107 protein-coding genes, 1 other RNA gene and 1 pseudogene (2 of these 109 running past the window's edge) are annotated in these 112,096 nt (G+C 66.4%); 44 read left to right on the forward strand and 65 right to left on the reverse strand.

Features of this window, described 5'->3' with window-relative positions:
* The 9 genes from alaS to aruC all read right to left on the reverse strand — a co-directional run.
* Positions 1–539: the beginning of an alanine--tRNA ligase gene (alaS, locus tag VQ067_RS21650; RefSeq protein ID WP_023112293.1), read on the reverse strand. It extends 2,086 nt beyond the left edge of the window; the window shows 539 of its 2,625 coding nt (coding positions 1–539); it begins with the start codon at positions 537–539; the stop codon falls past the left edge of the window.
* A gap of 121 nt (positions 540–660) precedes the next feature.
* Positions 661–1,665 carry a low-specificity L-threonine aldolase gene (ltaE, locus tag VQ067_RS21655; RefSeq protein ID WP_003111717.1) on the reverse strand — a complete coding sequence of 335 codons (1,005 nt, stop codon included), beginning with the start codon at positions 1,663–1,665 and terminating at the stop codon, positions 661–663.
* A gap of 144 nt (positions 1,666–1,809) precedes the next feature.
* On the reverse strand, positions 1,810–2,808 hold the full coding sequence (astE, locus tag VQ067_RS21660) for a succinylglutamate desuccinylase (protein ID WP_003085962.1): 999 nt from the start codon (positions 2,806–2,808) through the stop codon (positions 1,810–1,812).
* A 13-nt stretch (positions 2,809–2,821) separates the two neighbouring features.
* Positions 2,822–3,112, reverse strand: a complete 291-nt coding sequence (locus VQ067_RS21665) for a hypothetical protein (protein ID WP_003085959.1) — start codon at positions 3,110–3,112, stop codon at positions 2,822–2,824.
* A gap of 13 nt (positions 3,113–3,125) precedes the next feature.
* Positions 3,126–4,472: an N-succinylarginine dihydrolase gene (gene astB / locus VQ067_RS21670; RefSeq protein WP_003085956.1), complete on the reverse strand. Its 1,347-nt coding sequence runs from the start codon at positions 4,470–4,472 to the stop codon at positions 3,126–3,128.
* Complete coding sequence (gene astD / locus VQ067_RS21675; RefSeq protein ID WP_074241381.1) at positions 4,469–5,935, reverse strand: succinylglutamate-semialdehyde dehydrogenase; 1,467 nt, start codon at positions 5,933–5,935, stop codon at positions 4,469–4,471. Before astD ends, astB begins: the two co-directional genes overlap by 4 nt.
* 42 nt (positions 5,936–5,977) lie before the next feature.
* Positions 5,978–7,000 carry an arginine N-succinyltransferase gene (astA, locus tag VQ067_RS21680; protein WP_003110258.1) on the reverse strand — a complete coding sequence of 341 codons (1,023 nt, stop codon included), beginning with the start codon at positions 6,998–7,000 and terminating at the stop codon, positions 5,978–5,980.
* 11 nt (positions 7,001–7,011) lie between these two features.
* Positions 7,012–8,028, reverse strand: a complete 1,017-nt coding sequence (gene aruF / locus VQ067_RS21685) for an arginine/ornithine succinyltransferase subunit alpha (protein WP_003085950.1) — start codon at positions 8,026–8,028, stop codon at positions 7,012–7,014.
* A gap of 198 nt (positions 8,029–8,226) precedes the next feature.
* Positions 8,227–9,447 (reverse strand): bifunctional succinylornithine transaminase/acetylornithine aminotransferase, encoded by a 1,221-nt coding sequence (aruC, locus tag VQ067_RS21690; protein ID WP_003085948.1) that lies wholly within the window; start codon positions 9,445–9,447, stop codon positions 8,227–8,229.
* A 166-nt stretch (positions 9,448–9,613) separates the two neighbouring features.
* On the opposite strand from aruC, the gene VQ067_RS21695 reads away from it, so the two are divergent.
* The gene (locus VQ067_RS21695; RefSeq protein WP_022580718.1) at positions 9,614–9,937 is read left to right on the forward strand and encodes a hypothetical protein; all 324 of its coding nucleotides are present in this window, start codon (positions 9,614–9,616) and stop codon (positions 9,935–9,937) included.
* A 20-nt stretch (positions 9,938–9,957) separates the two neighbouring features.
* Here the strand turns inward: VQ067_RS21695 and argR are convergent, their stop codons facing one another.
* The 16 genes from argR to VQ067_RS21775 all read right to left on the reverse strand — a co-directional run bounded on the left by argR (position 9,958) and on the right by VQ067_RS21775 (position 26,860).
* Positions 9,958–10,947: a transcriptional regulator ArgR gene (gene argR, locus VQ067_RS21700; RefSeq protein ID WP_003085944.1), complete on the reverse strand. Its 990-nt coding sequence runs from the start codon at positions 10,945–10,947 to the stop codon at positions 9,958–9,960.
* Between the two features lie 32 nt (positions 10,948–10,979).
* Positions 10,980–11,744, reverse strand: coding sequence for an arginine/ornithine transport ATP-binding protein AotP (gene aotP / locus VQ067_RS21705; RefSeq protein WP_003085940.1), 765 nt, complete (start codon positions 11,742–11,744; stop codon positions 10,980–10,982).
* An 18-nt stretch (positions 11,745–11,762) separates the two neighbouring features.
* Positions 11,763–12,875: a M14 family metallopeptidase gene (locus tag VQ067_RS21710; protein WP_003085938.1), complete on the reverse strand. Its 1,113-nt coding sequence runs from the start codon at positions 12,873–12,875 to the stop codon at positions 11,763–11,765.
* A 13-nt stretch (positions 12,876–12,888) separates the two neighbouring features.
* A complete protein-coding gene (locus VQ067_RS21715; protein ID WP_003085936.1) occupies positions 12,889–13,587 on the reverse strand; it encodes an ABC transporter permease in 699 nt (232 codons plus the stop codon).
* A 16-nt stretch (positions 13,588–13,603) separates the two neighbouring features.
* The gene (locus VQ067_RS21720) at positions 13,604–14,293 is read right to left on the reverse strand and encodes an ABC transporter permease (protein ID WP_003085934.1); all 690 of its coding nucleotides are present in this window, start codon (positions 14,291–14,293) and stop codon (positions 13,604–13,606) included.
* Positions 14,294–14,411: 118 nt separating this feature from the next.
* Positions 14,412–15,191: an ABC transporter substrate-binding protein gene (locus VQ067_RS21725; RefSeq protein WP_033990160.1), complete on the reverse strand. Its 780-nt coding sequence runs from the start codon at positions 15,189–15,191 to the stop codon at positions 14,412–14,414.
* Between the two features lie 540 nt (positions 15,192–15,731).
* Positions 15,732–17,687 carry an acetate--CoA ligase gene (gene acs, locus VQ067_RS21730; RefSeq protein ID WP_015503416.1) on the reverse strand — a complete coding sequence of 652 codons (1,956 nt, stop codon included), beginning with the start codon at positions 17,685–17,687 and terminating at the stop codon, positions 15,732–15,734.
* 181 nt (positions 17,688–17,868) lie between these two features.
* Complete coding sequence (gene dctM, locus VQ067_RS21735) at positions 17,869–19,152, reverse strand: C4-dicarboxylate TRAP transporter large permease protein DctM (RefSeq protein ID WP_003085927.1); 1,284 nt, start codon at positions 19,150–19,152, stop codon at positions 17,869–17,871.
* On the reverse strand, positions 19,149–19,787 hold the full coding sequence (locus VQ067_RS21740; protein ID WP_003134273.1) for a TRAP transporter small permease: 639 nt from the start codon (positions 19,785–19,787) through the stop codon (positions 19,149–19,151). The genes dctM and VQ067_RS21740 overlap by 4 nt, the downstream gene beginning before the upstream one ends.
* Positions 19,788–19,835: 48 nt before the next feature.
* Positions 19,836–20,831: a TRAP transporter substrate-binding protein gene (locus VQ067_RS21745; protein WP_003110262.1), complete on the reverse strand. Its 996-nt coding sequence runs from the start codon at positions 20,829–20,831 to the stop codon at positions 19,836–19,838.
* 113 nt (positions 20,832–20,944) lie between these two features.
* Positions 20,945–21,772, reverse strand: a complete 828-nt coding sequence (locus tag VQ067_RS21750) for an HpcH/HpaI aldolase/citrate lyase family protein (protein ID WP_003134274.1) — start codon at positions 21,770–21,772, stop codon at positions 20,945–20,947.
* A 10-nt stretch (positions 21,773–21,782) separates the two neighbouring features.
* On the reverse strand, positions 21,783–22,985 hold the full coding sequence (locus VQ067_RS21755; protein WP_003110264.1) for a CaiB/BaiF CoA transferase family protein: 1,203 nt from the start codon (positions 22,983–22,985) through the stop codon (positions 21,783–21,785).
* Positions 22,986–23,040: 55 nt separating this feature from the next.
* A complete protein-coding gene (locus tag VQ067_RS21760) occupies positions 23,041–24,393 on the reverse strand; it encodes an MmgE/PrpD family protein (protein WP_340080900.1) in 1,353 nt (450 codons plus the stop codon).
* Between the two features lie 38 nt (positions 24,394–24,431).
* Positions 24,432–24,812 carry a VOC family protein gene (locus tag VQ067_RS21765; RefSeq protein WP_003085915.1) on the reverse strand — a complete coding sequence of 127 codons (381 nt, stop codon included), beginning with the start codon at positions 24,810–24,812 and terminating at the stop codon, positions 24,432–24,434.
* Between the two features lie 14 nt (positions 24,813–24,826).
* Complete coding sequence (locus tag VQ067_RS21770) at positions 24,827–25,987, reverse strand: acyl-CoA dehydrogenase family protein (RefSeq protein WP_015503417.1); 1,161 nt, start codon at positions 25,985–25,987, stop codon at positions 24,827–24,829.
* Between the two features lie 45 nt (positions 25,988–26,032).
* Positions 26,033–26,860, reverse strand: coding sequence for an FAS1-like dehydratase domain-containing protein (locus VQ067_RS21775; protein ID WP_015503418.1), 828 nt, complete (start codon positions 26,858–26,860; stop codon positions 26,033–26,035).
* 116 nt (positions 26,861–26,976) lie between these two features.
* Between VQ067_RS21775 and VQ067_RS21780 the strand changes: the two genes are divergently transcribed.
* Positions 26,977–27,873 carry a LysR family transcriptional regulator gene (locus tag VQ067_RS21780; RefSeq protein WP_003085908.1) on the forward strand — a complete coding sequence of 299 codons (897 nt, stop codon included), beginning with the start codon at positions 26,977–26,979 and terminating at the stop codon, positions 27,871–27,873.
* Between the two features lie 21 nt (positions 27,874–27,894).
* Here VQ067_RS21780 and VQ067_RS21785 read toward each other — a convergent pair whose 3' ends face one another.
* The gene (locus VQ067_RS21785) at positions 27,895–28,839 is read right to left on the reverse strand and encodes a LysR family transcriptional regulator (protein WP_003085907.1); all 945 of its coding nucleotides are present in this window, start codon (positions 28,837–28,839) and stop codon (positions 27,895–27,897) included.
* Between the two features lie 219 nt (positions 28,840–29,058).
* On the opposite strand from VQ067_RS21785, the gene VQ067_RS21790 reads away from it, so the two are divergent.
* Positions 29,059–31,254 carry an FUSC family protein gene (locus VQ067_RS21790; RefSeq protein ID WP_003140839.1) on the forward strand — a complete coding sequence of 732 codons (2,196 nt, stop codon included), beginning with the start codon at positions 29,059–29,061 and terminating at the stop codon, positions 31,252–31,254.
* Between the two features lie 268 nt (positions 31,255–31,522).
* Positions 31,523–31,789: a DUF2790 domain-containing protein gene (locus VQ067_RS21795; RefSeq protein WP_003085904.1), complete on the forward strand. Its 267-nt coding sequence runs from the start codon at positions 31,523–31,525 to the stop codon at positions 31,787–31,789.
* 217 nt (positions 31,790–32,006) lie between these two features.
* Here VQ067_RS21795 and VQ067_RS21800 read toward each other — a convergent pair whose 3' ends face one another.
* Positions 32,007–33,566: a sigma-54-dependent phenylalanine hydroxylase transcriptional regulator PhhR gene (locus tag VQ067_RS21800; protein WP_003105980.1), complete on the reverse strand. Its 1,560-nt coding sequence runs from the start codon at positions 33,564–33,566 to the stop codon at positions 32,007–32,009.
* 284 nt (positions 33,567–33,850) lie between these two features.
* Between VQ067_RS21800 and phhA the strand changes: the two genes are divergently transcribed.
* The 4 genes from phhA (at position 33,851) to pbpG (ending at position 37,542) form a co-directional block, all read left to right on the forward strand.
* On the forward strand, positions 33,851–34,639 hold the full coding sequence (gene phhA, locus VQ067_RS21805; RefSeq protein ID WP_003140840.1) for a phenylalanine 4-monooxygenase: 789 nt from the start codon (positions 33,851–33,853) through the stop codon (positions 34,637–34,639).
* A 104-nt stretch (positions 34,640–34,743) separates the two neighbouring features.
* Positions 34,744–35,100, forward strand: a complete 357-nt coding sequence (locus tag VQ067_RS21810) for a 4a-hydroxytetrahydrobiopterin dehydratase (protein ID WP_003085898.1) — start codon at positions 34,744–34,746, stop codon at positions 35,098–35,100.
* Entirely contained in the window at positions 35,097–36,296 is a 1,200-nt protein-coding gene (locus VQ067_RS21815) for an amino acid aminotransferase (RefSeq protein WP_003110269.1), read from the forward strand. Before VQ067_RS21810 ends, VQ067_RS21815 begins: the two co-directional genes overlap by 4 nt.
* Positions 36,297–36,609: 313 nt before the next feature.
* Positions 36,610–37,542: a D-alanyl-D-alanine endopeptidase gene (gene pbpG / locus VQ067_RS21820; RefSeq protein WP_003105974.1), complete on the forward strand. Its 933-nt coding sequence runs from the start codon at positions 36,610–36,612 to the stop codon at positions 37,540–37,542.
* 22 nt (positions 37,543–37,564) lie between these two features.
* Here the strand turns inward: pbpG and arfB are convergent, their stop codons facing one another.
* The 4 genes from arfB to hppD form a co-directional block, all read right to left on the reverse strand.
* On the reverse strand, positions 37,565–37,978 hold the full coding sequence (arfB, locus tag VQ067_RS21825; RefSeq protein ID WP_003105972.1) for an alternative ribosome rescue aminoacyl-tRNA hydrolase ArfB: 414 nt from the start codon (positions 37,976–37,978) through the stop codon (positions 37,565–37,567).
* A 120-nt stretch (positions 37,979–38,098) separates the two neighbouring features.
* Positions 38,099–38,482: a lysozyme inhibitor gene (locus VQ067_RS21830; RefSeq protein WP_003085889.1), complete on the reverse strand. Its 384-nt coding sequence runs from the start codon at positions 38,480–38,482 to the stop codon at positions 38,099–38,101.
* 152 nt (positions 38,483–38,634) lie between these two features.
* A complete protein-coding gene (locus VQ067_RS21835; RefSeq protein WP_003085884.1) occupies positions 38,635–40,053 on the reverse strand; it encodes an amino acid permease in 1,419 nt (472 codons plus the stop codon).
* A 297-nt stretch (positions 40,054–40,350) separates the two neighbouring features.
* Positions 40,351–41,424: a 4-hydroxyphenylpyruvate dioxygenase gene (gene hppD, locus VQ067_RS21840; protein ID WP_003134288.1), complete on the reverse strand. Its 1,074-nt coding sequence runs from the start codon at positions 41,422–41,424 to the stop codon at positions 40,351–40,353.
* Positions 41,425–41,745: 321 nt separating this feature from the next.
* Between hppD and VQ067_RS21845 the strand changes: the two genes are divergently transcribed.
* From VQ067_RS21845 to VQ067_RS21855, 3 genes are all read left to right on the forward strand, one after another.
* Positions 41,746–42,534 carry an AraC family transcriptional regulator gene (locus VQ067_RS21845; protein WP_003085876.1) on the forward strand — a complete coding sequence of 263 codons (789 nt, stop codon included), beginning with the start codon at positions 41,746–41,748 and terminating at the stop codon, positions 42,532–42,534.
* Positions 42,535–42,617: 83 nt separating this feature from the next.
* Positions 42,618–42,791, forward strand: a complete 174-nt coding sequence (locus VQ067_RS21850; protein ID WP_015503420.1) for a DUF1427 family protein — start codon at positions 42,618–42,620, stop codon at positions 42,789–42,791.
* A gap of 25 nt (positions 42,792–42,816) precedes the next feature.
* Positions 42,817–43,776, forward strand: coding sequence for a quinone oxidoreductase family protein (locus tag VQ067_RS21855; RefSeq protein WP_003140841.1), 960 nt, complete (start codon positions 42,817–42,819; stop codon positions 43,774–43,776).
* Between the two features lie 50 nt (positions 43,777–43,826).
* Here the strand turns inward: VQ067_RS21855 and VQ067_RS21860 are convergent, their stop codons facing one another.
* The 7 genes from VQ067_RS21860 to VQ067_RS21890 all read right to left on the reverse strand — a co-directional run bounded on the left by VQ067_RS21860 (position 43,827) and on the right by VQ067_RS21890 (position 51,830).
* Positions 43,827–44,609, reverse strand: a complete 783-nt coding sequence (locus VQ067_RS21860) for a TenA family transcriptional regulator (RefSeq protein ID WP_003085869.1) — start codon at positions 44,607–44,609, stop codon at positions 43,827–43,829.
* Positions 44,610–44,683: 74 nt separating this feature from the next.
* Complete coding sequence (locus VQ067_RS21865; RefSeq protein ID WP_003134291.1) at positions 44,684–47,140, reverse strand: EAL domain-containing protein; 2,457 nt, start codon at positions 47,138–47,140, stop codon at positions 44,684–44,686.
* A 294-nt stretch (positions 47,141–47,434) separates the two neighbouring features.
* Positions 47,435–49,225, reverse strand: coding sequence for an ABC transporter ATP-binding protein (locus VQ067_RS21870; protein ID WP_003106581.1), 1,791 nt, complete (start codon positions 49,223–49,225; stop codon positions 47,435–47,437).
* The gene (locus tag VQ067_RS21875; RefSeq protein ID WP_023980573.1) at positions 49,218–49,820 is read right to left on the reverse strand and encodes a DsbA family protein; all 603 of its coding nucleotides are present in this window, start codon (positions 49,818–49,820) and stop codon (positions 49,218–49,220) included. The genes VQ067_RS21870 and VQ067_RS21875 overlap by 8 nt, the downstream gene beginning before the upstream one ends.
* A gap of 39 nt (positions 49,821–49,859) precedes the next feature.
* Complete coding sequence (trhO, locus tag VQ067_RS21880; RefSeq protein ID WP_003109414.1) at positions 49,860–50,798, reverse strand: oxygen-dependent tRNA uridine(34) hydroxylase TrhO; 939 nt, start codon at positions 50,796–50,798, stop codon at positions 49,860–49,862.
* Positions 50,799–50,962: 164 nt separating this feature from the next.
* The gene (locus VQ067_RS21885) at positions 50,963–51,268 is read right to left on the reverse strand and encodes a BolA family protein (protein ID WP_003109415.1); all 306 of its coding nucleotides are present in this window, start codon (positions 51,266–51,268) and stop codon (positions 50,963–50,965) included.
* A gap of 13 nt (positions 51,269–51,281) precedes the next feature.
* Complete coding sequence (locus VQ067_RS21890; protein ID WP_003120754.1) at positions 51,282–51,830, reverse strand: DUF2059 domain-containing protein; 549 nt, start codon at positions 51,828–51,830, stop codon at positions 51,282–51,284.
* Positions 51,831–51,997: 167 nt separating this feature from the next.
* Here VQ067_RS21890 and VQ067_RS21895 point away from each other — a divergent pair, with 167 nt between their 5' ends.
* The 5 genes from VQ067_RS21895 to VQ067_RS21915 all read left to right on the forward strand — a co-directional run bounded on the left by VQ067_RS21895 (position 51,998) and on the right by VQ067_RS21915 (position 57,744).
* On the forward strand, positions 51,998–53,017 hold the full coding sequence (locus tag VQ067_RS21895) for a DUF2804 domain-containing protein (RefSeq protein ID WP_003109416.1): 1,020 nt from the start codon (positions 51,998–52,000) through the stop codon (positions 53,015–53,017).
* A gap of 128 nt (positions 53,018–53,145) precedes the next feature.
* Positions 53,146–54,540 (forward strand): class II fumarate hydratase, encoded by a 1,395-nt coding sequence (locus VQ067_RS21900; RefSeq protein ID WP_003085854.1) that lies wholly within the window; start codon positions 53,146–53,148, stop codon positions 54,538–54,540.
* On the forward strand, positions 54,533–55,156 hold the full coding sequence (locus tag VQ067_RS21905) for an NAD(P)H-dependent oxidoreductase (RefSeq protein ID WP_003085852.1): 624 nt from the start codon (positions 54,533–54,535) through the stop codon (positions 55,154–55,156). The genes VQ067_RS21900 and VQ067_RS21905 overlap by 8 nt, the downstream gene beginning before the upstream one ends.
* A gap of 279 nt (positions 55,157–55,435) precedes the next feature.
* On the forward strand, positions 55,436–56,605 hold the full coding sequence (gene cbpD / locus VQ067_RS21910; protein WP_003109418.1) for a chitin-binding protein CbpD: 1,170 nt from the start codon (positions 55,436–55,438) through the stop codon (positions 56,603–56,605).
* Positions 56,606–56,781: 176 nt separating this feature from the next.
* Positions 56,782–57,744: a threonine dehydratase gene (locus VQ067_RS21915; RefSeq protein ID WP_023126487.1), complete on the forward strand. Its 963-nt coding sequence runs from the start codon at positions 56,782–56,784 to the stop codon at positions 57,742–57,744.
* 10 nt (positions 57,745–57,754) lie between these two features.
* On the opposite strand, the gene VQ067_RS21920 is transcribed toward VQ067_RS21915, so the two are convergent.
* The 3 genes from VQ067_RS21920 to VQ067_RS21930 form a co-directional block, all read right to left on the reverse strand.
* Positions 57,755–58,174, reverse strand: a complete 420-nt coding sequence (locus VQ067_RS21920) for an MAPEG family protein (RefSeq protein ID WP_003085846.1) — start codon at positions 58,172–58,174, stop codon at positions 57,755–57,757.
* 253 nt (positions 58,175–58,427) lie between these two features.
* Positions 58,428–59,378: a thioredoxin-disulfide reductase gene (gene trxB, locus VQ067_RS21925; RefSeq protein WP_003109420.1), complete on the reverse strand. Its 951-nt coding sequence runs from the start codon at positions 59,376–59,378 to the stop codon at positions 58,428–58,430.
* Positions 59,379–59,511: 133 nt separating this feature from the next.
* Positions 59,512–60,111 (reverse strand): peroxiredoxin, encoded by a 600-nt coding sequence (locus VQ067_RS21930; RefSeq protein WP_003085842.1) that lies wholly within the window; start codon positions 60,109–60,111, stop codon positions 59,512–59,514.
* Between the two features lie 184 nt (positions 60,112–60,295).
* Here VQ067_RS21930 and VQ067_RS21935 point away from each other — a divergent pair, with 184 nt between their 5' ends.
* The 6 genes from VQ067_RS21935 (at position 60,296) to VQ067_RS21960 (ending at position 69,949) form a co-directional block, all read left to right on the forward strand.
* Positions 60,296–62,251, forward strand: a complete 1,956-nt coding sequence (locus VQ067_RS21935) for a sensor domain-containing diguanylate cyclase (protein WP_031628067.1) — start codon at positions 60,296–60,298, stop codon at positions 62,249–62,251.
* Positions 62,252–62,335: 84 nt separating this feature from the next.
* The gene (gene cysZ / locus VQ067_RS21940) at positions 62,336–63,076 is read left to right on the forward strand and encodes a sulfate transporter CysZ (RefSeq protein WP_003085838.1); all 741 of its coding nucleotides are present in this window, start codon (positions 62,336–62,338) and stop codon (positions 63,074–63,076) included.
* 377 nt (positions 63,077–63,453) lie between these two features.
* The gene (cerN, locus tag VQ067_RS21945; protein ID WP_033990164.1) at positions 63,454–65,466 is read left to right on the forward strand and encodes a ceramidase CerN; all 2,013 of its coding nucleotides are present in this window, start codon (positions 63,454–63,456) and stop codon (positions 65,464–65,466) included.
* 341 nt (positions 65,467–65,807) lie between these two features.
* Positions 65,808–68,000, forward strand: a complete 2,193-nt coding sequence (locus tag VQ067_RS21950; RefSeq protein WP_033990166.1) for a phosphocholine-specific phospholipase C — start codon at positions 65,808–65,810, stop codon at positions 67,998–68,000.
* A gap of 17 nt (positions 68,001–68,017) precedes the next feature.
* Positions 68,018–68,641: a phospholipase C accessory protein PlcR gene (plcR, locus tag VQ067_RS21955; RefSeq protein ID WP_003122996.1), complete on the forward strand. Its 624-nt coding sequence runs from the start codon at positions 68,018–68,020 to the stop codon at positions 68,639–68,641.
* Between the two features lie 87 nt (positions 68,642–68,728).
* Complete coding sequence (locus tag VQ067_RS21960; protein WP_003085828.1) at positions 68,729–69,949, forward strand: glycosyltransferase family 4 protein; 1,221 nt, start codon at positions 68,729–68,731, stop codon at positions 69,947–69,949.
* A 3-nt stretch (positions 69,950–69,952) separates the two neighbouring features.
* Here the strand turns inward: VQ067_RS21960 and VQ067_RS21965 are convergent, their stop codons facing one another.
* The 5 genes from VQ067_RS21965 to VQ067_RS21985 form a co-directional block, all read right to left on the reverse strand.
* Positions 69,953–70,912, reverse strand: coding sequence for a DegV family protein (locus tag VQ067_RS21965; protein ID WP_015503426.1), 960 nt, complete (start codon positions 70,910–70,912; stop codon positions 69,953–69,955).
* Positions 70,913–71,102: 190 nt separating this feature from the next.
* Positions 71,103–72,215 (reverse strand): NADH:flavin oxidoreductase, encoded by a 1,113-nt coding sequence (locus VQ067_RS21970; protein WP_003085824.1) that lies wholly within the window; start codon positions 72,213–72,215, stop codon positions 71,103–71,105.
* A 40-nt stretch (positions 72,216–72,255) separates the two neighbouring features.
* Positions 72,256–72,846, reverse strand: a complete 591-nt coding sequence (locus VQ067_RS21975) for a TetR/AcrR family transcriptional regulator (protein WP_003085819.1) — start codon at positions 72,844–72,846, stop codon at positions 72,256–72,258.
* 150 nt (positions 72,847–72,996) lie between these two features.
* Entirely contained in the window at positions 72,997–73,479 is a 483-nt protein-coding gene (locus VQ067_RS21980) for a glutathione peroxidase (protein ID WP_003109429.1), read from the reverse strand.
* 205 nt (positions 73,480–73,684) lie between these two features.
* Positions 73,685–74,170 (reverse strand): FKBP-type peptidyl-prolyl cis-trans isomerase, encoded by a 486-nt coding sequence (locus VQ067_RS21985; RefSeq protein WP_003085816.1) that lies wholly within the window; start codon positions 74,168–74,170, stop codon positions 73,685–73,687.
* On the opposite strand from VQ067_RS21985, the gene VQ067_RS21990 reads away from it, so the two are divergent.
* The 4 genes from VQ067_RS21990 (at position 74,139) to VQ067_RS22005 (ending at position 78,879) form a co-directional block, all read left to right on the forward strand.
* The gene (locus VQ067_RS21990; protein ID WP_003109430.1) at positions 74,139–74,477 is read left to right on the forward strand and encodes a DUF3565 domain-containing protein; all 339 of its coding nucleotides are present in this window, start codon (positions 74,139–74,141) and stop codon (positions 74,475–74,477) included. The two genes, VQ067_RS21985 and VQ067_RS21990, sit on opposite strands and share 32 nt — an antisense overlap.
* On the forward strand, positions 74,477–75,661 hold the full coding sequence (locus VQ067_RS21995) for an acetate kinase (protein WP_003085814.1): 1,185 nt from the start codon (positions 74,477–74,479) through the stop codon (positions 75,659–75,661). The genes VQ067_RS21990 and VQ067_RS21995 overlap by 1 nt, the downstream gene beginning before the upstream one ends.
* 62 nt (positions 75,662–75,723) lie before the next feature.
* A complete protein-coding gene (gene pta / locus VQ067_RS22000) occupies positions 75,724–77,838 on the forward strand; it encodes a phosphate acetyltransferase (RefSeq protein WP_003085813.1) in 2,115 nt (704 codons plus the stop codon).
* A gap of 126 nt (positions 77,839–77,964) precedes the next feature.
* Positions 77,965–78,879, forward strand: a complete 915-nt coding sequence (locus VQ067_RS22005; RefSeq protein WP_015503427.1) for an acyltransferase — start codon at positions 77,965–77,967, stop codon at positions 78,877–78,879.
* Between the two features lie 69 nt (positions 78,880–78,948).
* Here VQ067_RS22005 and VQ067_RS22010 read toward each other — a convergent pair whose 3' ends face one another.
* The 3 genes from VQ067_RS22010 to oruR form a co-directional block, all read right to left on the reverse strand.
* Positions 78,949–79,662 (reverse strand): OmpA family protein, encoded by a 714-nt coding sequence (locus VQ067_RS22010; protein ID WP_003085808.1) that lies wholly within the window; start codon positions 79,660–79,662, stop codon positions 78,949–78,951.
* A gap of 105 nt (positions 79,663–79,767) precedes the next feature.
* A complete protein-coding gene (locus tag VQ067_RS22015) occupies positions 79,768–80,409 on the reverse strand; it encodes an MBL fold metallo-hydrolase (RefSeq protein ID WP_003085806.1) in 642 nt (213 codons plus the stop codon).
* A gap of 101 nt (positions 80,410–80,510) precedes the next feature.
* Positions 80,511–81,530: an ornithine utilization transcriptional regulator OruR gene (gene oruR / locus VQ067_RS22020; RefSeq protein ID WP_003114220.1), complete on the reverse strand. Its 1,020-nt coding sequence runs from the start codon at positions 81,528–81,530 to the stop codon at positions 80,511–80,513.
* A 124-nt stretch (positions 81,531–81,654) separates the two neighbouring features.
* Between oruR and VQ067_RS22025 the strand changes: the two genes are divergently transcribed.
* A complete protein-coding gene (locus VQ067_RS22025) occupies positions 81,655–82,488 on the forward strand; it encodes a metal-dependent hydrolase (protein ID WP_003109433.1) in 834 nt (277 codons plus the stop codon).
* 87 nt (positions 82,489–82,575) lie between these two features.
* On the opposite strand, the gene VQ067_RS22030 is transcribed toward VQ067_RS22025, so the two are convergent.
* Positions 82,576–83,517 (reverse strand): alpha/beta fold hydrolase, encoded by a 942-nt coding sequence (locus VQ067_RS22030; RefSeq protein ID WP_003085798.1) that lies wholly within the window; start codon positions 83,515–83,517, stop codon positions 82,576–82,578.
* Between the two features lie 108 nt (positions 83,518–83,625).
* Positions 83,626–84,309 carry a TetR/AcrR family transcriptional regulator gene (locus tag VQ067_RS22035; protein ID WP_003085795.1) on the reverse strand — a complete coding sequence of 228 codons (684 nt, stop codon included), beginning with the start codon at positions 84,307–84,309 and terminating at the stop codon, positions 83,626–83,628.
* Positions 84,310–84,396: 87 nt separating this feature from the next.
* On the opposite strand from VQ067_RS22035, the gene VQ067_RS22040 reads away from it, so the two are divergent.
* The 7 genes from VQ067_RS22040 to VQ067_RS22070 all read left to right on the forward strand — a co-directional run bounded on the left by VQ067_RS22040 (position 84,397) and on the right by VQ067_RS22070 (position 89,873).
* Positions 84,397–85,275, forward strand: coding sequence for a hypothetical protein (locus tag VQ067_RS22040; RefSeq protein ID WP_003140868.1), 879 nt, complete (start codon positions 84,397–84,399; stop codon positions 85,273–85,275).
* A 61-nt stretch (positions 85,276–85,336) separates the two neighbouring features.
* Positions 85,337–85,689: a transfer-messenger RNA gene (gene ssrA / locus VQ067_RS22045) on the forward strand.
* A gap of 472 nt (positions 85,690–86,161) precedes the next feature.
* Entirely contained in the window at positions 86,162–86,800 is a 639-nt protein-coding gene (locus VQ067_RS22050) for a hypothetical protein (RefSeq protein ID WP_003109444.1), read from the forward strand.
* Between the two features lie 242 nt (positions 86,801–87,042).
* Entirely contained in the window at positions 87,043–87,378 is a 336-nt protein-coding gene (locus tag VQ067_RS22055) for a TM2 domain-containing protein (RefSeq protein WP_003140884.1), read from the forward strand.
* A gap of 173 nt (positions 87,379–87,551) precedes the next feature.
* Positions 87,552–88,070, forward strand: a complete 519-nt coding sequence (locus tag VQ067_RS22060) for a PAAR domain-containing protein (RefSeq protein WP_003140886.1) — start codon at positions 87,552–87,554, stop codon at positions 88,068–88,070.
* The gene (locus VQ067_RS22065; protein WP_003111822.1) at positions 88,067–88,768 is read left to right on the forward strand and encodes a VRR-NUC domain-containing protein; all 702 of its coding nucleotides are present in this window, start codon (positions 88,067–88,069) and stop codon (positions 88,766–88,768) included. Before VQ067_RS22060 ends, VQ067_RS22065 begins: the two co-directional genes overlap by 4 nt.
* A 16-nt stretch (positions 88,769–88,784) precedes the next feature.
* Complete coding sequence (locus tag VQ067_RS22070; RefSeq protein ID WP_003140888.1) at positions 88,785–89,873, forward strand: DUF3396 domain-containing protein; 1,089 nt, start codon at positions 88,785–88,787, stop codon at positions 89,871–89,873.
* A gap of 106 nt (positions 89,874–89,979) precedes the next feature.
* Here VQ067_RS22070 and VQ067_RS22075 read toward each other — a convergent pair whose 3' ends face one another.
* The 3 genes and pseudogenes from VQ067_RS22075 to VQ067_RS22085 form a co-directional block, all read right to left on the reverse strand.
* Positions 89,980–90,792: an HNH endonuclease gene (locus VQ067_RS22075; RefSeq protein ID WP_003114208.1), complete on the reverse strand. Its 813-nt coding sequence runs from the start codon at positions 90,790–90,792 to the stop codon at positions 89,980–89,982.
* Between the two features lie 136 nt (positions 90,793–90,928).
* Positions 90,929–92,091, reverse strand: a protein-coding gene (locus VQ067_RS22080) for an IS3 family transposase (RefSeq protein WP_126518922.1) whose coding sequence is annotated in 2 segments (ribosomal slippage) — positions 90,929–91,836 and positions 91,836–92,091 — 1,164 coding nt in all. Because the reading frame shifts where the segments join, the coding sequence is not laid out codon by codon here.
* A gap of 237 nt (positions 92,092–92,328) precedes the next feature.
* Positions 92,329–92,590, reverse strand: a pseudogene (locus tag VQ067_RS22085) (hypothetical protein).
* A 206-nt stretch (positions 92,591–92,796) separates the two neighbouring features.
* Here VQ067_RS22085 and VQ067_RS22090 point away from each other — a divergent pair.
* Entirely contained in the window at positions 92,797–93,069 is a 273-nt protein-coding gene (locus VQ067_RS22090) for a hypothetical protein (RefSeq protein WP_003085667.1), read from the forward strand.
* A gap of 30 nt (positions 93,070–93,099) precedes the next feature.
* Here the strand turns inward: VQ067_RS22090 and VQ067_RS22095 are convergent, their stop codons facing one another.
* A complete protein-coding gene (locus VQ067_RS22095) occupies positions 93,100–93,525 on the reverse strand; it encodes a VOC family protein (protein ID WP_033991429.1) in 426 nt (141 codons plus the stop codon).
* Positions 93,526–93,625: 100 nt separating this feature from the next.
* Between VQ067_RS22095 and VQ067_RS22100 the strand changes: the two genes are divergently transcribed.
* Positions 93,626–94,510, forward strand: a complete 885-nt coding sequence (locus VQ067_RS22100) for a LysR substrate-binding domain-containing protein (RefSeq protein ID WP_003140892.1) — start codon at positions 93,626–93,628, stop codon at positions 94,508–94,510.
* On the opposite strand, the gene VQ067_RS22105 is transcribed toward VQ067_RS22100, so the two are convergent.
* Positions 94,483–95,436, reverse strand: a complete 954-nt coding sequence (locus tag VQ067_RS22105) for a LysR family transcriptional regulator (protein WP_003085661.1) — start codon at positions 95,434–95,436, stop codon at positions 94,483–94,485. The two genes, VQ067_RS22100 and VQ067_RS22105, sit on opposite strands and share 28 nt — an antisense overlap.
* A 220-nt stretch (positions 95,437–95,656) precedes the next feature.
* Here VQ067_RS22105 and VQ067_RS22110 point away from each other — a divergent pair, with 220 nt between their 5' ends.
* From VQ067_RS22110 to VQ067_RS22135, 6 genes are all read left to right on the forward strand, one after another.
* Positions 95,657–96,091, forward strand: a complete 435-nt coding sequence (locus VQ067_RS22110; RefSeq protein ID WP_003158601.1) for a RidA family protein — start codon at positions 95,657–95,659, stop codon at positions 96,089–96,091.
* Positions 96,088–97,335: an aminotransferase class V-fold PLP-dependent enzyme gene (locus VQ067_RS22115; protein ID WP_033991431.1), complete on the forward strand. Its 1,248-nt coding sequence runs from the start codon at positions 96,088–96,090 to the stop codon at positions 97,333–97,335. The genes VQ067_RS22110 and VQ067_RS22115 overlap by 4 nt, the downstream gene beginning before the upstream one ends.
* A gap of 288 nt (positions 97,336–97,623) precedes the next feature.
* Complete coding sequence (locus tag VQ067_RS22120; protein ID WP_023097949.1) at positions 97,624–98,919, forward strand: 3-keto-5-aminohexanoate cleavage protein; 1,296 nt, start codon at positions 97,624–97,626, stop codon at positions 98,917–98,919.
* Positions 98,916–100,163, forward strand: coding sequence for an MFS transporter (locus VQ067_RS22125; RefSeq protein WP_033991433.1), 1,248 nt, complete (start codon positions 98,916–98,918; stop codon positions 100,161–100,163). Before VQ067_RS22120 ends, VQ067_RS22125 begins: the two co-directional genes overlap by 4 nt.
* A gap of 30 nt (positions 100,164–100,193) precedes the next feature.
* Positions 100,194–100,895, forward strand: coding sequence for a haloacid dehalogenase type II (locus VQ067_RS22130; RefSeq protein ID WP_033991436.1), 702 nt, complete (start codon positions 100,194–100,196; stop codon positions 100,893–100,895).
* A gap of 104 nt (positions 100,896–100,999) precedes the next feature.
* Positions 101,000–102,316, forward strand: coding sequence for an Nramp family divalent metal transporter (locus VQ067_RS22135; protein ID WP_033995176.1), 1,317 nt, complete (start codon positions 101,000–101,002; stop codon positions 102,314–102,316).
* Positions 102,317–102,367: 51 nt separating this feature from the next.
* Here VQ067_RS22135 and VQ067_RS22140 read toward each other — a convergent pair whose 3' ends face one another.
* From VQ067_RS22140 to VQ067_RS22150, 3 genes are all read right to left on the reverse strand, one after another.
* The gene (locus tag VQ067_RS22140; RefSeq protein ID WP_003085649.1) at positions 102,368–102,841 is read right to left on the reverse strand and encodes an SRPBCC family protein; all 474 of its coding nucleotides are present in this window, start codon (positions 102,839–102,841) and stop codon (positions 102,368–102,370) included.
* Between the two features lie 68 nt (positions 102,842–102,909).
* Positions 102,910–103,677 (reverse strand): N-acetylmuramoyl-L-alanine amidase AmpDh3, encoded by a 768-nt coding sequence (ampDh3, locus tag VQ067_RS22145; protein ID WP_340080915.1) that lies wholly within the window; start codon positions 103,675–103,677, stop codon positions 102,910–102,912.
* A 625-nt stretch (positions 103,678–104,302) separates the two neighbouring features.
* Complete coding sequence (locus tag VQ067_RS22150) at positions 104,303–104,698, reverse strand: DoxX family protein (protein WP_003114197.1); 396 nt, start codon at positions 104,696–104,698, stop codon at positions 104,303–104,305.
* Between the two features lie 560 nt (positions 104,699–105,258).
* Between VQ067_RS22150 and VQ067_RS22155 the strand changes: the two genes are divergently transcribed.
* The gene (locus VQ067_RS22155) at positions 105,259–105,486 is read left to right on the forward strand and encodes a hypothetical protein (RefSeq protein ID WP_003085644.1); all 228 of its coding nucleotides are present in this window, start codon (positions 105,259–105,261) and stop codon (positions 105,484–105,486) included.
* A 209-nt stretch (positions 105,487–105,695) separates the two neighbouring features.
* On the opposite strand, the gene VQ067_RS22160 is transcribed toward VQ067_RS22155, so the two are convergent.
* The 5 genes from VQ067_RS22160 to VQ067_RS22180 all read right to left on the reverse strand — a co-directional run bounded on the left by VQ067_RS22160 (position 105,696) and on the right by VQ067_RS22180 (position 109,211).
* On the reverse strand, positions 105,696–106,517 hold the full coding sequence (locus VQ067_RS22160; RefSeq protein WP_023092173.1) for an aldo/keto reductase: 822 nt from the start codon (positions 106,515–106,517) through the stop codon (positions 105,696–105,698).
* Between the two features lie 31 nt (positions 106,518–106,548).
* Complete coding sequence (locus tag VQ067_RS22165; RefSeq protein ID WP_003085641.1) at positions 106,549–106,989, reverse strand: VOC family protein; 441 nt, start codon at positions 106,987–106,989, stop codon at positions 106,549–106,551.
* Between the two features lie 85 nt (positions 106,990–107,074).
* Positions 107,075–107,398 carry a DUF3325 domain-containing protein gene (locus VQ067_RS22170; RefSeq protein ID WP_004364132.1) on the reverse strand — a complete coding sequence of 108 codons (324 nt, stop codon included), beginning with the start codon at positions 107,396–107,398 and terminating at the stop codon, positions 107,075–107,077.
* Positions 107,398–108,918, reverse strand: a complete 1,521-nt coding sequence (locus tag VQ067_RS22175) for a PepSY-associated TM helix domain-containing protein (RefSeq protein WP_023092174.1) — start codon at positions 108,916–108,918, stop codon at positions 107,398–107,400. Before VQ067_RS22175 ends, VQ067_RS22170 begins: the two co-directional genes overlap by 1 nt.
* Positions 108,915–109,211 carry a DUF3649 domain-containing protein gene (locus tag VQ067_RS22180; RefSeq protein WP_023092175.1) on the reverse strand — a complete coding sequence of 99 codons (297 nt, stop codon included), beginning with the start codon at positions 109,209–109,211 and terminating at the stop codon, positions 108,915–108,917. Before VQ067_RS22180 ends, VQ067_RS22175 begins: the two co-directional genes overlap by 4 nt.
* A 655-nt stretch (positions 109,212–109,866) precedes the next feature.
* On the opposite strand from VQ067_RS22180, the gene VQ067_RS22185 reads away from it, so the two are divergent.
* Complete coding sequence (locus tag VQ067_RS22185; RefSeq protein ID WP_003140910.1) at positions 109,867–111,858, forward strand: DEAD/DEAH box helicase; 1,992 nt, start codon at positions 109,867–109,869, stop codon at positions 111,856–111,858.
* Positions 111,859–111,871: 13 nt separating this feature from the next.
* Here the strand turns inward: VQ067_RS22185 and VQ067_RS22190 are convergent, their stop codons facing one another.
* Positions 111,872–112,096 carry the end of a class I SAM-dependent methyltransferase gene (locus VQ067_RS22190; protein WP_073656955.1) on the reverse strand. 426 nt of this gene lie beyond the right edge of the window, so 225 of the gene's 651 nt are visible here — the last part of the coding sequence; its start codon lies off the right edge, out of view; it ends in the stop codon at positions 111,872–111,874.

The following is a 112,096-nucleotide window of genomic DNA, read 5'->3' on the forward strand; positions in this document are numbered from 1 at the left end:
CAGGGACCGCAGGGTCCGGTATCGCCCATCGCCCAGAAGTTGTCGGACGCATAGGGCGCACCCTTGTTGTCGCCGATCCGCACCATACGCTCGGCGGGCACGCCGACTTCCTTGGTCCAGATGTCGTAGGCCTCGTCGTCGGTGGCGTAGACGGTGACCCAGAGCTTTTCCTTGGGCAGGTTCAGCCATTTCTCGCCGGTGAGGAACTCCCAAGCGTAATGGATGGCGTCGCGCTTGAAATAGTCGCCGAAGCTGAAGTTACCCAGCATTTCGAAGAAGGTGTGGTGCCGCGCGGTGTAGCCGACGTTTTCCAGGTCGTTGTGCTTGCCGCCGGCGCGCACGCATTTCTGGCTGGTGGTCGCACGGGTGTAGGCGCGCTTTTCCAGGCCGAGGAAGCAGTCCTTGAACTGGTTCATGCCCGCGTTGGTGAACAGCAGGGTCGGATCGTTCGCCGGGATCAGCGAACTGGAAGCGACACGGGTGTGTCCCTTCTCTTCGAAGAAGCGGAGGAAGGCTTCACGGATTTCAGCGCTTTTCATAGGTTCTTCCACGGAAAATTGGCGGCCACGAATCGCCGGCAAAGGGCCGCATTATATCGGCCCTTGGGCAAGGTTGTAGTGTATTTGCGCGATAGTTATTGCCTATTGCCGACCTTTTCGCTTATGAGCGACGAAAGGCCGCGAAGGCATCCAGTACTTGTCCTATGGACTCGGCGGAAACGTCCAGGTGGGTGACCAGGCGCAAACGCGCCGCCGCGCTGATCCGCACCTCGCGCTCGGCAAGGAAGTCACGCAGCGCGACCGCCCGCTCGCCGACATCGACGTAGACCATGTTGGTCTGCACCGGCTCCACCGCATAGCCCAGTTCGCGCAGCCCGTCGCCCAGGCGCGCGGCGTTGGCGTGGTCGTCGGCCAGGCGTGCCACCTGGTGATCGAGGGCGTACAGGCCGGCAGCCGCCAGCAGACCGGCCTGGCGCATCCCGCCGCCGACCATCTTGCGCCAGCGACGGGCCTTGCCGATCAGTTCGACGCTGCCGCAAAGCACCGAGCCCACCGGCGCACCGAGGCCCTTGGACAGGCACACCGACACCGAGTCGAAGTGCCGGGTGATCTCGCTGGCGTCTACGCCCAGCTTCACCGCCGCGTTGTACAGGCGCGCGCCATCCAGGTGCAGGGCCAGGCCACGCGCGCGAGTGAAGGCGCGCGCCGCGGCCAGGTAGTCGAGCGGCAGCACCTTGCCCTGCATGGTGTTTTCCAGGGCCAGCAGGCGGGTCCTGGCGAAATGGAAGTCGTCGGCCTTGATCGCCGCCGCGACCTTGTCCAGGTCGAGCGATCCGTCGGCCTCGCCGTCGATCGGCTGCGGCTGGATCGAGCCCAGCACCGCGGCACCGCCGCCCTCGTATTTGTAGGTATGCGCCTGCTGGCCGACGATGTATTCGTCGCCGCGCTCGCAGTGGGCCATCAATCCGAGCAGGTTGCTCATGGTCCCGGTCGGCACGAAGAGCGCCGCGGCGAAGCCCAGGCGCGCCGCCAGTTCGGCCTCCAGGCGGTTGACCGTGGGGTCCTCGCCATAGACGTCGTCGCCCAGTTCGGCCGCGGCCATGGCTTCGCGCATGCCGGCGGTGGGCTGGGTGACGGTGTCGCTGCGCAGGTCGATGACAGGCACGGAGGGCTCCTCGGTTCGGCGGAAAAGCCCGATCCTACGGCGCTCTACCGACAGCCACAAGGGAAGTCGGGAAATCTTCCCGGCCGCAACGGAAACGGAGCGCCGAAGCGCTCCGTCATGATCGAGAGGGAAGGCCGATACGTCTCAGAGCTTGGCCGGCACCACCAGGATTCCGGCGCGCAAGCCGTTCTTCACCCGCGGATTGGGGAAGATGATGCGCGCGCCGACCTCCTCCACCACCCAGCGCGTGCCGCCGATATCCTCGGCCAGCAGGTAGCCCGGCGAGAGTTCGGTGAAGTTGGCCACGTCGTCGTCGAGGTGCAGGCGGAAGTGGTCGCTGTGCTTGATCACCTCGCGCGACACGCTGAACAGCTTGAGGCCATCGAGTCGGGAGCCGTCCGGCTGTTCCTCGCTGCCGTCGATCAGCAGCTCCAGGCTCCGCTCCAGGCGCTCCAGGTTGACCTCCTGGTTCTCTCCGAACGGACGTGCCTTGCCCAGTTCCAGGGTAAAGGCCTCGGCGCCGAGCTGGCCGTAGGTGTAGGCGCTGAAGGTGATGCCCGGCTTGTTCTGCAACAGCACCGCCTCGATGCCGGCGTCGCGCAGGCGGGCCAGTTCGCTGCGGGAATGCTCGCGGCCCTCGGCCCAGGGGTAGAGGGCGAACTGCTCGATCTTCGAGCCGCGGATCGCGGTATGCAGGTCGTAGTGCAGGTGGACTCGCTCGGTCTTGCTGAAGAACACCTGGGCCAGGCGCTCCAGCTCGGCGGCACGGAAGGCCTCGTTGCCGCTGCCCTCCTCGTGGCGACCGTTGAACAGGCGGTTCATGTCCTGTTCGACGTAGCGCTCGCCGCGGCGGATGGCTTCGGGATTGCCGAACAGGAAGAGGACCCTGGCGGCAGGCTTGAGGGTGCCCGCGGCGACCTTGCGGATCAGCCGTTCGAGCAGTTCGATGGGCGCGGTCTCGTTGCCGTGGATACCGGCCGAGAGCAACAGGTCGACGCCGTTGTCGCGGGCGCCGATCGGCGTGACTTCCAGCGCGCCCTCGGCCAGCCAGTGCAGGCGGGTGCCGTCGGCGGTGAGCTGGATCTTCTCGGTCGGCTCGCGGCCGGCCAGGGTCAAGTCGAGCAGTTTGCCGAGGGCGAGCATGGGATGTCCTCAGTCAGTGGGTGTGGTCGCAGCCGCAGTCGGGGCCGTGCTCGTGGTCGTCGCCCTCTTCGATCGGCTCCATCTCCAGTTGCAGGCTGACCAGGTTGGTCGCCATCGGCCGCAGCAGCAGGTTGGTGTATTCGGTATCGCCGTCTTCGACGTCGACGCCGATCAGCAACTGGCCGTTGCCGGCTTGCTGGACCCACACTTCCTTGCCCTGCCAGACCACGGCGAAACGGGTGCAGGAAGTTTCCAGCTGGGTGCCGTCGGTATCTTCGAGGATCAGTTGCAGGCTATCGGACATGGTGGCGAGGCTCTCAATCGAGTTGGAAGGAATAAACCGAACCCAGTTTAAGGATCTGCGTCAGTTCATCCAATGCCGTCCGGCACTCCAGCAGCAGTTGCGGGTCGGCCAGGTCGGTTTCGCTCAGGCGGTCGCGGTAGTGCCGGTCGACCCAGGCTACCAGCGTGTCGTACAGGCCGGCGCTCATGATCACCCCCGGATTCACCGCCGCCAGCTCCCGCTCCTGCAGCGCCACGCGCAAGCGCAGGCAGGCCGGGCCGCCGCCGTTCTGCATGCTCTGCTTGAGATCGAAGACCTTCACTTCGCGGATCGGGCCGTCGTCGCCGGTGAGCTGGTCCAGGTAGTTCCAGACCCGCGGGTTGTTCCGGCACTCCTCCGGTACCACCAGCAGCATCGAACCGTCGGCCTTCGACAGCAGTTGGCTGTTGAACAGATAGGACTTCACCGCGTCCTCCACCGCGACCTGGTCGCGCGGCACGCAGATGGCGCGGAAGCGGCCGCCGCGGCGGCCAAGCTTATCGTGCAGTTCGGCAAGGACCTTCTCGGTATCGAGGAAGGCGTCCTCGTGATGGAACAGCACCTCGCCATTGCCCACCGAGATCACATCGTTGTGGAACACGCCCTGGTCGATCACCGCCGGGTTCTGTTGAGCGTAGACCACTCCGGCCTCGCTCAGCCCGTGCAGGCGCGCGACGGCCTGGCAGGCTTCCAGGGTCTGGCGCGCCGGATAGCGTTGCGGCGCCGGGAAGCGACTGTCGAAGGCGCTGCGGCCGAAAACGAAGAACTCCACGCCGGCATCGCCATAGTCCTTGCAGAAGCGAGTGTGGTTGGCCGCGCCTTCGTCGCCGAACTGGCTCACCGCCGGCAGCGCCGCGTGATGGGCGAAATGCCGCTCGTCGTTGAACATCGCCGCCAGCACGCGGCTGGTGGTGGGATGCTCGATGGATCGATGGAACTTGCAGTTCAGGTTGGCCGCGGTGAAATGCACGCGGCCGTCGGCGGTGTCGGCGCTCGGGCTGACCGTGGCGGCATTGGCGGTCCACATGCTCGACGCCGAACTGCAGGCGGCGAGGAGAGGCATCGCTTCCTTCGCCGCGCGGCGGATCACCTCCTCGTCGCTGCCGGAGAAGCCCAGGCTACGTAGCGCAGCGGTATCCGGGCGGGCTTGCGGGGCGAGCACCCCCTGCTTGAAACCCATCTCCATCAGCGCCTTCATCTTCGCCAGGCCCTGCTTCGCCGCTTCCTTCGGGTTGGACACCGCCTGGCTGTTGCTTTGCGAAGCGACATTGCCGTAGGACAGGCCGCCGTAGTTGTGGGTCGGGCCGACCAGGCCGTCGAAATTCACTTCATGGGCATTCATAGGCTGATCCCGGGAGTCAGGGTGGCAGGAAGGGACACGCTGGGGCTTTCCAGCGAGGCGACCGGATAGGCGCAGTAATCGGCGGCGTAGTAGGCGCTCGGCCGGTGGTTGCCGGACGCGCCGATACCGCCGAACGGCGCGCTGCTGGCGGCGCCGGTGAGCTGCTTGTTCCAGTTGACGATGCCGGCGCGGCTTTCCACGAGGAACTGCTCGAAACGCTCGCGGGAATCCGACAGCAGCCCGGCGGCCAGGCCGTACTGGGTGGCGTTGGCTTCACGGATCGCCGCAGCGAAATCGGAGTAGCGGATCACTTGCAACAACGGCCCGAAGAACTCTTCGTCCGGTCGCTCGGCCACCGCGCTGACGTCGAGGATGCCCGGGGTCAGCAGGGCGGCGCCGTCGATCGGCTGGGTCATCGCCAGAAGTGGCTGTGCGCCCTTGCCGATCAAATGCTCCTGGGCCTTGAGCAGGTGCTCGGCGGCGCTCAGCGAAATCACCGCGCCCATGAACGGCGCCGGCTGCTCGTCGAAACGGCCGACCCGCAGGGTAGCGCTGACCGCCACCAGGCGCGCCAGCAGTGCGTCGCCCCAGGCGCCCTGCGGCACCAGCAGGCGGCGGGCGCAGGTGCAGCGCTGGCCGGCGGAGATGAAGGCGGACTGGATGATGGTGTAGACGGCGGCGTCGAGGTCGGCGACCTCCTCCACTACCAACGGGTTGTTGCCGCCCATCTCCAGCGCCAGGATTTTCTGCGGCTGGCCGCCGAACTGGCTGTGCAGCAGGTTGCCGGTGCGACTGGACCCGGTGAAGAACAGACCGTCGAGCCCACGGTGGGCGGCCAGCGCGACGCCGGTTTCGCGACCGCCCTGGACCAGGTTGAGCACGCCGGCCGGCAGGCCGGCCTGGATCCAGGCCTTGAGCGTCAGCTCGGCGACCTTCGGGGTCAGCTCGCTGGGCTTGAACACCACGCAGTTACCGGCCAGCAGCGCCGGGACGATATGCCCGTTGGGCAGGTGGCCGGGGAAATTGTAGGGACCGAATACCGCCACCACGCCATGCGGCTTGTGCCGCAGCACGGCGGTGGCGTCGGCCAGCGGACCGGACTTCTCGCCGGTGCGCTCGCGGAACGCCTGCACCGAGATCGCCACCTTGTTGACCATGCTGGTCACTTCGGTGGCCGACTCCCACAGCGGCTTGCCGGTTTCCTCGCCGATCGCCCGGGCCAGCTCGTCGGCGCGGGACTTGAGGGTCGCAGCGAAGCGCTCGAGCAACTCGATGCGCTGCTCCAGCGGGCGCCGCGCCCAGGCCGGGAAGGCCTCGCGGGCGGCGCGCACGGCGGCATCGACCTGGGCGGCGTCAGCGCCGCGCCCGGACCAGACCACGCCCTGGCCAACCGGGTCGAGGGACTCCAGGGTCTCGCCCTGGCCCGCCAGCCACTGGCCGGCAATGTAATGGGTACTCATCATCGACTCCTCGGGCGCCCTCGCCGGGACGCCTCCATCAGGCTTTCAAGCGCGTTTCTGCGCCGACAGCGGCACCGCGCGTACCGAGGCGCCGGCCGACAGGCGCAGGCGCTTGGCGGTCAGCGGATCGACCACCAGGGTGCCGGCGGCGGCCCGCGCCGGCGCGGCGGTGATGCGACAGTCTTCGCGCTTGCGGTTGTGGATCAGGTAGGGCTCGGCGTCGTCGCCGGGAGTGCCCACCGCCAGCACCAGGTTCTGGCTCTCGGCGATGGCGCGGATCTTGTCGGTCTCGGCCTCGATCGCAGGGCCGGCGTCGAAGATGTCGACGTAGCCCTGGTAGCTGAAGCCCTCGGCCTTGAGCATGGCCAGCGCCGGCTCGGTGTTCGGATGGACGCGGCCGATCACCCCGCGCGCCTCCTCGGAGAGGAAGCAGGTGTAGAGCGGGAACTTCGGCATCAGCTCGGCGATGAAGGCCTTGTTGCCGACCCCGGTGAGGTAGTCGGCCTGGGAGAATTCCATCTTGAAGAAGTGCCGGCCGAGGCTTTCCCAGAATGGCGAACGCCCCTCCTCGTCGGACATGCCGCGCATCTCGGCGATCAGCTTGTCGCCGAACAGGTGGCGGAATTCGGCGATGAACAGGAAGCGCGCGCGCGACAGCAGCTTGCCGTTGAGGCCGCTGCGGTGGTCGGCGTGGAGGAACAGCGAGCACAGCTCGGAATTGCCGGTCAGGTCGTTGGCCAGGAACAGCGTGGGGATCTCGCGATGGATGTTGAGTTCCTGCGAGGCGCTCACGGTGAGGCCGACCCGGTAGTTGTACCAGGGTTCGCGAAGCCCTACCGCTCCGGCGATGGCGGAGATGCCGACGACCTTGCCGGCGTCGTCCTCGAGGACGAACAGGTAGTCGGCGTCGCCGCGTTCGGCCTCGCCACGGAAGGCCTTCTCGGCCCAACTGACGCGATGCTGCAGGCGCTGCTCGTTGGCCGGCAGGGTGGTCAGGCCGGTGCCGGTGCTGCGCGCCAGCTCGATCAGGGCCGGCAGGTCGGCGCTGGTAACAGGACGTACGATCATGACTGGCTCCTTCAGACCGCTACCAGGCGCACGCTGGCGCCTTCGCCGACGCCCAGGGCCTCGGCGGCTTCAACACTCAGGGCCACCGGCTTGCCGGGCGCCCAGTCCAGGTCCAGCACGACCGCGCGGAAGTCCTGCAACTGGCCGTTGGTGACCAGGTATGGACGCCCGCTCTTCGGCGCCTCGCCGATCTTCACCGGAACCACCCGGCTCTGGGCGATCGAGCGAATCCCCGAGGTACGCGCGTGCAGGGTCGGGCCGCCATCGAAGATGTCGATGTAGTTGTCGGTCTCGAAGCCTTCGCGCATCAGGATGTCGAAGGTGATCTGCGCTCGCGGGTGAACCTGGCCCATGGATTCCTGGGCGGCATCCGGCAACAGCGGCACGTAGATCGGATAGTGCGGCATCAGTTCGGCGAGGAAGGTGCGGCTCTTCAGCCCGGAGAGCTTTTCCGCCTCGATGTAGTTCAGGTCGAAGAAGTTGCGCCCGACCGCGTTCCAGAACGGCGATTCGCCCTGCTCGTCGCTGTAGCCGACGATCTCCACCACCACCGCGTCGGCGAAGCGCTCCGGATGGCTGGCCATGAACAGCAGGCGACCGCGCGAGTTGAGTTCGGCATAGACGCTCTGCACCAGGTCGCGCTGTACGTAGAAACTGGTCAGCAGGCTGTTGCCGGTAAGGTCGTGGCACAGCGAGAGAACATGGATCTTGTTGTGGATCGACAGCGAGCGCGAGGCGTGCACGAAGGTTTCGTTGCGGAAGCTGTAGAACGGTTCCGAGAACCCGGCCGAGGCGACGATCGCCGAGCAGCCGACCAGCTCGCCGCTGGCGCTGTCCTCGAGGACGAAGAAATAGCTTTCCTCGCCGTTGTAGCTCACCTCCGCGGCGAACGAGGCCTCGGAAGCGAGGATCTTGTCGCGCAGACGTTCGGCGTCATCCGGCAAGGACGTGACGCCTACCGGGCTGTCCGCCGCCAGACGCTGCACCTGTGGCAGGTCGGCCGCTTGGGCGGGGCGCATCACCAACATGGCGTCACTCCTTTCTCAGACAACGATGATTGCCGCATCCATGCGCGGGACCGCGGCACCTTCCTGTGCCACGGTTTCGAACGTCCAGCAGGGAAGATCCCGCGCCACGCACGGCGGCACGGTTCCCGGCTCCGGCGCGGGCCGCTCCGGGATGTCGCATCGGGTGCCCCGGCCTGCGCCGGGGCCCCGTGGGTTCGCTCAGCCGCGGACCAGCTTGGCCACGGCGCGCTCGAAGCGCTCCAGGCCTTCGTCGATCTCGGCGTCGTCGATCACCAGGCTCGGCGCGAAGCGCACCACGTCCGGGCTGGCCTGGAGCACCATGACCGCCTCTTTCTCGGCGGCGTTGAGCACATCCCTGGCCTTGCCCTTCCACTCGTCGGTCAGCGCCGCGCCGATCAGCAGGCCCATGCCGCGAATCTCGCCGAAGATGCCGTACTCCTGGCCGATCTTCTGCAGGCGGGACTTGAAGCGCTCATGCTTGGCCTTCACGCCATCCAGCACTTCCGGGGTATTGATCACGTCCAGCGCCGCCTCGGCCACCGCCGAGGCCAGCGGGTTGCCGCCGTAGGTGGTGCCGTGGGTGCCGACCGACAGGTGCTTGGCGATCTCGCCGGTGGTCAGCATCGCACCGATAGGGAAGCCGCCGCCCAGGCTCTTGGCGCTGGAGAGGATGTCCGGGACCACGCCGTAGTGCATGTAGGCGAACAGCTCGCCGACCCGGCCCATGCCGCTCTGGACCTCGTCGAAGACGAGCAGCGCGTTGTGCTCGTCGCACAGCTTGCGCGCCCCTTCCAGGTAGGCCTGCTGCGCCGGCAGCACGCCGCCCTCGCCCTGGATCGGTTCCAGCACCACGGCGCAGGTCTTGTCGGAGATCGCCGCCTTCAGCGCTTCCAGGTCGTTGTAGGGAACGTGGGTGATACCCTCGAACTTGGGCCCGAAGCCATCGGAATACTTCGGCTGGCCGCCGACGTTGACGGTGAACAGGGTGCGCCCGTGGAAGCTGTTGCTGGCGGCGATGATCTCGTACTTCTGCGGGCCGTAGACATCGTTGGCGTAGCGGCGAGCCAGCTTGAAGGCCGCCTCGTTGGCCTCGGCGCCGGAGTTGGCGAGGAACACCCGCTCGGCGAAGGTGGCGTCCACCAGCTTGCGCGCCAGGCGCAGGGCCGGCTCGTTGGTGAAGACGTTGGAAACGTGCCAGATGCGCTGGGCCTGCTCGGTGAGCGCCTTGACCAGCGCCGGATGCGCGTGGCCCAGGGAGGTCACGGCGATGCCGCCGGCGAAATCGATCAGTTCGCGGCCGCTCTGGTCCCAGACGCGCGATCCCTCGCCTCGCACCGGGATGAAGGCGGCGGGGGCGTAGTTGGGGACCATATACCGGTCGAAATCGGCACGTTCTACCTGCGCATGGGGAGCGGACATCGGTGTTTCTCCTGCCTGAAGGCGGCTATCGATGAAAGGATTGTAGGGATTGGGACCGGGCCGGCATTGCCGCCATGCGACAACTTGTTATAGCGCCAACCCGGGAATTTCCGCGGCTTTCGGAAATGCGACAGAAAGCATCGGGAAGGCGCAGTGTAAACGCGCGATGCACTCGGTTGCATACTTCTTCTACGCCGCCCCGCGGGCGGGAACAGCAGGGAAACAAGCCATGCCCATCGAGGGAATCGACTACCGTCTCGTCTTCGCCTCCGACGTCAATCCGCGCGACGGCCTCGGCCTGGAGTGCTGGCGCGGCGAACAGCCGCTGTTCGAGGTATTTCGCGACGACGCCGGCCGGCGTTTCGTGGTCAACCTGTTCGCCAGCGACGTTCCGCTGGAACTGCTGGAGGCGATCATTCCGACGGCCCGTCGCGAACTCGGCGACTTCCCGAGGCGATCCGCCTCCCGGGGCGTCGCAAAGCCCGGCTGAAACCGCCGCGCCGTTGGCGATCAGCCGCGTTCGACGGGAGTGAAGGTCGTCTCGAAGGCGCTGCCGCCGCGCCGCTGGTTGCGGTCCTCGCGCGGAGTGACGCCGAAGAAGTTGCGGTAGGCGCTGGAGAAATGCGGCCCGGAAGAGAAACCGCAGGACAGGCCGATCTGGATGATCGACTTGCTGGTCTGCATCAGCATCTGCCGCGCGCGGTTCAGGCGCAGCTCCAGGTAGTACTGGCTGGGTACGCGGTTCAGGTATTGCTTGAAGATCCGTTCCAACTGGCGCCGCGAAACGCACACATGCTGGGCGATCTCGTCGGTGGTCAGTGGCTCCTCGATATTGGCTTCCATCAGCAGTACCGCCTGGGTCAGCTTCGGATGGCTGGAGCCGAGGCGATTCTTCAGCGGGATGCGCTGGCGCTCGTTGCCTTCGCGGATGCGCTCCACCACCAACTCCTCCGAGACCGCGCCGGCCAGTTCAGCGCCATGGTCGCGGGACAGCAGCGCCAACAGCAGGTCGAGTACCGCCATGCCGCCGCAGGCGGTCATGCGGTCGCGATCCCACTCGAACAGGTGGTTGGTGGCGATGACCTTGGGGAAGCGCTCGGTGAAGTCATCGTGCCAACGCCAGTGCACCGCGGCGCGATAGCCGTCGAGCAGGCCGAGCTGGGCCAGCGGGTAGATGCCGGCGGACAGCGCGCCGATCGCCGCTCCCGAACGCGCCAGTTGCTTGAGCGCCAGGCCCAGCGCTGGCGACACCGCCGCCGGCGCCTCGTCGGCGACCAGGAACAGCCGCGAGCATTGCTCCAGCCTGCCGTTCCAGGCCGTTCCCGGCAGGCGCCAGCCCTCCTCTTCGGCCGGCGCTTCGGCGAGCAGGAACAGCGGCTCGTAGAGCGCCTCGGGGTGCAACCGCCGGGCCGCCCGCAGGGCTTCCTCGGCAAGCGATAGCGTCAGCGCGCGGGTGGCGGGCCAGAGGAGGAAACCGATGCGTTGGGGTTGGGCAGTCATGGGAGCAGCTTAGCCGGCCTCTGCGATGAATGTTACTTGAGGCTGCCGGAGAGGAACTGCTTGAGGCGGTCCGACTGCGGGTTGGCGAGGACTTCCTTCGGGCAGCCGTGTTCCTCGACCAGGCCCTTGTGCAGGAACACCAACTGGTTCGACACCTCGCGGGCGAAACCCATCTCGTGGGTCACCACCACCATGGTGCGGCCTTCCTGGGCCAGGTCCTGCATGACCTTCAGCACTTCGCCCACCAGTTCGGGGTCGAGCGCCGAGGTCGGCTCGTCGAACAGCATCACTTCCGGCTCCACCGCCAGCGCCCGGGCGATCGCCACGCGCTGCTGCTCGCCGCCGCTCATGTGCGCCGGGTAGGCGTCCTTGCGGTGCGCCACGCCGACCTTGGCCAGGTAGTGCTCGGCCTTCTCGATGGCTTCCTTCTTCGACACGCCGAGCACATGCACGGGCGCCTCGATGACGTTCTCCAAGGCGCTCATGTGCGACCACAGGTTGAAATGCTGGAACACCATCGACAGGCGCGAGCGCATGCGCTGCAACTGGCGGGAGTCGGCGGCCTTCAGCGCGCCGTCGCGGCCGGGCACCAGCTTCAGCTCCTCGCCGTTGAGCAGGATCTTGCCGGCGTGCGGCTGCTCCAGCAGGTTGATGCAGCGCAGGAAGGTGCTCTTGCCGGAACCGCTCGAGCCGATGATGCTGATCACGTCGCCCGCTTTCGCCGCCAGCGAGACGCCCTTGAGCACCTCGTGGCTACCGTAGCGCTTGTGCAGGTCTTGGACTTCCAGTTTGTACATGTGTGTGTTCTCGGCTAATCAGTCGCTGAGCAAGCGTCCCTGACGGATCGGTTGACGACCGGCCACCTTGGCCAGCCAGAGTCCCGGCTGCGCGTAGCGCATCCGTTCGATGGCGAAAAGCACGCCGGAAACCCCGGCGCACACGGTGCTGGCACGGTCGGCCAGGGGATCGATGACCTGGAACAGCGGTTCGCCCGCCTCCACCCATTCGCCCGGCCGGCGCAGGAAACTCACCACGCCGGTATGCGGGGCGTGGACGTATTCGGTGCCCTCGAAGGGCAAGCCTTCGCAGCAGGCTTCGGGCGCCGCCGGCCATTCGCCCTCGACGAAGCCCTGCTCGGCGAGGAAGGCCAGGATCGCCGCGGCGTTGGCCTCGGCCTGCTGCGCCGTGGTATCGGCCTGGCCGCCGAGTTCGACGGTGGTCGCCAGGCAGGCCAGCGGCAGCTCGGCGCGCGGATACAGGCGCGACAGGCGCAGCCACGGCACCGAGCAGGCCTCGTCGAAGGAACCGCCGCCGGACTCCTCGGCGAGCAGCCCGACGGCGGCGCCCAGGCGTGCGGCCAGGGAGGCGAAGGCGGGCCATTGCTGCGGCAGGGTATAGAGATGGATGGCGGCCTCGAAGTCGCAATGCAGGTCGAGCACCAGGTCGGCGTCGCAGGCGTGGCGATAGAGCAGGCGCTGCATGCCCTCCAGTTCCGAGGTCGCCGGCGGCAGGGCGTCCAGCGCCGCGCGCAGGGCCTGGCGGACCAGCGCGACATTGGCCGCCGGATCGCTGCCGAGACGCTCGCCGACGCTGTCGATCACCGCGTCCAGCAGGTCGGGGAAATCGCGATTGAAGTTGCGCCCGCTGCTCATTTCGAAGCGCCCCTGGTGCAGCGCCTGGATCATCTGCCCGAGACCGACCGGATTGGCCACCGGCACCAGCTCGACGGTGCCGCGCAGGCGGCCTTCCGCCTCCAGCAGGCGCAACCGCTGCTTCAGCTCCCAGGCGGTGCGCATGCCCGGCAGCTCGTCGGCGTGCAGGCTGGACTGGATGTAGACCTTGCGCGCGCCGCAGCCGAAGCGGAACACGCTCAGGCGCTTCTCGCTTCCCAGGGTGCTCCACGGCAGCAGGTGGTCGATACGCTCCATGCGGTCCTCCGGATCAGGATTTGCGCGGCGCCAGGTAGGCCAGCCAGCGGCGCTCGGCAAGCTTGAACAGGCGCACCAGGATGAAGGTCAGGCACAGGTAGAACAGGCCGGCGGTGATGAACGCCTCGAACGGCAGGTAGTACTGCGAGTAGACGGTCCGCGCGGCGCCGGTGATGTCCACCAGGGTGACGATGGACGCCAGGCTGGTGGTCTGCAGCATCATGATCACTTCGTTGCTGTACTGCGGCAGCGCACGCCGCAGTGCCGACGGCAGGAGGATGCGGCGGTACATCTTCAGGCGCGACATGCCCATCGCCTTGGCCGCCTCGATCTCGCCATGGGGCGTGGCCTTCAGGCTGCCGGCGAGGATCTCGGCGGTGTAGGCGCTGGTGTTGATGGCGAACGCCAGGCAGGCGCAGAAGGACGCGTTCGACAGCCAGGGCCACAGCGCGCTCTCGCGCACCGCGTCGAACTGCGCCAGGCCGTAGTAGATCAGGAACAGCTGGACCAGCATCGGCGTGCCGCGGATCACGTAGGTGTAGAGCCAGGCCGGGAAGTTCACCAGCGGCTGCTTGGAGACCCGCATCAGCGCCAGCGGCACCGCCAGCAGCAGGCCGATCAGCAGGGAGATCGAGAGCAGCTTGAGGGTGACCAGCAGGCCGTCGAAATAGAGCGGAAGGCTGTCCCAGATGACGGAGAAATCGAAGATCACGATAGGGCCCCTTGACTCACAGTTCCGCGGTTTTCACGCCGACCGAATAGCGGCGTTCGAGCAGGCGCAGCAACAGCAGCGACACGCTGGTCACCAGCAGGTACAGGCCAGCCACGGCGAGGTAGTAGGTGAACGGCTCGCGGGTCGCATCGGAGGCCTGCTTGGCCTTGAACATCATGTCCTGCAGGCCGACCACGGAAATCAGCGCGGTGGCCTTGACCAGCACCAGCCAGTTGTTGGTGAAGCCGGGGATCGCCAGGCGGATCATCTGCGGCACCTGGATGCGGAAGAACACCTGGCGGTGGCTCATGCCATAGGCGTAGCCGGCCTCGCCCTGGCCCTTGGGGATCGCCATGAAGGCGCCGCGGAAGGTCTCCGAGAGATAGGCGCCGAAGATGAAGCCGAGGGTGCCGACGCCGGACACGAAGGGATTCAGGTCGATGTAGTCGTCGTAGCCGAGTTGCGGGGCGACCCAGTTCAGCAGGCCCTGGCCGCCGTAGAAGATCAGCAGGATCAGCACCAGGTCGGGAATGCCGCGCACTACCGTGGCGTACAGGTCGCCGCACCAGGCCAGCCAGCGCACCGGCGACAGGCGGAAGGCCGCGCCCAGCAGGCCGAGGACGATGGCCAGGAGCATGGAAAGCAGGGCCAGCTGGAGAGTCAGCCAGGCGCCATCGACGATGGTCGCACCGTAGCCAGTGATCATCAAAACGGTACCTCTATGCAGCTAATGCAGCGCTAAAGCAGTGGCGTCCACTCAATAAAAAAGTGGCACAAACAGCGCGAGGCGTCGCGGACGTTTGTGCCACCTCTGACGGATAGCGTCAGTTCGAACCGTAGACGTCGAAGCTGAAGTACTTGTCCTGGATCTGCTTGTACTTGCCGTTGGCGCGCAGCGCGTCGATGGCCGCGTTGAACTTGCCGGCCAGCTCGCTATCGCCCTTGCGCACGGCGATGCCGACGCCTTCGCCGAAGTACTTGGCATCGGTCAGTCGCGGACCGACGAAGGCGTAGCCCTTGCCGGCATCGGTCTTGAGGAAGCCGTCCTCGAGGTTCACCGAGTCGGCGACCACCGCGTCGAGGCGACCGGCCACCAGGTCCATGTTGGCTTCCTGCTGGGAGTTGTAGCGCACCACTTCGACGCCGGCCGGGGTCAGTTCGGCGGAGGCGTAGCGGTCGGCGGTACTGCCACGCAGCACGCCGGCCTTCTTGCCCTTCAGGTCGGCCTTGGGATCGTTGAGGCTGGCGCCTTCCTTCATCACGAAGCGCGCCGGGGTGTTGTAGTACTTGTTGGTGAAGTCGACCGAACGCTTGCGCTCGTCGGTGATGGTCATCGACGAGAGGATCGCATCGATCTTGCGCACCTTGAGTGCCGGGATCAGGCCGTCGAACTCCTGCTCGACCCACTTGCACTGCACCTTCATCTCTTCGCAGAGGGCATTGCCGATATCCACGTCGAAGCCTGCCAGCTGGCCGTCCGGGGTCTTCAGCGAGAACGGCGGATAGGCCGCCTCGATGCCGATGCGCACCGGCTTGTCGGCGGCGAAAGTGGGCAGGGAGAGCACGGACAGCGCCAGGGCGCCGAGAAGTGCGAGCTTCTTCATCTGGAACTCCTTCGAAGGGGATGGCATCGATTGGCAGGAGAAATAGAACCTTGCCCAGGCTGCCGACGGATATGCGTGATCACCGGCTCTTGCGCATGGCGCCTTCTCGTGGACAGGGCGCCAGCTGGGGTGAGCGGCATTCTAGCGACAGGCCGAAAGTGGTTATTTCTTCAATGCGACAACTAATTATAAAAGCACCGAAGAGGGCATTCGGCGATATTGACAGGCAGCGACATTTGTGCCCGGAAAGCGCGAAGTGTAATCAATGAGTAAAGCAAATCTCAAGCCATAAATTGCCAGTTCCTTCTCCTTCAATGGCTTGGCCGCTACGACTCGCCTCGACTGCTACCCCGTGTCGCACCTTGGCTGTGCGTGGCGTTTCCTCTCGCCCCAATTATGCGCAGGCGCGCATCACCGAAGTGTTACCGCCGCCCCATTCCCGGCGCGAGCCCATTCGAAACGCCCTCCTCCTCGGCCCCCGCCAAATGAAAGACCCCGCGCGGCTCGCACCGCGCGGGGTCGTTTCGGATCAGGCGGAAGTCAGGCGGCCTGCATCGAGCGATGGGTCTCGATCAGGTGCTGGACCACGCCCGGGTCGGCAAGGGTGGAGATGTCGCCGAGGGTGTCGTACTCGGCCGCGGCGATCTTGCGCAGGATGCGCCGCATGATCTTGCCCGAACGGGTCTTCGGCAGTCCCGGCGCCCACTGGATCACATCCGGCGTGGCGATCGGACCGATCTCGCGGCGGACCCATTGCTTCAGCTCCTGGCGCAGCGCCTCGCTCGGCTCGACCCCGGAGTTGAGGGTGACGTAGACATAGATGCCCTGCCCCTTGATGTCGTGCTGCATGCCGACCACCGCCGCCTCGGCGACCTTCGGGTGGGCGACCATCGCGCTTTCCACCTCGGCGGTGCCCATGCGGTGGCCGGAGACGTTGAGCACGTCGTCGACCCGCCCGGTGATCCAGTAGTAGCCGTCCTCGTCGCGGCGCGCGCCGTCGCCGGTGAAGTACATGCCCTTGAAGGTCTTGAAGTAGGTGTCGACGAAGCGGTCATGGTCGCCGAACAGGGTCCGCGCCTGGCCCGGCCAGGAGTCGAGGATCACCAGGTTGCCCTCGGCGGCGCCTTCGATCAGGTTGCCGAGGTTGTCCACCAGCGCCGGGACCACGCCGAAGAACGGCTTGGCCGCGGAGCCCGGCTTCATCGCGTGGGCGCCCGGCAGCGGGGTCATCAGGCAGGCGCCGGTCTCGGTCTGCCACCAGGTGTCGACGATCGGGCAGCGCGACTGGCCGACGGTCTCGTAGTACCACTGCCAGGCTTCCGGGTTGATCGGCTCGCCCACCGAACCGAGCAGACGCAGGCTGGAACCGTCGGCACCGGCCACCGCCGCCTTGCCTTCGGCCATCATCGCGCGGATCGCGGTCGGCGCGGTGTAGAGGATGTTGACCTTGTGCTTGTCGATGATTTTCGCCACGCGGGTCACGTCGGGGTAGTTCGGCACGCCCTCGAACAGAATGGTGGTAGCGCCGTTGGCCAACGGGCCATAGACGATGTAGGTGTGGCCGGTGACCCAGCCGATGTCGGCGGTGCACCAGTAGACTTCGCCCGGACGGTAGTCGAAGACCCGCTCGTGGGTCAGCGAGGCGTACACCAGGTAGCCGCCGGTGGTATGCAGCACGCCCTTCGGCTTTCCGGTGGAGCCGGAGGTGTAGAGGATGAACAGCGGGTCCTCGGCGCCCATTTCCTTGGGTGCGCAAGTGCTGCCGGCAACCTTCATCAGGTCGTCGTACCAGACGTCGCGGTGCTGGTTCCACTTGATCTCCGCACCGGTACGCTTGCAGACGATGATCTTCTGCACGCTGGAGGTTTCCGGGTTGGTCAGGGCGTCGTCGACATTGGCCTTCAGCGGAGTGCGCTTGCCGCCGCGCACGCCTTCGTCGGCGGTGATCACCACCTTCGACTTGCAATCGATGATGCGTCCGGCCAGGGCCTCGGGGGAGAAGCCGCCGAAGACCACCGAGTGGATCGCGCCGATGCGGGTGCAGGCGAGCATGGCGACCACGGCCTCGGGGATCATCGGCATGTAGATGGTCACTACGTCGCCGCGGTGCACGTCCTGCCCGCGCAGGGCGTTGGCGAACTTGCAGACCTGCTCGTGGAGCTGGCGGTAGGTGATTTCCTGGTGGTAGGCGGGATCGTCGCCTTCCCAGATGATCGCCACCTGGTCGCCGCGTTCGGCGAGGTGACGGTCGAGGCAGTTGTGCGACACGTTGAGGGTGCCGTCGGCGAACCACTTGATGTCCACGTGATGGTCGTCGAAGGAGGTCTGCTTGACCTTCTCGAACGGCTTGATCCAGTCGATCCGCTGGGCCTGCTCGCGCCAGAAGCCGTCGGGGTTGACGACGGACTGCTGGTACATCGTCTTGTAGGTGGCTTCGTCGGTGAAGGTCCGTGCCACCGCTTCCGGGTGCACGGGGTACAGGGATGCCGCAGACATGGCTTTAACCTCGGTACGTGAGTGTTGTTTTTGTTGTGCCCAGTTGTAGCGAGCGCACACCCCACGAACCATACGACCATGGTCTTACCACTGCGCGACAGCGCCGATCGTAGCTATAAGCCGCGCCGATCGTAGCCTTGCGCCGGGCGGCGGAGCGCGTCCCGCGCCCCGCCGCCGCGACTCAACTCATGCCCAGCAGGCCCGGCAGCCACAGCGAGATCAACGGCACGTAGGTCACCAGGATCAGGAACAGCAGCAGGATCATCAGCCACGGCAGCGCCGCGCGGATGGTCGCCCCCAGCGGCATGCCGGTGACCGCCGAGGTGACGAACAGGTTGAGGCCCACTGGCGGGTGTACCAGGCCGATCTCCATGTTCACCACCATGACGATACCCAGGTGGATCGGATCGATGCCCAGCTTCATGGCGATGGGGAAGAAGATCGGCGCCAGGATCAGCACGATCGCCGAGGGCTCCATGAAGCTGCCGGCGACCAGCAGCACCACGTTGACCATCAGCAGGAAGCCGATCGGGGTCAGGCCTTCCTGCACCACCCATTCGGTGATCTGCTGGGGGATCTGCTCGGTGGTCAACACATGGGCGAAGAGCATGGCGTTGGCGATGATGAACATCAGCATGATGCTCAGCCGCCCCGACTCCAGCAGCACCTTGGGACAGTCGCGCAGGCGCATGTCCTTGTACACGAACAGCGCGACGAAGGCCGAGTACACCGCCGCCACCGCCGCCGCCTCGGTGGGGGTGAACAGCCCGGAATAGATGCCGCCGAGGATGATCACCAGCAACAACAGGCCCCAGCCTGCACGGCGTGCGGCGGCCAGCCACTCGCGAAAGCTGGCGCGCGGCTGCGCCGGCAGCTTCTTGACCCGCGCGACGATGTAGATCACCACCATCAGGATCACCCCGAGCAACAACCCCGGAACCACCCCGGCGACGAACAGCTTGCCCACCGAGGTCTCGGTGGCGGCGGCGTAGACCACCATCACGATCGATGGCGGGATGAGGATGCCCAGGGTCCCGGCATTGCAGATGATCCCCGCGCCGAAGGCGCGCGGATAGCCGGAGCGGACCATGCCGGCCACGGCGATCGAGCCGACCGCCGCCACTGTCGCCGGCGACGAACCGGACAGCGCGGCGAACAGCATGCAGGCGAGCACCGCAGCGATCGCCAGGCCGCCGCGGATATGCCCGACGCAGGCATTGGCGAAGTCGATCAGGCGCCGCGCCACGCCACCGGTGGTCATGAACGCGCCGGAGAGCAGGAAGAACGGGATCGCCAGCAGGGTGTAGGCCTCGGAGGTCTCGAACAGCTTGATCGCCAGCGAGCGCACCGAATCCGGGCTGAACAGCAGGATCGTCAGGGCGCCGGACAGCCCCAGGGAGATGGCGATGGGCACGCCGATGAACATGAACAGGAACAGCAGCAGGAACAGGATCAGCACGGTCATGGGCGGTTCTCCCCGGCCTCTTCGCCGGCCAGTTTGGAGGCCTCGGCGGCCTCGTCGGCGAGGCCCAGCCCGAGCTGGCGACCGCGCAACAGGTTGACGAGGATTTCCAGGTAGCGCAGCAGCACCAGGCCGAAGCCGACCGGCACCACCACCGCGATGTAGGCCTGGAGGATGCCGAAGTGGTCGAGGTCCTCGGCGCCGATGCCGGCGACCAACAGGGTCTTCACCCAGTCGTAGCTGGCGACCATGAACAGCCCGGCGTAGCCCAGGCAGCAGAGGCAGGCGAGTATCCCGATCAGGCGCTGCAAGGGACGCGGCGCCAGGCGCACCAGGGCATCCACCCCGAGGTGGCCGGCGGTGCGTACGCCGTAGGCGATGCCGAGGAAGATCAGCCAGCCGAACAGCGCCTTGGTCAGCGCGTTGCTCCAGGACATGTCCTGGGCTACCCCGAGGATCGCGTCGCCCACCGAGTACAGCGGAGCCCGCAGTGTCGGCAGGCGGTCGCCGAGGTCGTAGAACAGGGTGAAGACGTTGGTCATCACCACATAGAGGAAGGTCACCAGCGTCATCGCCGCCAGCAGGAAGGCGATAGCGCCCTCCTCGAAGCGGTTCCAGACGCGCACGAGTCGATTCATCGCAGCGTTCTCCACAATGCCCCGCCCGGCCGGGCGGTGCCGGACGGGTCAATCGGGACGGTTGGAGGCTTCGGCGGCCTGGAGCAGGTCAGCGCCGACATTGCCGCGGAATTTCTGCCATACCGGCTGCATCGCCTGGCGCCAGTCGGCGCGCTGCTGCGGGGTCAGGGTATGGATCTCGCTGACGCCACTGGCGAGGATGCGCTGGCGGGCGTCGCGGTTGAGGCGCTCGGCCTCGAGGTTCACCTGCACGGTGACCTCGTCCATGATCCGCTGCAGCGCTTCGCGGATGTCCGCCGGGAGGCCGTTCCAGAACTTCGCGTTGGTGATCACCATGTAGTCCACCAGGCCGTGGTTGGACTCGGTGAAATACTTCTGCACCTCGTTGACCTTCTGGCTCTCGTAGTTCGACCAGGTGTTCTCGGTGCCATTCACCACGCCGGTCTGCAAGCCCTGGTAGACCTCGGCGAAGGACATCTTCCGGGAGATCGCGCGGAGCTGGCGGAACTGCTCGTTGAGCACGTCGGACGCCTGCACGCGGAATTTCAGCCCGCGCGCGTCTTCCGGCTCCAGCAACGGGCGATTGGCGGAGAGCTGCTTCATCCCGTTGTGCCAATAGGCCAGGCCGAGGATGCCCTTGCCCTGCATGCTGGTCAGCAGGGCGCGCCCCTGCGGGCTGCGCTGGAAGCGGTCGACCGCCTGGATGTCGTCGAAGAGGAACGGCAGGTCGAAGATCTGCACCTTGCGCGTGTACTGCTCGAACTTGGCCAGGGACGGCGCCAGCATCTGCACGTCGCCCAGCAGCAGCGCCTCCATTTCCTTGCCATCGCCGAACAGCGACGAGTTGGGATAGACGTCCACCTCGACCCGGCCGCCCAGGCGCTGTTCGACGAGCTTCTTGAACAGCAGCGCGCCCTGGCCCTTGGGCGTGTTTTCCGCGACCACGTGGGAAAACTTGATGACGATCGGCTGCGCGGCATTCGCCAGGCAGGAGCCACCGATCGCCAGGGCGCACAACAGCGCCCGTACCATCGTCTTGAACATTTCGTGACCTCAGATTGTTGTTGTGCTTTCGAGGTATCGACGAGCCTGACGCAGCCGGCGCGTTCGGAGAATTCGCCATTGCTCAAGCCCGCGTTCGCGTCTGTCGAACGCGTTCAGCCACCCTCCCCGGCCCGCTCCAGCAGGCGTCGCGCGCGTCCCAGCACCGGCGCGTCGACCATCTCGCCGTCGACCACGAAGACGCCGGCACCGGAGGCGCCGGCCTCTGCCACCCGACGCGCCCACTCCAGTTCCGCGAGACTCGGCATCAATGTCTGGTGGATCGGCTCGACCTGGCTCGGATGGATGCACAGCAACCCGCCGAAGCCCATGTCGCGAGCGAAGCGCACTGCCTCGACCAGTCCGACACGGTTCTGGATCGCCGGGTAGACGCCGTCCAGCGGCGGCGCCAGGCCTGCCAGGCGCGATTGCAGGAGCAGCGCGTAACGGGCGTGACCGAGAATCTGTTCGGCTGCGTTGCTGCCGGTGTTGAGATCGAGATCCAGGGCCAGGTCGAGGCTGCCGAAGGACAGCCGCTCGACCCCCGCGGCGGCGGCGATCTCGCCCAGCGCGGCAAGGCCGCGGGCACTCTCGACGATGGGCCAGACCGGCTTGCCGCTGGCCACGGCGGCGTGGCGCACCTGGGCGGCGCTCTCCACTTTCGGCAGGAGCAGGCCGATCACTCCGGCGTGGTCGCGGCACAGCGCCAGGTCGTCGGCATGTCCGGGATGCTCCGCCGCGTTGATCCGCACCAGCACCCGGGCTTCCGGCGTATCGACGAGGAAACGCCGGAGATTGGCCCGCGCCTCGACCTTCAGCCCCTCCTCCACCGCATCCTCGAGGTCGACGATGACCCGGTCGGCGCCGCTGGCAAGGGCCTTGGGGATCCGCTCCGGGCGGGTCGCCGGGACGAACAGCGCGCTGCGCACGATCTGTCGGTTCATGTCCGTCTCCTCATACCGTTCCGGTCGCGCGCAGGCGCTGGATATCGGCCGCGGTACAGCCCAGTTCGGCAAGCAGCGCGTCGCTGTCGCCGCCCAGCGCCGGCACCGCATCCATGCGCGGAACGAAGGCGCTGCTGCTGGCCGGCGGCAACAACGCCGGCAGGCGCCCGGCCGGGCTGTCGATGGAGGTCCAGCGTTGCCGCGCCTGTAACTGCGGGTGCGCCCAGACCCCGGCCATGTCGTTGACGTGGGCGTTGGCGATCTGTGCCTGTTCCAGGCGCGCCACCACCTCGGCGGCCGGCAAGGCGGCGAAGGCTTCGACGATCAGCGCGCGCAGCTCCTCGCGGTTGGCCGAGCGCTTGAAGTTCGCCGAGAAGCGTTCGTCGTCGGCCAGCTCCGGGCGGCGCAGAACTTTGTCGCAGAAGGCCCGCCACTCGCGCTCGTTCTGCAGGCCGAGCATCACCGTGCCGCCGTCGCCGGCGGGGAATGGCCCATAGGGGTAGATGGTCGAGTGCGAAGCGCCGGCGCGCGGCGGTGGCGGCGCGTCCTGGTAGGCGTAGTACATCGGGTAGCCCATCCACTCCACCAGGCTCTCCAGCATCGACACGTCGATGCGGCTGCCCTCGCCAGTGCGCTCGCGCAGCAGCAGGGCCGAGAGGATGCTGCTGTAGGCGTACATGCCGGCGGCGATATCGGCGATCGAACAGCCGGCCTTGGCCATCTCGTTCGGCCCGGCGCCGCCGGTCACCGAAAGGAAGCCGCCCTCGCTCTGGATCAGCAGGTCGTAGGCCTTCTTCTTCTCGTAGGGACCGCCTTCGCCGTAGCCGGAGATATCGCAGACGATCAGTCGCGGGAAGCGCTCGCGCAACGCCTCGTAGGACAGGCCCAGGCGCGCGGCGGCGCCCGGCGCGAGGTTCTGCACCAGCACGTCGGCGCCGGCCAGCAGCTTCTCCAGCAACGGCAGCGCCTCGGCCTGCTTGAGATCGAGGCTGAGGCTCTGCTTGGAACGATTGGTCCAGACGAAGTGCGACGACAGGCCGTTGACCCGCTCGTCGTAACCGCGGGCGAAATCGCCGACGCCGGGGCGTTCGATCTTGATCACCCGCGCGCCGAGATCGGCCAGTTGGCGGGTGCAGAAGGGCGCGGCGATGGCGTGCTCCAGGCTGACCACGGTGATGCCGTCGAGCGGGCGCGGCTGGTGGGATTGCGTCATGGGTCGGACTCCCTGCCCTCGTCCGTCGAAGACGAGGTGCGGCTGGTTCGGTTGATCAGATCAGGGGCGTTACGGAAGGCGCCTGACGCAGGCCCCAGGCCCGCTGGATAAGGATCTCCGCCTCGGCGCCGGTGGCCGCGCCGGAAAACGCCAGCAGGCGGCGGAACTTGTCGGCCAGCTCGTCGCGGCTGAGGGTATTGCCGGGATCGCCCTTGGGTTCGTCGATGGCGGCGGTATGGCGCCGCCCTTCGCCATCCAGTACTTCGACCCGCCCGAGCCAGCGCTGCGGATAGGCGGCGTCGACCTCCGGGTCCAGGCGCATCTCGACCCGCTCGCGGAACGCAGCGACCCGTGGGTCGCTCAGCGCATGCCGATGGAACTCGCCGAGGCCGGCCTTGCCGTACACGGCGATCAGGCCCAGCACGGTGCCCATGGAGAACTTCGCCTGGTGCACGGTCTGCGGCTCGACCACCCGGCCGAGCACCTCGATGGCGCCCTGGTGGACCCGCGCGGTGACCGCGGCGATCTGCGAGTGATCGAGCCCTTCGCGCTGCATCAGCGCCAGCAGCGCGTCGGCCGCGGGATGGGTATGGCGGCACGAGGCGTGGAACTTGAACGAGGTTTCCAGCAACGCCCAGCGGCTGCCGAGGCGATCCACCAGGCGCTCGGGGTCGGCGTCGCTGGACATCCCGGCGGCCATCCCCTGCTCGCCTTCGAGGATGTGTCGCGCGCCGCTCAGGCCGTCGGCGGTGAGATAGGCGGCGAGCAGCCCGTCGGCGGCGGCCTTGGCGGTATGCAACTGCTTGGAATCGGCGGCGTCGCGGAGGAACTCCCAGAGCCCGGCGGCCTGGGTTCCGGCGCTGCCGAGCAGGTCGACGAAGCGCTCGCGGTCGAAGTCCATCAGCTTGCCCACCGCCACTGCCGCGGCGAGGGTGCCGACCGTGGCAGTGGTATGGAACACCCGGTAGTGGGAACGACCGAGGAATTCGCCGATGCGGATGCCGGCCTCGTAGCCGGCCACCGCCGCGAGGATCAGCTCGGCGCCACTGCGGCCGAGGTCCTGGGCCGCGGCCAGGGCGGCAGGGAAGACCACTGCCGCGGGGTGCAGCACCGAGCTGTTGTGCAGGTCGTCCTGCTCCACCACGTGGGAAGCCGCGCCGTTCACCAGGGCGGCGAAATACGGCGAGCTGCGCCGCCGGCTGGGCAGGATCTGCGCGCTACCATCGGCCGGGCCCATGCGTTCGGCGTAGCGCTCGAACAATGGGATCGGATGCTGGCCCTTGCCGGCCAGCGCCGAGCCGAGCCAGTCGAGGAACAATTCTTCCATCCGCGCCAGCACCGCCGGCGGCAGGTCCTGGTAGCGCAGGCCGGCGAGAAAGCCGGCGAGTTGCTGGGTGTAGTCGGTCATGACCAACGCTCTCTTGTAGTTGTCCCGAGGCACGCGGCCTACAGCGGGTTGCTCAGTTCGATCAGGTTCAGGTCGGGGTCGCGCAGGTACAGCGAGAGGATCGGCCCGCCGGCGCCGGTGCGCTGCACCGGGCCCTCGAGGATTTCCACGGCCTGCTGGCGCAGTTGCTCGGCCACCGCCTCGAGTGGCGTGGCGACGATGAAACAGAGGTCGGCGGACCCCGGCGTAGGTCGCTCGGCCTTGGGTTCGAATTCGCCCCCGGCCTGGTGCAGGTTGATCTTCTGCGCACCGAAGGCGAGGGCCTTGCGACCCGCGCCGAAGGTAACGGCGCGCATACCCAGTACGCGGGTGTAGAAATCGATGCTGGCGTCGATGTCGCGGACGGTGAGCACCAGGTGGTCGAGACGGTCGATCTGCATGGGCGGCTCCCGCTTCAGAACGAGCGCGGCAGTTCGAGCAGGTGCTCGGCCACGTAGGACAGGATCAGGTTGGTGGAGATCGGCGCCACCTGGTACAGGCGGGTCTCGCGGAACTTGCGCTCGACGTCGTACTCGCAGGCGAAGCCGAAGCCGCCGTGGGTCTGCAGGCAGGCGTTGGCCGCCTCCCAGGAAGCTTTCGCCGCCAGGTACTTGGCCATGTTCGCGCTGGCCCCGGCGTTGAGCCCGGCGTCGTACTCCTGGCAGGCGCGCCAGCGCATCAGGTCGGCGGCCTCCACTTCGATGTGCGCCTCGGCGATGGGGAACTGCACGCCCTGGTTCTGCCCTATCGGCCGGCCGAAGACCACGCGGTCGCGGGCATAGTGGCTGGCCTTGTCGATGAACCAGCGGCCGTCGCCGATGCATTCGGCGGCGATCAGGGTGCGCTCGGCATTGAGGCCGTCGAGGATGTAGCGGAAGCCCTTGCCTTCCTCGCCGATCAGGCTATCGACGGGGATCTCCAGGTTGTCGAAGAACAGCTCGTTGGTCTCGTGGTTGACCATGTTGGCGATCGGCTGCACGGTCAGGCCCTTGCCGATGGCCTCGCGCAGGTCGACGAGGAAGATCGACATGCCTTCGGACTTGCGCTTCACCTCGGCCAGCGGCGTGGTGCGCGCCAGCAGGATCATCAGGTCGGAGTGCTGGATCCGCGAGATCCACACCTTCTGCCCGTTGATCACATAGCGGTCGCCCTTGCGCACGGCGGTGGTCTTGATCTTGGTGGTATCGGTGCCGGTGGTCGGCTCGGTCACCCCCATCGACTGCAGGCGCAGCTCGCCGCTGGCCAGCTTCGGCAGGTAGAAGCGCTTCTGCGCCTCGCTGCCGTTACGCAGCAGCGTGAACATGTTGTACATCTGCCCGTGCACGGTGCCGGAGTTGCCGCCGCAGCGGTTGACTTCCTCCAGGATCACCGAGGCCTCGGCCAGGCCCAGACCGGAACCGCCGTACTCCTCCGGGATCATCGCCGAGAGCCAGCCGGCGTCGGTCAGGGCCTTGACGAAGGCCTCGGGAAAACCGCGCTGCTCATCGATGCGGCGCCAGTAGACGGCGTCGAATTCGGCGCAGAGGGCACGTACGCCCTCGCGGATCGCGTTCAGCTCTTCGCTGTTCGGATTCATCGGTGACTCCTCGATTCTTGTCGTTGGACGGGCGCTGGCGCCCTTTCAGTCGAATTCCACGTCGCCGCGCTGGGCCAGGCCGGCGCCATTGCCGACCCATACCTCGGCCTTGCCGGCAGCGAGCAGGCGGCCGCCGACCTCGAACGGCTCGGGACAGATCAGCGGGCGCAGGCCGCGATAGGCGAAGCGACGCAGGCGTGCCTGCGGATTGGCCCGGCAGAACGCGCGCAGGGCCAGGGTGGCGATCAGCGGACCGTGCACCACCAGGCCCGGATAGCCTTCGGCATCGGTGACATAGGGCCAGTCGTAGTGAATGCGGTGGCCGTTGAAAGTCACCGCCGAGTAGCGGAACAGCAACACCGGATCGGGCTCCAGCGCCTCGCGCCAGTCGCCCTCGGGCAAGGCCTCGGTACCGCCGAGCTTGGGCGGGGTCGGTTCGCGGTAGACGATGTCGTGCTCTTCGCTCAGCGCCAGCTGGCCGTCCTGGCGGTAGTCGTGGCGCAGGGTGACGAACAGCAGCGTGCCGCTGCGACCGTGCTTCTCCTCGACCCGGAGGATGGTCGAGGTGCGGCTGGCCTCGCCGCCGACCCGCAGCGGCTGGTGGAACTCCAGGCGCCCGCCGGCCCACATGCGGTTGCGATCGTCCGCCGGCGGCAGGAAACCGCCGCGCGCCGGGTGGCCGTCGACGCCGAGGCCGGCGGCCTCCACCGGGTCCTGGAAGAACGCCCAGTGCCAGAGCGGCGGCAGCGCTTCGCCGTGGGCCGGGGTCAGCTCGCCGAAGGTGGCGGCGATGCGCTTGACCAGGTTGCGGCTCAATTGATCGTGGGTTTCTTCCTGGCGACCGATCCAGGGGGCGAAAGCGGACTCACTCATGCGTGGCTTCCCATGACCTAGGGGGTGATGGGAGGAGAATGATAGGATGCTAGCGTTTTGAGAATTTGCAATTACGCAATGGCGCGTTCGGATTTGCCGAACGCCATGGAGTGCCCATGCATTTCGATCTCGCCGACCTGCGCCTGTTCATCCATATCGCCGAGTCGCCCAGCCTGACCCAGGGCGCGCGCCGCGCCTTCCTTTCCCCGGCCGCCGCCAGCGCACGGGTCAAGGCGCTCGAAGGCCAGCTCGGCAGCCGCCTGCTGTACCGCGACAGCCGCGGCGTCGAACTGACCCCGGCGGGCCAGCGCCTGCTACAGCACGCGCGGCTGATCATGCGCCAGGTGGAATACCTGAAGAGCGAGTTCACCGAGTACGGCAGCGACGCCGCCGGGCATATCCGCATCTTCGCCAATACCACCGCGGTCACCGAATTCCTCCCGGAAATCCTCGCCGGCTTCCTTGCCGCTCGTCCCGGGGTCACCGTCGACCTGCAGGAACGCCTCAGCCGCGACATTGTCCGCGGCGTGCTGGACGGCTCCACCGACCTCGGCATCATCGCCGGGCCGGTGGCGGCCAGTGGCCTGCAGGTCCTGCATTTCAGCACCGACCGCCTGGTGATGGCGGTGCCCCAGGGCCATCCGCTGGCCGGACAGGCCAGGGTACGCCTGCGCGACACCCTGCAGTTCCAGCATATCGGCCTGCCCGAGGGCACCACCCTGCACGCCTTCCTGTACGAACGGGTGGAGCAGATGGGCGAGCAGCTATCGCTGCGCATCCAGGTCTCCAGCTTCGAGGCGATCTGCCGGATGATCGAGGGCGGCGTCGGCATCGGCGTGATCCCGCAGTCCGCCGCGCGCCGCCACAGCCGGACGATGAAGCTGGCGACCATCGAACTCGACGAGCCCTGGGCGATCCGCGAGCGCAGCCTGCTGGTACGCGACCTGGAAGCACTGCCGAGTTGCCTGCGGGCGTTGATCGAGGAGTTGCAGAGGGTGGGAGACAGCCTGTAGGGGGCCGCCCACCACTCCCGCTCAGTTCGCCAACCCACCGCTCTCCGCCAGGCTGCGCTCGTCCGCGGCGAGCATCGCCGGCATGTGCTCGCGGAGGAACTCGACCCAGGTGCGGATCTTCGCATCCAGGTACTGCCGCGAGGGGTAGAGGGCGTAGACGTTGAGATGGAACAGGCTATAGCGCGGCAACACCCGCACCAGGCTGCCGTCCTTCAGGCCGTTGACCGCCGCGTACACCGGCAGCGCGCCGATACCCATGCCGGAGACCACCGCCTCGGTCATGGCGTCGGCGGTGTTGACCTGGAAATGCGTCTGGTTGATGCAGGCCAGTTCCTGGCCGTCGGGACCGTCGAACAGCCAGCGGTCCAGCGACATCACCGAGTTCACCAGGCGCAGGCAACGGTGCGCGGACAGCTCCGCCGGCAGCTTGGGGAAGCCATGCGCGGCAATGTAGCCCGGCGAGGCGCAGAGGATGCTGTAGGTCTGGCCGATGCACTTGGAGACGAAACCGGAGTCCGGCAGCTCGGGGGCGATCACCACGGAAATGTCGTAGCCCTCGTCGAGAATGTCGGTGATCCGGTTGGCCAGGGTCAGGTCGAAGCCAACCTCCGGGTAGGTCTCGCAATATTGCGAGATGGCCTTGATCAGGTAGTGCTGGCCGATGCCGGTCATCGCGTGGACCTTCAGCGTGCCCGACGGCCGCGCATGGGCGTCGCCCGCCTCGGCCTCGGCCTCCTCGATGTAGGCGAGTATCTGCTGGGCGCGCATCAGGTAGCGCTGCCCGGCTTCGGTCAGCGCGATGCGCCGGGTGGTGCGATGCAGCAGGCGGGTCTGCAGGTGGGCCTCCAGCTTGGCCACCGCACGGGAGACATAGGCGGTCGTCAGGTCCAGGCGCTGGGCGGCGGCAGTGAAACTGCCGGTCTCCGCGACGCTGACGAACGCGCGCATATTGAACAGGATATCCATCACGGCCCTCTAGGCTCTGACGCTTATGGCGCGTCTCTTTTCCACGCAACCCGGAGGACACCCCAAGGCGGCGCAGATTCTGTCATGAGTCAACCCACCTATTATTGCCTTTTGTGACAAAAATTTTTCACCTATCCGAGCTCTTATCCGCAAGCGCCGGCGCTCCTAGAATTCCCAGCCGTTTCGGCCTCCCCTCGCCGTCGTTCAGGATTCGCAGCAGTGCCCCGCGCCACCCGGAAAGGTCTCCCCCTGGTTCCACCGGCTCCCCTCGCGTTCTTTCCCAGCCCCGACGAATTGCGCCGCGCCCTGCTCGAATGGGCGCGTAGCGACGGCGTCGCCTGGGTCTTCGTATTCAAGGCCCTGCTCACCGCCAGCCTCGCCCTGTGGCTGGCCTATCGCCTGGAGCTGCCGCAGCCGAGCACGGTGCTGGTGACGGTCTTCATCGTCATGCAGACGCAGAGCGGGCAGGTCCTGGCCAAGAGCTTCTACCGCATCGTCGGAACCCTGATCGGCCTCAGCGTGATGGTCACCCTGATCGCCCTGTTCGCCCAGGAGCGCGTGCTGTTCCTCGCCTGCCTGGCGCTCTGGGTCGGCCTGTGCACCGCCGGCGCCGCGCGCTACCGCGATTTCCGCGGCTACGCCTGCGTACTCGCCGGCTACACCGCGACCATGATCGGGATTCCCGCCACCGCACACCCGGAAGGCGCCTTCATGGCGGCGCTGTGGCGGGTCCTGGAAATATCCCTGGGCATCCTCTGCACCGGTACCGTCAGCGCCATCTTCCTGCCGCAGACCAGCGGCGCCGCCCTGCGCAACACACTCTACGGGCGCTTCCGCGACTTCGCCGGGTTCGCCGCCGAAGGCCTGCAGGGCAGCCTCGACGGCGAGCGCTTCGGCGAGCTCAGCGCGCGCTTCGTCGCCCAGTCCGTGGGCCTGGAAAACCTGCGCAGCGCCACTACTTTCGAAGATCCGCACATGCGCCTGCGCAGCGGCCGGCTGATTCGCCTGAACAACGAATTCATGGTCATGACCAGTCGCTTCCACGGCCTCCACCGCCTGCTCGAACGCCTGCGCGGGCGCGGGGCGCAGAATGTCCTGGAGGTCCTGGCGCCCTGCCTGGCGGAGCTTGCCGGGCTGCTCGCGCCGATTCGCGAACGGACGCCCACCGACGCCGACGCCGCGCGCCTGGCCGAACGCATCGAGGCCTACAAGCCGGAACTGATGCAGAACATCCGCCAGGCCCGCCAGCGCCTGGTGGAGCAGCGCCCCGGCGAGAACGACCTGCTGGATTTCAACACCGCCGCCGAACTGGCCTTCCGTTTCACCGACGACCTGCACAACTACGCCCTGACCCACGCTTCCCTGGCCGAACACCACCATGCCCGCGAGCAATGGAAGGAAAGCTTCGTCGCCCGCGCCAACCCGGTCGCCGCGCTGGTCGCCGGAGCGCGCAGCGCGCTGATGATCGGCCTGCTCGGCACGTTCTGGATCCAGACCTCCTGGCCCCACGGCGGCACCTTCGCCCTCACCGCGGTACTGATCTCGGCGCTCTCCTCGACCTCGCCGAATCCCGGCCGGTTGTCGCTGCAACTCACCCTCGGGACCCTCGCCGGGGCCTGCACCGGGCTGTTCGTGCTGCTCTACCTGCTACCCCACGTGGACGGTTTCCCGATGCTGCTCTGCTGCCTGCTGCCGGTCTTCGCGGTCGGCGCCCTGCTGCTCTGGCGGCCGCAGTGGAACGGCTACGGCGTCGGCCTGCTGGTGTGGTTCTGCTTCGCCTCGCTGCCGGCCAACATGGCGCGCTACGACGCCCTGGCCTTCTTCAACGAATACCTGGCACTACTCTTGTCGATGGTCCTCGCCACGGTCGCCGCCAGGGTGATCCTGCCGCCGAACCGGCCGTGGATGTGGAAGCGCCTGGAGCACGACCTGCGCGAGCGGGTAGTGTTCGCCATCAGCGGCAAGAGCAAGGGCCTGGTCTCCGGTTTCGAAAGCGGCACCCGCGACCTGCTGAACCAGGCCTACACCTTCTCCGCCGGCCGCCCGGACGTGCAGCGCCGGTTGCTGGGCTGGATGTTCCTGGTGCTGGAGGTCGGCCAGGCGATCATCGAGCTGCGCCTCGAACAGCAACGCCTGCCCCAGGAGCCCTGCTACGCCGAACGCACCGCCTGGCGCCGGGCGATCCGCCTGATGGGCCGGGCGCTGATCCGGCTGTTCCTGCAACCCGGGCCGAGCAACCGTCAGCGCGCCCTGCACGCGGTGAACCAGGCGATCATGGCGGTACGGGCGGCGCCGGAGCCGCGCGCACCGCAGTTCGATACCTCGCCGCTGCGACGGGTGCTCAGCTACCTGCACTTCATTCGCAGCGCCCTGCTCGACCCGCAATCGCCCCTGGGCCAGGAAAGAAACCCGTGAGCCGGTCGAAAAGCCGCGGCGCAGAAGGCCACAGGGATATTGTTACCGATCCGTACAAGGTTCTTGTCTTGACTGAGTCTATATGTCGCAGCCTATCCCAACTTAAAATAAACCCAACAGCCGAAGTTAACTCCCGTTGAACTTCGACTCCGCAACTTGATTGCAGACTTACTTACCCAGCCTTGTTTATCGAGTTGCACCGGTGACCTGTCCGCCTGTCTTCCGACGGCAGATCGTACCCACTCAGAAACTACTCAGGTAAATAGTAATGAAGGCTTTCGCCCTGATGGCCCTGTTCGCCTGCTCGCCGCTGGTGATGGCGGCTGGCGCCCAGGATCAACCTGCCAGCCAGCAGGAAAACGCTGTTGAAGAATATGCCTATGGCATGCAACTGGATGTGGCTCGCGTTATATCTTCAACCGACACTTCCAATGCCTGCGGCATCGTTCCCGCACGCATGACCTACGAAGATTCGAACGGGCAGAAACATACCGTCGAATATCAGGTCTGGGGCAACGGCTGCACTGGCGGCTAAACTCTCCTCGACCTCCGGGTCGACCTCCGAAGGATCGCGCCACGAGGGGCAGCTCGCCCATCCGGCGCGATCATTGTGTACTCGGCGGCGAAAATCCCGCCCCTCGGCGAACATCCTGGCCGTCTTCCCCGCGCCTCACCGCGCTGCCGCCCTTCCACAGGGGCCGACGCCTCCGCCGTTTCTTTCCCAGCCTGCAACAAACCGGCAAGCATGCCGCTCAGCCCTCGCCTTGCCCCACGCCATGCTGGCGCAGCTTGTTCGCCGCCGTGGTATGCGAAACGCCGAGGCGCTTGCCCAACTGGCGGCTGCTCGGATGCTCGCGGAACAGGCGCTCCAGCACCGCCTTCTCGAAGCGCCCGACGATGGCGTCGAGGTCTCCTTCCAGGGAAAAATCCCCCAGCGGCTGCGGTGCGCCGTAGTCCGGCAGGCGGATGTGCTCGGCCTTGACCGTTCCCCCTTCGCACAGCGAAACCGCCTGGAACAGCACGTTTTCCAATTGCCGCACGTTGCCCGGCCAGTGGTAGCGTTCGAGACGTTCCAGCGCCTGCGCGGAAAGCTTCGGCAGGCCGCAGCCGATCTGCCGGCTGGCCTGGTCGAGGAAATGCTCGGCGAGCGGCGCCAGGCCATCCAGGCACTCGCGCAGCGGCGGGATGTGCAGCGAGAGCACATTGAGACGGTGATAGAGGTCCTGGCGGAATTCGCCCTTGGCGCAGAGTTCGGACAGGTCTACCTGGGTGGCGCAGATCACCCGCACGTCCAGGTACACCTCCTCGTCGCTGCCGACCCGGCGGAAACAGCCGTCCTGCAGGAAGCGCAACAGCTTGGCCTGCAGGCGCGGGCTCATCTCGCCGACGCCGTCGAGGAACAGCGTGCCGCCGGCGGTAAGCTCCAGCAGGCCGAGCTTGCCCTCCGGGCGGGCGCCCTCGAAGGCTCCCGGACCATAGCCGAACAGCTCGGTCTCGGCCATGGATTCCGGCAGGCCGGCGCAGTTCAACGCCATGAACGGCGACTGCCCGCGCGGGCTGGCCAGGTGGCAGGCGCGCGCCAGCAGCTCCTTGCCGGTGCCGGTCTCGCCCTCGATCAGCAGCGGCGCGTCCAGCGGCGCCATGCGCCGTGCCTCGCGGACCACCGCGGCCATTACCCGCGAACTCTGGAAGATACTGTCGAAGCCACGCAGCTCCTGCTTGCGCACATGGTAGATGCGCTCGCCGACGCGATCCGCGCGATGCAGGGTCAGCACCGCTCCAGCCAGCGCCTCGCTCTCGTCGTGCTCGGATTGCAGCGGCGCGATGTCGGCGAGGAACACGTCGCCCTTCACCTTGACCCGCAGCCCGTTGATCCGCGCCTTGTTGGCGCGCACCAGTTCGGGCAGGTCGAGGTCCTCGACATAGCGCGACAGCGGAATCCCCGGCACCTCGTCGACGCGCACGCCGAGCAACTGCGCGGCGGCACGGTTGGCGGCGACGATCTGCCCGCCCATGTCCACCGAGAGCACCGGGAAGTCCAGGGCGGCGAGCAGCGCGTTGAGTTCCAGGTGCCGGCGCTCGCTGGGCATCAGGCCGACGCGCTTGACCCCGAAGACCCCCGGCACCGCCTCCAGCTTGGGCCGCAGCGACTGCAACTGGAGGTTGATCATGTTCGGACAGAGCAGGTAGATGGCGTTGCCCTGGTCGCCGCCGACTTCGCCGCGATTGACGTTGATGCCGTAGTCGACCAGCAGGTTGAGGATGTCGCGGAGGATGCCTACACGGTTCTGGCAGTGCACTTTGATACGCATGGCGTGGCCCGGTGTTGTCGTTCTGATGGGCTCGCGGCCGGTTTTTTTAACTCCCGACCGGAAATTTCCGTCAAGAATATGTGACAGTTAGACTCACCAGCAACAATACCTGGCCCAATGAACAGGCGACCCAGGCCAATTCGTAAGGAAAACTTTACGAAAACGCCGATTCCTCCCCGTTGCCCGGTCCCTATCCGGGGCTGCACGGACCGTCCCGACGCGGTATCGATAAGGCAACGACAACAACAAAGACCCCGCGGCCACAAGCCGCTCATGGAGTCCGTATGAAAACGACGCAGTACGTGGCCCGCCAGCCCGACGACAACGGTTTCATCCACTATCCGGAAACCGAGCACCAGGTCTGGAATACCCTGATCACCCGGCAACTGAAGGTGATCGAAGGCCGCGCCTGTCAGGAATACCTCGACGGCATCGAACAGCTCGGCCTGCCCCACGAGCGGATCCCCCAGCTCGACGAGATCAACAGGGTCCTCCAGGCCACCACCGGCTGGCGCGTGGCGCGGGTTCCGGCACTGATTCCGTTCCAGACTTTCTTCGAACTGCTGGCCAGCCAGCAATTCCCCGTCGCCACCTTTATCCGCACCCCGGAAGAACTGGACTACCTGCAGGAGCCGGACATCTTCCACGAGATCTTCGGCCACTGCCCCCTGCTGACCAACCCCTGGTTCGCCGAGTTCACCCATACCTACGGCAAGCTCGGCCTCAAAGCGAGCAAGGAGGAACGCGTGTTCCTCGCCCGCCTGTACTGGATGACCATCGAGTTCGGCCTGGTCGAGACCGACCAGGGCAAGCGCATCTACGGCGGCGGCATCCTCTCCTCGCCGAAGGAGACCGTCTACTGCCTCTCCGACGAGCCGCTGCACCAGGCCTTCAATCCGCTGGAGGCGATGCGCACGCCCTACCGCATCGACATCCTGCAACCGCTCTATTTCGTCCTGCCCGACCTCAAGCGCCTGTTCCAACTGGCCCAGGAAGACATCATGGCACTGGTCCACGAGGCCATGCGCCTGGGCCTGCACGCGCCGCTGTTCCCGCCCAAGCAGGCGGCCTGACGAGAATCGCCGCCACCGCGGCTGACCCCGCGGCGGCCTTGTACTATGGTGGACGGGTCCGGCCCGTCCGCCCCTCCCACATGCGACAACCAAGGACTCCCACCATGACCGCACTCACCCAAGCCCATTGCGAAGCCTGCCGCGCCGACGCCCCGCACGTCAGCGACGAAGAACTGCCCGTGCTGCTGCGGCAGATTCCGGATTGGAACATCGAAGTCCGCGACGGCATCATGCAACTGGAGAAGGTCTACCTGTTCAAGAACTTCAAGCACGCCCTGGCCTTTACCAATGCCGTCGGCGAGATATCCGAGGCCGAAGGCCACCATCCGGGCCTGCTGACCGAGTGGGGCAAAGTCACCGTGACCTGGTGGAGCCACTCGATCAAGGGCCTGCACCGCAACGACTTCATCATGGCGGCGCGCACCGACGAGGTAGCGAAAACCGCCGAGGGGCGCAAATGAGTCATTTCGCCAAGGTCGCCCGCGTACCGGGCGACCCGATCCTGGGCCTGCTCGACGCCTACCGCAACGATCCGCGCGCGGACAAGCTGGACCTCGGCGTCGGTGTCTACAAGGATGCCCAGGGCCTGACCCCGATCCTGCGCTCGGTGAAACTCGCCGAGCAGCGCCTGGTCGAGCAGGAAACCACCAAGAGCTACGTCGGCGGCCACGGCGATGCGCTGTTCGCCGCGCGCCTGGCGGAACTGGCGCTCGGCGCCGCCTCGCCGCTGTTGCTGGAGCAACGCGCCGACGCCACCCAGACGCCCGGCGGCACCGGCGCCTTGCGCCTGGCCGGCGACTTCATCGCCCATTGCCTGCCCGGCCGCGGCATCTGGCTGAGCGACCCGACCTGGCCGATCCACGAGACGCTGTTCGCCGCCGCCGGCCTGAAGGTTTCCCACTACCCCTACGTCAGCGCCGACAACCGCCTGGATGTCGAGGCGATGCTTGCTGGCCTGGAGCGCATTCCCCAGGGAGACGTGGTGCTGCTGCATGCCTGCTGCCACAACCCGACCGGTTTCGACCTGAGCCACGACGACTGGCACAGGGTGCTCGACGTGGTACGTCGCCGCGAGCTGCTGCCGCTGATCGACTTCGCCTACCAGGGCTTCGGCGACGGTCTCGAGGAAGACGCCTGGGCGGTACGCCTGTTCGCCGGCGAACTGCCGGAGGTGCTGGTCACCAGTTCCTGCTCGAAGAACTTCGGCCTGTACCGCGACCGCGTCGGCGCGCTGATCGTCTGCGCGCAGAACGCCGAGAAGCTCACCGATGTGCGTAGCCAACTGGCCTTCCTCGCCCGCAACCTCTGGTCGACCCCGCCGGCGCATGGCGCCGAGGTGGTCGCGGCGATCCTCGGCGACAGCGAGTTGAAGGGACTCTGGCAGGAAGAGGTCGAAGGCATGCGCTCGCGCATCGCCAGCCTGCGCATCGGCCTGGTCGAAGCCCTGGCGCCGCACGGCCTGGCCGAGCGCTTCGCCCATGTCGGCGCGCAACGCGGGATGTTTTCCTATACCGGACTGAGCCCGCAGCAGGTCGCTCGGCTGCGCGACGAGCACGCCGTTTACCTGGTCTCCAGCGGCCGGGCCAACGTCGCCGGTCTCGACGCGCGCCGCCTCGACCGCCTGGCGCAAGCCATCGCCCAGGTCTGCGCGGACTGAACCCTCACGGTTACCCTGAGCCGGCTGTGATGGCCGGCTTTTTTTCGCCCCAGCGAATGCCGCGCACTCCCGCCGAGGCGGCGGATAACCACGTTGCGGTTATTCGCCCTACCGCACCACGACCTTGTGGGCGTAGGGCGAATACCGCCACAGGCGTTATCCGCCGAACCTCTCCGAACCGGGCCAACCATAAGTCAGCACTTTCAAAGCCCTACGTGCTTTTCCTACAAAAGAGCATAAAATGCTCAATTATGGGCACCAGTTCACACTGCGCCCCACGGCCCCCACTTTCTCGTCTTAGTGAGCAACGCACGTGAGAAACCGTCTCCTGTCACTGGTCACCCTGTTCCTGTCCCTCAGCGTTGCCACCGCGGTATCCGCCTCCCCGCCGCCCAAGGCCGGGCTGCCGCTGCAACAGGAGCTGGCGTCGGGCAGCGCGCTGGTTACCGACCAGAACACCGGCAAGGTGCTCTACTCGCGCAACCCCGACCTGGTGGTGCCGATCGCCTCGATCACCAAGCTGATGACCGCCATGGTCGTGCTCGACTCGAAACTGCCGCTGGACGAGGTACTGCCGATCGCCATCAGCGAGACCAGCGAAATGCGCGGGGTGTTTTCCCGAGTGCGGGTCGGCAGCCAGATCAGCCGCCGGGACATGCTCCTGCTCGCCCTGATGTCCTCGGAGAACCGCGCCGCCGCCAGCCTCGCGCAGAACTATCCGGGCGGCAAGAACGCCTTCGTCAAGGCGATGAACGCCAAGGCCCACGCCCTCGGAATGAAGAACACCCGCTACGTCGAGCCGACCGGGCTGTCGCTGCACAACGTCTCCACCGCTCGCGACCTCACCCGCCTGCTGGTGGCCAGCCGGCAATACCCGCTGCTCAGCCAGTGGAGTACCACTCCGGAGAAGACCGTGGCCTTCCGCCACCCCAACTACACCCTGGGCTTCCGCAACACCAACCACCTGATCAACAACAAGACCTGGAACATTCAGTTGACCAAGACCGGCTTCACCAACGAAGCAGGTCACTGCCTGGTGATGCGCACCACGATCAACCGCAATCCGGTCAACCTGGTGGTGCTGGACGCCTTCGGCAAGTACACCCACTTCGCCGACGCCACCCGCCTGCGACGCTGGCTGGAAACCGGCCAGGTCACTGCGATCCCGGCCGCGGCCAAGGCCTATCGCCTGCAACGCGACCGCGAGCGCGGCCTCGGCCAGCCGGTGGCCCAGGCCGTACGCTGATCCGTCGCGAAGACCGGCCGGATCAGAAATCCACCTTGCCGCGCCCGGCCTTCACCGCGCCGCGCTTGGCCTTGCCGTCCAGCCGGCGCTTCTGCGAGCCGCGCGTAGGCTTGGTCGGGCGGCGCGCCTTCTGCACCTTGGCCACGCTGCGGATCAACTCCGCCAGGCGCTCCAGGGCATCCTCGCGGTTCTGCTCCTGGGTCCGGTACTGCTGGGCCTTGATCACCACCACGCCGTCGCCGCTGATGCGCTGGTCGTTCAGTGCCAGCAGACGCTCCTTGTAGAACGGCGGCAACGACGAGGCCTGGATGTCGAAGCGCAGGTGCACCGCGCTGGAGACCTTGTTGACGTTCTGCCCGCCGGCGCCCTGGGCGCGAATGGCATTCAGCTCGATCTCATGGTCGGGCAGGTGGACGGCATTGGAGATGATCAGCATGGGGCGGCACGGTGGACCAACGGGCTGCCAGCATACCCCCTTTGCCGAGCGGAAAAGCAGGCCAAAAGAAACCCGGCCGCGGCCGGGTTCCTTCATTTCGGCTAAGGCGCCAGGTCGAACTCAACGCTCCTTGCAGGCGACCCCGTCGGTGGGCTCGCCGCCCTTCCAGTCGCCGTAGAGGGTGGCTTCCTCGCCCTTGGTCCACCAGATGTACTGGCCGGCGGCGTACTTGGCGCCGGAGGCGGAAATCACATTGCTGAAGACCAGCGTCGAGTTGTCGCTGACCGGCACCACGGCGAGGCTGTTGTCGCCCTTGTTCAGGTACTGCACGGTGAACTTGCGACCGTTCTCGCACTTGTAGTCGACGCTGCGGGTATCCAGCTTGGCATCCCCCGGCAGGGCCAGGTAATCGACCTGGGCGGTCTGCTTGTCGTCGTCGCTGCCGCCGCAGGCGACCAGGACCACGGGAACGGCAGCCAGAAGCAGCCAGAGCGCTTTTTTCATGGAAATCCCTCTAACGAGAAAAAATGGCGCTGCCACTGTAGGAATTCGGCACCTGCCGCGTCAACGACAGGCGCCCCTAGAAAAAGTCTTGTGGGCCGCCGGGACGCGCAAAGGAGCGCTCCCCTCTCCTCTGCGCGCCGGCGCCCCATCGATCACTCGGTGACCGGCTTCACCCGCAGGCCCGGCATCGGCCGCGGGGCTCCCTTGAGTCGGTAGCAGGCCCACATCACCAGCAGCCAGACCGGGATGGCATAGACCGAGACCTGGATGCCGGGGATCAGCAACATGACGCCGAGGATGAACACCACGAAGGCCATGCACAGGTAGTTGCCGTACGGATACCAGAACGCGCGGAAGTGCGTGCGGGTGCCCTGGCGGTCCATCTGCGCGCGGAACTTCAGGTGCGCCATGCTGATCATCGCCCAGTTGATCACCAGCGCCGCCACCACCAGCGACATCAGCAGCTCCAGCGCCTGGTGCGGGATCACATAGTTCACCACCACCGCGAGGAAGGTCACCAGCGCCGATACCACCAGGGCGCGTACCGGTACGCCGCGCTTGTCGACCCTGGCCAGCGCGCGCGGGGCATCGCCCTGCTCGGCCAGGCCGAGAAGCATGCGGCCGTTGCAATAGGTGCCGCTGTTGTACACCGACAGTGCGGCGGTGAGCACCACGAAGTTCAGCAGGTGCGCGGCAGTGCCGCTGCCGATCATCGAGAATATCTGCACGAACGGGCTGCCGCTGTAGGCATCGCCGGAAGCGTTGAGGGTCTGCAGCAGGCTGTCCCAGGGCGTCAGCGAGAGCAGCACGACCAGGGCGCCGATGTAGAAGATCAGGATGCGATAGATCACCTGGTTGATCGCCTTCGGGATCACCGTCCTCGGCTTGTCCGCCTCGGCCGCGGTGAAGCCGAGCATTTCCAGGCCACCGAAGGAGAACATGATGATCGCCATGGCCATCACCAGGCCGCTCACTCCGTTGGGGAAGAAACCGCCGTGTGCCCAGAGGTTGCTCACCGAAGCCTGCGGACCGCCGCTGCCGCTGAACAGCAGGTAGCAGCCGAGCAGGATCATGCCGATGATCGCCACCACCTTGATGATCGCGAACCAGAACTCGGCTTCGCCGAAGGCCTTGACGTTGGCCAGGTTGATCGCGTTGACGACGACGAAGAACAACGCCGCCGTGGCCCAGGTCGGCACCTCCGGCCACCAGTAGTGGATGTACTTGCCGACCGCGGTCAGTTCCGACATCCCGACCAGGATGTACAGCACCCAACAGTTCCAGCCGGAGAGGAAGCCGGCGAAGCCGCCCCAGTACTTGTGCGCGAAGTGGCTGAAGGAGCCGGCAACCGGCTCCTCGACGATCATCTCGCCGAGCTGGCGCATGATCATGAAAGCGATGAAACCGGCGATGGCGTAGCCGAGGATCATCGACGGGCCCGCCGACTTGAGCACCCCGGCCGAGCCGAGGAACAGGCCGGTGCCGATGGCGCCGCCGAGGGCGATCAACTGGATGTGACGATTCTTCAGGCCGCGCTTGAGCTCGCCCGAATGCGGATGTTGGCCGTCCATTGAGTTATCTCACGCAAGTGGAAATTTATTGTTGTCGGAGGCGAAACGGGGCCGTGCGGCTCAGGCGGCAGGCGCACGGCGGGCGCCATGCGGGGCGCGTGGCGGCGGGCGGTCGGCTGGGCGAAGGAAGGACTCACGGATCATGCGTCACCTGTTTGTTGTTGTACGTGACGTGAATGGGCCGCCAGGCTCGTGGCTCGGCGGTGCGGGCAAGGCTGGCGCGATCGGCGCCGCTGGAACGGAAACGCGGAGCGCAAGGAAAACCGCCAGCCCCGGAAGAGGCTGGCGGCAGCGGGATCAGATCACGCCGCGGCGAATCTGATCTTCCTCGATGGACTCGAACAGGGCCTTGAAATTGCCCTCGCCGAAGCCCTGGTTGCCCTTGCGCTGGATGATCTCGAAGAAGATCGGGCCGATCACCGTGTCGGTGAAGATCTGCAGCAGGATGCCGTCGTCGCCCGGGGCGCCGTCGATCAGCAGGTTCAGTTCGCGCAGTTGCTCGAGCGGCTCGCCATGCCCGGCGACGCGGGTGTCGACCTTCTCGTAGTAGGTGTCCGGGGTCGACATGAACTTCACGCCGTTGGCGCGCAGCTTGCGCACGGTGGCATAGATGTCGTCGGTGGTCAGGGCGATGTGCTGGATGCCTTCGCCATGGTATTCGCGGATGAATTCCTCGATCTGCGAGGTATCGTCGGCCGACTCGTTGATCGGGATGCGGATCTTCCCGCAAGGCGCAGTCATGGCGCGGGAGAACAGGCCGGTGAGCTTGCCTTCGATATCGAAGTAGCGAATCTCGCGGAAGTTGGCGATGCGCTCGTAGAAACCGGACCAGACGTCCATCTGGCCGCGCTTGACGTTGTGGGTCAGGTGGTCGATGTAGGTCAGGCCGACCGAGTTGTCGTTGGCGCTGCGGCCTTCGATGAACTCGAAGTCGACGTCATAGATGCTGCGGTCGCCGTAGCGGTCGACAAGATACAGCAGCGAACCGCCGATGCCTTCCAGGGAAGGGATGTTCAGCTCGCCGAAGTTGGCGTGGCTGCCCACCAGCTTGGCGCCCTGGGATTCGGCGTAGGCGGCGGCCTGGGAAGCGTTCTTCACCCGGAAGGCCATGGCGCAGGCGCTCGGGCCGTGCTTGAGGGCGAATTCATGGACATGCCCGGTCGGGCTGCCGTTGAGCACGATGTTGATATCGTTCTGCTGGAACAGGAAGACTTCCTTGGAACGATGCTTGGCGGTTTCGGTGAAGCCCATCATGTTGAACAGCTGGCGCAGCTGCTCGATGCCCTTGGCGTCGGGGGCGGTGAACTCGACGAATTCGAATCCGTCGGTACCGATGGGATTGTGCTGTTCGATCTTGGCCACGGCGTTCATCCGGCCTCCTCGTTGTTCTTGTTGAATGGACCGCCGCCGGTCCAGGCGGCCGGCGACATGGGAGATGCCTTCATCTCACCCCGTGGCGGCGCGGCGGACAAGCCGTCGGCAGGGCCCGGCGCAGGGCCTGGCGCAGGGTTTCTGGCAACTATTCCTTACGCGCCGGCGGCATGCATGGCGAACGCCCGGTCTTCGTAAAATTATCTTTACAGGGCGGAGCAAAAAGCTGCCAGCAGCGCTGTCACGGCTGCGCTGAAAGCCGGCGCTGCATGATCGGCGTCAAGCGGTTAACCTGCGTCTTTACTCCGCGACGGCATTCCCATGGCACGACCCGCCCCACCCGACCTGAGCGACAGCCGCCGGCCCCTGCGCGGCGTCGCCCGCAGCTATCCTGCCGGGCACCGCGTCGATGCCCACGAGCACGCCTGGGGCCAGGTGCTCTATGCGGTGTCCGGGATGATGTGGCTGGAGACGCCCGACGAGGCCCTGCCGGTCCCGCCGCAACGGGCGGTCTGGTTGCCTCCGGGCCTGCGCCATGCGGTGCGGATCGCGTCCGAGTTGCAGATGCGCAACATCTACCTGAGCCCGGAACTCTCCCGCGGCCTGGAGGACCGCACCCTGGTGCTGGTGGTCGGCCCGCTGCTGCGCGAGCTGATCGTCAGCCTGGTGGAGCAGGAACGACAGAGCGACCCCCACTACTATCGGGCGCTGGCCGATCTCGCCGTGCTCGAACTCGGTCGCGCGCGCCGTTCCAGCCTCCGCGTACCGCTGCCGGACGCCTCCGACAGGCGCCTGCTCGCGCTGTGCCAGGCGGTGATGGCCAATCCCTCCCTGGACATCGGCCTGGAGCGCCTGGCCGAAGACGCCGGGGCCAGCGTGCGGACCCTCTCGCGCCTGTTCCAGCGCAGCCTGGGCATGGGCTTCGCCGACTGGCGGCGGCAGGTGCAACTGGCGACCGCCGCCGCCGCACTGATCGATGGCCGTCCGGTGGCGGGCATCGCCCATGCCCTGGGATATACGCCGAGCGCCTTCAGCGACATGTTCCGCCGCGAGCTGGGCGTCTCTCCCACTGAGTACAGGGCCGAGCATCACCAGCCGTTCCAGCCTTGACCGGTATTCGATAGCGATTGGCCGATAGATGTTTTTTCGGCCAACTAGACTGGCACCATCGTTCACCGTCCCTGTCAGCCGCCATGAACTACCTGATCTCCCTCGGCATCGGCCTGCTGATCGGCCTGCTCTACGCCGTACTCGACTTCCGCTCGCCGGCGCCACCCGCCATCGCCCTGGTCGGCCTGCTTGGCATGCAGCTCGGCGAACAGCTTTTCCCCCTTGGCCGCGACCTGCTGCAGCAGTGGCTGCACTGATCGCCGCGACGACACGGAGCCCCCGATGAAAGCACTGCAATTCGACCGTACCGGCGACCTCGCCGCCCTCAAGCTGGTGGACATGCCCGACCCGCTTCCCGCCGCCGATGAGGTGCGGGTGGAAATCCGCGCCGCCGGGCTGAATCCGAGCGACGTGAAGAACGTCCTCGGCCGCTTCCCCTATACCACCCTGCCCCGGGTACCGGGCCGCGACTTCGCCGGGGTGGTGGTGGAGGGACCGAAGGCCCTGCTCGGCCAGGCGGTCTGGGGCACCGGGCGGGAGCCAGGGTTCTTCCGCGACGGCAGCCACGCGCAGTTCCTGACCCTGCCGGCCGCCGGCGTCGCGCTCAAGCCGGAAAGCCTGAGCTTCGCCCAGGCCGCCAGTTGCGGGGTGCCCTACAGCACCGCCTGGGACGCCCTGCAACGCAGCCAGGTCAAGGCCGGCACCCGGCTCCTGGTAATCGGCGCCAACGGCGCGGTCGGCAAGGCCGCGCTGGCGCTGGCCAAGGCCCTGGGGGCCGAAGCGATCGGCGCGGTGCGGCGCGAGGAGCAACGCCAGGCGCTGGAAGCGCAGGGCATCGCCGCGCTGCTGCTGGGCGAGCCGGCCGAACTGGCGGCACAGGTGGAAGGGATCTTCCCCGGCGGGGCCGAGGTGATCTTCGATACGACCGGTTTCTGGCTCGAGGCGGCGGTCCCGGCGCTGGCCGCCTTCGGTCGCCTGGCGATCATCGCCGCACCAGCCGACGGCCATGTGCGCCTGCCGGCGTTGAACCTGTACCGTCGCGGTGGCTCGGTGGTGGGGATCAACTCGCTGCTCTATGGCGTGGAAGCCTGCGCAGGCTTCCTCGACGCCTTCGGCAAACTGTTCGACCAAGGCCGCCTGCCGCTGCCGGACGGGCTGCGGGAAGTCCCGCTGGAGCAGGGCGTTGAGCAGTACCGGGCAGTGAACGAAGGCACCTGCGAGAAGATCATCCTGGTGCCTTGAGGACCAGCGGAATCCCGGCAGAACACGCCGGGATTCCGCTGCGCGCAAGACTACTCCGCGCCGACCGCGAGCTTGCGGGCGCTGCGCGCCTCCTCCAGTTGCATGCAGCGCTCGAGGAACAGGTACATGTAGTCGTAGCTCTTGCAGATCGCGTCGCGCAGTTGCCGGCGCAGCTCGGCGCTGGGATTGGTGCCGGCCAGGGTGCAGATGATCTCCAGCGCCTCCCAGGGGTGGGCATCGTCGTACTGGGCGTGGAGCTTGAGCCACTTCATGGCGCGCTTGCGGCCTTCCTTGGGGAAGGCGTTTTCGTAGACGCCGTTCGAACAGACCAGCGCCGACCACTCGCCAGTGACGCCTTCGATGGCGTAGTTGGTGGCGGCCATGGCCACCGGCAGTGAGTCGCTGGCGCAGGTGTGCCAGCACCAGTGGCTGAGCGCGTGCAGTTCGGCCGGCACGTCTTGCGCCTGGATCTCGGCCAGGCTCACGCCGTGGGCCTCGGCCCAGTGCAGCCAGTAGTCGGCGTGGTTGAGTTCGACCCGAATATTGCGCATCAGCCAGCGGCGCGCCATGTCTTCGCCGGGATGGCGGGCGAAACGGGTCTTCAGCAGGTTCTGCGACATGTACAAGGGGAACTGCTCGACCACCGGCCAGCCGCCGATCAGGTACAGGCGCATCAGCGCCGGGCTCAGCTCGGCGTCGCGCATGCGCCGGTACAGCTCGTGGCCGGAAACCCGGTCCTTGCTCGCCTGGCAGTCGACGATCAGTTGCTGCGCCCACTGCGGATAGCTTCCCGCCTCCTGCAAGGGGCCCGTACGGTCAAAGAACTCGCTCACACCCGTCTCCCTTCTCTTCTTCTCGGCAACGGCCTCATAGCAGCGAAACTACTCTTTCTTCGCTCCGCGGTCACCTACCGGAGGTTCTGTCCGAGGCTCGGCCACAGGCCCTGGGCATCCAGCCCTGCGCCCGGAGGCTGGCGACTGAACGGCAGGGGCGCGCCGATGGCCAGGCCCTGGGCATAGTCGATGCCGATCTCGCGCAGCGCCTCCATCACTTCGACGGTCTCGACGAACTCGGCGATGGTACGTTTGCCCATCACGTGGCCGATATGGTTGATCACCTGGACCATGGCGCGATCGATGGGATCCTCGAGCATGTCCTTGACGAAGCTGCCATCGATCTTCAGGTAATCCACCGGCAGGTGCTTGAGGTAGATGAAGGACGACATGCCGGCGCAGAAATCGTCCAGGGAGAAACGACAACCGGTGTCCTTGAGCTCGTTGATGAAGCGGATGGCGCTGGCCAGGTTGGCAACCGCCACGGTTTCGGTGACCTCGAAGCAGATCGTCTGCGGCGGAATGCGGTAACGGGCGAACAGCTCGGTGAGGAACTGCAGGAACGACTCGTCGCCGATGGTCGCGCCGGAGAGGTTGATGGCGCAGGTGCCGATCGGCTCGGCGCGAGGGTCCTGGGCGCGCTCGACGAGGGTGCGGAAGGCATTCTCCACCACCCAGCGATCGATCAGCGTCATCAGGCCGTAGCGCTCGGCGGCGGGTATGAAGCTCAGCGGCGGCACCAGGCGCCCGCCCTCGTCGCGCAGGCGCAGCAGCAGTTCGACGTGCAAGCCCTCCTCCGCACCTTCGCCCAGCGGCACGATGGGCTGGGCATAGAGACTGAAGCGGTCTTCCTCCAGCGCCAGGTGGATGCGCTGGACCCAGGTCATCTCGCCGAAGCGCATCGACAGTTCGACGTCGTCCTGATGGAACACCTGGACCCGATTGCGCCCCTTTTCCTTGGCCATGTAGCAGGCCATGTCGGCGGAGCGCAGTGCCTCCTCGAGGGTCGAGATACCCGGCAGCAGGTGCACCAGGCCGACGCTGACGGTGCAGTTGAACGGCTGCCCGCTCCAGGTGAAGTGCAGGTCCTGGACCGTCTTGCGCAGATGGTCGGCGATCTCCACGGCTTTTTCCGCCGGGCAGTTCTCCAGCAGGATGCCGAACTCGTCGCCGCCCAGCCGCGCCAGCGTGTCGCCCTCGCGCAAGCCTTGTTGCAGCAGGGTGCAGACCTGGCGCAGCAGTTCGTCGCCGGCGGCGTGGCCGCAGGTGTCGTTGACCAGCTTGAACTGGTCCAGGTCGAGGAACATCAGGGCGTGCCGCCCGCTGTTGCGCTCCAGGCGTTCCAGCGCTATCTGCAGGCGATACTCGAACTCGCGGCGGTTGGTCAGCCCGGTCAACGCATCGTGGGTCGCCTGCCAGGACAGGCGCGCCATGTACTGGCGCTCGCGGGTCATGTCGTGAAGCACCAGGACCACCCCGGTGATCTCGCCGCCGCGATGGATCGGCGCGCCCACCAGGGTCACCGGCACGCTGCTGCCGTCGTGGCGCAGGACCAGCTTGGAATGCTCGCGGCCGCCGTCGATCTCGCCGCTGAGGATCTGCTCGATCAGCAGCATGCCCTCCTCCCGCGAGCTTTCGTCGACGATCCGGAACAGCGACGCCAGGGGCAGGCCGCGGGCCTTGTCCAGCGTCCAGTTGGTCATCTGCTCGGCGGCCGGGTTGAGGTAGGAAATGCCCCCCTGGGTGTCGGCGGTGATCACTCCGTCGCCGATCGAGGCCAGGGTGATCTGGGCCCGTTCGCGCTCGGCATCGAGGGCGTTCTCCACTTCCTGGCGCTGCATCAGTTGTTGCCGGGTACGCAGGAACGCCAGGAGGATGAGCACGCTGGCGGTGGTCAGGTTGGCCACCAGCAGCAGCCTGAGCAAGGCCCGCGAGCCCTCGCCGAGGGCGTCGCTGAAGGCCTTGGCCGCCGGCGTGACCTTCTCGTTGATCGCGTGGATCTCGGTCTTCCACTGTTGCACCTGCTCGGCACTGGCCTGCCCGGTGCCGATGCCCGCGCGCATCTTGCCGGCGACGTCGATCAGTTCCATGACGTACTTGTCGCCCACCAGCCACAGCTCGATGGCGCGCTCGAAGTAACTGAAGTCGTGGAAGTTGCGGTACAGCCAGATGATCGCGGTAACGTCGTCGGCATGGTTGCCGCCCTTGAGGATGCCCTGGCGGGCCGCCTCGATGTCCGGGTCGGGCTGGTCCAGGGCAAGGCGCATCTCGCGGTCGCCGAGGGGGATCGCGATGGCCTCCTCGTAGCGGCGGAAGTCTTCGTCGGCGCGTGAGTCGGCATAGAGGGTGAGATAGTAGATGGCATCCTTCTGGCCCTTCGACCAGAGGCTTTCGCCGCCGACATAGCTGCGCACCGCGGAGAGGACGTAGAGACTGCCGCCCGCCAGCATGGCCTGCAACAGCACCACGACGATGAAGGGCCATACCAGGCCGAGCAGGCGGGGCTTGTCGAGAGTCCGGTTCTGCCTCATTCCATCTACCATTCAAACTGGCGCTAAGCGATCGGGTGCCGTCTCCGTCACCCCTGACTGCATCACCTGTCGGCCGCTCAAGATCCCGTCGCAGAACTCCCGAGGCCTTGCCTGCCGGCAGCCACGACGCTGGAGGAGGCGGACACCCGGCAAACAGTAGGAGTCTAGTGGCTGTTTGCCAAACCTGCCCTGCACCTGGCGGAACAGACAGCGTTTTTTATTGCCGCAGCCAATAAAAACCGGATGTCTTATATGGAATATACGAGAAAAACCGCCAGGCGACAGCCTGGCGCCTCACATCTGTTGCAGATGTCCGTAGAGCCGGGCGTAGAGGCCGCCTTCGGCGATCAGTTGCTGGTGGTCGCCGTCTTCGGCGATATGCCCGCCATCGAAGACCAGGACCCGGTCGGCCTGCTTCACCGCCGACAGCCGATGAGCCACGATCAATGTGGTGCGGCCTTCGAGGAAGTCGCCGAGCGCCTGGTGCAGGGCGTACTCGGTAGCGGCGTCGAGGGCCGAGGTGGCCTCGTCGAGGATCACCACCTTGGGCTCGGCGAGGATCATCCGGGCGATCGCCAGGCGCTGCCGCTGACCGCCCGACAGGCGCACCCCGGAACGCCCGACCACGGTGTCCAGCCCCTGCGGCAGGCGCCGCACGCCGTCGGCCAACTGGGCGATCTCCAAAGCCCGCCAGCAGGCCTGGTCGCTGCGTTCGCGGCCCATGGTCAGGTTGGCCCGCACGCTGTCGTTGAACAGCGCCGGATGCTGGAGGACCACCGCGACATGTTCGCGCACGCAGTCCAGGCCGATTTCCTCCAGGGGCACCCCGCCGTAGCGGATGCTGCCGCGCTGCGCACTGTAGAGGCCGAGTAGCAGTTGCACCAGCGTGCTCTTGCCGCCGCCGCTGGCGCCGACCAGGGCAACCTTCTCGCCGGCGCCGATGTTCAGGTCCAACTGCTCCAGGACCTTGTCCTCGCCGTAGGCGAAATCCAGCCCGCGCACCTCGATGCCAACGGTCGTGCGGCCGGCGAACGGATCGCGCAGCGGCGGGTAGCGCGGCTCGTCGGCCCGCGCCAGCAACTCGTTGATCCGCTGCAACGCGCCGCCAGCGGCGTAGTAGGCGTATTGCAGGCCGAGCAGCTGTTCGACCGGACCGATCATGAACCAGAGGTAGCTGAACACCGCGAGCATCTGGCCGATCGACAGGTCCGAGAGCAGCACGGTAAGCATCGCCGCGGCGCGGAACACATCGATGCCGAACTGGAACAGCAGGCCGCTGGCGCGCCCGGCGGCGTCGCTTTTCCATTGCGAGGCCACGGCGTAGTCGCGGACTTCCTGGGCGCGGTGGCCGAGGCGGCCGAGGAAATAGCCCTGGCGATTGCCGGCGCGGACTTCCTGGATCGCCTCGAGGGTCTCGGTGAGCGCCTGGGTGAAGCGCGCGGTGCTGTCGTTCTCGAGCTTCTTGAGGTGCTTGACGCGCTTGCCCAGTTGTACCGTGGACCAGATCACCAGCGGGTTGAACAGCAGGATCAGCAAGGCCAGCTGCCAGTGCATCCAGACCAGGATCGCGGCGGTGCCGAGCAGCGTCAGCAAAGCGACCAGGAAGCGGCTGAGGGTTTCCCCGACGAACTTGTCCAGGGTGTCCAGGTCGGTCACCAGGTGGGCGCTGATCGAACCGCCGCCGAGGGTTTCGTATTCGCCCAGGGCGATATGCCGGAGGCGCTCGATCAGACGCAGGCGGATGCGGTAGACGATGTCCTTGGACAGCCGCGCGAACAGCTTCGCCTGGAGCACGTTGAACACCAGCGCCGCCCCCCGCAACAGGAGGGTCGCCGCCAGCATCAGGCCGATGTAGCCGAACGCCACCTGCCAGTCGGCGGGCAACAGGCGGTCCATGAAACGCAGCGCGCCGTCGCCCTTGCCGAGCAGCACTTCGTCCACCAGCAACGGCAGCAGCAAGGGGATCGGCACGGTGCAGAGGGTGGCCAGCACCGCCACCAGGTTGGCGAGCAACAGGGCTTTCTTGTGGCGCAGTGCGAGTCGACGAATCTCCGCCCAGCTCAGGCGGTCTCCGCGCTCACTCATGCCGGCCCCGTTCCAGCCAGCGGCCGAGCAAGGGTGAAAGTTCGGCAAGCGGCTGGTAGCCGTTGGTGAGCAACGCCAGTTGGCCGTTGCGCTCGGCCAGCAGGGTCGGGAACCCGGCGATGCCAAGGTCCTGGACCCAGGCGAAATCGGCGGCGGTGGCGTCACGCGCCTCGCCGCTGTCGAAGACCGCGGCGAACTCGATGCGTGGAATTCCCACCGCTTCCGCCAGGTCGGCGAGCACCGCCGCCTGGGTGACATCGCGACCCTCGGCGTAGAACGCCCGCTGGATCGCCCTCACCAGCGGCCAGGCGCTTTCCTCGTCGAGGCTGCGCGCCGCCACCAGGGCCCGGCAGGCCGGCTCGGTGTCATAGACGAAGCCTTCGGGCAACGCGTCGTCGAAGCGGAACGGCTGGCCGGTGGTCTGCTGCACGGTCTGCCAGTGGCCGAGGATGTAGCCGCGGGTATTCGGGTCGAGCGCCGCGCCGTGGCCGGCGCGCAGGCCACCGGCTACCAGGTGGAAAGCGACGCCGTCGGCGGCCGCCTGCCGGGACAGCGCCTCGGCGACCGGGGCGAAGCCCCAGCACCAGGAACACATGGGGTCCATCACGTACAGCAGGCGGGCCTTGGCCAAGGTTCAGTTCTCCAGCGTGGACTGGCGCGGATCGCGACCGAGCGGGTGCGGCTGGTTGCGCTGCCGCGCCAGTTCGATCTGTTTCTGCCGCTCGCGGGCGCCGGCGCGGGTCTTCTCGCTCAGCGAGTCCCAGCAGTGCGGACAGCTGATGCCGGGCACGTAGTGCTCGGACTGGCGGTCTTCCAGCGAAACCGGGTTGCGGCAGGCGTGGCACTGATCGTACTCGCCCTCGCTAAGATCGTGGCGCACGGTCACGCGGTTGTCGAATACGAAGCAGTCGCCGCGCCACAGGCTCTGTTCCTGCGGCACCTCTTCGAGGTACTTGAGGATGCCGCCCCTGAGGTGGAAGACCTCCTCGAAACCGGCGCCGAGCATGTAGCTGGAAGCCTTCTCGCAGCGGATGCCGCCGGTGCAGAACATCGCCACCTTCTTGTGCCGCGCCGGGTCGTAGTGGGCCTTGATGTACTCGGGGAACTCGCGGAACGACCTGGTCTTCGGATCGACCGCGCCCTCGAAGGTGCCGATCGCCACCTCGTAGTCGTTGCGGGTATCGATCAGCAGGACTTCCGGATCGCTGATCAGGGCATTCCAGTCCTTCGCCTCGACATACTGGCCGACCTGCTTGTTCGGATCGACGCCAGGCACGCCGAGGGTGACGATTTCCTTCTTCAGCTTGACCTTGGTGCGGTAGAACGGCTGTTCGTCGCAGTAGGATTCCTTGTGCTCGATATCGGCCAGCCGGGGATCGCTGCGCAGCCAGGCGAACAGCGCATCGATGCCTTCGCGGCTACCGGAGACGGTGCCGTTGATGCCTTCCTCGGCCAGCAGCAAGGTGCCTTTCACACCGTTGTCGAGCAGGGTTTGCAGCAGGGGTTCACGCAGCGCCACGTAATCGTCGAGAGTCACGAACTTGTACAGCGCCGCCACGACGATGGATGTCATGGGGATATAGCCTCCAGGTGGTCGCCCGCGTAAAGGGCGGACCGGAACGAAAAGCGCCAGCCACTGGCGCCATGGAAACGACAACGCCGGCGGAAGGCCGGCGCTGGGTGCGTAGTCTAGCGCAGCAGGGGCAGGCTCTGCACCCCGCCGCGACGGACGCCGTCTCAGGGTATGTCGTGCTTGCTCCCGCCGCGGCAGGTCGGCGAGGACGGCACCGCAGCCTGGCTCCACTCCTCAGGGGTGAAGGTATGCAGCGCCAGGGCGTGGAACTCGCCCATCAACCCACCGAGGGTGGCATATACCTTCTGGTGCCGCTTCACCGCGTTCAACCCGGCGAACTGCGGGCTGACCAGCACCACCTTGAAGTGGGTCTCCAGCCCGCGGCTGTGCATGTGGCTCTCGTCGAGCACCTCGACGTGTTGCGGATCGAGGGGCTGCAGGGCGGTCTGGATACGGTCACGCATGCTCATCGCGAATCACGACTCACTTTTTCTTCTGGGCCGGCGCGGCGACGCCGAGTTCCTTGTCCATGTCGGCCATCAGCTTGTTCACCGGCTCGACGGCGCCTTGCAGCTTGGCCTGGGTCAGTTGGGCGGATTCGGCGGTCAGGCGCGGCATCTTCTCCAGCACCTTCTTGCCCAGCGGCGACTGGTAGAAGGCATTCAGGTCCTTCAGCTCGGACTCGGTGAAGTTGGTGGTGTAGAGCTTGATCAGCTCGGGCTTGATCTTGTCCCAGCCGATGGCGCGGTCCAGTTCGGCATTGGCCTTGGCCTGGTAACGCTCGAGAACCGCCTTCTTGCTCTCCGGCGCCTTGGCCTGGGCAAAGCGCTGGGCCAGCATCTGCTGCACCTGGGCATAGACCGGGACCGTCAGCTTGTCGGCATGGACCAGCTTGAGGAATTGCTCGGCCTGGCTGGCGGAATCGGCCATGGCCATGGAGCTGAGGCTGAGCAGCACGGCGCTGCCGATGAGGCGAAGACGGGTCATGGAAAATCCTTGAGGTTGGGTAGATGTGTCCGTGGGACCCGACATTCTGCGCCTAAGTTCGAAATCCGCTCAAGCGCGGCGCCGAATATCGGGAGAATCCTATCCGGCGCCCGCCCGCTCCATGCCGTCTACTATCAGTTCTGTAGTGGGTACTTGCCGCCTTCCTTCCGCAGCCGGCATGCTTGCGTCAGCCTGTCACATGGATGTGTTAGATGAACGGAACCGCCGCCGATACCCTCGCCGTATCGCCCCCGCCCCTGCGCAACCTCTGCGACAGCCACGGCCGGCTCGATCCCCGGGCGGTCGGCTGGTCCGCCCGGCCGCGGGTGCTCTGCCACATCCCCGGCCACTTCGGCCGGCGCAAGCGCTGGAACCACTGGTGCATCGTCAGCCCCGGCTGGATGCTCTCGCTGACCATCGCCGACCTCGACTACCTGACCTACGGCGCCGCCTATTTCCTCGACCTGGACAGCGGCCAGGCGGTAGCGCACACGCAGATCCGCTTCTTCGGCCTCGGCTGCCAGTTGCCCGACGAGCCGCAGGCCAGCCATGCCTTCGAGCATCCCCGCCTGCAATTGCGCTTCGACGAACAGCCCGGGCGCCTGCGCGTCACCGGCCAGGCCCCGGACCTCGGCGGCCTGCCGCTGGAGCTGGCGCTAGAAGTGCGACGACCGTCGCACCTGGAGTCGGTGAACCTGGTGGTGCCGATGGGCGAACACACCTTCCATGCCTGTAGCCGCCAGCTCGGCCTGCCGATCAGCGGCTGCCTGCAACTCGGCCGCCGGCGCTACGACTGCCAGGCGGGCCAGAGCTTCGCCGCGCTGGACTTCGGCCGCGGCGTCTGGCCGCTGCATACCTACTGGACCCGCGCCGCCTTCGCCGCCCCCGGCGGCATCGCCGGCAACTTCGGCACCGGCTGGACCGAAGCCAGCGACCTGCGCGAGAACGCCCTGTGGTTCGGCGGCAAGCTCAGCCGCGTGCTCGACGACGTGCACATCCGCGAGCCTCGCGACCCGCTGGCCGAATGGCGCCTGGACAGCGCCTGCGGTCGCGTCGAGCTGCTCTTCCGTCCCGAACAGCTGCACCAGGCGCGGCCCAGCGTCGGCCTGTTCTATGCCAATACCCGCCAGTGGTTCGGCCGTTTCAACGGCACCCTGCGCCACGACGACGGCGACTGCGTGCCGGTGGACGGCGCCCTCGGCTGGATCGGTTCGACCCGCGCGCGCTGGTGACGCCGGCGGCGGGCAATCTATTTCCGACCCGCAGCGCGGCGAAAAATGCCCACGAGGAAGCGACGGCAGCGGAACCCAAGGCGGGAGCGAAGGCCTAAACTGCCGGATACGCACCCTGGAGAACACTCATGAGCCGGACCGAAACCGATAGCCTGGGCACCATAGAGGTGCCCGACGACGCCTACTGGGGCGCCCAGACCCAGCGCTCGCTGGAGAACTTCGCCATCGGCGGCCAGCGCATGCCGCTCGCCGTGATCCACGCCCTGGCGCTGATCAAGAAAGCCGCCGCGCGGGTCAACGACCACCTCGGCGAACTGCCGCCGGAAGTCGCCCGGCTGATCGAACAGGCCGCCGACGAGGTCCTCGCAGGCCGCCACGACGAACACTTCCCGCTGGTGGTCTGGCAGACCGGCAGCGGCACCCAGACCAACATGAACGTCAACGAGGTGATCGCCGGCCGCGCCAACGAACTGGCCGGCAATCCGCGCGGCGGCAAGTCGCCGGTGCATCCCAACGACCACGTCAACCGCGCGCAGAGTTCCAACGACAGCTTCCCCACCGCCATGCACATCGCCGCCGCCAAGGCCGTGCACGAACAATTGCTGCCGGCCATCGCCGAGCTTTCCGGAGGTCTCGCCGAACAGTCGGCGCGGCACGCCAGCCTGGTCAAGACCGGGCGCACCCACCTGATGGACGCCACGCCGATCACCTTCGGCCAGGAACTCTCGGCCTTCGTCGCCCAGCTCGACTACGCCGAGCGCGCCATCCGCGCGGCGCTGCCGGCGGTCTACCAGTTGGCCCAGGGCGGCACCGCGGTGGGCACCGGGCTCAACGCGCCGAAGGGCTTCGCCGACGCCATCGCCGCGGAAATCGCCGCCGAATCGGGCCTGCCCTTCGTCGCCGCGCCGAACAAGTTCGCCGCCCTGGCCGGCCACGAGCCTCTGGTCATCCTCTCCGGCGCCCTGAAGAGCCTGGCGGTGGCCCTGATGAAGATCGCCAACGACCTGCGCCTGCTCGGCTCAGGCCCACGCGCCGGCTTCGCCGAGGTGAAGCTGCCGGCCAACGAGCCGGGCAGCTCGATCATGCCCGGCAAGGTCAACCCGACCCAGTGCGAGGCGCTGTCGATGCTGGCCTGCCAGGTCATGGGCAACGACAGCACGATTTCCTTCGCCGCCAGCCAGGGCCATCTGCAACTCAACGTGTTCAAGCCGGTGATCGTCTACAACCTGCTGGAGTCCATCCGCCTGCTCGCCGACGGCTGCCGCAACTTCAACAAGCATTGCGTCGCCGGCCTGGAGCCGGACGCCCAGCGCATGGCCGACCTGCTGGAGCGCGGCCTGATGCTGGTCACCGCACTGAACCCGCACATCGGCTACGACAAGGCCGCCGAAATCGCCAAGAAGGCCTACGCCGAAGGCACCACCCTGCGCGCCGCGGCGCTGCAGCTGGGCTACCTGGACGAAGCGCAGTTCGACGAATGGGTACGGCCGGAGCAGATGCTGGAGGCCGGCCACCATGGTTGAAACCGCCAAGACCGGCGCCACCCCGCTGGAAGGCGACGGCAAGCGCATCCTGCTGATCGTCGGCTCGCCCAAGCGCAAGAGCTTCTGCCACCTGCTCGCCGAATGCTACGCCCAGGGCGCGCGCAGCAAGGATCACGTGGTGCGCGAACTGAAGCTGGGCGAACTGGCCTTCGACCCGATCCTCCACGAAGGCTACGAACAGAGCCAGGTGCTCGAACCCGACCTGCTGGAAGCGCAGCGGCAGATCCACTGGGCCGAGCACCTGGTGTTCGTCTACCCGGTCTGGTGGGGCGGCCTGCCGGCGCTGCTGCAGGGCTTCTTCGACCGCGCCCTGCAGCCGGGCTTCGCCTTCCGCTACCGCGGCACCCAGGACAAGGACTGGGAGCAACTGCTGGGCGGGCGCAGCGCCGACCTGCTGGTCTGCCACGACCAGCCGCTGTCGCGGCTGCGCTTCCTCAAGGGCCCGCCGGCGCACCGGCAGATGGTGCGCAGCGTGCTCGGCGCCTGTGGCATCGCCACCCGCCGCCTGGAAGAGTTCGCGCCGATGCGCAGTTCCAGCGAGGAACAGCGCCAGGGTTGGCTGCGTCGCGCCGAACAGCTCGGCAGCCAGGTCTAGTTCCCTTCCCGCCCGGCTGCGGCCGGGCGCGGACACTGATCGTTCTGACAGGTCCGCCACCTTCCCGCCGGCTTGCCTTCCCCGCCCCCATGGCGGCCCTTTGCCTGCCTCTACCGGCTCACAGTGCGGGTGCCGACCGCTTTGCATTCCGCGACATCCATCAGGAATGGGTAGCGAATCTGACCGGCCCGTCACATTTGGTAGGGACCTCAAACCGGCACCGAGGGCTAGGATCAGCCCGCTTCGAAATGAATCCGGTTCTGGAAAAAAGGACTTGTCATGAAACACTACTCAGCCACCCTGGCACTCCTGCCACTCACCCTCGCCCTGTTCCTGCCCCAGGCAGCCCATGCCCACGGCTCGATGGAAACGCCGCCCAGCCGGGTCTACGGCTGCTTCCTCGAAGGTCCGGAGAATCCCAAGTCGGCCGCCTGCAAGGCCGCCGTCGCCGCCGGCGGCACCCAGGCGCTGTACGACTGGAATGGCGTCAACCAGGGCAACGCCAACGGCAACCACCAGGCGGTGGTCCCCGACGGCCAGCTCTGCGGCGCCGGCAAGGCACTGTTCAAGGGCCTGAACCTGGCTCGCAGCGACTGGCCCAGCACTGCCATTGCGCCGGACGCCAGCGGCAACTTCCAGTTCGTCTACAAGGCCAGCGCGCCGCACGCGACCCGCTACTTCGACTTCTACATCACCAAGGACGGCTACAACCCCGAGAAGCCGCTGGCCTGGAGCGACCTGGAACCCGCGCCGTTCTGCTCGATCACCAGCGTCAAGCTGGAGAACGGCACCTACCGGATGAACTGCCCGCTGCCCCAGGGCAAGACCGGCAAGCATGTGATCTATAACGTCTGGCAGCGCTCGGACAGCCCGGAAGCCTTCTACGCCTGCATCGACGTGAGCTTCAGCGGCGCCGTCGCCAACCCCTGGCAAGCGCTGGGCAACCTGCGCGCGCAGCAGGACCTGCCAGCCGGTGCTACCGTCACCCTGCGTCTGTTCGATGCCCAGGGCCGCGACGCCCAGCGTCACAGCCTGACCCTGGCCCAGGGCAACAACGGTGCCAAGCAATGGCCGCTGGCGCTGGCGCAGAAGGTCAACCAGGACTCCACCCTGGTCAACGTCGGCGTGCTGGATGCCTACGGGGCGGTCAGCCCGGTGGCCAGCTCGCAGGACAACCAGGTCTACGTGCGCCAGGCCGGCTACCGCTTCCAGGTCGACATCGAACTACCGGTCGAGGGCGGCGGCGAGCAGCCGGGCGGCGACGGCAAGGTCGACTTCGACTATCCGCAAGGCCTGCAGCAATACGACGCCGGGACCGTAGTGCGCGGTGCCGATGGCAAGCGCTACCAGTGCAAGCCCTACCCGAACTCCGGCTGGTGCAAGGGCTGGGACCTCTACTACGCCCCGGGCAAGGGCATGGCCTGGCAGGACGCCTGGACCCTGCTGTAACGCCCTCGACTGCCGCCCGCTCCGGGCGGCAGTCGTTTTCGCCGCCAGGCACCCGCCGCGAGACGGCGAATCCGCGCAACGGTACAGTCCCCCGGCGAAACCCTGGCTACGTGTGCCTGTTCAATCTGCCGTGCGCTCCCTAGGCTGGTCCGACCACCAGCACGGGGAAACCACGCATGCCTTTTTCTCTCGCCGCCCTCCAACAAGCCGCCGCCATCGTCCACCAGAGCCTGCCGCCGACGCCGCAGATACGCTGGCCACTGCTATGCGAGGCACTGGGTTGCGAAGTGTGGATGAAGCACGAGAACCACCTGCCGGTGGGGGCCTTCAAGCTGCGCGGCGGCCTGGTGTATTTCCACCACCTGGCGCACCAGGGTGAGCGGCCGGCCGGCGTGATCAGCGCCACCCGCGGCAACCACGGCCAGTCGGTGGCCTTCTCGGCGAGCCGCTACGGCATCCAGCCGATCATCGTCGTGCCGCACGGCAACAGCCGCGAGAAGAACGCGGCGATGCGCAGCCTCGGCGCGGAGCTGATCGAGCATGGCGAGGACTTCCAGGCCTCCCGCGAATACGCCGCCGAGCGCGCCCGGCGCGAAGGCCTGCACCTGATTCCGGCGTTCCATCCCTGGCTGGTGGCCGGAGTCGCCAGCTACAGCCTGGAGTTGTTCGCCGCGCTGGCCGACCTTGACGAAGTCTACGTGCCGATCGGTATGGGTTCGGGCATCTGCGGCCTGATCGCCGCGCGCGACGCGCTGGGCCTGAAGACCCGCATCGTCGGCGTGGTGTCCGCCCATGCGCCGGCCTACGCCCTGTCGTTCGAGGCCGGCACGGCGATCAGCCACCCGGTCGACACCCGCCTGGCCGACGGCATGGCGTGCAGTACGCCGGACCCGAGCGCGCTGGAAATGATCCTGGCCGGCGCCGATCGCCTGGTGCGGGTCAGCGACAGGGAGATCGGCGCGGCCATGCGCCTGTGCTTCACCAGCACCCACAACGTCGCCGAGGGCGCCGGGGTGGCGGCGCTGGCCGCCGCCTGGCAGGAGCGCGAGCGCCTGAAGGGGCTGAAGGTAGGCCTGATCCTCAGCGGAGCGAACGTCGACCGCGAGGTATTCGCCGAGCAACTGGCCGCCGGCGACTGAGCCGGCGCCGCTAGGCCAGCCCCGCGAGGAGCAGCAGCCACCAGGCGAGCACCAGCAACTGCACGAAGAAGCCGGCGAAACGCAGCCAGACGAACAGCGCGGAGGTGCTGACCAGGTGCATCAGCGACTGGAACAGCCGGGCGCCGAGCACCAGTGGCGCCAACGGGTCGGTCAGGCTGCTCTGCCCGCTGGCGATCGCGTAGAGCAGCGCGCCGGCCAGCAGCGGCAGGTTCTCCACGCAGTTGGCATGGACTCGCACCAGCCGCTGGCCGAAACCGCCAGGCGTGTTGCTGCCATCGGCGGCGAAGGCGTTCACCGCCATCCGCCCGCCGAGTACCAGCAGGCCGCGCTGGCTGACCAGCAGGAAGACCAGCAACAGGGTCCAGGCGATCAGGCCGAGCAGGCAGATCGCGCTAGGGCTGAGAAACATGGATGACGCTCCTTCTATTGTCTTGTCGTGGGAAGGATGAAGCGTCTGGATTCTAGGCCGGCTAGAGCAATTGCTCTATTCGCAGTCCGCCGTCCTTAAGTCGTGTTCTGCCGGTACGCCGCTCGGCCCCGATGTCCGCCGTCGGCGGATGCGTAACCGGACGACCCACTGCCCGCGGCTTTCCGAACGGACAAAGAAAAGCCCCGCCGAAGCGGGGCCTTCCTTGCACGCAGCACTCAGGGCTGTCTTCTCATCAGAGCGAATCGAGATAGCGCTCCACATCCAGCGCGGCCATGCAGCCGGCGCCGGCCGAGGTGATCGCCTGGCGGTAGACGTGGTCGGCCACGTCGCCGGCGGCGAACACACCCGGTACGTTGGTCGCGGTGGCGTTGCCTTCACGCCCGCCGTTGACCACCAGGTAGCCGTCCTTCAGGGCCAGTTGCCCTTCGAACAGCGAGGTATTGGGAGTATGGCCGATGGCGACGAACATGCCATCCACGGCGATCTCCTCGGTGCCGCCGTCGCGGGTCTTCAGGCGCACGCCGGTGACGCCCATCGCGTCGCCAAGCACCTCATCGACCTCGGCGTTGAGCTTGAGCACTATCTTGCCTTCGGCGACCCGCGCCTGCAGCTTGTCCTGGAGGATCTTCTCGGCGCGGAAGGTCTCGCGACGATGCACCAGGGTCACCCGGCTGGCGATGTTGGCCAGGTACAGGGCCTCTTCGACAGCGGTATTGCCGCCGCCGATCACCGCTACTTCGCGGTTGCGGTAGAAGAAACCGTCGCAGGTGGCGCAGGCCGACACGCCCTTGCCCATGAACGCCTGCTCCGACGGCAACCCCAGGTAGCGCGCGCTGGCACCGGTGGCGACGATCAGTGCGTCGCAGGTGTAGGTGCCATTGTCGCCGCGCAGGGTGAACGGCTTGCCGGCCAGGTCCACGGCATGGATGTGGTCGAAGACGATCTCGGTCTCGAAGCGCTCGGCGTGCTCCTGCATCCGCTGCATCAGTGCCGGGCCGGTCAGGCCGTGGGGATCGCCCGGCCAGTTGTCGACCTCGGTGGTGGTGGTCAACTGGCCGCCGGCCTGCATGCCGGTGATCAGCAGCGGCTTGAGGTTGGCGCGCGCGGCGTAGACAGCCGCGCTGTAACCGGCGGGACCGGAACCGAGGATGATCACTCGGGCGTGGCGGAGGGTATCGGGCATCTCGTCGGACTCCTGCCGACATCAGCGTCGGCGCGAATAAAAACGGGGCCACCAAAGCACATGGGGAAGGCTTGGAAGGAGCGGTCGCCCCGGAAAAAGGTCGGTCGGGCACACTTCGCGCCCGCCATCGGGATCACAGAGCCTCGGCGTTCTCGGCCAGGTACGAGGCCACGCCCTCGGCGCTCGCCTTCATGCCTTTCTGGCCCTTGCGCCAGCCGGCCGGGCAGACCTCGCCGTGTTCCTCGGTGAACTGCAGGGCCTCGACCAGGCGCACCATCTCGTCCACCTCGCGCCCCAGCGGCAGGTTGTTCACCACTTGGTGCTGGACCACCCCGGCGCGGTCGATCAGGAACGAAGCACGCAAGGCCACGCCGTCCTCGTGCTCGATGCCGTAGGCGCGGGTGATCTCGTGCTTGACGTCGGCGACCATGGTGAACTCGACCGCGCCGATGCCGCCCTTCTCCACCGGCGTGCTGCGCCAGGCGTGGTGGGTGAACTGCGAGTCGATGGAGACACCGACCACCTCGACGCCCAGCTCGCGGAACTTATCCATGCGGTTGTTGTGGGCAATGATTTCCGAGGGGCAGACGAAAGTGAAGTCGAGCGGCCAGAAGAACAGTACGACGTACTTGCCGCGCAGGCTGGAAAGCTGGAAGGCATCGACGATGGAACCGTCGCCGAGGACCGCGGCAGCAGTGAAGTCGGGGGCTTGCTTGTTGACCAGTACGCTCATCGCGAGGCTCCTAGAAGGTTGGGTTCCGCCCGGCGACGCCAGGCTCCCGGAAGAATATGCAGCGCAGGTTACCCAACCACGACGATGCATTGAAATGTCGAATTTCAATTCGCACGATAGAGTCAGCCTATGCTCTCAACCTGCGGCTAGACTCATGCTGTCGCCCATTACCCGTCCTCACCGCATGCCCCTACGCACACGCCTGCTCTGGCTGTTCCTGCCGTTGCTGGCCGCCAGTCTCGGCGGTATCTGGCTCTTGTCGGAAAGCATCCTGCTGAGCCGTTTCGACCGAGAGGACCAGCAACGCCTGCAAGAGGGCGCCACCGTCCTGCACAACCGGCTGGACTTCGAGTTGAAGCGCCACCTGGACATCGTTCGCACCTACGCCTGGTGGGATGCCAGCTACGACTTCATCCAGCGCCCCAACGAGACCTTCGAACAGGAAAACCTCGACCACGAGATGCTCGACGACCTGGGATTCGACTTCGTCCTGTTCCTCGACGACCGGGGTCACCTGCAACTGAAGCAGTGGTCCCCGCCCGCGCCCGACCAGCGCGTGCTCTTCGGCGCCCCCTCGGCGAGCGACCAGGCCCTGCTCGAGGCACTGCAGCAACGCGCCATCCGCCTCGGCGCGCTGGACTTTCGCGGACGTACCGACCACAGCCTGAGCGAGCTGCTGCTGGTCGACAACCTGCCGACCCTGCTGGTCAGCGTGCCTATCAGCAACAACCAGGGTAGCGCGCCGGCGAAGGGCGCGATCCTCGCCGGCTACTTCCTCGACCGGGAACGCCTGGCCAACCTCCGCGAACAGATGCAGGCCGACCTGCAACCGATGCCCAACATCGCCACCGACTCCACCTGGAAGCCGCTGCGCAGCCGCAGCGGCAGTACCCACAACCAGGCCCTGCTCAGCCCACGACGGTTCATCGGCGAACATGTCCAGCAGGTCTCGGTGCAGTATCTGAGTTCCAGCGGCGAGCCGCAGCTGCGTTTCGACATCACCAAGAAACGCCTGCTCTACATCCAGGGCGAGAAGGCCATCAACTTCTTCCTCGGCGCCTCCCTGCTGGTCGCGCTGGGCGCTTTCCTGGTCGGCTACCTGGCCCTGGAGCTGTGGGTCCTGCGCCGGGTCCAACGGCTCAACCGGGAGGTCGCCGAAGTCGGACGCAACGCCCACTCGATACGCCTGAGCGACTTCGGCAACGACGAGCTGGGACAACTGGCGGGCGAGATGAACCAGATGCTCGAGCGCCTGGAACACAGCGAGGCGCGCGACCGGGCGATCCTCCAGTCGATGCGCGACGGCTACTTCGAAATGGACGTCGACGGCGTGATCCTCACCGTCAACCCCGCGCTCTGCCAACTGCTCGGCCAGACGCGCGAAACGCTGATCGGCCATCCCTACTACGAACTGCTCGGCGAAGACGACCTGGCGCGTGCCCGCCAACCCTTCCAGCGCGCCATGCAGAGCGGCGCAGGCAAGACCTTCGCCATCCCCCTGCAGCGCGCCGACGGCAGCCTCGGCTACTTCGAGGCCACGGTTTCGCTGATCCACGACCTGCAGGGCGAACTACGGGGCTACCGCGGCATCGTCCGCGACGTCAGCGACCAGATCGCCTACCAGCAGCAATTGCTGGAAATGGCCTACCGCGACCCGCTGACCGGCCTGGGCAACCGTAAGGCCTTCGACGAACAGCTCGGCCAGGCGTTGCTTCGCGCCGGCTCCGGCGGAAGCGAACTGGCGCTGCTGTACCTGGACCTGGACCGCTTCAAGGAGGTCAACGACCGCTTCGGCCACGACATCGGCGATGCCCTCCTCAGGACCGTCGCCGAACGGGTACGCAGCACCCTGCGGCAGCCGGACAAGGCCTACCGCCTGGGCGGCGACGAATTCGCCGTGCTCCTCGAGGACAGCCAGGAAAACAATCCGCAGCGCCTCGCAGAACGCCTGCTGGCGGCGCTGGTCCAACCGATCGCGCTGAATGGCGAACGCATCGACTTCGTCACCCCGAGCATCGGCATCGCTCTCTACCCGCGGCATGCCGGCGATGCCGAAGGACTGGTCCGTGCCGCCGACAGCGCCATGTACCAGGCCAAGCGCCAGCGCAACCACTATTGCCTGTACCAGGCGCCAGCCTGAAATGCGCGGTCAAACAGGCTCTGTCGCGGGCTTTCGCCAGTCTGCTAAGGTTTCAGCCCGCATCCCATCGGAGAACCATTCCCTATGCCAGCCCTGAGCGGCCCGCAATACCTCGGCGAAGGCCTGAAGCTGATCATGCGTCCCGGGCTGCGCCTGTTCGTGCTGATCCCCCTGACCCTCAACCTGCTGGTGTTCGCCCTGCTGATCGGCTTCGCGATGCAGCAGTTCAGCCACTGGGTCGACCTGCTGATGCCCAGCCTGCCCGACTGGCTGAGCTTCCTGCAGTACATCGTCTGGCCGTTGTTCGTCCTGCTGGTGCTGGTGATCGTGTTCTTCACCTTCACCATGGTCGCCAACATCATCTCCGCGCCGTTCAACGGCTTCCTCTCGGAAAAGGTCGAGGTGGTGGTTCGCGGCCGCGACGACTTCCCGCCGTTCAGCTGGGCCGAACTGCTGGCGATGATCCCGCGCACCATGGGTCGCGAGATGCGCAAGCTCGCCTACTTCCTGCCGCGCGCGCTGGTGCTGCTGGTGCTGAGCTTCGTGCCCGGGGTCAACCTGATCGCCACGCCGCTGTGGATCCTCTTCGGCATCTGGATGATGGCGGTGCAGTACATCGACTATCCGGCGGACAACCACAAGCTCGGCTGGAACGAGATGCTCGCCTGGCTGCGCAGCAAGCGCTGGGCGTGCATGGGTTTCGGCGGGATGACCTACCTGGCGCTGCTGATCCCGCTGGTCAACCTGGTCATGATGCCCGCCGCCGTCGCCGGCGCCACCCTGTTCTGGGTCCGCGAGGAAGGCGAGAAGGCGCTGGTGAAATAAGCATGCGCCCGGTGTCCGCTGTCGGCATTGTCAGGCGGGCGTCAGCGCCCTGACAGCCGGCGTCGGGCACACTACGAATGCCCTCGGGAGCGTCGGCGTAGGCCGCAGCCGAGACCTGCGCCAGCCCTTGCAGACCGGCTCGACGCTGCCGAACCGACTGGCCGCCGGTGCCTCCCCACGCAGGCGGCCTTTTTTTACCCGCCGGCCTTGCCGTCCATGCAGGATGGCCGGCGCTCACCCCCTTCCTGTCCGCTACGCCCCCCTCGACGCCGCCACCCTGGCACTACAGTGGCAACCAGGCGAGGCAGGCTCCGGCCCGCTTTCGATGACCACCGTCCCCAGCCCGCCCAGCGGCGGAAAACAAGAAGAGGGTCGCCATGTCACGTTCCGCATTCACCGCGCTCTTGCTGTCCTGCGTCCTGCTGGCGCTCTCCATGCCTGCCAGGGCCGACGACCAGCCCTACCGCTTCGGCCTGGGCAAGGCGGACATCACCGGCGAAGCCGCCGAAGTCGGCATGATGGGTTACTCCTCCCTCGAACAGAAGACCGCCGGCATCCACATGCGCCAGTGGGCGCGTGCCTTCGTGATCGAGGAAGCGGCCAGCGGCCGTCGCCTGGTCTACGTCAACACCGACCTGGGGATGATCTTCCAGGCCGTGCACCTGAAGGTCCTGGCCCGGCTCAAGGCGAAGTACCCCGGTGTCTACGACGAGAACAACGTGATGCTCGCCGCCACCCACACCCACTCCGGTCCGGGCGGCTTCTCCCACTACGCGATGTACAACCTGTCGGTGCTCGGCTTCCAGGAAAAGACCTTCAACGCCATCGTCGACGGCATCGTCCGCTCCATCGAGCGGGCCCAGGCCAGGTTGCAGCCCGGCCGCCTGTTCTACGGCAGCGGCGAGCTGCGCAACGCCAGCCGCAACCGTTCGCTGCTGTCGCACCTGAAGAACCCGGACATCGCCGGCTACGAGGATGGCATCGACCCGCAGATGAGCGTGCTCAGCTTCGTCGACGCCAACGGCGAGCTGGCCGGCGCGATCAGTTGGTTCCCGGTGCACAGCACCTCGATGACCAACGCCAATCACCTGATCTCCCCGGACAACAAGGGCTACGCCTCCTATCACTGGGAGCACGACGTCAGCCGCAAGAGCGGTTTCGTCGCCGCCTTCGCCCAGACCAATGCCGGCAACCTGTCGCCCAACCTGAACCTGAAGCCCGGCTCCGGTCCCTTCGACAACGAGTTCGACAACACCCGCGAGATCGGTCTGCGCCAATTCGCCAAGGCCTACGAGATCGCCGGCCAGGCCCAGGAGGAAGTGCTCGGCGAACTGGATTCGCGCTTCCGTTTCGTCGACTTCACCCGCCTGCCGATCCGCCCGGAGTTCACCGACGGCCAGCCGCGCCAGTTGTGCACCGCGGCCATCGGCACCAGTCTGGCCGCCGGTAGCACCGAAGACGGTCCAGGCCCGCTGGGGCTGGATGAAGGCAACAATCCGTTCCTCTCGGCCCTTGGCGGGTTGCTCACCGGCGTGCCGCCGCAGGAACTGGTGCAATGCCAGGCGGAAAAGACCATCCTCGCCGACACCGGCAACAAGAAACCCTACCCCTGGACGCCGACGGTGCTGCCGATCCAGATGTTCCGCATCGGCCAGTTGGAACTGCTCGGCGCCCCCGCCGAGTTCACCGTGATGGCCGGGGTGCGGATCCGCCGCGCGGTGCAGGCGGCCAGCGAAGCGGCCGGTATCCGCCATGTGATCTTCAATGGCTACGCGAATGCCTATGCCAGCTACGTCACCACCCGCGAGGAATACGCCGCCCAGGAATACGAAGGCGGCTCGACCCTCTACGGCCCCTGGACCCAGGCCGCCTACCAGCAGTTGTTCGTCGACATGGCGGTGGCGCTGCGCGAACGCCTGCCGGTGGAAACCTCGGCGATAGCGCCGGACCTGTCCTGCTGCCAGATGAACTTCCAGACCGGAGTAGTGGCCGATGATCCCTATATCGGCAAGTCCTTCGGCGACGTGTTGCAACAACCCAGGGAAAGTTATCGCATCGGCGACAAGGTGACCGTCGCTTTCGTGACCGGACATCCGAAGAATGACTTGCGCACCGAGAAGACTTTCCTGGAAGTGGTGAATATCGGCAAGGATGGCAAACAGACGCCCGTGACCGTTGCCACCGATAATGACTGGGATACCCAATACCGCTGGGAGAGAGTGGGTATATCTGCCTCGAAAGCGACTATCAGCTGGTCCATTCCACCAGGGACCGAGCCCGGCCATTACTACATCAGGCACTATGGCAACGCGAAGAACTTCTGGACCCAGAAGATCAGCGAAATCGGCGGCTCGACCCGCTCCTTCGAGGTGCTCGGCACCACTCCCTAGCGGGCTCCAGCCAAGGTTTCGAGATTCGCCAGCCAACTTTATGACGCATGAAAGTCGTCAAATAAAATGTGATTTAAAACACATGAACAAGTGACCTTTCATTCAGCCGACAAGGGCATGGAACTCTATTTCCATGCCCTTTGTTTTTATCCCGAAAAACTTCTCAAGTTGTCGCTCAAGGTCATATCGAAGTCGCTTTCGGGATCAACCGATAAATTATCGCCATGAAACCATCGGCTCGCTGTATTCCCTGCCGGAAAAACAGCGAAGACGATTAATCATCTCGAAACAAGAAGTACGCAGATTGATGGAAATCAAAAAACCACCCGGGAAATAAAACGATGACCGAAAACTGGAAATTCCGCCGTCGAACCTTTCTCAAGCACGGCGCCCAGGCCGCTACCCTGGCCGGCCTTTCCGGGCTGTTCCCGGAGACGCTCCGGCGCGCCCTGGCCATCGAGCCGGACATCCGCACCGGAACCATCCAGGACGTCCAGCACGTGGTCATCCTGATGCAGGAGAACCGCAGCTTCGATCACTACTTCGGCCACCTCAACGGCGTCCGCGGCTTCAACGACCCTCGCGCGCTCAAGCGCCAGGACGGCAAGCCGGTCTGGTACCAGAACTACAAGTACGAGTTCTCCCCCTATCACTGGGATACCAAGGTCACCAGCGCCCAGTGGGTGAGTTCGCAGAACCATGAATGGTCGGCCTTCCACGCGATCTGGAACCAGGGCCGCAACGACAAGTGGATGGCGGTGCAGTACCCCGAAGCCATGGGCTACTTCAAGCGCGGCGACATTCCCTACTACTACGCCCTGGCCGACGCCTTCACCCTGTGCGAGGCCTACCACCAGTCGATGATGGGCCCGACCAATCCGAACCGCCTCTACCACATGAGCGGACGCGCCGCCCCCAGCGGCGACGGCAAGGACGTACACATCGGCAACGACATGGGCGACGGCACCATCGGCGCCAGCGGCACGGTGGACTGGACCACCTATCCCGAGCGGCTAAGCGCCGCTGGCGTGGACTGGCGGGTCTACCAGGAAGGCGGCTACCGCTCCTCGTCACTCTGGTACCTGTACGTCGACGCCTACTGGAAATACCGGCTCCAGGAGCAGAACAACTACGACTGCAACGCCCTCGCCTGGTTCAGGAACTTCAAGAACGCTCCGCGCGATTCGGACCTCTGGCAGCGCGCCATGCTCGCCCGCGGCGTCGACCAGTTGCGCAAGGATGTGCAAGAAAACACGCTGCCGCAGGTGTCCTGGATCGTCGCGCCCTACTGCTACTGCGAGCATCCCTGGTGGGGCCCCTCGTTCGGCGAGTACTACGTGACCCGGGTGCTCGACGCGCTGACCAGCAACCCCGAGGTCTGGGCCAGGACCGTGTTCATCCTCAACTACGACGAGGGCGACGGCTTCTATGACCACGCCAGCGCCCCGGTGCCGCCGTGGAAGGATGGCGTCGGCCTTTCCACGGTCAGCACCGCCGGCGAGATCGAGGCATCCAGCGGGCTGCCCATCGGGCTCGGCCACCGCGTCCCGCTGATCGCCATCTCGCCCTGGTCGAAGGGCGGCAAGGTCAGCGCCGAAGTGTTCGACCATACCTCGGTGCTGCGCTTCCTCGAACGCCGCTTCGGCGTCGTCGAGGAAAACATCTCGCCCTGGCGGCGTGCCGTCTGCGGCGACCTGACTTCGCTGTTCGACTTCCAGGGCGCAGGCGATACCCAGGTCGCCCCCGACCTGACCAACGTCCCGCAGAGCGACGCGCGCAAGGAGGACGCCTACTGGCAGCAGTTCTACCGGCCCAGTCCCAAATACTGGTCCTACGAGCCCAAGAGCCTGCCCGGCCAGGAAAAGGGCCAGCGCCCTACCCTCGCGGTGCCCTACCAGTTGCACGCCACGCTGGCCCTCGACATCGCCACCGGCAAGCTGCGCCTGACCCTGGGCAACGACGGCATGAGCCTGCCGGGCAATCCGCAGGGACACTCCGCTGCGGTATTCCAGGTGCAGCCGCGGGAAGTCGGCAATCCGCGCTTCTATACCGTGACCAGCTATCCGGTGGTCCAGGAAAGCGGAGAGGAACTGGGCCGGACCCTCAACGACGAACTCGACGACCTGATCGACGCCAACGGCCGCTACGCCTTCGAGGTGCACGGCCCCAACGGCTTCTTCCGCGAGTTCCACGGCAACCTGCATCTCGCCGCGCAGATGGCGCGGCCCGAGGTATCGGTCACCTATCAACGCAACGGCAACCTGCAGTTGAACATCCGCAATCTCGGCCGCCTGCCGTGCAGCGTGACGGTGACGCCGAACCCGGCCTATACCCAGGAGGGCAGCCGTCGCTATGAACTCGAACCGAACCAGGCGATCAGTGAAGTGTGGCTGTTACGCAGCAGCCAGGGCTGGTACGACCTCAGCGTGACCGCCAGCAATACGGAAGCCAACTATCTCCGCCGCCTGGCCGGACACGTCGAGACCGGCAAGCCGAGCAGGAGCGATCCATTGCTCGACATCGCAGCGACCTGAAGCGAGGAGTCCATCGCATGAGACCTACCCTGACCTGGACCTTGCTGGCCCTGCTGCTCTGCGGCACGGCCATCGGCGCCGTCCTGTTGTTTTACCCATCGGAGCCGGCGCCCGTCGCGCCCTTCGCGTCTCCCCCGCAGGCCACACCGGCGGCAAAACCTTCCATTCCTTCCCGAGCCCCCGAGATGAATACAGCCACCGCTCCCGACAACCTGGAACAGCAACTCGGCGAGTTCGGCCGCAACGCCGGGCAGATGTCCGAGATCGAACGCAAGCAGGCCGCCGAAGGCCTGATCGAACAGCTCAAGCGCGAGGTGGCGGTCGGCGCCGATCCGCGCCAGACCTTCGAGGAGATCCAGCGTCTGACGCCCTATGTGGAGGCCGATGCCAGGCGCCGCGAGGCGCTCGACTTCGAGATCTGGATGGCGCTCAAGGACAACGCCTCCGTCCAGCAGCAAGCGCCGACGCCTGGCGAGGAAGAGCAACTGCGCGAATACGCGCAAGAGTCGGACAAGGTGATCGCCGAGGTGCTCGCCAGCGTCGACGGCGAGGAGCAGCGTCACGCCGCCATCGACGAACGCCTCAAGGCCCTGCGCAAGCAGATCTTCGGCGAGGAGAACCCACGCCTGCTGCAACGCTGAAATCCACGGCGCCCCGACCGGGGCGCCGTCACGCAAGCGTCACCAAAACTTCACATCCGCTACACGGCGTCGGTCGACACTGACGTCATGAGCAGACCTCTAAGCATCGCCCTGATCAGCGAAACCTACCCACCGGAAGTCAACGGCGTCGCCAATACCCTGGGTCGCCTGCATGCCGGTCTCCAGCAGCTTGGCCATCGGGTTCAGGTGGTGCGCCCGCGCCAGCCCGGCGACGACGGCCGGCGCAGCGACGCCGAGCTGGTGCTGACCCGCGGCTGGCCGTTGCCCGGCTACCCCGGCCTGCAATGGGGCATGTCGAGCCTGCACAAGCTGCTGCGCTGCTGGAAGCGCCAGCGCCCGGACGTGCTCTACATCGCCACCGAAGGCCCGCTCGGCTTCTCCGCCCTGCGCGCCGCGCGGCGCCTGGGCATCCCGGCGGTCAGCGGTTTCCACACCAACTTCCAGCAGTACAGCGAGCACTACGGCTTCGGCCCGCTGACCCGGCTGGTCACCGGCTACCTGCGCTGGTTCCACAACCGCACGCAGATGACCCTGGTGCCCAGCGGCAGCCAGCGCATGGAATTGCAACGGCGCGGTTTCGAACGCCTCAACCTGCTCTCCCGCGGGGTCGACAGCCAACTCTTCCATCCCTCCCGGCGCGATCCCGAACTACGCCGGCGCTGGGGCCTGGGCGAACAGGACATCGCCGTGCTGCACGTCGGCCGGCTGGCGGCGGAGAAGAACCTCGGCCTGCTCGGCGGCACCTTCCGCGCGCTCTGCGCCGCCCATCCGCAGCTGAAGCTGCGCCTGGTACTGGTGGGCGACGGGCCGGAGCGCAAGCACCTCGAACGGGACCTGCCCGAAGCGCTGTTCTGCGGCGTCCAGCGCGGCGAAACCCTGGCCGCCCACTACGCCTCGGGCGACCTGTTCCTCTTCCCAAGCCTGTCGGAGACCTTCGGCAACGTGGTCCTCGAAGCCCAGGCCGCCGGCCTCGCGGTGGTCGCCTTCGACCAGGCCGCCGCCGGCCAGCACATCCGCCATGGGCACAACGGCGTGCTCGCCGCGCCGGGCGACAAGAGCGGCTTCGTCGAAGTCGCCAGTTGGCTGCTGGACGACCAGGAACGCCTGCGCCGGGTCCGTCTCAACGCCCGCCAGCACGCCAGCCGGCAAGGTTGGGACAGCATCGTCGAGCACTTCCAGAACTACCTGGAGGACGCCTGCGCCAGTCCGCTGGTCCAGCCCGCTCGGTCGAAGCCCGAGCGGCCGCCGGCGGAGGATGGCGGGGCCTTGCCACGCAGCCGCGAGTAGCTCTCAGGCAAAGGCTTTCGGCGCGGCGATGAAGCCCAGGCTCATGGCCCCGGCGCCCAGATTGATGCCGCCGGTGGGACTGAGCATGCCCAGGTGCAAGTGGATGTCGCACTCGCGGCAGGCGTTCTCCAGCGCGGCGAAGCCCGGCAGGTCGCGCAGCGCGGTCGGATCGCCGGCATAGCTGAGACCCAGTTGCGGTGCCAGCAGCTCACCCGCCTGTACCCGCGCCAGGGCATAGCCGAACAGCTTCTCCGCCGACTTCTCGAAGCTCGGCGAGAGCGCCACCGGTTTGTCCTCGCCATCGGCCAGGCTGAACACCGGCTTGACGTCGAGCAGCGAGCCCAACCCCAGCGCCGCGCCCTTGACCCGGTCGACGAAACCGCTGCGATCACCCTTCTGGAAGCCGCGCCGGCGCAAGTGGCCCAGGTCGTCGGCGACCAGGTAGGTGCAGGTCTGCTGGCTGAGCTGTTCGAGGCGCGTACGCAACGCGTTGGGGTGGCTGCCCTGCGCCAGCAGGCGCGTGCCCTCGGCCGCCAGGCAGGCGATGCCGGCGAACACCGAGTGGCTGTCGAGTACGCGCAGGGTGAAGGGACCGGCGATGCCGGCCGCGTGGCGGCGCTCGTGGTAATGCTGGAGCAGGCCGAAGGAGGCCTGGGTGGCATGCTCGAAGATCGGACTGCGCAGGCTGTCGACGGTGAGGCAGACCACGTAGTCGAAGTCGGTCACCAGTTCGTCGAGGAACCATTGCTGCAACTCGGCGGCGGAGAGCGGCTGGCTGCCGTCCTTGCTGCCGACCTTGGGCAGGTGGTCGCGGTAGAAGCTCAGGGTGGTGTCGGGATCGCGTCGATCGATGAGCCGCTGCTCGCCCAGGCGGATCCCGATCGGCATCACGCGGATGCCGTGGGCGGCGAGGAATTCGGGCGGCAGGTCGCAGGTCGCGTCGACCACCAGGCCGATACGCATGGATTCGCTCCTCTGGCCGTTTCTCGGCCTATTGTTGTGTTGGCGGTCATACAATGCCGGTTTCGGACTTTGAAGTCAGCCGGTCGCAGGGCGGGTTTTCGGAAAAAATCACGGCCATGAAAAATCCCACCCCGAGGGGTGGGATCTGCTTGCTGGCGCGGCGCCGGGTCGGTGCGTCGCGGACGCGCCTTCAGACCAGGCTGGCCAGGGCCTCGCGGCTGAACGGCTTGATGTCGCCGATACGCCCCTCGCGGACCTTCACCGCCCACTCCGGGTCCACCAGCAGCGCGCGGCCCACCGCGACCAGGTCGAACTCGCCCTTGTCCAGGCGCTCCACCAGGCCGTCGATGCTCGCCGGCTGCGCCACCTCGTCGGTTTTGCCGAAGAATTGCAGGAACTCGCTGCCGTCCAGGCCGACGTTACCCACGGTAATGGTCGGCTTGCCGGTCAGCTCGCGGGTCCAGCCGGCCAGGTTGAGTTCCGAGCCTTCGAACTCGGGAATCCAGAAGCGGCGGGTCGAGCAGTGGAAGATGTCGACGCCGGCCTCCACCAGCGGCGCGAGGAACTCGCGCAGGCCCTCCGGGGTTTCCACCAGGCGCGCGGAATAGTCCTGCTGCTTCCATTGGGAGAAGCGGAAGATGATCGGGAAATCCGCGCCGACCGCCGCGCGCACCGCCCGCACCAGCTCGACGGCGAAGCGCGAGCGATTGGCCAGGCTGCCGCCGTACTCGTCGTCCCGCTGGTTGCTGCCTTCCCAGAAGAACTGGTCGATCAGGTAGCCGTGGGCGCCGTGGATCTCCACCCCATCCATGCCGATCGCCTGGGCGTCGCGGGCGGCCTGGGCGAAGGCGGCGATGACTTCCTGGATGTCGGCCTTGCTCATGCCGTGGACCAGCACCTTGCCGTCCTTGGCCTTCTCCATCGGGCCGTAGCCGGGCACGCTGGCGTCCGGCTCCACGCCCAGGCGCCGAACGCTGCCGACGTGCCAGAGCTGCGGAACGATGCGCCCGCCCTCGGCATGCACTGCGTCGACCACCTGCTTCCAGCCGGCCAGGGCGTCCTCGCCATAGAAGCGCGGCACGTTCGGATAGCCGTTGGCGGCCTTGTGGCCGACCGTGGTGCCTTCGCTGACGATCAGGCCGACGCCGGCGGCGGCGCGCCGGCGGTAGTACTCGACGACCTTGGCGTTGGGTACGCCGCCCGGGGAAAAGTTGCGGGTCATCGGCGCCATCACCACACGGGTGGGCAGCTCCAGGGCGCCGAGACGGAACGGTTGGAACAGGGCTTCTACGGGGGCACTCATGGACGGACTCCTGAGGGGGAATGGGAGGTTCGGGCAGGTATCAGGCGCGGAGCAGCAGCTCCAGGCGCGACATGAAAGCATTCAACGGAGCGAGGCCGGCGCCGACCTTGAAGCGCGCCAGGGCGCCCTGCCAGGCGAAGCCGATGAAGCCGGCCAGGCTCGCGCAGTCCTCGTCGGCGGCCAGTTCGCCGGCCTCGCGCGCCTGCTCCAGGCAGTCCTGGAGGATTTGCGCGGAAGCCTGCAGGATCGACTCGACCTTGGCCGCGATCGGCGGCGACAGCTCGGCCATCTCGAAGCTCAGGCTGCCGATGAAGCAGTGGTATTCGGGCTTTTCCTGGCGGGCGAAGTGCTCCAGCAGCTCGCCGTAGTAGCGCAGCACCCGCTCGCGCGGGCTGAAGCGGCTGTCGCCGAGGGCCTGGGCGTAGCGCGCCAAGCGCGGCGCGTAGACGTGCTCCAGGGCCTGCTGGGCGAAGGCTTCCTTGCTGTCGAAGTAGTGATAGAAGGAGCCCTTGGGGATGCGCGCGGCCTGGACGATCTCCAGCACCCCGGTGCCGTGGTAGCCACGTCGGGTCATGACCTCGGAGCCCTTGGCCAGGATCAGTTCACGCTTGTCGAGTCGGTTGCTAGTCATGGAACGAGAGAATATGACCGGTCGTCTCGTCCGCCCAGCATTATCAACGGCGGTGATCAGGCGTTACAGGCAGGGGCTTATCGCGTTGCGTCATGAACCGGCGCAAGACAGGAAAGGAAGCGGCGGGACGCGAACGCGTCCCGCGGGAGATCAACCCAGGGCCTTCTCGATGGCTTGCACCAGGGCCGGGTCGTCCGGCGCCGTGCGCGGGCTGAAACGCGCCAGCACGCGACCGTCGGGACCGAGGAGGAATTTCTCGAAGTTCCAGGTGATGTCGCCGGGAAACTCCGCGCCCTCGCCCGCCAGCAGGCGATAGAGCGGATGCCGCGCGCTGCCGTTGACCTCGACCTTGGCGCTCATCGGGAAGCTGACGCCATAGTTCAGGCTACAGAAGGACTGGATATCCGCCTCGCTGCCCGGCTCCTGGCCGGCGAACTGGTTGCAGGGCACGCCGAGCACCGCGAAACCGCGCTCGCGGTAGGTCTGGTAGAGATTCTCCAGGCCGGCGTACTGGGGTGTCAGGCCGCATTTGGAGGCGACATTGACCACCAGCAGCACCTTGCCCTTGAACGGGGAAAGCGGCAGGTCCTGTCCATCCAACCCCTGCAGGGTGAGATCGTGAAAGGCACTCATGACGTACTCCTTGCGCATTCAGCGACACAACGTGCCAAGCCCCGCACCGGGCAAGAACCCTGGCTGCGGCGCATCCCCAGGGACGGGGTAAAGAGCCCAGGCATGGCGCATGACGCGAAAGGCGCCCAAAGGCGCCTTTCGCTATACCAGCTTAGCAGTTCCGCCGGCGGACGGCCCAGGCCATCAATCGGCGAATGAACGCCGATCAGTGGTGGTGACCGCCTTCGCCATGGATGTGACCATGGGCGATTTCCTCGGCGTTGGCCTCGCGCACGTCGACTACCTTGACCTTGAAGTTCAGGCGCTGGCCGGCCAGCGGATGGTTGCCATCGACGGTCACGTCGTCGCCGTCGATGTCGCGGATGGTGACGATCTGCATGCCGCCGTCCGGAGCCGAGGCGTGGAACTGCATGCCGACTTCCAGTTCGTCGACGCCTTCGAACATCTCGCGGGTCAGGGTCGCGACCAGTTCGGCGCTGTATTCGCCATAGGCGTCTTCCGGCTCGATGGCGACGCTCAGTTCGTCACCGACGTTCTTGCCTTCCAGGGCCTTCTCCAGGCCGACGATGATGTTGCCGGCACCGTGCAGGTAGACCAGCGGCGCGCCACCAGCGGAACTGTCGATGACATCCCCGGCGTCGTTGGTCAGGGTATAGTCGATGGAAACCGCCTTGTTGGCCGCGATCTGCATGGTTCGAAACCTTTTCGATAAAGAAGATGAATGCGTAAGTGTACGCATCAATAGCCCCGAAAGCGACCGCGCCCCTGATGAACGGGGCGCGCGAGCGCCGTCGCGGGTGATTGATTTTCATCAGGACGAGGAAGGCCATTGGGTGGCAGTCTTGTCCTGTGGCCATACTCAACACCTGCGCCACCAACCGCCCTGGCAATCGCGCGCCTGGGTCCTTGACGAAAACGAGCGGCACAGACAGCTCGGCCGCGAATTTCGCTGCGGCTGGTGTGCCCGGGAAGAAGAAGAGCAGACCAAGGAGCAGTGATGCCCTCACGCAACATACTGGTGATCAACTGCGGCAGTTCGTCGATCAAGTTCGCCCTGGTCAACGAGGCCCACTCCCTGTTTCCCCTGCACGGCCTCGCCGAGCGCCTGGGCAGCCGCGATGCGGTGCTGCGCTGGAAGCGCGGCGGCGACAGCGACAGCCTGATGATTCCCAACGCCGACCACCGCGCCGCCCTCGCCCAGTTGCTGCCGATGGTGCAGAACGCCGCGGGCGGCAAGCTCCACGGCATCGGCCACCGGGTGGTGCATGGCGGCGAGCTGTTCACCCATGCCACGCGCATCGACGACCGGGTGGTCGAGGCGATCCGGGCCACCGCGCCGCTGGCGCCGCTGCACAACCCGGCCAACCTGCAAGGCATCGAGGCAGCGATGACGCTGTTTCCAAAGCTGCCCCACGTCGCCGTGTTCGACACCGCCTTCCACCAGAGCCTGCCGGAGCACGCCTACCGCTACGCCCTGCCGGAAGCCCTCTACCGCGAGCATGGCGTACGCCGCTACGGCTTCCACGGCACCAGCCACCGCTACGTCAGCCACCGCGCCGCGGAAATGGCCGGGTTGGCGGTCGGCGACAGCAGTTGGCTCAGCGCCCACCTTGGCAATGGCAGCTCGACCTGCGCCATCGTCAACGGCCAGAGCCTCGACACCAGCATGGGCCTGACCCCGCTGGAAGGCCTGGTAATGGGCACCCGCAGCGGCGACGTCGACCCCAACCTGCACAGCCACCTGGCGCGGACCCTGGGCTGGAGCCTGGAGCGCATCGACTCGATGCTGAACAACGAAAGCGGCCTGCTCGGCCTCTCCGACCTGTCCAACGACATGCGCACCCTGGAGCAGGAGCGCGAGCAGGGCCACCCCGGCGCGGCCCTGGCGATCGAGGTGTTCTGCTACCGCCTGGCCAAGTCCCTGGCGGCGATGAGCTGCGCCCTGCCGCAACTGGACGGGGTGATCTTCACCGGTGGCATCGGCGAGAACTCGCCGCTGGTGCGCGCCAAGACCGCCGCCCACCTGCGGCTGTTCGACCTGCGCCTCGACCAGGAGGCCAACGCCCGCTGCGTGCGCGGCGTCGCCGGGCCGATCCAGGCCGCGGGGCATCCGCGGGTACTGGTGATCCCGACCAACGAAGAGCGGCAGATCGCCCTCGACACGCTGGCCCTGCTCGACTGAACTGGATCGACGCCCCCGCCCAACCAGGCGGCGTGGCCAAACGCACGGCTTAAGGAGCCCAGATGCATACCTTCTTCATCGCCCCGACCGGTTTCGGCGTCGGCCTCACCTCGATCAGCCTCGGCCTGCTTCGCGCCCTGGAACGCGCCGGGCTGAAGGTTGGCTTCTTCAAACCCATCGCCCAGCTGCATCCCGGCGACCTCGGCCCGGAGCGCTCCAGCGAACTGGTGGCGCGCACCCACGGCCTGGATACGCCGAAGCCGCTGCCGCTGGCCCAGGTCGAGCGGATGCTCGGCGACGGCCAACTGGACGAACTGCTCGAAGAGATCATCAGCCTCTACCAGCGCGCCGCCGCCGACAAGGACGTGGTGATCGTCGAAGGCATGGTACCGACCCGTCACGCCAGCTACGCCGCGCGGGTCAACTTCCACCTGGCGAAGAGTCTCGACGCCGAGGTGATCCTGGTCTCCGCGCCGGAAAACGAGACGCTCACCGAACTGACCGACCGTATCGAGATCCAGGCCCAGCTGTTCGGCGGTCCGCGCGACCCGAAGGTGCTCGGGGTGATCCTCAACAAGGTCCGCGGCGAGGCCGACGCGGCCAACGCCGAGGACGGCGTGGCGGACTTCGCCCGGCGCCTCACCGAACACTCGCCGCTGCTGCGCGACGACTTCCGCCTGATCGGCTGCATTCCCTGGCAGGACGAACTCAACGCCGCGCGCACCCGCGACATCGCCGATCTGCTCAGCGCACGGGTGATCAACGCCGGCGACTACGAGCAGCGCCGGGTGCAGAAGATCGTGCTATGCGCCCGCGCCGTGCCCAACACCGTGCAACTGCTCAAGCCCGGCGTGCTGGTGGTGACCCCCGGCGACCGCGACGACATCATCCTCGCCGCCAGCCTGGCCGCGATGAACGGCGTACCCTTGGCCGGCCTGCTGCTGTGCAGCGACTTCCCGCCCGACCCGCGGATCATGGAACTCTGCCGCGGCGCCTTGCAGGGAGGCCTGCCAGTGCTGTCGGTGGCCACCGGCTCCTACGACACCGCGACCAACCTGAACCGGATGAACAAGGAAATCCCGGTGGACGACCGCGAGCGCGCCGAGCGGGTCACCGAGTTCGTCGCCGGGCACATCGATTTCGAATGGCTCAAGCAGCGCTGCGGTACGCCGCGCGAGCTGCGCCTGTCGCCGCCGGCGTTCCGCTACCAGGTGGTGCAACGCGCGCAGAAGGCCGGCAAGCGCATCGTCCTGCCCGAGGGCAGCGAGCCGCGCACCGTGCAGGCGGCGGCGATCTGCCAGGCGCGCGGCATCGCCCGCTGCGTGCTGCTGGCCAAGCCGGACGAGGTCCAGGCGGTGGCCCAGGCCCAGGGCATCGTGCTACCGGAAGGCCTGGAGATCATCGACCCGGACCTGGTGCGGCAGCGCTACGTCGAACCGATGGTCGAGCTGCGCAAGGGCAAGGGGCTGAACGCGCCGATGGCGGAGCAGCAACTGGAGGACAGCGTGGTCCTGGCGACCATGATGCTTGCCCTGGACGAGGTCGACGGCCTGGTCTCCGGCGCCATCCACACCACCGCCAGCACCATCCGCCCGGCGCTGCAACTGATCAAGACCGCGCCCGGCTACAACCTGGTGTCGTCAGTGTTTTTCATGTTGTTACCGGACCAGGTGCTGGTCTACGGCGATTGCGCGGTGAATCCCGATCCTTCGGCCAGTGACCTGGCCGAGATCGCCGTGCAGAGTGCCGCGTCGGCGCAGGCTTTCGGCATCCCGGCACGGGTCGCGATGATCAGCTACTCCACCGGCGACTCCGGTTCCGGGGTGGATGTCGACAAGGTTCGCGAGGCCACCCGCCTGGCGCGCGAGCAGCGCCCCGACCTGTTGATCGACGGACCCTTGCAGTATGATGCCGCCGCCATCGCCAGCGTCGGCCGCCAGAAGGCGCCGAACAGCCCGGTGGCCGGGCAGGCCACGGTGTTCATCTTCCCCGACCTGAACACCGGCAACACCACCTACAAGGCGGTGCAGCGCAGCGCCGATTGCGTCAGCGTCGGGCCGATGCTGCAAGGCCTGCGCAAACCGGTGAACGACCTGTCGCGCGGCGCGCTGGTGGAAGACATCGTCTACACCATCGCCCTCACCGCCATCCAGGCGGACGCCCAGGCCCCGGCCTGAAGGAACGCCGCCCAGTGGGCGGCACTGGCTTCGGCCAGGCACGAGGATGTGCCATGTGAACGGCGGGACCACGCCCCGCTCCACGCGCCCGGCCCTGGCCGGGCGCCTACGTACAAGGACTCCTTGATGCTGTCGTTTCTCCCCCATTTCCTGCGCGGCTCCCTGGCCGGCCTGCTGCTGGTGTCCAGCACCCTGTGCTGGGCCTGCCTGCTGTTCGGCATGACCCTGGTCAAGCTGTTCCTGCCGTTCGCCGCCGCCCAGCGCCTGTGCAGCAAGATCATGAGCCTGATCGCCGAAGGCTGGATCGCCTGCAACAAGGGCTGGATGAACCTGGTCCAGCGCACCCGCTGGAACGTCCAGGGCCTGGAGGGCCTGGAGTACCAACACTCCTACCTGGTCACCAGCAACCACCAGAGCTGGGTCGACATCCTCGTCCTGCAATACCAGTTGAACCGGCGCATCCCGCTGCTGCGCTTCTTCCTCAAGCAGGAACTGATCTGGGTCCCGATCATCGGCCTGTGCTGGTGGGCCCTCGATTTCCCCTTCATGAAGCGCTACAGCAAGGCCTACCTGGCCAGGCACCCGGAGAAGAAAGGCCAGGACCTGGCGACCACGCGCAAGGCCTGCGCCAAGTTCAGCCGCATCCCGGTAGCGGTGTTCAACTTCCTCGAAGGCACCCGTTTCACCCGCGCCAAGCACGACGAGCAGCAGTCGCCGTTCCGCCACCTGCTCAAGCCCAAGGCCGGCGGCATCGCCTTCGTCCTCGACGCCATGGGCGAGCAATTGAAGACCCTGGTCAACGTGACCATCCACTACCCGGACGGCAGCCCGACCTTCTGGTGCCTGCTTTCCGGACGCCTGAAGGACGTCGTGGTGCGCTTCGAGGAACTGGAGATTCCGCGCCAGTTCGTCGGCAAGAGCTACGACCAGGACGCCGGCTACCGCGCGGAATTCCAGCAATGGGTCAACCAGCTGTGGGAGCGCAAGGACCAGTTGCTCGACAGCCTGCACCGCGAGTTTCCCGGTAACGCCAAGGCGTAGGACGAAGAGCGCCGACCAGCGCCCATGAAAAAGCCCGCCGAATGGCGGGCTTTTTCTTCCAGGCCGCGATCAGTACTGCGGCTGGGTCTGCGCCGGGCCCTGGGCGCCCGGAACCGGTCGCAGGTTGACCTCGACGCGCCGGTTCTGCGCGCGACCGTCGGCGGTGGAGTTGCTCGCGATCGGCTGGTCCGGGCCCATGCCGCGGGTACTCAGGCGGGTGCCGTCGACGCCCTGGGCGGTCAGGTAGCCGGCCACGCTCTGCGCACGACGCTGGGACAGGTCCATGTTGTGCTGGCGGCTGCCGGTGCTGTCGGTGTAGCCGACGATCTCGATGGTGTTCTGGTTGTACTGCTTGAACGAGTTCGCCAGGTTGTTCAGCGGCGCGTAGAAGCTCGGAGCGATGTTCGCCGAATCGGTGGCGAAGGTGATGTTGCCCGGCATGATCAGCTTGATGTCGTCGCCCTGGCGCTGCACTTCCACGCCGGTGCCTTCCATCTGCCGACGCAGCTCGGCTTCCTGCTTGTCGGCGTAGTAGCCATAGCCCGCGGCGGCGGCGCCAGCGACGGCAGCGCCGATCAGCGCGCCCTTGCCACGGTTGTTGTGGTCGATCGCGGCACCGGCGACGGCGCCGGCCAGCGCACCCAGTCCGCCGTACTTGGCCGTCTTGCTCATGCCACCCTGGCTTTGGCTTTGCGTGTCGTAGGGGTTGTTGTTGGCACAACCGGCGAGCAGCGCCAGTGCGGTGACGGCTGCGGCCAGAGGCAGGCAACGGGAGGTGAACATGGGAAAACTACTCCTCGAGGTACTGAAACGCCCCTGCGTGAGGGGCGGCCGACATCTTAGAGCATAGCCAGGTGGCAAAATTCCCGATGCTCGGAAAAATCCTTTTCAGCCCCTGACGAAGGGATTCTCGCGCATCTCCTCGCCCAGCGTGGTATCCGGGCCGTGGCCGGCGACCACCGTGGCATCCTCGTCGAGGCTGTATAGGCGCTGCCGGATCGAACGTTGGATCGCCGCCGAGTCGCCGCCCCACAAGTCGGTGCGGCCGATGCCGCGGCGGAACAAGGTGTCGCCGGCGATCAGCAGCTTCGCCCGGGGGAACCAGAAACTCATCGAGCCCGGCGTATGCCCCGGCGTGTGCAGTGCCACTCCACAACCGCAGGCCAGTTCCTCGTCGTCGGCCAGCCAGCGGTCCGGGGCCGGCACCGGCGTGTAGGGCACGCCGAACAGTTGGCACTGCATCTCCAGGTTGTCCCAGAGGAACTGGTCGTCCTTGTGCAGGTGCAGGCTGGCGCCGGTGCGCTTCTTCATCTCGCCGGAGGCGAGGAAGTGATCCAGGTGCGCGTGGGTATGGATGATGCTGACCACTTGCAGGCCGAGGCGGTCGAGGCGCTGCAGGATCAGTTCGTGGTCGCCGCCCGGATCGACGACGATGGCCTTCCTGGTCAGCGGATCGCCAATGATGGTGCAGTTGCACTGCAAAGGCCCGACGGGAAAGGTTTCGCGGATCAGCGCGGGGGATGTCGACATGCAAGACTCCGATCACGGTAGGCGCGGCAAGCGCGCCATGGATTTCTATGAAACGCCAAGCATGGCACATCCGCCTGGTGCCGAGGACCGTCGGCGTCGGCTCAGGGCGCTTCGCGGTAGTCGCTGGGCAGCTTGCCGGTCCACTTGCGGAACGCCCGGCGGAAGTTCGACGAGTCGTTGAAGCCGAGCAACAGGGCAATCTCGTACAGCGGTAGCTGGGTGGTGGTCAGGTATTGCAGGGCCAGGCGCTTGCGCACATCGTCGAGGACCTGCTGGTAGGTGGTGCCCAGCGACGACAGGTGCCGGCGCAGGCTGCGCCCGCTGGTGTGCAGTTCGCGGGCGGCCTGTTCGAGGTCGGGGAAGTCGCCGGGACGCGCCAGCAGCAGGCGGCGCACACGGGTCAGCAGGCCTTCCTGGACGTCCAGGGTGGCCAGCAGCGCCTCGCACTGCTGCTCGCACATCTGCACCGTGGCCGGGTTGGCCAGCGCCATCGGTCGTTCCAGGTACTCGCTGGGCATGCTCAGCCAGTGCCAGGGCTGCTCGAACTCCGCAGCCACCCCGAACACCTCGGCGTAGCGCCGGGCATGGGCCGGCGGCGGATAGGCGAAGCCGACCCGCACGTCCTGCAACGGCTCGCCGACCAGGAAGCAGGCGATGGAATACAGCGTCGCCATCAGGCCCTCGGCGGCGAACACCGAAGCGGCGCCCAGCGGCATCGACTCCACCGCGCGCAACTCGGCGCGGCCGTCATCGAGCACCAGTTCCAGTTCGTAGGCCAGGCCGAGCACCCGGTAGTACTTGAGGGCGAACTGGATGGCCTTGCCCAGGTTGGCGCTGGACAGCACCGCGTAGCCGAGGATGCCGTGGGCGGAGACGTTCAGGCGCTGGCCGAGCACCAGCCCCAGCGCCGGCTCGCCGCACAGGGCCTGGGCGCTGTAGGTGAGCTGGTTGAAGTCGAGGAAGGACAGGCGGCCGTTCGGGCTGTCCAGCACCTCGGGACGCACCCGCGCAGCGTCGAACAGCGCCTGGCGGGACACGCCGTACTCTGCGACGAGATCGAGGAGTGCCTCGGCATAGGCCACCGGCACCAGTTCGGCGGTGAAATTGAGCGGTTGTTTCATGGCTGTTTATTGTTCTGACCGCTGGCCGGATATGACCGGAAAGTTGGCAGAAGATAACCTTGTGAGGCTATCCCCCGCAAGCGATAGTCGATCCCATGGTCCTTCACCATCACAGGGAGCCGCTATGGCCAGCACCACCCCCGAAGGTCTGGAGATCCGCCCGCGTCATCTGGACTTCGACCTGCCCGATCCGATGCCGCGCCATTGGCACAGCGGCGACGCTTTCAAGACCCACATGTTCAACGCCATGTCGGTGCTGTTCCCCGATGGCGAGCGCTTCTTCATCGACTCCGTGCGCCACTACCGCGAGCGGGTCGAGGACCCGGCGCTGAAGCAACAGATCCGTGGCTTCATCGGCCAGGAAGGCCACCACAGCCGCGAGCACCTGGTCTACAGCGACCGCCTGCGCGCCCTCGGCTACGACATCGACCGCCTGGAAGGCGGTGCCAAGCGGCGCATCCGCTTCGCCCAGCAGAAACTGCACCCGTCGCGGCAACTGGCGGCCACCGCGGCCCTGGAGCACCTCACCGCGATCATGGCCGACGGCCTGCTGAGCAACCCCAGGTGGCTGGAAGGCGCCGACCCGACCATGGCCCGCCTGTGGCGCTGGCACGCACTGGAGGAAACCGAGCACAAGGCGGTGGCCTACGACGTGTTCATGCTGGTCAACGGCAAGGCCAGGCTGCGCCGCCGGGCGATGGTCCAGGGCACCTTCTTCTTCGCCCTCGACACCACCAAGGGCCTGGTCCACATGCTCAAGCGCGACGGCCTGCTGTGGAACTTCAAGGTCTGGCGCGACGGCATCAAGTGGCTGTGGGGCAAGGACGGCGTGTTCCGCTCGCTGGTGGGCGTGTACCTGGACTTCTACAAGAAGGACTTCCACCCCTGGCAGCACAATAACCTGCACCTCATCGAGCAGTACCGCGACCAGTTCGAACCGGAACCGAAGGCCGCCTGACCCTCCTCGCCTGGTATTTCGGCCTTTCGTCCATGCATTAAAAAGCCCGCGACTGACCAGCGCGGGCTTCTTCATGACGGCCTGGGATCAGGCCATCAGGAAGCGCAGTGCATCCGCCGCGGTCTGCTCGGGAATCTCCTCCATGGGGATATGCCCGACGCCCGGATAGGTCTTCACCTGGATCCCCGGCAGGTCGCGTTGCCACAGCGGTACGTGCTTCGGCGAGATCCAGCGGTCGCGTTCGCCCCACATCAGCAAGGTCGGCGCGACGATCCGGGCGATGCGTTCGCCGGAGGTGCCGAGTTCCTCGCGGTTGACCTTCAGCAACACGCGGAAGATCTCCATCATGCCCTTGCGGTTGCCCGGGCGGCGGCTCAGGTCGTAGTAACGGTCGACCACCCCCGGCTTGATCCGCCCCGGCTCGCCATAGACTTCCTTGATGCCCTGGGCGATCAGCGCCCGCGGCATCCACAGCGGCATCGCCAGGGTCGAGCCGGGCAGCGCCGCCGAGGCGATCATCCACGGCACCTTGCGCATCTGGTAACCGGCCGGGTCGATCAGCACCAGCCGCTCCACTCGCTGCGGCTGCGCCAGGGCGAAGTTCCAGGCGATATAACCGCCCAGGGAGTTGCCGGCGATCGAGGCCTTGTCGATCTTGAGGAAATCGAGCAACTGGCCGAGGATCGCCACCATGCGCTCGCCGGAGTAGCGGCTGTCACGCCCCGGCCCGGTCAGGCCGAAGCCCGGCACGTCGAAGCGCACGATGCGGAAGTAGGGCGACATCGCCTTCACCCAGTCGTCCCAGGTGTGCAGCGAGGCGACCACGCCGTGGATCATCACCAGTACCGGCTTGTCGCGGCTGCCTTCGTCGCGGTAGTGCAGCGGGAAACCGTCCAGCTCGATGAAGCGCGAGCCGCTGGACGGTGCGGCGTAGCGCTCGCGCAACGACTCCAGCGAGAGGGAGCCGAAGCCCAGGCGGGCGAATCCGACCGCCAGCGGCGGTTGCAGCAGATAGGGTGTCGCGGACATGGACGCACGTCTCCCGTCTTGTTGTTATGACAGGGCATCAGAGCATGGCCACGGCGGGCTGCGAGCCCAACCTAGGTTCTGTAGGCGCGAGCGGCGACTGCCCGGCTGTTACCCTTGCAGTCTCGTCGGAGCCTGGGTGCTGGGACAGAGCGTACCCACCAGCAGGTCGCCGAGCACCCGCTTGACCCGCGGCAGCTCCAGCGGGTCGCTGGCATTGAGCAGCTCCAGCGAAGCCGCCTCCATCGCCCAGATCAGCACCCGGTAGGTCAGCGCATCGTGGGCCGCGCCCTGGGCGCCCAGGCGCTCGGCCCACAGCTCGATAATCTTCAGGTGCGCGCGCTGCCGGTGCGCCGCCAGCGGCGAGCCGGCATGCAGGGCCTCCTCCTGCATCATGCGGATGATCGGACCGACCGCCAGGTGGTAGTCGAAGAACAGCGAGACCATCGCCCGCAGCCAGTCCTCGTCGCTGCCGGCCTCGCTGCGCAGCCCGCCGAAGCGCGCCAGCAGCAATTGCACGGCGCTGTGGTAGATGCTTTCCAGCACCTCCAGCTTGCCGGCGAAATACTTGTAGAAAGTCCGCCGCGAGACCCGCGCCGCCTCCAGCAGGTCGTTGACCGTGGTCTCGGCGACCCCCTTGCGGGTGAACACCGGGATCGCCGCGAGCTGGATGTTGGTCCGTTGCAGATGCCCCACCAGCGGCCCCTCGCCCTGCGCCGCCTGGCGCGCCAGCGCGCCGTAGCCGCCGAGGTCCTCGAATACCGCCTGCAAGCCGTCCCACTGCGCCGTTGCCATCCCGTCCGCCCCAATCGAAGCGCGGGGTGACGGCGGCCCCGGCCATCGCTAACCTAGGCCGATCCACGCGCCCCGCAAGGAAAGTCCGTGCCGACCCTATCACGCCGCCTGCTCTGGCCGCTGGCCATCCTTTTACTGGTTCTCGGCCGCCCGCTCGCGGCCGCCGACCTCTACTACCTCGGCCAGCGCATCCCGGACATCCAGAAGCCCTGGGACAGCCACGACTACCAGGTGCTGATCGACGCCCTGAAGAAGATCGAGGAAACCCAGAAGAACGCCCTGCCGCGACGCAGCGGCGAATTCACCGGGCCGCTCTACCTGCGCATGGTCAGCGAGGAAAACTTCCGCCCGCAGCTGAACATCTACAGCCCCTTGGAGATCCGCCAGAACGAGGCCCGCGAAGTACTGTTCAAGCTCAAGGAGCTAATGCGCCTGTACTTCGACTTCCGCGCCGCCAAGCAGCCCTACGGCGCCGAGGCGCTGGGCCTGATGAGCTACTCGCTGCGCGAGCAGTCGATCCTGTTCACCCTCACCGTCGAATTCTGGATGACCCTGTCCCAGGCCGAGCAGCGCAACCCCGCGCGCCTGCAGGGCATGCAGGAAACCAAGGCGGCCGCGGCGATGCTCACCGGCAGCGCCCTCGACTACCTCGGCCTCACCGCCCAGTTCGAGCGCCAGGACCTGGTGCTCTACTCCGCCGAACTGGCCAAGGAAATGCCCGAGCTGTTCATCCACCTGCCCTCCCCGGTGCGCGCCCAGTTGCTGGAACGCATCGCCGCTTTCGCCAAGGACCACCCTTACCCCGAGGTCCGCGACAACATGCGCGACCTGCAACCGGTGTTGCAGGCGATCCAGGCCGACGTGGAAAAACAGCTGGCGCCCGGGCGGAACGCCAAGGCACCGGACAAACCCCTGGACCTGAGCCCGCCTCCGGAGGGGAAACCCAGCGGCGTCAACGGTTTATGAGCGGCGGATTGGACTCTCGCAGCCCTTTGCCGTAGACTGGTCGTCGACCTGTCAAGGTTTTGGGGCCGATTAGGATTCGACGCCGGTAACAAAACTTGAGGGGCATGCCGAGCTGGTAGCAGAACTCGTAAATTCGCTGCTGCAAACTTATAGTTGCCAACGACGACAACTACGCTCTAGCTGCTTAATGCGGCTAGCAGTCGCTAGGGGATGCCTGTAAACCCGAAACGACTGTCAGATAGAACAGGATCGCCGCCAAGTTCGCTGTAGACGTAACGGCTAAAACTCATACAGCTCGCTCCAAGCACCCTGCCACTCGGGCGGCGCGGAGTTAACTCAGTAGAGCTGGCTAAGCATGTAGAACCGATAGCGGAGAGCTGGCGGACGGGGGTTCAAATCCCCCCGGCTCCACCAAACGCAAACGATAAGCCCCTGATTTTCCTAGTGAATTTCAGGGGCTTTTTCTTTGCCCAGTCCCTTGCCTGCTCCTCCAGCGCCGGGCCTTTCCTGTTGCCGGCTCGCCTTGCTGCTCCCTCCCCTACCGTGACCGACACCCGGCGAGCTTCGCCAGCCCGCTCTTTTGGCTGCGGACGCGCGGAATGATATTTCCCGAATCTGTTAATGAGACCGTTCGATTCCGCCGCCAACAAGGCTCTGGAACGCTGGCAGGAAAACATTCATGGCTTCAGGTTCGAAACTCCCCGTCCAAGAAAACGAGCCTCCGAGAAACCGACGCATACTTTTCGTCAAGCACAGAAAAAGAATTTGAGCTAGACACTCACTACCAGGGTAAGCAGGCGTCTTATATCCCTGGAAAGCGAAACCTAAAACAGAGATTCCAAAACACGATAAACCGGCCTCCACAGACGCTCGAAGGACAAGAAAAATGAAAAAGGAACCGAAAGGAGCAAAAAACAGGATAGTCATCGCCAAAGATGAGAAGAACGTTCTAACCTGCACCAGCGAAGGGTTCGAATATACGCCAGACATCGTCAAGAACGTCTACGGAAAGAGCAGCCGACCCGCACTGGAAGACTGGTTCCTGACGGAACTTGATTTCTTTCGCAGGTATTACCCGGGATACGAGATTTTCACCCTCGGCTCCAGTTGTGTCTTCGGCGAAAAGTTCGTGAACTACCTGACCATCTGCGAATTCGACATAGACAGTACCTACGCCTTCGACTGTCTCAAGAAGGCCCTGAGGGAGTCCGACCAGGCCATTAGGCGGAAACTCTCCGCCATGTGGAAATGGGACATAGCCGCCAGGAAGGACTGGAGCATCGTCTTCATGGTTGGGCACATGGACTTCGCCTACTTCCTCCAGCACAGGAAGGAGTTCCAGGGGGATGCCCATAAGCGCTTCATGAGTACATTCACCACGGCGGAGACGAAAATCACCTCTCGCGACTACAAGGTCATGCATGACGGCGCGATCCTGCCCTTCGACGAAACGGCCCTGTCGCCGGAAGACAGGTTCATTTTCGAGAACTATCAAAAGATAAAGTTCGAAACCACGCCACTATGAAGTTAACGGACAAAAGCGAAAGGCGCCCGGCCGGACGCCTTTCGCCAATAAACTCCAGCCACTCGCCAGTTTGTTTTAAGCACCTCTACGAAGTCCAGGAGTTCCGACTCCTGGCCGACTCTTCCAGAGCCCCGCAATAAAACTACAAATCAAAAACATCCTCAGACTGGACGCTTGAAAAAACACCGTTGGCAACGTTTCAATTCCCACCATGTCTTCCGCATGGATCAGTGGGAAAACTCATGTCACTACAGTCTGAAATGCTCGTGGAGCAGAAAGTTTCCAACGCCCAGAAATCCACCGGCACCGCCTATCTTCTGTGGTTCTTCCTGGGCGGTTTCGGCGCACACCGCTTCTACCTGGGGAAAACCGGCACGGCGGTTACCCAACTGATCATCACGCTGATCGGTTGTTTCACCCTGTTCCCCCTGATCATTACCGGCATCTGGTGGATCGTCGATGCCTTCCTGATTCCCGGCATCATCCAGGGCCATACGGAGCAGACCCGCCGCGACGCCCGGCTGGAAGTTGCAGCGCTGCAGGTAGCCGGCGCTTCCGCGTCGCACCCTCAAGACTGACCGGCGCACCTCGCTACGGTCCTCGGCGGGCCGGAGAAGAAACCAATGCCGGGAGGTGGGACAAGGAGAAGTCCCCCTCTGCGTTTCTTCCGCTGGCGATAGGTGCCGACTCGTTCAATCCCGAATTGGCCGCCAGAACGGCCAGCACATCTCACTGATGCAAGGACCCGCACATGAGTGGAAAACCCGCCGCCCGCGTCACCGATCCAACGACCTGCCCAGTGCCAGGGCATGGCAGCAACCCCATCGTCCAGGGCTCTCCCGACGTCGTTTTCGACGGCCTGCCGGCAGCACGGCAAGGCGACACCTCAGCCTGCGGAAGCCCGATGATCTCAGCCGTTTCGTCGACGGTACTCATCAACGGCCTACCGGCGGTGACGCTGGGTAGTATCGGGGCGCACGGCAACGTGGTGATCGGCGGCTCGGGGACGGTACTCATCGGCGACGTCTTCACGCCCGCCCCGCGCGCTCCCGCCCTTCCCCTTAACCGCAACAGCGTGCCCTGTTCCGGGCGCTTCCAGCTCATCGACCACGAAACGGGCAAGCCCGTCGCCGGACGCCGGGTCAGGGTCTGGTCGAGTGGCGGCTGGAATGCGTTCGACACCACGGATGCCGACGGCATGACCTCCTGGATCGAGCGCCCCACCGCGGAGACCCTCTACATCGACCTGGTGCAGAGGGGCGACGCATGAGCGACCAGCCCAGCCTGTCCCGGGGAGGCATGAGCCCCGAAGGCAGGACCAACCCCGTCGGCACCCTGGAATCCAGGCTCGATCCGCAGGACAAGAAGGTGCTGTGCTCGGCGGTCTGCCATTGCAGCAGCACGCCCAACCTCAGCCAGGATGGCAAAAGCCTCAAGCAGGCGTGCGTGGCACAGCGGCTGGGAGAGTTGGACGAAGTTCTCCAGGGACGCAGCCCCTACAAGCCCGAGGTCAGCTACGACATGACCAAGAACCCACCGCAGCCGATTCTCGATAGCCAGACCGGTAACAGTCCACATGGCTGGATACCGGGATGGATCAGCAAGTATTGGGATGAAGATCCGGAGCATCCGCCGTTCAAGCCAGGGAAAGGAATGATTCGCAGGCCCGACGTGATCATCGTTCAGAATCCCAACAGGCCGCCAACCCAGGACAATATCAAACAGGTGGTGGAGATGAAGTTTCCGCCTGACCCACATAATAGGGAACAACTTGAGGATTATGCAGCGATTGCCGGCAACAAGAACAAGATTGTTGAAATGAAACCCTCCGACTGCGACTGTGGCCAGGAAAATCAACGATCCAAGGTGCCAGTAGAGCAAGCAGGGTGGGCCGTCGCCATCGCAGGTGGAGTGATGTTCGTCTTGACCCGAGGCCGTTCCCCTCGCCCGATGATTCCCGCCTATTGATCAAGAGGAAAAGCCCATGGAACAGCCATTCGATCTGGCTGCAGAGTTAGCCAAGCAACCCCATCTACTGGAAATAGCCGGCAACCTGTTGATGAAGGGCGGCCCCGAAGACTATATCGGTGCCGTGCTTTGCCTACGTGGTACTCTCTACTTCAAAGAGGCCCATACCCCACTGGTACGTGAGTCATTATGCCAATGCTTCGATGAGTTCAAGCGCCTGGCAGAGCCTCACCTCACCTGGCTCTGGCGTGAAGAGCCTGCACAAGGAAAGCCACTGACCGCATACCGTGACACCCAACCACTGCGCGAGATGATGGGGGCAATGGATGAAGACGATCATCTCAGCTTCTGCTACACCAGCGGCAAGAAATCCCGCGATGCAGGCGCCTGGCTGTTTGATATTTACGGCAAGCGGAGCTGGCAAGCCAAAATGGGCCATGATCTTAGTGTTCTGGAGTTCTCCGTACCTCTGCTATATCAAGAGCGGCAGCCATTGGATTTCCTACAGCTGTTTATTGACTTCGCACGGCGACTAGAGCCGGAGCAGGGGTATGCGGGGCATGCCTACAATCTCTCGCCGACCAGTTGGGACAATGACGAGCCCTCCGAAGCCTTTATGGCGGCGCGTATGCCGGGTTTGGATGTAGGGACGGCTTGTCTGCTGGCCAATACTCCCGAGTTCAAACCTACAAGAATCAAAACTGTCAGTTGGCTAACCCTCCTGAACAACGAGCGCCTGGCGCTGGCCGGCGGGCTCGATGCCCTGCGTGCGCAACTGCCCTCCAGCCACTTTGCCTTCTACCGCTACGGCGATGGCGTGGTAATCCAGGCCGGTGCCTATCCCTATATCGCGGGTGATGCGGAAGACTCCAGACCCGCTCCGTATGTGCTGCTGAACCACGCGCTCAAAGGCATTCGCTATGAAACCGTCGGCTCGCTACACGGCGGCTCCCACGACGGCGAATTGCGGCTGGTGGGCTGGGCGGCCGATCAATGGCTGAAACGGCTGGATGTGGAAGACAGCGAACTCCCCCGCTGGCGCGACAAATTGCTCAACACTGAGCCATGCTTGGACGCGACGAACTCACTGCCGGAGCGCCCGTAGGGGCTTACGTTTTCTGGGATCAAAAGTGCTCGCCAAGGCTACACTCCCTATGAGGCGAGCCTGACAGAAAAATAAATATGTCCCCTTTTTCCTTCTTTTTCCTTACCTAAACGACTACATCAGCCTCCGCGCAAACCCACCTCCCACGAACAAGCCCCTTCAGCTCATCGACGCTAAGAGTTCGATCACGCCTGCGATGAACAACTGCATGGCAATTTGCACAGAGGGGCACCAGGTCAGTTTCAGGGTTCACGGCTTTGGGGGCTTCGAACTCAGAAATGGGCTGCGTGTGGTGAACGTGGATAAAACCCTTCGCGTACTCGCCGTATGCCTTTCCGAAATCAAAACCGCACGCCTTGCAAGCTACACCATGAATCGCAATTGCCTGGAGACGCAGCGTTGGGTCACGCTCGTAGCGGACCCCGTAGTAGGTGGACAGACTGCCCTCGGTGCGAGACTCGAAGCCCCCCAAAGCTCTATCGCCCCAACTCTCGGCAACCTGCAAAGGCTTAATCTCGGCCCTTGCCAGGATGCTATCAAAGGTGACCTGTCCAATCTCCCGGACACCACTACGCCAGTAGTTGCTGGCCTTCGATGGCGGAATGGGCTCTAGGTAGCTATTCCCTTCTTTTGCCAGGACTGCCTGCTCAAATGGCTGAAAACTCTCGATCAACGCGAAGAGATCACCTTTCGAGCTTTCAGGGTCAGGGTAAACCTTGCCGATACGCGCAATACCAAAGTAATGCGGCTGAGCACTGAGGCGCTGATCAGCAAAGGACTTATCTGTCAGCTTGCCCTTGTAGTAAACCACCTGCACCCCTGGCTTAAGGATGGCGCTGTATCGCCTTGGGTAGTGGTAGACAGCTCCAGTTTCGTCGTCCCAGATCGACACATCATTCTCAGCGATAACGGCGGGCATAGCTGCAGAGTCCTTTCATGATGGTTGAGCGACAGCCTATCAGGCACCTGCCCAAAATCGAACCTGGCAAAGAGCGGGGCAATGCCCCTCTACTAGAAACCTATACCTACTTGAGATCGTTAGGCATGTGTAGTGGTCAACCCATCCCGGACAGTGGGTTGAGTTTTTCTTCGGCCACCGCAGGCGGTAGCCCGTCGTTGAATTGATGCGGCCTGATCCAGTTGTAGCGGTGCATCAGGTAATGGCTAATGTCCCGCTGGGCTTCTTGCGCCGTCAGGTAGCCCGTCGACGGGATCCACTCCGACTTCAGGCTGCGGAACAGGCGCTCCATTGGCGAATTGTCCCAACAGTTCCCTCGACGGCTCATGCTCTGCTGCATCCGGTAGCGCCAGAGTCGCTGCCGGAACAGACGACTGGCGTACTGGGCGCCCTGATCTGAATGAAACAGCACCTGCTGTGGCTGGCCGCGTTGTTCGTAGGCCATGTCCAGCGCCTTGATCACCAACTCGGCGTCCGGCTTGGCCGAGAACGCCCAGCCGATTACCCGCCGTGTGTGCAGATCCAGCACCGCGGCCAGGTAATGCCAGCGGCCTTGCGCCCAGATGTAGGTGATATCGCCACACCACACCTGATTGGGACGCTGGACAGCGAACTCACGATTCAGCCGATTCGGGATATCTGGCCGCTCAACCGTAGCTTGTTTGTAGGCATGCGAGCCCGGCTGCTTGCTGACCAGGCCCAACTCACGCATCAACCGACGCACCCGGTAACGGCCGATGGTCACGCCCTCTTCGCGCAGTATGCCCAGGATGCTGCGGCTGCCGGCCGAGCCCCGACTCTGGCTGAACAACTGGTTGACCTGGCTGCGTAGCACAATGCGGCGAGCATCGACCCGACGACGTCGAAGACGGTGGACGTAGTAGCAAGACCGCGCCACATCGAAAGCTGAACAGACCACTTCCACCGATTCCTGCTCACTCAACTGGTCTATCAGCGCGTACGATCGAGTTCGTCCGACATCAAGAGAGCGGTAGCCTTTTTTAGGATCGCTTTCTCCCGCTCCAGCCGGTTGATCCGGGCCTCCAGTTCCTGGATCTTCTGCTGTTCGGGCGTCAGCGCCTTGCTCTTCGGGGTCATGCCTTGGCGTTCCGCCTGGAGCTGTTTCACCCAACGGCGCAAGGCCGAATCCACCACCCCCAGCGAACGGCAGGCCTCGATATGGCTGTAGCCCTGGTCCAGCACCAGGGCGGCGGCCTCTCGCTTGAACTCGGCGGAAAATGTACGTCGTTGCTTGCTCATCAGACACCTCTCTCAGGGCGAGGATTCTCGCCTAAATCGGTGTCCGGGATCAGTAGACCACTACAATGTAGCGAAAAGGCATGCCCAATTCACCACAACAGCCTAGCCAGACAAGGCAGATAGTACGGCACAGACGCTCATAGTTAAGGCCTGTGTGAATTCGGCTCAATGAACATACCGGCTCACATAGAGACTCCTCTAACCCCCGGCCTCGCCGGGGGGCACCGCCTCCGTCGGTTATCGTTGTCTGCGTGCGTATTCCGCCTCGAACAGCGACAGGGCGTCGCTGAGCAACGACAGCAAGGAGCCGGTGATACGGCAGGTGCTTTCGCCGGTCTTCGGTTTCGTCGAGCAGGTCGAGGACGCTCAGCGTTCCGATCGCCGACTCCAGCCGGCGGCGGGCGGTGTCGAACAGATCTTCGCTGGCTGCGCTGCAGTCCAGGTAGAGGGTGGCGCAGCCGGGATGCTGGTTGCATTGCGAGGTGCGTCGCAGGGGGATGAAGGTGGAAGGGGACTGTGCGGTGACAGTTTTGCCCGGCCAAGGCGTCGCTCGGGCAAGGTGCGAAGCGCTTCACAAAATGCCAAACAGAGGGCGAGCGCATCCCATCGCCAACACGTAATCGCCTTGAATGGCCGCTTCGATTCCTCGTCATGCGGGGATGCCGTGCCCGGCTCCAGCGCATCGCCACCCACACCGGAAACCCCATGCCCTACCGCGTTCTCCTGCTCATCCTGGCCCTGACGCCCGCCCTCGCCTCCTCCGCCACCCTGGACGAACGCCTGGGCGACCTTGAACACGCCTTCAAGCCCGACCTCGACGGGACGACAAGCGCAAAGCCGGCCAGCCCGCCGCCGGAGCGGTTCAAGCTGGCGCCGCTGGGCAGCGTGGTGCGCAAGAAAGAGTGCGCGACATCGAGCCTGCCGGACGAGCAGTCCAGCTGCGCGGCGCTGGAGTTCTGCACGGACTGCGCGCAGTAAGCGCAGCCTCCAGGCGGAGCGCCGGCAATCTCACTTGGCGAACAACTGGCCCAGGTCGCGGAAGCTCTTGAACTCCAGCGCGTTGCCACAGGGGTCGAAGAGGAACAGCGTGGCCTGCTCGCCGACCTGGCCCTTGAAGCGGATGTAGGGCTCGATCACGAAGTGGGTGCCGCGCTGCTTCAGGCGTTCGGCCAGGGCGTGCCAGTCGTCCCATGCGAGGACCACGCCGAAGTGCGGCACCGGCACGTCGTGACCGTCCACCGGGTTGCTGCCGGCGTGGCGCTGGGAATCGGTCTGCGGATGCTGGTGGATGACCAACTGGTGGCCGAAGAAGTCGAAGTCGACCCAGTGCTCGGCGGAGCGGCCTTCGCTCAGGCCGAAGACCTCGCCGTAAAAGCGCCGGGCGGCGGGCAGGTCGTGGACGGGGATGGCGAGGTGGAAGGGCATCAGGCTCATGGCGCGGTTCCTCTGTGGGTGTGCCGGGATTATTTGCCGTGCCGATTTCGATGGAAAGCGCATAATATTTCGCCTGAGCAATACTTTTTTCGAGGCTTGGATGATCCGCGAACTCCGCACCCTGGTCGCCGTGGCGCGCCGGGGCTCCTTCGCCGCGGCGGGGGAACAGGTGGGGCTGACGCAGTCGGCGGTGAGCGCGCAGATACGCGCGCTGGAACGCAGCGTCGGCGTCGAGTTGTTCAAGCGCACGCCGCGCGCGGCGCACCTGAACGAGGCCGGGCGGCAGGCGGTGCGTACGGCCGAGCAGATCCTCGCGCTGTTCGACGGCATCGGCCAGGGCGACAGCCCGCGCGGACGCCTGCGCATCGGTGCGGTGAACACGGCGCAGACCGGGCTGCTGCCGGAGGTGCTCAAGCGCCTCGCCGAACAGGCGCCACACATTGAGCCGCAGGTGGTGCCGGGCGTCTCGCTGCACCTGCTGGACCAGGTGGACGCCGCCGAACTGGACCTGGCGATCCTCATCCGCCCGCCGTTCAACCTGCCGCGCGGGCTCTCCGCGCAACGGGTCGAGCGCCAGCCGTTCGTGCTGATCGCGCCGCCGCAATGCACCGCGACGGATGCGCTGGAATTGCTGCGCACGCAACCGTTCATCCGCTACGACCATGTGTCCTTCGGCGGTCGCCTGGTGGGCGATTTCCTCGAGGCGCAGCAGCTCAGGCCGCGCCAGGTGATGGAGCTGGACGAGATCGACGCGATCGCGCGGATGGTGGAGAACGGTCTCGGCGTGGCGCTGCTGCCCCGGGCCGGGCTGTGGCTACGCGAGCCGGCGCGGGTACGGGTGATCGAACTGGGCGCGCTGGAATTCCAGCGCGAGCTGGTGATGGTCAGCCGCAGCGGTTCGGCGCAGGACGACCTGGTCGGTGAATTCCGCCGCGCCCTGCTGGCCGAGACGGCGGCTCAGGAGGCCGCGCCGACCACCGCGTAGCGCGGCGCCGGGCGCGCCAGCTCGCCGAGGAAGGTCCACAGGCGTTCGGCCTCGCCGGGTAGCGGCAGGCGGCGACGGATCAGGGTGTAGCGCAGCGGCACGTCGAAGCGCTGGCCGCCGGCGCGCACCAGGCGACGGCTGGCGAGGTCCTCGCGGACCAGGGTATGCGGCAGCCAGGCGACGCCCAGGCGCGATTGGGCGAAGAAGCGCAGGCCCTCGGTCTGGCTGGAGCTGTGATGGCGCTGGAGGAACAGGCCGCTGTCGCGCAGCAGCGGTTCCAGGGCCCAGCCCAGGTGGCATTCCTCGGAGTAGCCGAGGAACGACAGCGCTTCGGTCTGCAGGCGGTCGAGATTGAACAGCGGCTGGCCGGCGGCGTCCGGCGCGCAGACCGCCACCAGTTGTTCGTGGCCAAGCTCCAGGCGCTGGAACTCGGCTTCGCTGTCGATGCCCAGACGGCGCGACACCGCCTCGCCTTCGTCGAGCAACGCCACCACGTAGTCCACCGAGCCGTCGCGCAGGCGCGACAGGCATTGCGGCAGGTAATCGCAGTCGACGCTGAACTTGGCGCTGCGGAAGTCCGCCTGCAGGCGCGGAATCCAGTGCGGGAAGAACACCGAGGAGAGGATGTGCGGGGCGCAGAAACGAATGCGCCGCTGGGCGTCTTCGTCGCGCTCGCGGATCGACTGGCGCAGGTTGTCCAGGGCGCGCACCGCGTCCTGCGCCACGCCTTGCAACTGGCGGCCGGCCTCGGTCAGTTCGAGGGCGTGCTTGTGGCGCTCGAACACCGGCGCGCCGAGCCACTGTTCCAGGGTCTGGATACGCCGGCTGAGCCCGGACACGGAGACATGGCACTCCTGCGCCGCACGGCTGAAGCTCTTGATCCGACAGAGGACGAGGAAGTCCTTGAGCATCACCAGGTCGATCATCGTTGCGCGTTCCTCAACGGTCGGGCGTTTTCAGTCTACTTCGCGCGGCGGTGCCTGTTGCAAGGCTAAAGTTCGGTTTGTTTTGCCGATTTGGCAAGCAGCTCGTCGACTCCCGCAAAACAGACCGGGAAAACCGGCCCACAGTAGTGAGGTCGCGCTTTTCCAGCCATCGACCCGCCCGAGCATCGTGGCCGGGCGGGTCCGCCACGAGGACAGGACCATGCAGACATCCCCCGCTCCGGCCATCGTCGCCGGCGGCGCCTACCAGCCGGTGGTGCTCCACGCCGGCATCGCCTACGTCAGCGGCCAGTTGCCGCGCCAGCACGGCGAGCTGCGCTGGACCGGCAAGGTCGGCAGCGAACTCGACCTGGAACAGGCCCGCCAGGCCGCCCGGCTCTGCGCGGCGCGCTGCCTGCTGGCGCTGGAGGAGGCGCTGGGCGGCCTGCAACGGGTCGAGCGGCTGCTCAAGGTGACCGGCTACGTCGCCAGCGCGGCGGGTTTCGTCCAGCAGCCGGCGGTGATCGATGCCGCCAGCGAGTATTTCGACGAGGTGCTCGGCGCGCGCGGCGGCCACGCCCGCGCCGCCGTCGGCGTGGCCGAGCTGCCGCGCGGCGCCGCGGTGGAGGTGGAACTGATCGCGGCGGTGCGGCCATGAGCGCGCTCTTCCCCGCCGCCCCCGACGCCTTCGGTGCCGACGAACTGCTGCGCCTGCGCCGCGAGACCCCGGCCTGGGGCAGCTACGCGCACTTCGCCCACGGCTCCGCCAGTCTGCCGCCGCAGGTGCTCTACGAGGCCCTCGACAGCTGGCTGGAAGCCGAGCGGCGCTGGGGCGTGCAGCGCGCCGCCGAGCATTTCGCCGAGCCCTTGCAGGCGGTCCGCGACAGCGTCGCGCGGGTGCTCGGCACCCAGCCACGGCACATCGCCCTGCTCGACTGCGCCAGCCGCGCATGGTCGGTGGCCTTTGCCGCGGCCCTGGCCGCCCATCCACGGATACGGGCGATCAGCAGCTTCGACGAATACGGTTCCAACAGCCTGTGCCTGCTCGCCGCGCGCCAGCAGCGCGGGCTGGAGCTGCGCCTGATCGACGCGCGCGGCGACGCCGCACAGCTGTTGCAACGGCTCGACGAGCAGTTGCACGACCTCGCCCCCGGCCAGACGCCGCTGCTGTCGCTCAGCGCGGTGCCCACCGGGCATGGCGCGGCTACCGCACTGGAGGGCGTGGCCGAGCGCATCCGCGCCCATGACGGGCTGTTCTTCCTCGATGCCAGCCATGCGGTCGGCCAGTTGCCGCTGGCGGTGGAGGCGATCGGCTGCGACGTGCTGGTGTTCCCGCCGCGCAAGTGGCTGCGCGGACCGAAGGGACTCGGCGTGCTTTATCTCGGCGAACGTGCCCTGGAGCGCCTGGCCCTGCCCGACGGGCTGGACGTCGGCGGCGCGCAATGGAGCGACGCCTTCGCCCTGCAGGCGCGGGATGACGCGCGGCGCTTCGAATGCTCGGAGTTCAACCCGGGACTGCGCCTGGCGCTCAAGGCCAGTTGCGACTACCTGTTGCAGACCGACGTCCGGCGCATCGCCCGGCGTAACCGCCAGTTGCGCGAACGCATCGCCCAGCAGCTCTACCGCCGGCTCGGCTGGACGCCGCTGGAACAAGGGCCGCACGCCAGCGCGTTGATGACCTACGCGGCCCCCGAACTGAGCGGCGAGCAATGGCTGAAGCGCCTCCACGCGCGCGGCGTGAACGCCTCCTACATCGGCCCGCAGTATGCCCGCTGGGCGCTGCGCGAGCAGGCGCTGCCGGGGGTACTGCGCCTGACTCCGCACTACCTGACCGACGACGGCGAGATCGAGCGCCTCTGCGAGGCCCTGGAGGATTGCCTGCGACAGCGCGCCGCCAGTTGAGCGACCTTGCGCGAATGGCAACGTTGCGCCGCCGTGCCGGCGGTTGGCGCAACGCCGGGCGATTTGCGCAAGGTCTTTGTGCCGGCGGCAACGAGCGTTGCCGAATGCGCCGCGCACGGCCGCCGCCATGCGGTTTAAATCCCTCTCGTAGAACAACGCATAACGATCCCGCCAGCGACATCTTTCACCTGCCTGAGACACCGACGACTTTCGACGCCCTGGGCAGCCTTTCGGTCCGCCGCGGACCGCTCCGCCCTCAATGGAATGATGAATGGAGGAAAGACGACCATGACCGGATCCCGGAAAACCCTGATTCTCGGATGCGCCTCCACCGGCGCCAAGTTCACCCCGCGCAACCACGCCGCCACCGGTGACCGCCTGCTCGACAGCATCTGCACCGGCGCCACCATCCGCACCGCCCCCGGCGAACTGCTGGACGAAGCGCGCCAGCTCTACGAGATGGGTTGCCGCTACTACCACTATCATGCGCGCAACCCGCTGACCCAGGAACAGACCACCGACAACGACATCTACCAGGCGGTCAGCCGCGCCCTGCAGAACCGCTTCCCCGACCTGATGCTGAGCTTCGGCGCCAGCCGCAACGGCAGCGAGGTGCAGGAGAACATCCGCCGCTTCGGCGAGTGGGAGCGGGTCAGCCACTGCGCCATCCCGCTGCACCTGGGCGGTGCGCACTTCGTGACGATCCAGGCGGCCATCGAACTGCAGGTGATCTGCGAGCTGGAGAAGCAAAAGCGCAAGCTCGACCTCGACTATGCCTCCAGCCCGGCCTTCCTCGCCGACCTGCGCGACTATCAGCCGTCGACGGCGCTGGAAAGGGCCGAGTTGCAGACCCACTCCACCAGCAAGGGCGCCGACTACGGGGTGACCTCGCCGATGACCCAGTTCCAGGTCTACCGCAACGCCATCCAGGCGCGCCAGAAGCTCGGCCTGTTCCACGAGGTGGAGTGGGTGCAGCATGTGCGCAGCTACGCCATGACCCGTTTCGCCGTGGAGCACCCGCGCCTGCGCCTGGGCGGTTCCGGCCAGTTGAACGTGATCCTGCTGTTCGGCTTCTCGCCACGCCTGCCGTTCCCGGAGACCTACCAGCAGTTCCGCGCGGTGATCGAGAGCGCCAAGAGCCTGGAGTACGACATCGGCGAACCCGGCGTGCGCAAGCGCAAGGTCAGCATCACGGTCGGCGCGGCGGTGATGCCGCAGCATGCCGCGCAGCACTTCCGGCCGCTCGACGTCGGTCCTCGCGCCGGCACCCCGCTCTGCGCGGTGCGCCGGCTGGCCGCCTATGCCGCGCAGGCGGACAGCCAGGTCGATGTGCTGCGGGTCGGCATGGAGGACACGCCCTACGCGGTGGACGATGACGGCCGGGTGACGCTCAGCGACAACTGCCAGTTGCTGCGCCAGGCTCTCGACGAACTGCGCGCCAACGGCGCCGAGGCCGAGCTCGACGGCGAACGGATCTTCCAGCGCATGGGCATGGAACGCACCCTCGGCGAATACCTGTCGCTGCAGCGCCTGCATCCGCTCGGCGAAGCCAACTTCACCCTCGCACGGGAGTTCGTCCAGTGACCGCCGCCCTCGCCGCGAACCCGACCCAGCGCTACCGCTGGGTCATCCTGCTGATCGCCACCTTCGCCCAGGCCTGTGCCTGCTTCTTCGTCCAGGGCATCGGCGCGATCGCCGTGTTCATCCAGAACGACCTGCAACTCTCGTCGCTACAGATCGGCCTGCTGGTGTCGGCGGCGCAGCTGGTGCCGATCGTCGGCCTGCTGGTGGCCGGCGAGCTGCTCGACCGCTACTCCGAACGGCTGGTGGTCGGCCTCGGCACGCTGATCGTCGCGCTGGCCCTCTGCGCCTCGCTGTGGGCCACCGACTACCTGACCATCCTGCTGTTTCTGGTGGTCGTCGGCGCCGGCTACAGCACGGCGCAGCCGGGCGGCAGCAAGTCGGTGTCGCGCTGGTTCGCCAAGACCCAGCTGGGCTTCGCCATGGGCATCCGCCAGGCCGGGCTGCCGCTGGGCGGCGCGCTGTCCGCCGCGCTGCTGCCGTACCTGGCGGGGATCTACGGCTGGCGCAGCGCATTCCTCGCCGGCGGCCTGGTGGCGTTCCTCGGCGCGCTGGCCTTCATGCTCTTCTACCGTACCCCGCCGGACGCCCCGGCGCCCGGCGCGAACCCCGCCGAACGCGACCTGGGCGCGGTGGTGAAGTCGCGGCTGGCGATGATCACCGACCCGGCGATGAAGAACATCGTCTGTTCCGGGGTGGCGCTGATCTCGGTGCAGTACGGCATCCTGGTGTTCACCGTGCTCTACCTGCACGAGACCCTGGAGATCGGCATCGGCATGGCCGCGACCCTGCTGTTCGTCGCCCAGGGCTGCGGCGTCGCCGGGCGCATCCTGCTGGCCGCCTGGAGCGACCGCTGCCGCGCCGGGCGCTACTTCCCGGTGATGGTCTGCCTCGGCGCGGTGATCCTCGGCCTGCTGGCGCTGGTCCTGCTGCCCCTGCAATCACCGTTGGGGATGGGCCTGGTAGTGGCCTGGCTGGGCTTCTTCGGCTTCGGCTGGTACGGTCCCTGGGTGGCCTATGTGGCGGATACCGCGCCGGTCGGCAAGACCGGCTTCGCCCTCGGCCTGGCGATGGCCATCAACCAGCTGGCGATCGTTCTCGCGCCGCCGGCGCTGGGGCTGCTCAAGGACTTCAGCCACAGCTTCGTCCCCGGCTGGCTGGCACTCTGCCTGATGGCGGCGGTAGCCCTTGTGGTCACTGCCTGGAGCGGCCGCGGCCTGCCCACGGCGCTGCCACAGAAGCACTGAAGCGATGACGGCCACGGCCGAGGAGGCACGATGCGCGCGATCCTGTTCGATGTGTTCGGTACCCTGGTGGACTGGCGTTCCAGCCTGATCGAGCAGTTCCAGGCGTTGGAGCGCGAACTCGGCGGGACCCTGCCCTGCGTGGAACTGACCGACCGCTGGCGCCAGCAATACAAGCCGGCGATGGACCAGGTACGCAACGGCCAGGCGCCCTGGCAGCACCTCGACCAGTTGCACCGGCAGAGTCTCGAGGCCCTGGCCGGAGAGTTCGGCCTGGCGCTGGACGAGGCCCTGCTGCAACGCATCACTGGCTTCTGGCACCGCCTGCGGCCGTGGCCGGACACGCTCGCCGGGATGCACGCGCTGAAGGCCGACTACTGGCTCGCCGCGCTGAGCAACGGCAACACCGCGCTGATGCTCGACGTCGCGCGGCACGCCGGGCTGCCCTGGGACATGCTGCTGTGCGCCGATCTGTTCGGCCACTACAAGCCCGACCCGCAGGTCTACCTCGGCGCCTGCCGCCTGCTCGACCTGCCGCCGCAGGAGGTGATGCTCTGCGCGGCGCACAACTACGACCTCAAGGCCGCGCGCGCCCTCGGCCTGAAGACCGCGTTCATCGCCCGGCCGCTGGAATACGGCCCCGGCCAGACCCAGGACCTCGCCGCCGAGCAGGACTGGGACCTGATCGCCAGCGACCTGCCGGACCTGCACCGGCAACTGGCGGCCTCGGCCTGACCGACTTCCTCCTTCCTGCCCCCTGAACCGCTCGCCCAACCCGCGCGCCACGGCGCGCCGGGAAAGGCGCGCAGCGCCGGCACGCGTCCGGCAGGAGCTTCGTCATGTCCGCGAAGGATACCCCGGCCACCCAGGCCGCCGAGCCCGGTCGCGCACAACCGGTCGAAGTCCCCGGTGGCGGCCACTGGTGGCGCCGCCTGCTGGCCTTCGCCGGCCCCGGCTACCTGGTCGCGGTGGGCTACATGGACCCGGGCAACTGGGCCACCGACGTCGCCGGCGGCGCGCAGCTGGGCTACCTGCTGCTCTCGGTGATCCTGCTCTCCAGCCTGATGGCGATGCTGCTGCAGGCGCTGTCCGCGCGCCTGGGCATCGCCAGCGGCCTGGACCTGGCCCAGGCCTGCCGCGAACGCTACTCGCCGAGCACCTGCCGCCTGCTGTGGCTGGCCTGCGAGACGGCGATCATCGCCTGCGACCTGGCCGAGGTGATCGGCACCGCCATCGCCCTGAAGCTGCTGTTCGGCCTGCCGCTGGCCTGGGGCGCGTTGCTCTGCGTGGGCGACGCGCTGCTGGTGCTGGTCCTGATCGGACGTGGCCAGCGGCCGCTGGAGGCCTTCGTGGTGGCGTTGCTGACACTGATCTTCGCCTGCTTCGCGGTACAGTTGCTGCTCTCGCGTCCCGAACTCGGCGAGGTGCTCCAAGGGTTCTTGCCGAGCCCGCGGGTGCTCAGCGATCCGGCTGCCCTGTACCTGGCGATCGGCATCGTCGGCGCGACCGTCATGCCGCACAACCTCTACCTGCATTCCTCGCTGGTGCAGAGCCGCGCCTACCCGCGCAGCCTCGCCGGCAAGCGCCAGGCGCTGCGCTGGGCGGTGGCCGACAGCAGCCTGGCGCTGACCCTTGCGCTGCTGGTCAACGCGGCGATCCTGATCGTCGCCGCCAGCGTGTTCCACCGCAACGGGCACACCGAAGTGGTCGATATCGAGCAGGCCCACGCGCTGCTCTCGCCATTGCTCAGCCTGGAACTCGCCTCGCTGCTGTTCGCCGTGGCGCTGCTCGCGTCCGGCCTCAACTCGACGGTCACCACCACCCTGGCCGGGCAGATCGTCATGGAGGGCTTCCTCCGCCTGCGCCTGGCGCCCTGGGCGCGGCGCCTGCTGACCCGGGGCGTCGCGGTGCTGCCGGTGCTGCTGGTGACCCTGCTCTACGGCGAGGACGGCACCGCGCGGCTGCTGATCTTCAGCCAGGTGATCCTGTCGATGCAGTTGCCGCTGGCGGTGATCCCGCTGCTACAGTTCGTTTCCGACCGGCGCCTGATGGGCCCGCTGGCGATCGGCGCCGGGACCCGGTGGCTGGCCTGGGCGGTAGCGCTGGCGATCGTCGGCCTGAACCTGCAACTGCTGGCCGATTTCGCGTTCGGCTGAGCATTGCCTGAGGGCACGCTGCGCGGTGCGGGACGCGCACTCAGGCAATGCTCAGCCATCGAGACCGCGGGGAAAACGGTCGGCCACCAGGTTCAAGGCGATGCCATGCTCCAGGCAGGCCTTGAGTCCGGCCAGCACCAGGGTGAAACCTTCGGTGGCGTCGACCACCCGCGGGATGACTTCTTCCGGGGTGCCAACGAAACCGCTGTTGCGGATGCTGACGAAGGTCCCGGCGCCGGGCAGTTCCTCGAACAGCCACTCCACCTGGGAAGGGTTGCTGTCGCCATTCGGCCATTCGATGAGGATGCGGCGGTTCGTTTGCAGGTCTTTCACTTCGATTTCCTGGGAAACCCCGTACATGTCCCAGTGCCAGCGCAGCCGTTTCCCGGCTTCGAGGCGGGCATCGCCGCGGCTGAACCAGAACCTGGCGGTGATGGCCGGATCGACGAAGGCTTCGAAGACCTCGGCGATGGGGCGGCGGATCAGCATTTCCGCCTTGGCGACGACCTGTGCGACGGCAGTCATGGCAAGTCCTCCATGGGGGTGGGCAAGGGAGCGGCCGCCGCATCGGGCGGCCGCTCGCGGTTAATGGCTCAGGCCGGGTATTTCTCGTTCAGAGCGTAGAGGATCGCCGCCGTCTCCACATCCAGCGCGCCGTCGTAGTTCTCCGGGCGGAAATGCATCTGGAAGGCGCGCAGCAGGCTGGCGAAGTAGGCGTCGTCGACCGTCGCCGGCAGCGCATAGCCGTACAGGCGGAACGCCTCCAGCAGGTCGGCGCGCGGCGGCAGGCCGTCGCGCTCGAAGCCTTCGCGATAGCGATCGCGGGTGGCGTCGTCGTACCAGGCGCCGATACCGGCCTCGTAGAGTTCCTTCCAGGGCAGCTTCGGACCCGGGTCGGACTTGCGCCCGACGGCGATGTCGGAGTAGCCGACCACGTTCTTCGGGGTCATGTCCGGGTAGCGCTGCAGGATGTTCTTCGCCAGTTGCTTGAGTGCGTTGATCTGCGAGCGCTCGTAGTCGGGGAAGGTGAACACGCCGTCGTCGTCGCGGGCGAGGTTGACGATCTCGATGCCGATGGAGGTGTCGTTGAGGTTGTCGCGGCGCGCCCAGCCGCTGACGCCGGCGTGCCAGGCGCGGTCTTCCTCGGCGACCAGGTTGAAGATGCGCTGGCCCTTGAAGCCGGCGGCCTTGTAGCTGGGGTCGTGCGGCGCCGGGATCAGGTAGTGGGCGCTGGCGGCGCCGGTGGTCAGCGCCTTGACCGAAGCGGCGAAGTCGAGCGCGGTGTAGTGCAGCACCAGGAAGCGCACGCGTTTGCCGTAGGGGGTAGTGGTGCGATAGCTGTTGTAGTCGATGGTCAGCATGGTTTTCACCTTTTTGCGGATGATGGAAAGCCCCCGGCCACAGGCTCGCCTGTAGCTAGGGACGTCGATGCAGCGATGAGGTTCAGGGGCCGGCCGAGGAAACGCGGGCCCCGGCTAAACCGGAAGGAAGAAGACCGGGCATAAAAAAGCCCGGCACGCGGCCGGGCAAAAGGGATACACCAAAGGCAAGCCCCAGCGAACTGGGGGTACGGGGGCTCACCGAGGCCACTGAACGATGGCGTTATGACAGCAGTCGGCACAACCGAACTTTAAGTTGGCCGGACGCCATGCGGGCGCACGCCAGAGCCTTTCGCACCGGTCGCCGCCCGCTGCGTCCGTTGCGCGGCGGGCGGAAACGACGAAGCCCGGCGCTGGGGCCGGGCTTCGAGGGCGACCACGGGAAACGTGATCATGGGAAAAAACTACCGCGAGCGTCCCGCCGCGTGCAACACCGTTCGTCCGTTGGCCGCTCTACTTTGCACTTCTTCACAAAGTCCACCAATAGCCATACAGACCCTCGACAGAGCGGCTACTACTCTATCCACGCCAGGTCCGATTGCTCCTCCATCTCCTGGCATTCCCGGCCACTGTCCACCCCCGCACAGTGGCTTTTTTTCGCCTGCGCCTAGCGTCGTGCCAGCGGCGCCTCGTCCCGCGCCAGCATCAGCGCCAGGATGCAGCCGAGGAGGAACGCCTGCAGCGCCAGGCGAGCGGCCAGCAGCGTCGGCGGGAAGGATGGGAACAGGTCGGGGTGCTGCCACATGTAGAGGTTGGCCGGGGTCACGCAGAGGGTCAGGATGAACAGCCCGCACGCCGCCAGCCGGCGCCATGCCGGCACCAGCAGGGCGGCGGCGCCGAGCAGTTCGAAGACCCCGCTGACCCACACCGCCGCCAGCGGCCAGGGCACGTAGGGCGGGACGATGCCGACGAAGAAATCGGTGAAGACGAAATGGCCCAGCCCACCCAGCAGGAACCAGGCGGACACGAAGGCCAGGAGCAGCGTGCGAGCGGGCGACGGCATGAATAACCTCGGCGCGGCGATGGAACGGCAATCCTGCCACGCGCCGCCGACGCCAGGCCCATAACCTTTGCCCGGTTGGCAGGCGTCCGCCGAAACAAATGCTCAAACATTCCCGCCGCCGGGGCGACATCTGCTCAAAAAATGTCCTGGCCTTTCTTCGTCGAAAGACATACAATCCGGGACTGCGTACCAAACTGAAAGTCAATCAGGCTTTACCCCACGACCGGGCCCACAGATGAAAAGGGCTCTACCATCAGGGTTACAGCCTTCCGATGGTTCTTCGGTCGCCACTCTTCTGAAGCAATCCCCTGCCACGCAGGGCCGATGGGAAGACCGGCGTCCCGCAATACCACCCGCAGATTGATCAGGATCCTGGCCTGGAAACTTTCCTGCCAATCGATCCTCTGATTAGTACCTGAACTGCCAGCTTGCTCTTTTCGAAAAAAGCCGGCATAACCAGTACGTTCCCCCGACACAAAGCTTTCTTGGCACTGTCACGGAGCGGGAACATTTGCAATATACGCTGCTCCATAAGCGTGAAAGTAAAGGAACATAAGAATATGTCTATTCAACATCGTACTCAGGATGCAATTCGCACCCTAACCGCCGCATTTGCGCCGTTCGACTGCCTGATCCAGGCAACTCGTAAAGGAAACTTCAGTTTCACCATCGTTGACCAGCATGGCGTGGCCTGCCACAGCGAGCGCCTGTATCCGGAGCAGTACGACGACTCCGGCAAAATGGAAGAAGTGATCAATCGAGTTCGCAAGAAAACACTGGCTGCCTGAATCATGCAAGCATCAGCGCGAATGCAAGGAAAAGCCCCGTCCCCGACGGGGCTTTTTTGTGGGACAGCGAAAAATACAGGTTAAGTTGAAGAAAGTTCCCACGCAGGAAATAAATATTTACTTATTCCTTTTTAAATATTTCCTCGCCAACTTCGTCATATTCCCGCGGCCAGGGGAAACAAGCGCAGGCCGTTTCTCCCGTACTCCACTCAGACGATCGCCAGGTTTCGCTTGCGGGTAGGCGACGGGAACGCCTGGTCGAGCGCCCGCAGGTCGTCGGCGCTCAGTTCCAGGTCGGCCGCCGCCGCATTCTGGCGGATGTGAGCGGACGTCACCGCCTTCGGGATCGCGATCACCCCCTGCTCCAGTAGCCAGGCCAGGGCGACCTGGGCGCTGCTGGCGTCGTGGCGCGCGGCGATCTCGCCGAGCGCCGGGTGCCGTAGCAGCCTGCCGCCCTGCCCCACCGGACAGTAGGCCATCACCGGCATGCCGCGCTCCTGGCACCAGGGCAGCAGGTCGTATTCGATACCGCGTTCCTCCAGGTTGTACATAACCTGGTTGGCGGCACAGGCGCTGCCGTCCAGTTCGTACATGTCGCCCAGGTCGAAGTTGGACACGCCCCAGCGCAGGATCTTGCCCTGGTCGCGCAACCGCTCGAAGGCTTCGATGGTTTCCTCCAGCGGATACCGGCCCTGCCAGTGCAGCAGGTAGAGGTCGATGGTTTCGCAACCGAGCCGGCGCAGGCTGCGCTCGCAGGCTGCCGGCAGACCCTTGCGGCTGGCGTTGTGCGGGTAGACCTTGCTGACCAGGAAGACCTCTTCGCGGCGTCCCGCGATAGCCGCGCCGACCACGTCCTCGGCGCCGCCCTCGGCGTACATCTCGGCGGTATCGATCAGCGTCATCCCCAGCTCGATGCCTTCGCGCAGCGCCGCGACCTCGCGCTTGCGTTCGCCGGGCTGCTCGCCGATATGCCAGGTACCCTGGCCGATGGCGGCGACCTCCTGGCCATCGATCAGCGTGAGCGTTTTCATGCAGCGTCTCCTGTGGTGAATGGACGGGGCCTCATGCCCAGGGATCATAGCTGCCGAAGCTCCAGACGTGGCCCTCCGGATCGCGGCAAGTGAAGCCGCGACCGCCGTAGTCCTCGTCCTTGATGTCGATGACGATCTCGGCGCCGGCGGCCTGGGCGCTGCGGAACAGGGCGTCGGGATCGGCGACCACCAGGTAGAGGCTCTGGGTATTGCCGCCGGCTTCATCGACGTGCCGCATCAGCCGACCGTAGGCGTTGTCGCGGACGCTCGAGCCGAGCATCAGCATGCCGTTGGCGCCGTTCGGGCTGGCGTAGGTCAACTCGGCGTGGAGCACCTGTCCGTCCTCGCCGGGCACCACCAGCTTGCGCTGGAAGCCGAAGGTCCGGCACAGCCAGTCGATGGCGGCCGGCGCATCGCGGTAACGCAGGCAGGGAATGACGCTGGCGACGGTGTTGCTGGCGGGCGTGTGCATGGCGCATACCTCCGGGGGAAAGCACGACCACCAGCATAGACGCTGGACCGGACCGCCCCCGAGGCACGGATGGGCGGCGCGCCCTTCAGCGCAGCAGCGCCAGCACTCCGCCGAGCAACGGCACTCCGGCGGCGCAAGGCAATGCCCAGCGTGGCCGCCAGGCGAGCAGCAGGACCAGCGTGCCGGCCGCCAGCATCAGCAAGCAGGACCAGAAGACGATGCCGATCTCCACGCCCTGCCGGTGGATCGAGAAGGCCAGCGCCAGGCCCAGGTCGAGCAGCGCCACGCCGCGTAGCAGAAGCACCCGGGAAGCCGACGGCTGGTGGCCGAGGAGGTTCTTGTGGTGGCGGTTCATGGCCAGGCAGAGAGCGGTGAAGGCCAGCAGGTTGAGGCCGAAGACCAGCAGCATCAGGCCACCTCCTGGACGTTCAGGCGTCGCCGGGCAGGCTTGCTCGACGCTTGCCGACGTCGCCAGCCGAGCCAGGCGCAGAGCAGGCCGAGGCCCAGCAGGCTGAGGTCGACGCCGGCCAGCACCCAGTCGCCGCGCTGCAGGCTGGCCAGCAGGTTGCCTTCCGGGCTACGCAGCAGGCCGAGCAGCGGCAGGCCCAGCGCCAGCACGGCGGCGAGGCGCAGTTGCGTGCGACCGAGGGTCCCGCTGTTGCGGCGGACGATGGCCCACAGCGCGACCAGCGCCCAACTGGCGCAAAACACGCGGATCTCCCAGGTGTCGCGGCCGGCCAGTTGCGTCGGCAGCAGGCGGTTGCCCCACAGCAGCGCCAGGCTGGCCAGCGGCAGGCCGCCGCAGACCGCCAGGTTCAGCGCCCGCACCAGACCAACGCCGCGACTGCCGCGGGCCTCGCGCTTGGCCAGCCAGACCTGCAACCCGCCGAAGATCATCATCGCCCCGGACAGCCCGAGCAACAGGTACATCCAGCGCACCAACTGGCCGCCCCACTGGATCATGTGCAGGCCGGTCAGCCAGCCGTAGGTGGCGTAGCCGGGCGCATAGGACGGCTGGGCATGCAGCAGTTCGCCGCTGGAGGCATCGAAGTTGACCGTGCGCTGGTCGTCGAGGATGCGCGAGGCGTCGCGCCGGCGGATGTCCACGGTGGCCGCCTCGTCATAGGGATGGTGGACGCTGATCCAGCCCGGCGCGCCGCCGTCGGCCCAGACCTTGCCGGCCTCGACGATCAGGCCGTCGATGGACGCCGGCGGCCCCGCCGGGCGGCCGACTTCCTCGCGTTCGTAGGAGCCCTGCACTTCATGGAAGAAGCGCTCGCTATCGTTCTGGTAGACCACCTGCAGGCCCGCCTGCATGTAGTAGACGATGAAGATCACCAGGCCGGTGTAGGCGATCATCAGGTGGAACGGCAGGCCGATCACCCCCAGCACGTTGTGCGCGTCGAGCCAGGCGCGCTGCCGCGCCGCCTGCGGGCGCAGGGTGAAGAAGTCCTTGAAGATCCGCCGGTGCACGATGGTCCCGCTGACCAGCGCCACCAGCATCAGCATCCCGGCGATGCCGACGATGTACAGGCCGACCATGCCGGCGTGCAGGTCGTAGTGCAGGGTGAAGAAGAACTCGCCGCCGACCGTCTTCGGCAGCGGCTGGCCACTCACCGCGTCCAGCTGGAAGGCCTTGAACTCGCTGCCGTCGCGCGGTTCCCAGCCGGCGTTCCAGTAAGGCGCCCGCGCGCTCGGCGGCAGCATCCACCAGGCATGGGCATCGGGAGCGCGCTGGCGCAACCAGTCGCGCACCTGGTCGGCGCCCAGCGACTGCGCGCCGGGCAGGTGCAGGTCCGGCTGCATCCAGCGGGTCAGCTCCTTGTCGAAGCTGGCCAGGCTGCCGGCGAAGACGATGACGAACAGCAGCCAGCTGACCAGCAGCCCCGACCAGGTATGCAGGCCGGACATCGATTGACGCAGGTTCATGGACGCGCTCCGTAGTCGAGGCCGAGCCAGGCCAGGCCGCCCAGCGCCAGGCTGGCCAGCGCCAGCACCCAGCAGGCGCGCCAGGCGCTGCGCGCGGCGAAGGCGTAGACGATGGCCGCGACCCACACGGCGAAGCAGCCGAGGCTGCCGAACGAGACCCGGTCGGGACGCGGCAGCGGCAGGTAGATGCTCAGGCAGACGGTGACCGCATAGGCCAGCGCGTAGCCAAGCAGGACCGCGACGAGGATGCGGCCGGTGACGGACAGTCCGCCGGCCAGGGCCTGGCTGGTCATGGGGCGGCGTCCCGGGTGGAAACAGGGCCTTGCATCGTCGCTACCTCGTCTGGCTGGCACGGCGACGCCGCGCTCGCGGGTGGCGAGGCGGTCGTCGATTCGGAAGGTTTGCGACTGTATCTCAATTACGTTCGCATTTGTACTTGCTCCGGACGACCGCCAGGTCGCGGCACGCCTGGGATTGCCGGGGTCCGACGAGAGCGGGTCGTATCCCGCCGTCCCCGCCCGCCTCGCCATACGTCCATCTCCGCTCTGCGCAAGCGCGTCGAGCTTGGTAATATCGGCTGTTTGCGGTTTCGGCTGGTTCCGCCGAAGGACATACCGGATGACTTCACCCTCCGCCCCAGACACCCAGCTCAGCCTGGCCATCGACCCGGCCCGGCCGTATGCGCGGCTGACCCTCGGCAGCCACGTGCACAGCGGCTACGACCTGCGCAGCGGACGCATGCAGAGCATTTCCCGGCACCGCGCGGCGCTGGCCTTCATCTATGCCGGCGAGGCGGTTTCCGGGCGTCCCGGCAGCGAGCCACGGGTGGCCCAGCGGCGTATAGAACGGCGTCCGGCGCACGAGCAGGAATACCGCGAGACCCTGCGCCGCCTCGGCTTCAAGCCGGCGACCCGGCGCAGCGACGCGCTCGAGGAAAGCGCCGGCGAGATGTTCGAACTGCCCGGCGACAACGCCTGGCTGCACTTCATGCAGGACGACCTGCCGCGCCTGCGCCAGCAGGGCTGGTTCATCGACATCCGCGCCGACTTCGCCTACGACCTGACGCCCATCGACGCCTGGTACGCCGAGGTCGAGGAAGCCGACGACCGCCAGTGGTTCGAGCTGGAACTGGGCATCCAGGTCGCCGGACAGCGGGTCAGCCTGCTGCCGGCTCTGACCGAGCTGATCCGCCGCAGCCCGGCCCTGCTCGATCCGCGCGCCCTCGCCCGGCACGCCGACGAAGAGCAACTGGTGCTGCGCCTGGAACTCAACCCGCCGCTGCGCGTGGCGCTGCCCTTCGGCCGCCTGAAGCCGGTGCTGGCGACGCTTTCCGACTTCTACCTGGGCGACCCCGAACCGCAGCGCAAGCTGCGCCTGGGCGCACCGGACGCGGCGCGCCTGGCCGATCTCGACGAGTTGCCGCTGGCCTGGGAAGGCGGCGACAACCTGCGCGACTTCGCCCGCCGCCTACGCAGTTTCCAGGCTCGTCCGGCGACCCCGCCGCAAGGCCTGCGCGCCGAACTGCGGCCCTACCAGCTCGAAGGCCTGAGCTGGATGCAGACCCTGCGCGAACTCGACAGCGGCGGCGTGCTGGCCGACGACATGGGGCTGGGCAAGACCTTGCAGTCGCTGGCCCACGTGCTCCTGGAAAAGCAGGCCGGGCGGCTCGACACGCCGGCGCTGGTGGTGATGCCCACCAGCCTGATCCCCAACTGGCTGGACGAGGCCGAGCGCTTCGCCCCCGATCTGCGCGTGCTGGCCCTGCACGGCGCCGGCCGGCGCCGCGACTTCGCCCGCATCGACGAGCACGACCTGGTGCTGACCACCTATGCCTTGCTGCCACGCGACGCCGCCGAGCTGGGCAAGCGGCGGTTCCACCTGCTGATCCTCGACGAGGCGCAGAACATCAAGAACGCCACCACCAAGGCCGCCGTCGCCGCCCGCGAGCTAGCGGCACGGCATCGCCTGTGCCTGACCGGCACGCCGCTGGAGAACCACCTCGGCGAACTCTGGTCGCTGTTTCATTTCCTGATGCCCGGCTGGCTCGGCGATGCCCGCCAGTTCGCCCAGGACTACCGCACGCCGATCGAGAAGCACGGCGACGAGGCACGCCTCAGCCACCTGGCCGCGCGCCTGCGGCCGTTCCTGCTGCGACGGACCAAGGAACAGGTGGCCTCGGAACTGCCGCCGAAGAGCGAGTTCACCCAGTTCGTCGAACTCAGCGAGGCGCAACGCGAACTCTACGAGACCGTGCGCCTGGCGCTGGACCGCAAGGTCCGCGAGGAGATCGCCCGGCGCGGCCTGGCGCGCAGCCGCATCGTGATCCTCGAGGCGCTGCTCAAGCTGCGCCAGGTCTGCTGCGATACGCGCCTGCTGCAACGCCAGGAAGACGGCGCGCGCAGCGGCCGGGCGCTCAGCTCGGGCAAGCTGGCCTACCTGCTCGACATGCTCGACGAACTGATCGCCGAGGGTCGCCGGGTCCTGCTGTTCTCGCAGTTCACCTCGATGCTCGCGCTGATCGAGGACGCCCTGCGCCAGCGCGGCGTCGACTACGTCCTGCTGACCGGCGAGACCCGCGACCGCCGAGCCCCGGTACAGCGCTTCCAGAGCGGCAAGGTGCCGGTGTTCCTGATCAGCCTGAAGGCAGGCGGGGTCGGCCTCAACCTGACCGCGGCGGACACCGTGATCCACTACGATCCCTGGTGGAACCCGGCGGTGGAGAACCAGGCCAGCGACCGCGCCTACCGCATCGGCCAGGACAAGCCGGTGTTCGTCTACCGGCTGATCGCCCGCGGCACGGTGGAAGAGAAGATCCAGCACCTGCAGCAGGAAAAGGCCGCCCTCGCCGACGGCCTGTTCAGCGAAGGCAACGGCGACGGCTGGAAGCTCGACGAGGCCGATATCGACGCGCTGTTCGCGCCCCTGCCCAAGGCGCTCTGAGCGCCGCCCGGATTCAGCGCGCGACGCCGCGGTAGACGTAGGTCATCGGCCGCGGCCCGGGCAGGTAGCCCTGTTCCAGCTCGTCGATGCGAAAGCCGGCCTCGCGCAGCAAGGCCGGCATGTCGCGGTCCAGGTGGCAACCGCCGGCCAGCGGTTTCCACCAGGGCGTCAGGCGCCGTTGCCAGGCCAGCACCGAGGCGTCCGGCGCGCGCCCGTGCTCGCAGAACAGCAATTCGCC

It is taken from the genome of Pseudomonas sp. KBN12P06040 (assembly GCF_037574965.1).
Lineage (GTDB): Bacteria > Pseudomonadota > Gammaproteobacteria > Pseudomonadales > Pseudomonadaceae > Pseudomonas > Pseudomonas aeruginosa.

Bases quoted from the DNA above. Each gene is read 5' to 3' on its own strand.
- astE (WP_003085962.1), bottom strand. From the start codon at position 2,808: ATGCTCGCCCTCGGCAAACTGCTCGACTTGACCCTGGCCGGCCGCGAG.
- VQ067_RS21665 (WP_003085959.1), bottom strand. From the start codon at position 3,112: ATGTCCGATAGCCTGCAACTGATCCTCGAAGATACCGACGGCACCCAG.
- astB (WP_003085956.1), bottom strand. From the start codon at position 4,472: ATGAATGCCCATGAAGTGAATTTCGACGGCCTGGTCGGCCCGACCCAC.
- astD (WP_074241381.1), bottom strand. From the start codon at position 5,935: ATGATGAGTACCCATTACATTGCCGGCCAGTGGCTGGCGGGCCAGGGC.
- astA (WP_003110258.1), bottom strand. From the start codon at position 7,000: ATGATCGTACGTCCTGTTACCAGCGCCGACCTGCCGGCCCTGATCGAG.
- aruF (WP_003085950.1), bottom strand. From the start codon at position 8,028: ATGTTGGTGATGCGCCCCGCCCAAGCGGCCGACCTGCCACAGGTGCAG.
- aruC (WP_003085948.1), bottom strand. From the start codon at position 9,447: ATGTCCGCTCCCCATGCGCAGGTAGAACGTGCCGATTTCGACCGGTAT.
- VQ067_RS21695 (WP_022580718.1), top strand. From the start codon at position 9,614: ATGCACTCGGTTGCATACTTCTTCTACGCCGCCCCGCGGGCGGGAACA.
- argR (WP_003085944.1), bottom strand. From the start codon at position 10,947: ATGACTGCCCAACCCCAACGCATCGGTTTCCTCCTCTGGCCCGCCACC.
- aotP (WP_003085940.1), bottom strand. From the start codon at position 11,744: ATGTACAAACTGGAAGTCCAAGACCTGCACAAGCGCTACGGTAGCCAC.
- VQ067_RS21710 (WP_003085938.1), bottom strand. From the start codon at position 12,875: ATGGAGCGTATCGACCACCTGCTGCCGTGGAGCACCCTGGGAAGCGAG.
- VQ067_RS21720 (WP_003085934.1), bottom strand. From the start codon at position 14,293: ATGATCACTGGCTACGGTGCGACCATCGTCGATGGCGCCTGGCTGACT.
- VQ067_RS21725 (WP_033990160.1), bottom strand. From the start codon at position 15,191: ATGAAGAAGCTCGCACTTCTCGGCGCCCTGGCGCTGTCCGTGCTCTCC.
- acs (WP_015503416.1), bottom strand. From the start codon at position 17,687: ATGTCTGCGGCATCCCTGTACCCCGTGCACCCGGAAGCGGTGGCACGG.
- dctM (WP_003085927.1), bottom strand. From the start codon at position 19,152: ATGACCGTGCTGATCCTGTTCCTGCTGCTGTTCCTGTTCATGTTCATC.
- VQ067_RS21740 (WP_003134273.1), bottom strand. From the start codon at position 19,787: ATGAATCGACTCGTGCGCGTCTGGAACCGCTTCGAGGAGGGCGCTATC.
- VQ067_RS21745 (WP_003110262.1), bottom strand. From the start codon at position 20,831: ATGTTCAAGACGATGGTACGGGCGCTGTTGTGCGCCCTGGCGATCGGT.
- VQ067_RS21750 (WP_003134274.1), bottom strand. From the start codon at position 21,772: ATGAACCGACAGATCGTGCGCAGCGCGCTGTTCGTCCCGGCGACCCGC.
- VQ067_RS21755 (WP_003110264.1), bottom strand. From the start codon at position 22,985: ATGACGCAATCCCACCAGCCGCGCCCGCTCGACGGCATCACCGTGGTC.
- VQ067_RS21760 (WP_340080900.1), bottom strand. From the start codon at position 24,393: ATGACCGACTACACCCAGCAACTCGCCGGCTTTCTCGCCGGCCTGCGC.
- VQ067_RS21765 (WP_003085915.1), bottom strand. From the start codon at position 24,812: ATGCAGATCGACCGTCTCGACCACCTGGTGCTCACCGTCCGCGACATC.
- VQ067_RS21770 (WP_015503417.1), bottom strand. From the start codon at position 25,987: ATGAATCCGAACAGCGAAGAGCTGAACGCGATCCGCGAGGGCGTACGT.
- VQ067_RS21775 (WP_015503418.1), bottom strand. From the start codon at position 26,860: ATGAGTGAGTCCGCTTTCGCCCCCTGGATCGGTCGCCAGGAAGAAACC.
- VQ067_RS21780 (WP_003085908.1), top strand. From the start codon at position 26,977: ATGCATTTCGATCTCGCCGACCTGCGCCTGTTCATCCATATCGCCGAG.
- VQ067_RS21785 (WP_003085907.1), bottom strand. From the start codon at position 28,839: ATGGATATCCTGTTCAATATGCGCGCGTTCGTCAGCGTCGCGGAGACC.
- VQ067_RS21795 (WP_003085904.1), top strand. From the start codon at position 31,523: ATGAAGGCTTTCGCCCTGATGGCCCTGTTCGCCTGCTCGCCGCTGGTG.
- VQ067_RS21800 (WP_003105980.1), bottom strand. From the start codon at position 33,566: ATGCGTATCAAAGTGCACTGCCAGAACCGTGTAGGCATCCTCCGCGAC.
- phhA (WP_003140840.1), top strand. From the start codon at position 33,851: ATGAAAACGACGCAGTACGTGGCCCGCCAGCCCGACGACAACGGTTTC.
- VQ067_RS21810 (WP_003085898.1), top strand. From the start codon at position 34,744: ATGACCGCACTCACCCAAGCCCATTGCGAAGCCTGCCGCGCCGACGCC.
- VQ067_RS21815 (WP_003110269.1), top strand. From the start codon at position 35,097: ATGAGTCATTTCGCCAAGGTCGCCCGCGTACCGGGCGACCCGATCCTG.
- arfB (WP_003105972.1), bottom strand. From the start codon at position 37,978: ATGCTGATCATCTCCAATGCCGTCCACCTGCCCGACCATGAGATCGAG.
- VQ067_RS21830 (WP_003085889.1), bottom strand. From the start codon at position 38,482: ATGAAAAAAGCGCTCTGGCTGCTTCTGGCTGCCGTTCCCGTGGTCCTG.
- VQ067_RS21835 (WP_003085884.1), bottom strand. From the start codon at position 40,053: ATGGACGGCCAACATCCGCATTCGGGCGAGCTCAAGCGCGGCCTGAAG.
- hppD (WP_003134288.1), bottom strand. From the start codon at position 41,424: ATGAACGCCGTGGCCAAGATCGAACAGCACAATCCCATCGGTACCGAC.
- VQ067_RS21845 (WP_003085876.1), top strand. From the start codon at position 41,746: ATGGCACGACCCGCCCCACCCGACCTGAGCGACAGCCGCCGGCCCCTG.
- VQ067_RS21850 (WP_015503420.1), top strand. From the start codon at position 42,618: ATGAACTACCTGATCTCCCTCGGCATCGGCCTGCTGATCGGCCTGCTC.
- VQ067_RS21855 (WP_003140841.1), top strand. From the start codon at position 42,817: ATGAAAGCACTGCAATTCGACCGTACCGGCGACCTCGCCGCCCTCAAG.
- VQ067_RS21865 (WP_003134291.1), bottom strand. From the start codon at position 47,140: ATGAGGCAGAACCGGACTCTCGACAAGCCCCGCCTGCTCGGCCTGGTA.
- VQ067_RS21870 (WP_003106581.1), bottom strand. From the start codon at position 49,225: ATGAGTGAGCGCGGAGACCGCCTGAGCTGGGCGGAGATTCGTCGACTC.
- VQ067_RS21875 (WP_023980573.1), bottom strand. From the start codon at position 49,820: ATGTGTTCCTGGTGCTGGGGCTTCGCCCCGGTCGCCGAGGCGCTGTCC.
- trhO (WP_003109414.1), bottom strand. From the start codon at position 50,798: ATGACATCCATCGTCGTGGCGGCGCTGTACAAGTTCGTGACTCTCGAC.
- VQ067_RS21885 (WP_003109415.1), bottom strand. From the start codon at position 51,268: ATGAGCATGCGTGACCGTATCCAGACCGCCCTGCAGCCCCTCGATCCG.
- VQ067_RS21890 (WP_003120754.1), bottom strand. From the start codon at position 51,830: ATGTCGGGTCCCACGGACACATCTACCCAACCTCAAGGATTTTCCATG.
- VQ067_RS21895 (WP_003109416.1), top strand. From the start codon at position 51,998: ATGAACGGAACCGCCGCCGATACCCTCGCCGTATCGCCCCCGCCCCTG.
- VQ067_RS21900 (WP_003085854.1), top strand. From the start codon at position 53,146: ATGAGCCGGACCGAAACCGATAGCCTGGGCACCATAGAGGTGCCCGAC.
- VQ067_RS21905 (WP_003085852.1), top strand. From the start codon at position 54,533: ATGGTTGAAACCGCCAAGACCGGCGCCACCCCGCTGGAAGGCGACGGC.
- cbpD (WP_003109418.1), top strand. From the start codon at position 55,436: ATGAAACACTACTCAGCCACCCTGGCACTCCTGCCACTCACCCTCGCC.
- VQ067_RS21915 (WP_023126487.1), top strand. From the start codon at position 56,782: ATGCCTTTTTCTCTCGCCGCCCTCCAACAAGCCGCCGCCATCGTCCAC.
- VQ067_RS21920 (WP_003085846.1), bottom strand. From the start codon at position 58,174: ATGTTTCTCAGCCCTAGCGCGATCTGCCTGCTCGGCCTGATCGCCTGG.
- trxB (WP_003109420.1), bottom strand. From the start codon at position 59,378: ATGCCCGATACCCTCCGCCACGCCCGAGTGATCATCCTCGGTTCCGGT.
- VQ067_RS21930 (WP_003085842.1), bottom strand. From the start codon at position 60,111: ATGAGCGTACTGGTCAACAAGCAAGCCCCCGACTTCACTGCTGCCGCG.
- VQ067_RS21935 (WP_031628067.1), top strand. From the start codon at position 60,296: ATGCCCCTACGCACACGCCTGCTCTGGCTGTTCCTGCCGTTGCTGGCC.
- cysZ (WP_003085838.1), top strand. From the start codon at position 62,336: ATGCCAGCCCTGAGCGGCCCGCAATACCTCGGCGAAGGCCTGAAGCTG.
- cerN (WP_033990164.1), top strand. From the start codon at position 63,454: ATGTCACGTTCCGCATTCACCGCGCTCTTGCTGTCCTGCGTCCTGCTG.
- VQ067_RS21950 (WP_033990166.1), top strand. From the start codon at position 65,808: ATGACCGAAAACTGGAAATTCCGCCGTCGAACCTTTCTCAAGCACGGC.
- plcR (WP_003122996.1), top strand. From the start codon at position 68,018: ATGAGACCTACCCTGACCTGGACCTTGCTGGCCCTGCTGCTCTGCGGC.
- VQ067_RS21960 (WP_003085828.1), top strand. From the start codon at position 68,729: ATGAGCAGACCTCTAAGCATCGCCCTGATCAGCGAAACCTACCCACCG.
- VQ067_RS21965 (WP_015503426.1), bottom strand. From the start codon at position 70,912: ATGCGTATCGGCCTGGTGGTCGACGCGACCTGCGACCTGCCGCCCGAA.
- VQ067_RS21970 (WP_003085824.1), bottom strand. From the start codon at position 72,215: ATGAGTGCCCCCGTAGAAGCCCTGTTCCAACCGTTCCGTCTCGGCGCC.
- VQ067_RS21975 (WP_003085819.1), bottom strand. From the start codon at position 72,846: ATGACTAGCAACCGACTCGACAAGCGTGAACTGATCCTGGCCAAGGGC.
- VQ067_RS21980 (WP_003109429.1), bottom strand. From the start codon at position 73,479: ATGAGTGCCTTTCACGATCTCACCCTGCAGGGGTTGGATGGACAGGAC.
- VQ067_RS21990 (WP_003109430.1), top strand. From the start codon at position 74,139: ATGGAAACCGCCTTGTTGGCCGCGATCTGCATGGTTCGAAACCTTTTC.
- VQ067_RS21985 (WP_003085816.1), bottom strand. From the start codon at position 74,170: ATGCAGATCGCGGCCAACAAGGCGGTTTCCATCGACTATACCCTGACC.
- VQ067_RS21995 (WP_003085814.1), top strand. From the start codon at position 74,477: ATGCCCTCACGCAACATACTGGTGATCAACTGCGGCAGTTCGTCGATC.
- pta (WP_003085813.1), top strand. From the start codon at position 75,724: ATGCATACCTTCTTCATCGCCCCGACCGGTTTCGGCGTCGGCCTCACC.
- VQ067_RS22005 (WP_015503427.1), top strand. From the start codon at position 77,965: ATGCTGTCGTTTCTCCCCCATTTCCTGCGCGGCTCCCTGGCCGGCCTG.
- VQ067_RS22010 (WP_003085808.1), bottom strand. From the start codon at position 79,662: ATGTTCACCTCCCGTTGCCTGCCTCTGGCCGCAGCCGTCACCGCACTG.
- VQ067_RS22015 (WP_003085806.1), bottom strand. From the start codon at position 80,409: ATGTCGACATCCCCCGCGCTGATCCGCGAAACCTTTCCCGTCGGGCCT.
- oruR (WP_003114220.1), bottom strand. From the start codon at position 81,530: ATGAAACAACCGCTCAATTTCACCGCCGAACTGGTGCCGGTGGCCTAT.
- VQ067_RS22025 (WP_003109433.1), top strand. From the start codon at position 81,655: ATGGCCAGCACCACCCCCGAAGGTCTGGAGATCCGCCCGCGTCATCTG.
- VQ067_RS22030 (WP_003085798.1), bottom strand. From the start codon at position 83,517: ATGTCCGCGACACCCTATCTGCTGCAACCGCCGCTGGCGGTCGGATTC.
- VQ067_RS22035 (WP_003085795.1), bottom strand. From the start codon at position 84,309: ATGGCAACGGCGCAGTGGGACGGCTTGCAGGCGGTATTCGAGGACCTC.
- VQ067_RS22050 (WP_003109444.1), top strand. From the start codon at position 86,162: ATGAAAAAGGAACCGAAAGGAGCAAAAAACAGGATAGTCATCGCCAAA.
- VQ067_RS22055 (WP_003140884.1), top strand. From the start codon at position 87,043: ATGTCACTACAGTCTGAAATGCTCGTGGAGCAGAAAGTTTCCAACGCC.
- VQ067_RS22060 (WP_003140886.1), top strand. From the start codon at position 87,552: ATGAGTGGAAAACCCGCCGCCCGCGTCACCGATCCAACGACCTGCCCA.
- VQ067_RS22065 (WP_003111822.1), top strand. From the start codon at position 88,067: ATGAGCGACCAGCCCAGCCTGTCCCGGGGAGGCATGAGCCCCGAAGGC.
- VQ067_RS22070 (WP_003140888.1), top strand. From the start codon at position 88,785: ATGGAACAGCCATTCGATCTGGCTGCAGAGTTAGCCAAGCAACCCCAT.
- VQ067_RS22075 (WP_003114208.1), bottom strand. From the start codon at position 90,792: ATGCCCGCCGTTATCGCTGAGAATGATGTGTCGATCTGGGACGACGAA.
- VQ067_RS22090 (WP_003085667.1), top strand. From the start codon at position 92,797: ATGCCCTACCGCGTTCTCCTGCTCATCCTGGCCCTGACGCCCGCCCTC.
- VQ067_RS22095 (WP_033991429.1), bottom strand. From the start codon at position 93,525: ATGAGCCTGATGCCCTTCCACCTCGCCATCCCCGTCCACGACCTGCCC.
- VQ067_RS22100 (WP_003140892.1), top strand. From the start codon at position 93,626: ATGATCCGCGAACTCCGCACCCTGGTCGCCGTGGCGCGCCGGGGCTCC.
- VQ067_RS22105 (WP_003085661.1), bottom strand. From the start codon at position 95,436: ATGATCGACCTGGTGATGCTCAAGGACTTCCTCGTCCTCTGTCGGATC.
- VQ067_RS22110 (WP_003158601.1), top strand. From the start codon at position 95,657: ATGCAGACATCCCCCGCTCCGGCCATCGTCGCCGGCGGCGCCTACCAG.
- VQ067_RS22115 (WP_033991431.1), top strand. From the start codon at position 96,088: ATGAGCGCGCTCTTCCCCGCCGCCCCCGACGCCTTCGGTGCCGACGAA.
- VQ067_RS22120 (WP_023097949.1), top strand. From the start codon at position 97,624: ATGACCGGATCCCGGAAAACCCTGATTCTCGGATGCGCCTCCACCGGC.
- VQ067_RS22130 (WP_033991436.1), top strand. From the start codon at position 100,194: ATGCGCGCGATCCTGTTCGATGTGTTCGGTACCCTGGTGGACTGGCGT.
- VQ067_RS22135 (WP_033995176.1), top strand. From the start codon at position 101,000: ATGTCCGCGAAGGATACCCCGGCCACCCAGGCCGCCGAGCCCGGTCGC.
- VQ067_RS22140 (WP_003085649.1), bottom strand. From the start codon at position 102,841: ATGACTGCCGTCGCACAGGTCGTCGCCAAGGCGGAAATGCTGATCCGC.
- ampDh3 (WP_340080915.1), bottom strand. From the start codon at position 103,677: ATGCTGACCATCGACTACAACAGCTATCGCACCACTACCCCCTACGGC.
- VQ067_RS22150 (WP_003114197.1), bottom strand. From the start codon at position 104,698: ATGCCGTCGCCCGCTCGCACGCTGCTCCTGGCCTTCGTGTCCGCCTGG.
- VQ067_RS22155 (WP_003085644.1), top strand. From the start codon at position 105,259: ATGTCTATTCAACATCGTACTCAGGATGCAATTCGCACCCTAACCGCC.
- VQ067_RS22160 (WP_023092173.1), bottom strand. From the start codon at position 106,517: ATGAAAACGCTCACGCTGATCGATGGCCAGGAGGTCGCCGCCATCGGC.
- VQ067_RS22165 (WP_003085641.1), bottom strand. From the start codon at position 106,989: ATGCACACGCCCGCCAGCAACACCGTCGCCAGCGTCATTCCCTGCCTG.
- VQ067_RS22170 (WP_004364132.1), bottom strand. From the start codon at position 107,398: ATGCTGCTGGTCTTCGGCCTCAACCTGCTGGCCTTCACCGCTCTCTGC.
- VQ067_RS22175 (WP_023092174.1), bottom strand. From the start codon at position 108,918: ATGAACCTGCGTCAATCGATGTCCGGCCTGCATACCTGGTCGGGGCTG.
- VQ067_RS22180 (WP_023092175.1), bottom strand. From the start codon at position 109,211: ATGACCAGCCAGGCCCTGGCCGGCGGACTGTCCGTCACCGGCCGCATC.
- VQ067_RS22185 (WP_003140910.1), top strand. From the start codon at position 109,867: ATGTTCGAACTGCCCGGCGACAACGCCTGGCTGCACTTCATGCAGGAC.